We start from the raw sequence: 115,343 nt of genomic DNA on the forward strand, positions 1-115,343 counted from the left end.
GGTATCAATGATGCACTCTCATAGTGTTTATGCTGTTTCCCTTGAAAAAATTCTATAAATTTTCTTCTGATTTCATTACCCGTTAAATTATTCATCCTATCCTCCAAAATTTAAATCTTAAAATTACCCTGAGCCCCTTAATATTTCGACAGATATTTTCATCTCGTCTTTTATCTTAACTCTTTTTTCTATCTTTTCATAAGTTTACAAATCACAGCAAATTCTTGTAGTTAAAAAGAATCTCTCAAATGTAAAACTAGAAAACCTTAACAAAAGGAGTTCATATTTATTTTGCTTAATTTTTATTATATCACATCTGGTTACCGAAAAATCAGATAATCTAATCTAATTTAAATCCCTCTCCTAAATAGATCTTTTTAGCTCTTTCATCGTTGGCTATTTCCTCTGGTGACCCGCTTATTAGAAGCTCTCCCTGAGCCATTACATAAGCTCTGTCGGTGATTCCCAGTGTTTCCCTTACACTATGATCTGTGATCAGGATCCCTAATCCTCTTTTTTTCAAATATCTTATGATCTCCTGAATATCCTCTACTGCTATGGGGTCTACACCTGCAAAAGGTTCATCCAATAGAATAAAATCAGGATTATTAGCTATTGTCCTGGCTATCTCAACCCTTCTTCTTTCTCCTCCTGAGAGGGAATAACCCATAGATTTTTCCACATGGGTCAATTTAAATTCCTCCAAAAGATCATCCTTTATCTTAATTCTTTCCTCTTTTTTTATCTTCCTCATCTCTAAGATCGCCAGGATGTTGTCCTCTACACTGAGATCTCTAAAGATAGATGGTTCCTGAGCCAGATACCCAATTCCCATATTAGCTCTTTTATGCATGGGATAATCAGTTATATCCTGCTCATTAAAAAAAACTTTTCCAGATTCAGGTTTTACAATCCCTGTTATCATATAAAAAGTAGTAGTTTTTCCTGCTCCATTAGGCCCTAAAAGCCCAACTATCTCACCCTTATGCACTTCTAAACTTATTTTATTTACAACTCTTCTTTTTTTATAGCTTTTACACAGATCATGAGCAATTATACTCTTCAAATTTTACCTCCTACTTTTTATAATCTATCCTTACATTTCCTTCGGCATTTAATATCCCTGTTTCCATAAAATATTTTGCATAGTCAGCTTCAATATGATTTTCTGCTGTATCTGCTACTACATTTTCTCGTAAAACAGCAACCTTAGTTTTATTAAAGATCTTCCCTTTATCAGATGAGGCAGTCATGACCTTCCCCTCTTGATCTACATTTTTAAATTCCACATCATTTATAAGAATTGCTATCTCTGTATTCATATCAATATCTGTAATTTCAGATTTAACATCGGTTGTCCCGCCTATATTCAGGTGGTTTCCACGACGTCCCAGAGCTAGCTTTTTTATCAAGTCTACTTCCATATAGTCTGAATAGAGGGTCATATCCTGATATTCATAGATTCCGTTTTTCTTTATCTCAGATCTTGAAATAGATAGTTCTCCATTCACATCTTCATATAAAAATATCTTAGCCGTGTCACCCCGTATTTTAACAGGTTCTTTTTTCTGTGTTTTTTTATCTACATTAAAAGCAAGGGCACGTACATTTCCATCTAGGTCGATCTGTCTGTTCTTTAGATCCCCAAACATAAAGTCACCATAAAGTTTTTCTCCTGTAGACGATGTGAGATTCACTTTAGTTCCATCTAAGATCTCACTTTTCATATTTCCCTTCATAGTTTCTCCATCTATTATATAGTTCTCATAATAGATCTTATATTTTTCCGAAGTATATATATCATCTGTAATAAATGAATATTCTACCTGACTTCCTGTAAATTTCATTCCCGGGTTTTGTACTACTACATTTTTGTTCAATTGAGCGACCTGCCTTGCGATATAGTAGTTAACCTCATCACCAGATGCTTTTTTATCCCCGCTTATTCCATCAAAGTTTTTAGCTTTAACCCTTTCTTCAGCAACAAAATAAACTCCATCGTTCATAGTTGCATTTCCATCTTTAGATATTATCTTGATATTCCCTGGTATATACACTCTCTCCTCAGCAAAGATATATTTTCCACGGTCAGCATAAAGAGTGGCATCCTTTGTTTTTATCTTTAAATTCCCGATAATCTCTGCATAGTTATTGGTATCAAATTCTCCTCGAGCTCCTGTCATCCTAGATCCATCTTCATCTACAATAACTATATTTTTTTCTATCTTCCCTAACCCCGTATTTGAATTATAGGTTAAGTTTTCACCAGTCATAGTTTTTTTATCCTGGATCACTTTTACTCTATTTCTAGAGATCAAATCTCCTGTATCCATATTATATTCTGCATTTTCACCGTAAAAGGTTATCTTATCCTCAGGATTATAAACTGTATATTTACCATAGATATAAGCTTTTTTGTTGAGATCATCTACATCTATCCTTTGACTCTCTAAGATAGAGCCGCTATAGGCAACTTTAGCGTTCCCTGTAAATACATATGATTTTTTTTCTAAATTAAAGTCAACCTTATCAGCTCGGCCATCTATCTGATCCCCTTTAAAACTACCATCTATAACTTTTCCAATTTTCGTTCCATCATTATAATAAAGTTCTTTTCCTACACTCTCATAGGTATTGTCCTTATAATCATAACTATTTAATAGTTTTAATTCCTTGGTTTTACTGTTATAAGTAAGGTCTTTAGTTAATATTTTTCTATCTGAATCCTCGTAGCTCACTAATTTTTTAGAGGTCATATAGAGATCCCCTGTTTTTGTATCATAAGTCCCACTATCAGCTAAAAGTTTACTTGTCTTATTCTCAATTTTAATATTACCATCTATTTTCAACATCCCACTGAGAGTATCGTACACGCCGTTATCAGCAAACAGATTAAAGTCACCGTTTTTACCCCTAAGAGGTCCTGTGAAATACATCTTATTTTCACTGGCTACATAATTTATCTTTTCAACAACCAAGTTTCCACTTTCAAATTCTATCACTATATCTTTAGAGATAGTAAAATCACCTGTAACCTCATCATATTTAAAGTCTTTAGCTCTAAGGTTTGCCCCTTTATAATATACAACAAAATCTCCCTGGGCATGGATAGTTTTCTTTATCCCATCATACCTGGCTTCCTTAAAGTGGCCCGACACTTCATCTGTTTGCAGGTTTCCTAATTTCCTACCTCTTATCCTGATGTTTTCCTTCACATCCAAAATCTTAGTGGTATCATTATAATGTACAAAATTGGCACTGAGCTGCATCTTATCTGTGACCACTCTTATATCATCTTTTAAATTTAAATCCTCTAATTTTGTATCTGTAATCAATGAATCACCGTAAAGGGTGATCCCTTCCTCTTCATTGTATGCTTTTACCTGATTACTAGCATAGACCTTATCTGCTTTCTGGTCATAATTAGCTTTTTCAGCCTCTATCTTCCAACCATTTTTGGATATTCCCTGTATATTATTTTCTAAAAATATATTATTCGTGCTGTCTACCAGGGCATCATCACCAGACAGCTTCATCCCATCAAATATGGCTATAGCTTTTTCAAAGGTTCTTTTATTATTCACAGTATCATCGATCTGTTTCTCTGCTTCTACATGGTAATTTTCCACATCATAAGAAACATTTGAAGTTACCAGGGATTCCTCACCTTTTTTTTCTAGTTGCTCTGGTTCCTTTATATAGTTAAAGTAGACAAATACCACTAAAAGTATTGCACTTATATAATATGATATTTTTTTGAGCATATTTACCCCCTTTTAATCGGTAATTAGTAATTACTAATTGTTCAGCAGTTGTTTAAGTTCGTTTAATTTCATCATGGCATCTAGCGGTGTAAGGTTGTTTACATCTAATTTAGCTACCTCGGATAAAATTTGCTTTTCACCTTTACTTATTTGAGGTTCTATAACTTTTGGTTTCTCAATTTTTATAGGTGCTCCTCCAAATAGTGACAGTTGTTCAGACCCTATTTTTTCCTCAATTATAGCTTTTTTTGTCTCCAAAACCTGTAGGAGCTGTTTAGCTTTAAGAAGTATTTCCCCTGGCAACCCAGCCAGTCTAGCTACCTCTATTCCATAAGATTTGTCGGCTCCACCTTTTACTATTTCACGAAGAAATACCACTTCATCGTTGGCTTCACTGACTTCTATTCTATAGTTAGAAAGATATTTTAATTTATATTCCAACTCTGTAAGTTCATGATAGTGGGTAGCAAATATAGTTTTAGCTCCTAAATTATCATGGATATACTCTGTGATAGCACTGGCTAGAGATAACCCGTCAAATGTAGAAGTTCCACGACCTACTTCATCTAAAATAACAAAAGATTTATCCGTAGCATTGTTTACTATATTAGCTACTTCACTCATCTCTACCATAAATGTAGACTGTCCGCTCACCAGATCATCACTGGCCCCGACTCTTGTAAATATCTTATCTATAATACCTATTGTAGCACTAGAGGCCGGTACATAAGAACCCATTTGGGCCATTAGTATAATAAGAGCAGCCTGCTTCATATAGGTAGATTTACCCGCCATATTTGGTCCTGTCAGGACAATTACCTTGGTCTTCTCATCCAAGATAATATCATTACTTATATAATCCTCTCCCACAACGAGTTTTTCAACAATGGGATGACGACCACTTCTTATCTCAAGGTCGTATCCCTCTACTATTTTTGGACACACATAGTTATTTTTAGTAGCTATATCAGCCAGTGATGCGATTACATCTACATAGGCTAATCCAAAGGCCAGCTTTTGCAGTAATTTTATCTCTCCTACCAGCTTACCTGATATCTCTTTCAGCAGATCATATTCCAGACCTTCTATCTTTCCCTTAGCGTTCAATATAGTCGATTCATATTCCTTTAATTCAGGGGTTATATATCTTTCTGCATTGGTCAAAGTCTGTTTTCTTATATATTCCTCTGGTACCAAATGAGAGTTAGCCCGGCTTACTTCCAAGAAGTAACCGAATACTTTATTATATTTTATCTTCAGAGTTTTTATTCCTGTCTTTTCCTTCTCTGTTTTTTCTATCTCCAATATATAGTTTTTTCCTGATTTAGAGATCGTATGAAGTTCATCCAAAGTTTCATTGTGACCAGTTTTGATCATCCCCCCTTCCCTTACAGAAAACGGCGGCTCCTCCACTATAGATGTCTCTATCAGATTATAGATCTCAACTAATTTTTTTATATCGGTGGTAAACATCTGATTTGTTCCCAATATTTTTATAACTTCCAATGATGATTTTATAGATTTTTTAATAGCTATCAGGTCTCTAGCATTTTCAGTTCCTAATATTATCTTACCTATAAGTCTTTCCAAATCATAGATACTCTTCAACCCTTCCCTTACATCTTCACGGATTAAAACCTCATCTATAAAATAACCTATATCTCCCTGCCTTTTTTCTATCTCATCGATATTTAAAAGGGGATTCTTTATCATCTTTTTCAGCATTCTGGTTCCCATAGAGGTCTTACACCTATCTAAGACCCATAAGAGAGTACCCATATTAGTTTTTTCCCTGGTATTTTCCACCAGCTCTAAATTTTTCTGGGTAGCCAGGTTTAATTCTAAATAATTTTTTCTGTTGTCATAGGAGATAGTCTGAATGGGCAATTCATTGTATTTATGTAGTTCCAATACGTATTCCAAAACAAATCCACCAGCTTCTACAGCCAATTCCTTTCTCTCTATCCCATAACTTTCCAACGAGATCACATTGAAATACTTCTTTAATATCTCCCCTGCATTTTTTATTTTATTTATTGGATTTATAACAATTTCATTTAATTTTTTATAGTCACTGAATTCTTCATTAAACCTTTCCAGTGTTCTGCTCTCTACCAATATCTCTGTAGGAGACAATTTATATATCTCATTTATAGCTGCAGATATTATATCTTTTCCTTCCAATTGGGTTACCTTAAACTCTCCTGTAGTTATATCCAGATAAGATATCCCGGCTTTATTTTCTCTGATTATTATCCCTAAAAGATAGTTGTTACTCTTATCATCTAGATAATCTGTATCTATTACAGTACCAGGAGTTATAACCTTTACAACTTCCCTCTTTACAAGACCCTTAGCTTCGCTGGCAGCTTCTACCTGTTCACATATGGCTACCTTGTATCCCTTAGCCACTAACTTTGATATGTATCCTGCTGCTGAATGATATGGTATTCCAGCCAAAGGCACATTTTGTCCTTTTTCCTTATTTCTGCTGGTTAAGGTTATACCTAATTCTTTTGAGCAAATTACAGCATCCTCAAAAAACATCTCATAGAAATCTCCCAACCTAAAAAATAGGATATTTTCCTGATTTTGTTCCTTTATCTCCTTATATTGTTTCATGAGTGGCGTTTCTTTACTCATTGTCTTAAACCTCACTTTTAATTTTATTTTCTTACTTTTTATTGTGAATTATATTCCTCTAATTTTTCTTTCAACCTTATCAATACTTCACTTATCTCATCATAATTATCTATCTTGTTCAGTAGATTTTTTATCTTACTTCCACCAGTTACCCCTTTTAAATACCAGCACAGGTGTTTTCTTATCTCAAAATTAAACTGTTTTTCAGGATAGTCTTCCTTCATATATTCAATATGCTTTAAAGCCATATCTATCTTGTCTATGTATGTTACTTTTGTCTTAACTTCTCCAGTTTCAAACCTTTCCCTTATCTGCTGGATCAACCATGGATTTCCATATATTCCACGGGCCAGCATTATCCCGTCTACCCCTGATTCGGTAGCTTTTTCATAGGCATCTTCAGCTGAAAATATATCCCCGTTTCCTATAACTGGTATAGAAACAGCTTCTTTTATCTGCTTTATCGTCTCCCAATTAGCCGTCCCACTATACATCTGCTCTCTGGTTCTACCATGGACTGTAATGTGATGAAGACCTAATTCATCTGCTATCTTAGCTATCTCTATTGGATTTTTGTGTTCCTTATAACCGATTCTTATCTTCATAGATAATTTCGTTTCAGGTTTTAACGCCTCTTTTATAGCTGTCATCAATTTTCTTATATGTTCTGGATCCTCTAACAGAGCTGATCCATAGCCGTTCTTTGTGATCTTTGGCATGGGACATCCCATGTTTACATCTATATAGGTTACTCCTAAACTCTCCACATATTTAGCACATTCCACCATAATATCTATATCCCGGCCAAAAATCTGTACCCCGTCATTGGGCAGTAATCTAAGCATTTGTTTTATCGTTTTTTCATTGGCCATCTTTACTGCATTTACACTTACCATCTCGGTAAACATCAAATCCGGATTGAATTTATTCATAATTCTTCTATATGTATAATCTGTTACTCCTGCCATGGGAGCTATATATATTTTTATCATCTATTTCACCTCTTATTGCTATTTTTCATAACTTATCCTAGTTATCACTAAGTGCATAACTATCCATTTAATCATAAAATTATACCATAGATAGAGATGTTTTTCCACTTGACAGATTTGACTAATCCTTGATTTTTAAAGAGTAAAATTCCAAGAATTAAAAATACTTATACAAAAAAAATCCCTGAATAATCAGGGATTAATGTCTTTTTATCTTGGAATTAGTTTTTTCAGGTAATTTACTCAGATGAACATATCTACTATTTGCCGAATGAGCAAATCTGTCTATAATAGCTCCTAAATCTGAACTTTCAAAGGCAGTTTTAAAATTTTCTTTTTTCAACAACTTTTCTGTAAACCTATAATAACACTCTTCTTTAGGATGAAAAAGAATATCCTCTGAATAGATTTTTTCTCCGAGAACCTCACTTAAAAGATCTGCTATCATCATGGTAAATACCCCTTCAACTTCAACGGTATTTCTAGAATGATTTATTTCTTCACGATATTTAGGCCATAATTTTTTTTCAACATCTGAATAAGAATTCATAAGTCCCTCCCTTTATATTTTTTTTACCTTATTTAAATTTACATATTTTTTGAGGTAATTCCTTTAAAAATAAAAAAAAATTGATTTTTTATACCAATTAAAGCAAAAATAAAAAATCTACCCTGTCAAAAGAGTAGATTTTTATTAAAAATTAATCTGATTTTATTTTTTTTTAAATCTGTCAAAAAATGATTTTTTATTTGCTTTTTCAGCTTCCTTCATACGATTTTCTTCTTTTTTTACATTGGACCAATTAGGATCTGACTTCATATTTTTTTTGACCTGTTTCATATATTTAGCAGTATTTTTAGCCATAGTATACTTGGTTTTTACCCCGACAACTATGTCTCTTCCCGTTTGAAATATTCCGGCTATAACTTTCCCAGGATATCCAGCCACTTTTTTTAATGCAGTATACTTATAGACCTCTCCACAACTGGGGCACCTGTATTTAGCAGGTTTATCCATAATTTTCATTTTTTTCTTACACTTTGGACATCTAATAACTATTTTTTTAACCATCTTACAATGTTCCTTCTATTTCAAATGCCAATTCCTTTACGATATTTTTATACCCTAATATTTCTCTTATTCTGATATGGTTTCCGTATAATTTTATTGCTATATCCCCAATATGAGTTTTATAGTTTTCCTTAGTAAAAGTTAATTTTGGATAGAAGGGCTTTCTTTTTTCTACCTTCCCATCTATTTCTACTAAGATATAACCTTTCTTATATCCTACTAACGTTAATTGTTTAGCCGCATCTATCTTAGCCTGCTTTTCTTCCTTTTCTTTTCTCGCTTCTGCATTCAATCTTTTTTTATCAGTTCTTCTAGCAGCTTCCTTTACTTCAGCAAATCTCTTTGATTTTTTTATAGCTTTCATTATACTGTATTCTGTTCCTTTTGGTTTATCTTTATTTACACCTTTTTTCATTTTTTTACCACCTAATTTCTTTATTGTTTTATATTGTATTATATAACATTTAATGAATTTTGGCAATAAAAATAGGTTTCTTCCAACTCCTATTTCAAGGGTTAAAAAGGGCTCCTTATAAAATTCTTTTAACAATTTTAGTTTGATTTTGCCTGTTATATCGGGTAAAATTAAAGAACAATTCAAAAACTAGTTTAATATAGGCATGATTTTTAATTTATTTATACAAAAGGAGAGTTCAAATGAAAAAAATAAACAAACCCCTATTTACAGGGATAATTTTAATTTTAATCTATACAAGGCTTAATAACTCAGGAGCCATCACCCTTACTTTTAACAAATTTTTCTCCTTTTTTTCAGTGTTTATCTATGGGGGAATTATTGCTTTTCTATTGAATCCCATCCTTAAATTCTTAGAAAAAAATAAAAAAATAAAAAGAAAATACAGTATCTCAATATTATATTTTTCCCTTATTCTTCTTTTAGGATTATTCTTTTCATTTATCATTCCTAGATTAACGAGAAATATATCCGATCTGATAGAAAATTATCCAAAATATATCTCAGTCTTTGAAAGTTCTGTAGATAAATACAGGCATCTCCTTCCATTTTTAAAGGATGTCAATATTTTAAATGAACTTTTACTTTTACAGCAAAAAACTCTTATTTTCCTCCAACAGGAATTTTCCTTCTTAGTTGGCCAGTTTTTAGGAGTCACAGCAAAGATCATAAGTTTAATTTTTTCCCTTATTTTCTCTATATTCTTTTTAGGAAACAAGGAATATTTTCATAAGCTGGCCAAGGAGATCTTAGATACCTTTTTATCTAAAAAATTATCCAGAGAAATAAAAGCTTTATCTAAAAAAATAGAAAGGGTATTTTTAGGATACCTTTCTGGAAAAACATTGGATTCTATGATAATTGGAGGAATCGCCATGGTTGGGTTGACCATCCTGCACATCCCCTATGTTATTTTACTGGGAATATTTATCACTATATTCAATTTTGTTCCCTATGTAGGACCTTTTATAGGAATTGTTTTAGGAGCAACTATCGCATTATTTGCCAATCCTAGCAACACCCTTATAGTTATAATTTTCCTGGCATTGCTCCAGCAATTTGACGCATGGGTTTTAGAACCTAAGATCTTAGGAAACAGTCTGAATCTCAGCATGTTTTGGACTATCGCAGCTGTTACCCTTGGCGGAAGTATTTGGGGCGCTCTGGGAATCATCATAGCTATTCCTAGTTTTGCTCTAATAAAAGAACTGTATCTAATAAAGAGTACATCCAAAAAATCTCATGATATAGTCGAATAATTCATTCAATTAAAAAAGGCTTAGATCCCAAAATTACAGGATTTAAGCCTTTCTTTTTTTATCAGCTTATAGTATTATTCATGAATTTTTAAACAATGGTATCTACTTTTAATTCCTCTGAGTTTTCAATAGATTTTTCCATCCAGCCTTTCCCTTCAACTCTTCTTGCCACCATCATAGATGCCACGCAATCTCCAGTTGCATTTATCATTGTAGCCATAGCATCTGTAAGAATCCCTATTGTTACAATAATAGGGATAACTTCTGGGTTAAATCCGTAGAAAGCAACAATGATAAGTGAACCCATCATTCCTCCTCCCGGAATCCCGCTTATTACAACTCCAGACATTACCGATATGGCAATAGCAGTTGCCCATGTTCCTATTCCTGTGAATTCCATATTAAAGATTCCAAATAAGAAAGCTATTTTCATCAACGTAGTCAATGCTGTCCCATCCATATGAATAGTTGCTCCAAGTGGAAGAGTTATACTGCTTATGTCTTCAGGGACACCTATTTTTTTCCCACTTTCAAAGTTAGTAGGCAGGGTAGCCACTGAACTTTGAGTAGCCAGAGATGTTAATACTACAGGAAATATATTTTTATAAAATAATTTCACTCCTTTTTTCCCGCCGGCATAATATGCATACCCTGTAAATGCTGTTAAAAAATAGATGATACAGATAGGATAAAACATCAAGATAGCTCTTGCATAAGCTCCTAATAAGTCAGCACCAAACTGACCTATTAATGCTGCAAAATAAGCTCCTAATCCAATCGGTGCATATAACATGATAATACTTATCATCTTCATAAAAACTTCACTGCACATATCCAACACATCTACCAGGGCACTTGTAGTAACGCCTTTCGCTTTATTTACCGAACTGACACAATAACCAAATGTCATGGCAAATATTATGAGTGGAAGCATGGCATTCTTAGATAGAATTAAATTAAAGTCTCCAACTGTAAGAGCTTTTACCAATTGATCCAATAAATTAGCTTTTTCAGGTTGAACATATTCACCAAAATCCATTACCACACCCTGTGCCGGTGGATAGATTCTAACTATGATGATAATGATAATTGCAGCGAACATTCCTGTTATACAAAAGATCCCTAAAACATTTCTGAGTATCTTTCCTAAACGCTGCATATTTGACATCTTAGCTATTGAACTTGCTAAACTAAAGAATACCAGTGGTACTACTGCTGTAAACATTAAATTAAGAAAAATTTGACCAAAGGGTTTCAAGACTGTTGCTTTTTCCCCATAAATTAAACCAATAATACTTCCGGCTACGATTCCCATTAACAAAAGAATCATAGGTTTATACGATTCCCAAATTCCATTTTTTTTCAGCTGCCCAGACATAAATAACCCCCCCTAAATAATTTTATTTATATTTTTTCCAATCCCTGTTTTAAGTCATCTATAATATCATTTACACCTTCTAAGCCTACAGATATCCTAACTAATCCATCTGTAATCCCTGATGCTAGTCTTTCTTCCCTGGTATATGGAGAATGCGTCATAGATGCCGGATGCTGGATCAATGTTTCTGTATCTCCTAAACTTACTGCCAGAGTACATAATTCTAAGCTATTCAATAATTTCTTTCCTGCTTCTATTCCACCCTTTACCTCAAAGGCCATTATTCCACCAAACCCGTTCATTTGCTCCTTTGCAATTTCATGTCCTTCATGAGATTCAAGTCCTGGATAGTATACCTTCTCTACCATAGGATGAGCATCTAAAAACCTGGCTACCTCATATGCATTACTGCAGTGTCTTTCCATTCTTAGTTCTAAAGTCTTCATTCCTCTTATCATAAGAAAAGCGTCTTGGGGGCTAAGAACCGAACCTGTCATATCCTTTACACCAATTAATCTTATTTGAGTTACTGTTTCTAAATCTCCTGCTACAAATCCTGCTACTACGTCTCCATGACCGTTTAAATATTTAGTTGCTGAATGAACTACTAAATCAGCTCCTAATTTTATAGGATTTTGAAGGTATGGTGTTGCAAATGTGTTGTCTACCACTACCTTAGTTCCTTCATTTTTATGAGCTATCTCACAAACAGCTGTTATATCTACAACTTTTAAGTTAGGATTTGCCGGTGTCTCTAAATAAACTATTCTGGTATTAGGTTTCATAGCTTTTTTCACTGCTTCTAAATCAGAGGTATCAACAAATTCTACATCGATTCCGAATTTAGTTAATCCATGACTTAATAAAGCGTATGTACACCCGTATAAAGTTTTGTCCGCTAATAAATGATCCCCGGCTTTAAGTAATGTCCACATAGTCGATGAGATAGCTCCCATTCCTGAACTAGTTGCTAACGCCGCTTCTGCTCCCTCTAATAATGCTAATTTTCCCTCTACAACACTTGATGTAGGGTTTCCTAATCTCGAATAAATATATCCTGCTTCTTCTAAAGCAAACCTTTTTCCACCTTGTTCTGCAGTGTCAAATACAAATGTAGAACTTTGATATATTGGTGTAGTTAATGTTCCAAATGGATTTTTTTCTGCTCCCCCATGTATCGCCTTTGTTCCAAACCCTTTTTCTTGAATCCCCTTCATTTTTCCTCCTTTAAATCCCTAATAAATGTAACTTTTTATATCTCAACCATTGTTTATAGATGACTCAATGCTTTTTTTATTCTCTTTACTCCCTCTTCTAACATATATCTTGGACACGCTACATTTATCCTTTCATAACCTTCCCCTTCTACTCCAAACCAATAACCATCATCTAGTGCTATCTTTCCTTTTTCCTGCATTAGTCTCGAAAGTTCATCTTTATTTAGACCATAGTCTGAAAAATCAAGCCAAACAAGATAAGTCGCCTCTGGTTTTCTTACCCTTACTCTTGGTATGTTTTTAGAAACATAATCTACCAAATAATCCATATTTCCATCTATATGCTCTACCAGTTGATCTGCCCACGAATGGCACCTTGTAAAAGCTGCTTCAACTGCAACAATTGCAAATGGATTATTTCTTTTTATATCTAATATCCCAAGCTCTGTATCCACTATTTCTCTCTCATCCATTCTTGGAAAGTGTAAAAATGCTGCCTGAAGTCCTGCTAAATTAAAAGTTTTGGCTGCAGAAAAACAAGTAATTGTAATGTCCTCTATCTCCTTTGAGATAGAAGACATTGGAGTATGTACATTCCCAGGCATTACAAGGTCTCTCCATATCTCATCTGAAATTATTCTTACATTATTTTCTAAACAGATCTTTCCTATCTTTTCAAGCTCATCTCTCTTCCAAGATCTTCCCACTGGATTATGCGGGTTACAAAGAATAAAAAACTTTAAATCTGGATCCTTTGCTTTCTCCTCAAAATCTGTATAATTCATAGTATAGTATCCACTCTCATCTTTGATTAATGAGTTTACCACAAGGTTTCTGTTATTCTTCTTTACTACATTTGTAAATGGATAGTATACAGGATTTTGTATCATTATTTTATCCGAGGGGTTCGTTAATAGTCTTATCATAAGAGATATCCCCGGTACTACTCCTGGAGTATGAATGAGGTTTTTTGTCTCTATCTCCCAGGAAAATCTATCTTTACACCATCCCACAGCACTCCTATAGTAGGCATCCGGTCTATAAACATAACCAAAAATACCTTCTGAAGCTTTTTCTGCCATGGCCTTAGTTACCTCTGGAGCTGTTTTCAGGTCCATATCCGCTATCCACATAGGCCAAAGGTCATTTGAAACAAAATTTTTATCCATCTCTGACCATTTAGCAGAATGGTTGTTTTTTCTATCAATTTTTTCATTAAAGTTATACTTCATATTAACTCCTCCACAACAACTGTTATACACCATTTAATACTGTTATTGATTTTTTTGTATTATTGTCGTATATTTATAACAAGTATAGTATTCAAATTACACTTTGTCAATAAGATCTGGACAAAAGTGGTGTATAACACTTTTAAACAAAGGAGAATAAATGAACATAAAAATAATTCTAAATAAAGACACAGATATCTACAAACAAATCTATTTATATTTCAAGGAAGAAATATTGGTTGAAAGATTTAAAGTAAATGAAAAATTACCCTCAATACGACAGATTGCAAACAAACTGAAAATAAATAATATAACTGTTTTAAAAGCATATTCACTGTTAGAAACAGACGGTTATATCTACAAAGTGAAGGGAAGCGGATCTTTTGTTAAAAATATAAATTTAAACAATACCTGTACCCTGCAAAAACCAATCTTGGAAAATTTTAAAGGGGGGCAGATAAAAATAAATTCTAATATTAACTTTGCCAGCGCTACCCCTAATAAAGAGATATTTCCAACTAAGATATTTCAAAATATTATTTCCGATCTTTTTTTAGAAGATGCTCCGGATTTATTTATTTATGAAGATTCACAGGGAAATTTAGCCTTAAGAAAAAACATTGCTAATCTACTAAAAAAAGAGATAAAAAATATATCTCATAGGGAAATTCAGATTATTAACGGAGCACAACAGGGTTTAGATCTATTAAAAAAAGGAATAATAAAAAATAACTCTACCATTGTTTTGGGAAGTCCCACTTATTCTGGTGCAATCACTACTTTTTCCAATTTTTGTAAAATTAAAACTATACCTGTACAAGCAGACGGTTTTGATATGGAAGCATTAGAAGACCTCCTTAGATCAACAAAAATAGATTATATATATGTCATGACCAACTTTCAGAGTCCAACGGGATATAAATGGTCCAATGATAAAAAAACTAAACTATTAAACCTGGCTGAAGAATATAATTTTTATATCCTTGAAGATGATTGCTTATCTGAATTGTATTACCATGACATCTCTACTTCTTCTATAAAATCTATAGATTTTAACGATAAAGTTTTTTATATAAATACTTTTTCTAAAGTTATTATGCCTGGTCTCAGATTAGGATATTTGATCCCGCCTAAAAAATTTATTTCCAGCGTTATTAACTCCAAATTTATATCTGATATATCGTCTTGTAATCTATCTCAAAAATCATTAAATGTCTTTTTAGAAAATCATTATGAGGAACACCTGGCAAAAATAAGAAGTTTTTATAAAAAGAAATATGAGCTGGTAAAATCTCTTATTTTTAAATCAAAATTTTTAAAATTAGATTATCTTCCTGAAGGTGGTTTTTATTTCTGGGTTTCAATTGTAAATAACTTAAATTGTGATTTATTGTATATGAAATTTAAAGAACGAGGGGTCAATGTTCTGCCTGGGAATGTATTTTTTCATAAAAAAACTAGTTCCAATAAAATAAGAATTAGTTTTGCTGCTGTCAGTGAAGATGAGATAATATTGGGATTTAAAATTATAGAAGAAACTATCGACAAAATAATAAATGAAGGGGAGAATATCTATACTCCTTTAATTTAAAATAATATTATACAGATAAAAAATTATGAATTTTCCTTTACCCTGTATTATAATTAAAGTAGTAATAATATAGGAGGTAACCATGAAAATTATATTTTCACCTGCAAAATCTATGGATTTTTCAAATTCCATAAAAGATCCCCTTAAAATAAATTTTACCGATAAAACAAATTTTCTTTTAGAACACTTAAAAACTCTGTCTCTGGATGAAATAACTAAGATAATGAAGGTTAAGGGAAATACCTTAGATCATGTAAAGGAGATCTATGAAAACTTCCAAGATGCCAATACTAAAAAAGCCATAACCGCTTACAATGGAGTCTCATTTAAACAACTGGATTTAGTTGAGTACAGCGAGGAGGAGTTTGCATTTTTAGACACCCACCTCATCATCCTTTCGGCTCTCTATGGGGTAATAGAACCTTCTAACCTTATAAAAGAATATAGACTGGATATGAATATGAAACTCCTAAAGGATCAGAATTTATATAAATTTTGGAAGAAAGAAGTGAATCAATATTTTAAAGAGGATGAATTTATCATAAACTTAGCTTCTAAAGAATTTTCTAAACTCATAGATAAACCCATGCTGACTATAGATTTCAAAGAAAAAAAAGAAGATCTCTATAAATCAGTCAGTGCTTATTCAAAAAAAGGAAGAGGTATGATGCTGAACTATATAATAAAAAATAAGATTACTTCTATCGATGAGATCAAAGATTTTAATTTAGACGGGTATTCTTTAAATGATAAATTGTCCGATAAATTTAATTTGATTTTTACAAGATGATATAAATTTCATGATATAATAGAGTATAAAATTAAAAAATCAGGAGGAATATATGTTTAAAGTAGAAGTTGGAAAGGGACCGCTTATGTTTATGTCCTACTCTAGAATAATGAAAGAGGTTACTAGAGAAGCTCAGGTTGAAGAGGTTAAAGATTCATACTATGCTATCTTATACGATTTTGGAATGCCCATTGGCTGCGGTAGGATGAAGATCGAAGATACTCTTTACATCATAGATAACATTAAAATATTTAAGGAGTTCAGTACTCAGGGACTTATCGAAGATATTTCGACTCAGCTCCTAAAAAAGGCAAAGTCCATTGGTCTTGAGGAGAAAAACTAATGAAAAAAATTATAACACTATTTTTTTTAACAACATGCTTAACCTTTGCCATTCCGAATTTTGAAAGTTTAGGATGGGGATTTACTATAGATGCCATCAAAGGTTTCTATCCTGAGGTGGAAAGTGAGTTTACAACCAGCAATGAAGTCACAAAGTATAACTACTATCCAAAAGATACAAATATGGGTAAGGTAGTTTTTTATCTAGTGGAGAACCAGCTTTATAAGATAGTAACGGTCTTTGATACAACTAAGGTCAGATCAGCTGATGTAGAAGGATTATTCAAAGATTATTCAGAAAAATGGGGTGAACCAAACTCCACTCCCTTTGAAGAAAACTACGATAATTTTTCTATCAGAGGAAATGAACATACCTGGATTGTAGGTTCTACCTACGTTTCATTTATTGGACAGGATTATTTTGACAACAACAACAACTTAACCGATTCGAAGTTAATGGTTGAGTACGGTCTGATCGACCCATCTAAAAGGAAAAAAGAATCATCTTTAAATAATTTGATTTTAGATAAAAAATAAACAGATCATGGGGGGAGAAAATGAAATATCAAGAAGCACTGGATTATGTAATCAATAAGTTAGAGGAACTAAGTAATTATGACTATGCATCATCAATTATTTACTGGGATTTAGAAACTGGAGCACCTAAGGAAGGGATCAGGAAAGCTTCTAAAGTTTTAGGTTTTTACAGTGGTGAATCTCATAAAATTTTAACTGATCACAAATTCAATAAAAATTTAGATCTTTTACTAGAAAATTTAGATCTTTTAGATGCCATCCATATAAAAATTATTATTGAAACTAAAAAAGATATTGAAAATATAAAAAAAATACCTCTAAATGAGTATAAAGAGTATAGTGAACTTCTATCTAAGGCCCAGCCCATATGGGCTGAAGCACGAGAGAAAAATGATTTTTCATTATTTTTACCCTACTTAAAGAAGATCATCCAATATAAACAAAAATATGTAAACTATAAAGGGTATAAAGAGCATCCCTATGATGCTGTTCTAGATGACTATGAGCCTGGAATAACTGTTAAGCAGCTGGATGTGTTTTTTGAAAATTTAAAGGATAAACTTGTTCCCCTCATCTTAAAGATCAACCAAAAGAAAGATTTTATCTCTAATGATCTTTTAAAATTGGATTATTCTATCGAAAAACAAAAAGAATTTTCTATATTTATAGCAAAATATCTTGGATTTGATTTCGAAAGAGGTTTATTGAAAGAAAGTGCACATCCATTTTCTATGGGACTCAACAAATATGACGTGAGAATGACTACCAGATATTTCTTAGATGATTTACAGCCATCTCTTTTTGGAACTATCCACGAATCAGGTCACTCACTCTACGAGCAAAACATAGGGGAGGACATCTGGGAAACCAGATTAGGCGGTGGAAATTCCATGGGTATCCATGAATCACAGTCTAGATTATATGAAAATTTAATTGCCAGAAGTTTGGAATTTTGGATCCCGATCTACCCACAATTACAGGAGGCTTTCCCTGAAAATTTAAAAGGTGTTACTTTAGAAGAATTTTATAAAGCCATCAATAAGAGCCAGTCGGACCTGATTAGAGTTGAAGCCGATGAACTGACTTATTCATTACATATTATCCTCAGATATGAGATTGAAAAGGAACTTATTGAAGGGAAGATTGCCCCTGAGGAGCTGCCTAAAATTTGGAATGAGAGAATGAAAAAATATCTGGGAGTAACCCCTCCTAACGATTCTGATGGTGTTCTGCAGGACGTCCATTGGGCTGCCGGGTTATTTGGATATTTCCCATCTTACGCTCTGGGAAGTGCCAATGCTTCTCAAATAATGAACACAATGAGAGATAAATTAGATGTAGATACACTCTTAAAAGAAGGAAAGTTAGAAAAAATTAAAGAATATTTAGGAGAAAATATCCATAAATACGGAAAATTAAAAGATCCCAATGAAATTATGGAGATTGCCACTGGAGAGACTCCTAATTCAAAATATTATGTAGACTATTTAATCGAAAAATACAGTAACTTATACGAAGTATAGACTAAAAAAAGAGCGATAAAATCGCTCTTTTTTTTTATGCTGTTAAGCAAGGTCTACTCACCCATAAATAATTTGATATCATCCTCGACACTTCCGATTCCTGCTATTCCAAAGTTTTTAACTAATACATCTGCAACTGTTGGAGATAAGAATCCTGGTAATGTTGGTCCTAAGTGGATATTCTTCACACCTAATGATAATAGAGCTAATAATACAATTACTGCTTTTTGCTCATACCATGCAATATTATATGCAATCGGCAATTCATTTACATCTTCTAACTCAAACACTTCCTTTAATTTAAGAGCTATAAGAGCTAAAGAATAAGAGTCATTGCATTGTCCTGCATCTAATACTCTAGGAATCCCACCGATATCCCCTAATGCTAATTTGTTGTATCTATATTTTGCACAACCTGCTGTCAAGATCACTGTATCCTTTGGTAAATTATCTGCAAACTTTGTATAATAATCTCTTGATTTCATCCTTCCGTCACAACCTGCCATTACGAAGAACTTTTTGATTGCGCCACTCTTAACTGCATCTACCACTTTATCAGCTAGTGCAAATACCTGCTCGTGGGCAAATCCACCTACGATAGCTCCCTCTTCAATCTGAGTAGGTGCCTTACAAGTTTTCGCCATCTCTATAACTTTAGAGAAGTTTTTTGTTCCATCTGCATTTACCTGTATTCTGCCCCATCCCGGGTATCCTGCGGCATTTGTAGTAAACACCTTACCATCATAAGATGCTCCTACCTTAGGAGGTACTATACAGTTAGTCGTAAAGATGATAGGTCCGTTGAAAGTTTCAAACTCTTCTTTTTGTTTCCACCATGAATTTCCATAGTTACCCACCAGATGCTTGAATTTTTTTAGTTTTGGATAATAATGAGTCGGCAGCATCTCTGAATGGGTATAGACATCTACACCTGTTCCTTCTGTCTGCTCCAATAATTGAACCATGTCGTTAAGATCATGTCCAGAGACTAATATTCCCGGATTAGTCCCAACTCCTATATTAACATTTGTTATTTCAGGATTTCCAAATGTTTCAGTATTTGCTTTATCCAATAGTGCCATTGCTTCTACACCAAATTTACCTGTTTCTAATACCAATGCCACCAAATCATCTACCGACAGAGTATCATCTAATGTAGATGCCAATGCCTTTTCTATAAACATTACTATCTCTTTATTTTTATACCCTAAATTATTTGCATGTTCATAGTAAGCAGCCATTCCTTTCAGTCCGTATATTGTAAGTTCTCTCAAGGATCTTACATCTTCATTTTCAGTAGATAGTACCCCTATACTCAGAGCTTTTTTCTGCATCTCATCCATGGTATCTACTGTAAATGTAAGTACATCATGATCAGCTAATCTCTTAGGTACACAACCTCCCTCTTTTAAACCCTCTCTGATTTCAAGTCCTTTTTTTATCTCTACTGCAATGGCATCATCATCAAAATTAGAATTCGTAACTGTGATAAATAATGAATTAGTAATAAAATAATCTACTCCCTTGCAGATCTCACAGTCATCTCTATGCTCTAATGGTTGCCCCTCCCTCAAGATTGATATTCCCTTTAAGGTATAGATAAGTAAATCCTGTAAATTAGACGTTTCAGGTTGTTTTCCACAGACACCTGCTACTGTACAGCCTGTGTTCTTTGCAGTTTCCTGACATTGATAACAAAACATCGGTACTTTTTCATCTTTTACAAGGATGTGTTTTACTTCCTCTTCCACTTCCTTGGCCAACTCCTTTTCCTTTGCAAAAAATCTTTTTAATCTATCCCATGCCATCTCATATCCCCTCCATTAAAATTAATATATCGTTACAATATATACGGGATATAATTTATAATTCCTTTTTATTTTTTTAATCTCTCAACTTTTCCTTCATCTCTTCATACTCACTTTCTGTTATCTCACCCATAGCATATCTTTTTTTCAATATCTCCATGGGGGTTTCCTTTGTATCACTTCCTGATTTAGATCCATTTCCTGTGAATCTGCCACTAAACATCGAAATTATAACTACTGCAATCAATATCCAAAATATAAACATAAAAATCCCTCCTCCCATAAACATAGAGCTCCCAAAACTATATCCATGCATCATACTAATCCCCTCCCTTATTTTATATTAATATTCTAACCTGTCTATGTGAAAGTTAAGTGAAATTTAAAAATGAGATCTCTTCCTGCCTTCACACTCTCTTCACAATGATCTCATAAAATATATCTATAAAGAGTTATTAATTTAATTAGGAGGAAAATTATGGAGATCAATATCAGAAGAAATATGATTATAGCAGGGGTTCTTTTTGTAGTCTTAATGTTTGCATATACCCAGCAAAACAAGGACAATTTTACTCCTAAAGTAAATAAAAAAAATAAAGTGTATTATAAATTAAGTAATAACACTTTATTTACAGGAAAAGTTTTAGTAAGATATGAATCAGATCCTGTGAACAGCAAAGGTAATTCCAGGATAGGAAAGGTTCATTTTGAGAATGAATATTCAGATGGAACCTTAGTATCTACCATTCACTACGATAAACTTAATGATTCAAAAATCGATATGTAAACAAAAATAGCAAAAAGACCTAGATTTTATCTAGGTCTTTTTATTATTCTATAACTATAAATTACTCACCCATGAATAATTTGATATCATCTTCTACAGATCCGATTCCTGCTATCCCAAAGTTTTCAACTAATACGTTTACTACTGCCGGAGATAAGAATCCTGGTAATGTTGGTCCTAAGTGAATATTCTTTACACCTAGGTGTAATAGAGCTAATAATACGATTACTGCTTTTTGCTCGTACCATGCAATGTTATATGCAATCGGTAATTCATTTACATCGTTTAATTCAAATACTTCTTTTAATTTAAGAGCTATTAAAGCTAAAGAGTAAGAGTCATTACATTGTCCTGCATCTAATACTCTAGGGATTCCACCGATATCTCCTAAATCTAATTTGTTATATCTATATTTTGCACAACCTGCCGTTAATATTACTGTATCACTCGGTAACTTATCTGCAAATTCTGTATAATAATCTCTTGATTTCATCCTTCCGTCACAACCTGCCATTACGAAGAACTTCTTAATTGCTCCAGTTTTAACTGCATCTACTACTTTATCAGCTAATGCGAATACTTGCTCATGAGCGAATCCACCTACGATAGTTCCCTCTTCAATTTGAGTTGGTGCTTCACAAGTTTTTGCCATTTCAATGATTTCAGAGAAATCTTTATTTCCATTCTCATCTTCTTTGATGCTAACCCATCCTGGGTATCCAGCTGCATTTGTAGTGAATACTTTACCTTCATATGATGCTCCTGCTTTTGGAGGAACTATACAGTTTGTTGTGAATAAGATCGGTCCGTTAAATGATTCGAACTCTTCTTTTTGCTTCCACCATGCGTTTCCGTAGTTTCCTACTAAGTGATCATATTTTTTTAACTCAGGGTAGTAATGAGCCGGTAACATCTCTGAATGAGTATAGATATCTACTCCAGTTCCCTTTGTTTGCTCTAATAATTGAACTATATCGTTAAGATCATGTCCAGAAATTAAGATTCCAGGATTTGATTTTGTCCCGATGTTTACTTCAGTTAATTCAGGATTTCCGAATTTCCCTGTATTTGCACTGTCTAATAATGCCATTACGTCTACACCGTATTTTCCAGTTTCTAATACTAATGCTACTAATTCGTCTAATCCTAAAGTATCATCTAATGTAGATACTAAAGCTTTTTCTATAAACATTACGATCTCTTGCTTCTTATATCCTAAGTTTACTGAATGCTCGTAGTATGCTGCCATTCCTTTTAATCCATATATAGTAAGTTCTCTAAGTGATCTGATATTTTCATCTTCAGTTGCTAATACTCCTACTGATAATGATTTAGCCTGCATCTCTTCCATAGTTTCTACGGAAAACGTTAATGCATCATGATTTTCTAATCTTTTAGGAGTTCTTCCCTTTTTAATGAAGTTAGCTTTTAATTTTTCTCTTAATGCTAAACCTTCTGTAATTTGAGCTGCGATAGCCTCGTCATCAAAGTTAGCATTTGTTATAGTAGTAAATAATGCATTTGTTATATAGTAATCAATTCCTTCACAACAACCACAAGATTTTCTTGTCTCTAAATCAATTCCCTCTCTTAAAATAGCTATTGATTTAGCTGTATATATTAATAAATCCTGCAAATTAGAAGTTTCCGGCTTCTTCCCACAGACACCTGCTATTGTACATCCAGTTCCTTTTGCTGTTTCTTGACATTGGTAACAAAACATTGACATATTATCTCCTCCATTTTTTTTATTAAATAATTTTTTTAATTTATTAAACATTTTTTCTCCCTCTTTCTTATTTTCTATAATTGATTATATCAGTAAGAAAAGAAAAAAATCGGTAACATAAGTTACCGATTTTAAAATTAAATTAAATTTGCATCTAAAGAGATGGATATCTCCATCTTTCTTGGAATTAATTTAGTATATTTTACCCCTGCACTGCCTAAAAGCATCTTAGACGCCTTGTTAGAATCTGTTCCGTCATATTTATCCGAAAGATAAACCACATTAGTTATTCCACTTTGAATTATCGATTTAGCACACTCATGGCACGGGAATAAACCTACATATATAGTACAATTTTTTAAATTTTTTATACTGTTTAATATAGCATTTTGTTCTGCATGCATTACAAATGGGTATTTAGTCTCTAAAAACCCTCCATCTCTTCCCCACGGGAACTCATCATCGGAGCAGCCCTTAGGAAAACCATTATACCCCACTCCAACAATTTTTTTCTCTTCATTTGTTATACAAGCTCCCACCTGAGTACTGGGATCTTTACTTCTCTGGCCGGATAAAACTGCTATCCCCATAAAATATTCATCCCAGCTGAGATAATCCTCTCTTTTTTTCATAATACACCCTCCTGTACCATTATTTTATAGTTTAAATTATACTATATCTTACTCAAACCATAAAGTTATTATCTTGTTCTATAAAGGATTTTTTTAATAATTTCAGTATATAACCTTAGAATAAAAAAATTAGGAGGTGTGTCCATGATCTATTTCATCGCCTTTACTTTAGGGATTTCAGGATTTTTTCACCCATGTTTTATCGGGACTATAACTACATTTTATGCTGCTTTGTTTTTGGTCAGAGATAGGAAAAAATTTATTTTAGGCAGTATCTTAGGAATAATTATTATCAATTTTTCATTCCTTTTTTTTACCGATCTTTTAACTCACATCTTTCATCAAAAGATATTCAATTATATTATTGGAATAATGTTTATTCTCTTTGGACTTATGTTCTTGGGTATTATAAAGCATAAACACTCCCATCTTCTACTCACTGTGGAGAGGATAAAAAATACAAATCCTGTTTTAGTAGGAGTTTTCATTGTTTTTTCATGGATCCAATCCTTTGCTCACATATTTATCCCAATGGTTCCTTTAATCTCAAAAACAAACTCCTATTTAAATTTTTTTATAATCTTACCCTATATAATAGGGTTGATTATACCGGTTACTTTATTTAATTTTCTGCCTTTGCAGTTCAAGGAAAAACATAGGGATAGATATACTAAGGTCATTGGGATAGTTCTGATTATCTTAGGTATATTCATCAGTTTTAACCTGTTCGAAGAGATTGAACACCTAATTTAAATAAATTTTTTTTAAACCGAGGGTTTTACCTGTCAAAGGCAGGTAAAGCCCCTTTTTAATTTATTTTATTATCCAGTTCAAAAAAATACCTTTTAAATTACTATTATTGAAAAATTGTAAGACAACTATTGACATTTTCTACAAATATAGTATAATAAACCATAAAGTGTAAGACAATAAGTGAAAAATTCCTTTTTATGAACATTTTTCACACTAGTAGAATGGGAGGTAAAATGAAAGTTTTAATTGCTATGGATTCCTTTAAAGGAAGTTTGTCATCTAATGAACTGGCTTACAGAATAGAGGATGGTATAAAAAAAGTCTATAAAGATGCAGATATAATAAAAGTTCCTGTAGCCGATGGAGGAGAGGGAACTATCGAAGCTTTAGTTGATGGAACCGGAGGACGTTATGTGGAGATCACAGCTGCAAGTCCTATACTACTTCCTATAAAAGCTAGATATGGAATATTAGGAGATCAAAAAACTGCCGTGATAGAGATGGCTACAGCATCTGGTCTACCCCTGGTTCCTTCTGATCAAAGAAATCCTATGGAAACTACAACTTATGGTACCGGAGAGATGATAAAAGATGCCATAACCAAGGGGTGTCGTGAATTTCTTGTAGGAATAGGCGGAAGTGCTACCAACGATGGCGGAATAGGAATGATGAAAGCTCTTGGAGTAAAATTTTATGATGAAAACAATATGAAATTAGGCCACGGGGGTAAACAGTTATCTAGAGTAAAAAAAATAGATATGTCTGAACTGCTCCCTGAGATTAAAGAGTGTAAATTTTTAATTGCCTGTGATGTAGATAATCCATTTTACGGATTAAATGGAGCTGCCCATGTATACGGAAGGCAAAAAGGTGCCGACGATAAGATGGTTTTAGAACTGGATAGCGGTTTAAAAGACTTTTCTGAAACAATAAAAAAACTCTTAGATAAAGATATTTCTGACGTTCCCGGGGCTGGAGCAGCTGGTGGTCTCGGAGGAGGATTCCTTGCTTTTTTAGATGGTGAATTAAAACCTGGTATCGATATAGTTTTGGAGGAAGTTAAACTAAAGGAAAAATTAGAAGGAGTTGATTTTGTTATAACGGGAGAAGGTCGGATGGATTTTCAATCTGTTATGGGTAAAGCTCCTGTAGGAGTAGCAAAATTAGCTAAAAAATACAATATACCGGTTATAGCAATAGCTGGTGGTGTAGCAGATGACGCTGGAGAAGTACATAATCACGGAATTGATTCTGTTTTTTCTATTATGAACTATCCTATGACACTAGAAGAAGCCATGGATCCAAAAAGAGCAGGCGGTTTAGTAGAAAAAAATATAGAGGAAATTTTTAGACTTATAAAAATAATAAAAAAATAAAAATAGGGAGGAAAAAATATGCAAGTATCAGCATTTGGAGCAGTCTTAGGATTGGTCATCGCAATATTTTTAATTATCAAAAAAAATCAACCGGCATACTCACTTATTATCGGAGCACTGATTGGTGGTCTGGCTGGCGGAGCAAGCTTACCGGAAACAGTGTCACTTATGGTAGATGGAGCCAAGGGAATTACACCAGCAGTATTAAGGATCTTAACAGCCGGAGTTTTAGCCGGTGTATTGATTGAGTCAGGAGCTGCAGGAAAGATTGCAGAAACTATTATCAAAAAATTAGGTGAAAAGAGAGCTCTTTTAGCCCTTGCCTTGGCAACACTTATCCTTACTTCTGTAGGAGTATTTGTAGATGTAGCAGTTATCACCGTTTCCCCTATAGCTCTTGCTATTGCCAAGAGGTTGAATTTATCTAAGATGGCTATCTTGCTGGCTATGATTGGTGGCGGAAAATCAGGAAATATTATATCTCCTAACCCCAATACCATAGCAGCAGCAGAAAATTTCCACGTGGAATTATCATCACTGATGGGAGCTAACATAATTCCAGCTCTCTTTGGACTCGTTGCCACAGTACTAATAGCTAAGACTCTGATCAGCAAGGGTGGAATGGTCTCTGAATCCGATGAACATGAGATTGAAAAAGAGCTCCCTAGATTTTTACCTGCTATCCTGGGGCCAATAATTACAATTGGATTACTGGCTCTCAGACCTATTGCCGGGATCTCTGTAGACCCGCTTATAGCTCTTCCTGCAGGAGGAATTATTGGTTGTGCTGCTATGGGTAAATTACCCCACTTAAAAACTTATATGTCCTATGGATTATCTAAGATGACTGGAGTTGCTATCATATTAATGGGAACAGGTACAATTGCAGGTATTATCTCTAACTCTACTTTAAAAGATGTGGTTTTAAACGCTTTAAATAGTATGGGATTACCCGAATTTTTATTAGCTCCCATAGCAGGAAGTTTAATGTCTGCCGCTACCGCTTCTACTACAGCTGGTACAGCCGTGGCTTCAGCTACATTTGCTACTACTATTATGGCCGCCGGGATCAATGGTCTTTATGGAGCAGCTATGCTTCATGCCGGTGCAACAGTGTTAGATCACCTTCCTCATGGATCTTTCTTCCATGCTACAGCAGGATGTACTTCTACCAGATTCAGCGACAGACTAAAATTAATTCCATATGAATCAGCAGTAGGATTTGTACTAGCTGCAACTTCTACAATTATCTATGGAATTATCTTATAATTTATAGGAATATTTTTTAAAATAAAAAAAGTAGTTTTTCCATTAAAAATGGCTAAACTACTTTTTTCTACTTTTTTTATTTTTTCTAAGAAAATTCTAACCTAAAAATGTTATGATTATAAATAGATATTAAATTTTAAAAATATAACTAGGAGATACTCTATGAACAAAAAAATAATCTTCACTTTCATGCTTTTTACTCTAATTTGTTCTACATCCTATGGATCTTTGGAAAAAATTTCTTTTACTGATGGTTTAAATACTCTAAATTTAGAGTATACTATTAATATAGGTCCGTCTGAAGCTATCATAGAATTTTATATTCCGACTATTTTAGATTACTATCATTGGAATAGATATAATAAATTTAGGTTTGATAAACACGTATTTAATCTTATTCTTAAGTACGCCCTTTATAATACCGATAAAAATATCGATATTATAGTGAGATCTAAATTTTTTCCGTTAAATAATAAGATCTTATATTCAAAAAAATATAATTTTGAACATCAAAAAAACATTCCATAAGGGAGTACTATCCATGAAAAAATTTAATTTTTTTAACAAAATCTCCACCAAGATAGCTATGTCTTTTTCCCTTACATTTGTTTTGACTCTATTGATATTAAACCTTATTATCTACGTCTCTATTTCAACACACATCAATACCTTAGAGCAGTCTCTTGTTATTGCCAGAAAAGAAGTTATCTTAGAAGAAGTCAGTAATATAATCTCTGATTCTACCGTCTTGGGAGAGAAAGAAATTTCAAATATTATAGACAAAGTAAGTTCCCATAGAGACCAGATATATGTTAATATTAAATTTCCTGAAAAAACTTATCAAAGTTTTGAAAAGATTACTCTTCCTTATACCATCGATCTCGATCAGGTAGGAGAGTATCACTTTATTAAATTGAAAAAAAATAGATTTTTCTATTTGAATACCATGATAAAAGCTCCTTCTGGGGAACCGATATACATACAATTAATCAGTGATCTAAAAGCTTCTGATTCACTTATAGATGCTCTAACATCTACAATGCTTCTAATTGATTTGGTTGGTTTTATTTTTTCCATCGTTACTGGAGTTATTTTTGCAAAGAAAACTTTAAAACCAATAAATTCAATATCAGATACTGCTGAATTAATAAATCTCCATAATTTAAATAAAAGAATTGAAGCTTCTAACCATGATGATGAAATCGGAAGGTTGATAAAAGTTATAAATGATATGATGGAAAGATTGGAACGCTCTTTTGAAAATCAAACAAAATTTATTTCTGATGCTTCCCACGAGCTGAGAACTCCCCTTTCCATTATAAATGGATATGTGGACCTGCTCAACCAATGGGGAATCGATAATAAGGAGCTCACCGAGGAAGCTCTTTCCTCTATTAAGGGGGAGGTTTTCAACATGACCGACCTCATGGAAAAACTTTTATTCATTGCAAGGGAAGAAAATACTAGGTATAAATTAAATTTAACAGATGTAGATATTTCTAGCTTACTCAAAAGAGTTTATAAAGAATTTAAAATGATAGATAAAAAACACTCTTATTCAATCCATAACTTCCCTGAATTTCATGGATTTATAGATGAAAAACTAATTTTACAGGCAGTTCGGGCTATCATGGAGAATTCTATAAAATATACACCAAAAAATAAAAAGATAACTATTTCTTGTGAAATAGGGAAAAGTCATTTTAAAATCAAAGTTTCAGATGAAGGGATTGGAATTCCTAAAAAACATATTCCAAAGTTGTTTAACAGATTTTACAGAGTAGATGAAGCAAGGACAAAAAATACCGGTGGAAATGGCTTGGGACTTTCTATCGTAAAAAGTATCGTAGATATGCATAATGGTCATATCTTTATAGAAAGTGAAGTCAATAAGGGGACTACCGTAACTCTTAAACTTCCAATATAATAAGGTTACAAACAATAATAAGGGGGAATTTATGTATAATATTTTAATCGTAGAAGACGAGACTAAGATAGCTCGTTTAATGGAATTACACTTAACATATGAAGGCTATAAGGTAGACGTAGCCTATGATGGATTTGAAGCTTTAAATAAAATCAGAGAAAAAACATATGATGTAGTTATTCTAGACTGGATGCTTCCTAAGGTCGAAGGACCTAAGGTATGCCAAGAGATCAAAAAATTCTACCCTGAGACTATAGTTATCATGGTTACAGCTAAAGATGACATTACTGATAAGATTACCGGTTTTGAGTTCGGTGCTGATGATTACCTGACTAAGCCATTTGAATCTTTGGAATTATCTGCCAGAATCAAAGCACATCTTAGAAAGATTCATCGTCAGGATACTACTAATCAAATGACTGTTAAAGACCTTACTTTAGATCTTTCCAGATTCGTAGCTATCAGAGGTGAAAAGGATATCAAATTGTCTAAAACAGAATTTGAGCTCTTGAAATTCTTAATTGAAAATAAAGGCATAGTTTTAACTAGAAATAAGATCTTAGTAAATGTTTGGGGATATGACGGAAGCGACAGTATCTTAGATGTATACATTAAATATTTAAGAGATAAGATAGATAAGGAGTTCCCTGTAAAGTTGATAAAAACTATCAGAGGAATAGGGTTTACAATAGAAAAATAAAAACTTTAAATTATAAAAAAAAGACCATTCAATCGAATGGTCTTTTACTTTAGTTTATACAGTTGTGATCTCTTTTTCTTTCTTCTTGAATAAATCTTCCACTGTTTTAATGTAATCATCTGTAAGTTTTTGAACATCAGCTTCAAAAGCTTTTAATTCATCTTGAGTGATATCTCCATCTTTTTCAGCGTTTCTTAATTTGTTGTTGATGTCTTTTCTTACACCTCTTATTGCTACTTTTCCAGCTTCTGCTTCAGTTTTTGCCATCTTAGCATATTCTTTTCTTCTTTCAGCTGTTAATTCAGGTATAGCTAATCTAACTACTTTTCCATCATTATTAGGAGTTAGTCCTAAGTTAGCTAAGTTAATAGCCTTTTCAATTGCAGGAATTACAGTCTTATCCCAAGGATCGATAACTAATAATCTTGCTTCTGGAGCAGATACATTTCCTACTTGATTTAAAGGCATTTCACTTCCATATTGAGATACTTTTACATCAGCTAACATAGCTACATTGGCTCTACCTGCTCTTATTGTTGAAAATCTATGCTTTGTTGAGTCGATTGCTTTTTCCATTCTTTCTTTAGTTTCTGTTATTAATAATTTTGACATCTTATTCCCTCCATCAATTAATTTATTCTTTCTCTGTTATTTTACTACTGTTGTTCCTATAACCTCTCCAAATACTGCTTTCTTAATATTACCATCCACCAATGAATCGAATACTAATATCGGAAGATCATTATCCATACATAATGAAATTGCTGCTGTATCCATCACTTTAAGGCCTTGAGCTATAACGTCTGAATATGTAATTGTATCATATTTTTTTGCATCTGCATATTTAGCCGGATCTTTGTCGAATATTCCATCTACTTTAGTTCCCTTCATTACGATATCAGCATTTATTTCCATAGCTCTCAAGGCTGCTGCTGTATCTGTTGTGAAATATGGATTTCCTGTTCCTGCACCAAATATTACTACTCTTCCTTTTTCTAAGTGTCTTTGAGCTTTCCTTTTGATAAATGGTTCTGCCACTTTAGGTATTTCCAATCCTGTTTGAACTCTTGTTTGAACTCCTAATTTTTCAATTGTATTCTGTAATGCAAGTGCATTGATTACTGTAGCTAACATCCCCATATGGTCACCAGTTACTCTGTCGATTCCCTGCTCTTCACCAGACAGGCCTCTAAAGATATTTCCTCCACCAATAACAACTCCTACTTCTATTCCTAAATTAGCTAATTCAACTATTTGCTTAGAAAACATATTTATCATGTGAGATGAAATCCCATATTCCTGCTCTCCCATCAAAGCTTCTCCGCTTAATTTTAAAAGAACTCTTTTATATTTTGGTGTCATATTTCCTCCTGGATTTTTAAAAGTATTTTTTAGTCTCTATGCCGAAAAAAAGGGGCATAACAAAAGTTATACCCCTAAAAGAATTATGCGTTAAGTTGAGCTGCAACTTCTGCTGCGAAATCTTCTTCTTTCTTTTCAATTCCTTCTCCAACTTTAAATCTAGAGAATCCTTTTACTGTTATATCTCCTGCAAATTGCTCTACAGTTTCTTTATTTTCTGCTCTTACGTAAACTTGCTTAACTAAACAAGACTCTTCGTAGAACTTTCTTTCTTTACCTTTTAAGATGTTATCAATGATTTTTTCAGGTTTCCCTTCAGCTAATAATTGAACTCTTGCTATTTCCATCTCTTTCTTTAAGTCTTCAGTAGTTACTTGCTCTGGACATAAGTATCCAGGGTCCATAGCTGCTACGTGCATAGCAATTCCTTTTGCTTTTTCTACGTTTACTTCAGTAGCTTCACCAGTCATTTCGATGATAACTCCTAATTTTCCACCCATATGGTTATAAGTAGTTACGAAACCTTCAGTAGTAACAGTCTCTAATCTTCTTAAGTTCATGTTTTCACCGATCTTAGCGATTAAGTTAGTTAATAAAGTTTCGATTGTTTCTCCATTTATTTCTAATGCTTTTAACTCTTCAACAGTTTTAATACCATTTTCTAAAGCTAATTTTACAGCAGTTTTTCCGAATTGAACAAACTCATCATTTTTAGTTACGAAGTCAGTTTCAGAGTTGAATTCTAAAACTACTGCAGTTTTTGCATCTTCAGATATACCGTCGAAGATCATTCCTTCTGCTGCTACTCTTCCTGCTTTTTTAGCTGCTTTAGCCATTCCTTTTTCTCTTAGGTAATCAATTGCTGCTTCCATATTACCTTCTTTTTCTGTTAATGCTTTCTTACAGTCCATCATTCCGGCTGCTGTAATCTCTCTTAATTCTTTTACCATTTTAGCTGTGATTTTCATTTGAATCCTCCTAAAATTTATAGTTACAGTCTCAAATCGACTTTTTTATTATTGTATATATACATATTAATACAAGAAGAATTGAGTACAAAAGTACTCAATTCTATTTTTGTATTTAATTACTTAGTTTCAGCTGGTGCTGCTTCCATACCTTTTCTACCTTCGATGATTGCGTTAGCCATGATAGTAGACATTAATGTTACTGATCTGATAGCGTCATCATTTGCAGGGATTGGGAATGTGATAGGATCTGGATCAACGTTTGAGTCAACCATTGCGATTACAGGTATTCCTAATTTGTTAGCTTCTTCAACAGCTAAGAATTCTTTCTTAACGTCTACTACGAAGATTGCTTTAGGAGCTGCTTTCATATCTTTGATTCCACCTAAGTTCTTGTCTAATTTTACTAATTCTTTTCTTAACATAGAAGCTTCTTTCTTTGTGTAAGCTGCATCTAAAGTTCCATCTGCATCTAATGCTTCTAATTCTTTTAATCTAGCGATTCTAGTTTTGATTGTTTGGTAGTTAGTCATCATTCCACCTAACCATCTGTTGTTTACATAGTACATTCCTGCTCTTTCAGCTTGTACTTTTACAGCTTCTTGAGCTTGCTTTTTAGTTCCAACGAATAATACGTCTCCACCGTCAGCTGCTACGTCTCTGATTACGTTATATGCAACTTCGATCATCTTTAAAGATTTGTGTAAATCTAATACGTGGATTCCGTTTCTTTCTGTGAAGATATATTTCCCCATCTTTGGATTCCATCTCTTAGCTTGATGCCCGAAATGTGCTCCTGCTTCTAATAATTGTTTCATAGTTACTACTGCCATTTTTGTGTTCCTCCTTGAATATTTGTATTTGGTTTTTAAACTTCCGTTAAGCTCGAAACTAGGAGACCAATATAAACTGGCACCTTCCCTAGAAATACCTAACGTGTTAAATAGCTACTAATGATATCATTTTTGTAAGAAAAAGTCAATCTTTTTCAATCAACTAAAGTGAGTAAATTATTACCGTTTATCCATTTTTAATTTTATGATGCTTATGATATAATTATTAAAGTAAAAAATTAAAGGAGTTCAATTATGACAACCAATATCAACAGTTTAGAACAAAACAAAAATATTTTCAAATCAGGAGTAACCTATCTTACCAAGGTATTAAATGGTATGGCTTTGGGACTTTTTTCATCCCTTATAATTGGTCTTATCTTAAAACAAATCGGGGTTTATACAGGGCTTAATTTCCTGTCTCACTATGGGCAGATAGCCCAATGGATGATGGGTCCCGCTATTGGTGCAGGAGTAGCCTATAGTTTAAAAGTTCACCCTTTGGCCATATTTTCTGCCATTATTTGTGGTGCTTTAGGAGCCGGTACTATCACTGCTGCTGGCGGGATAACTATAGGGGAACCTGTAGGAGCGTTTATAGCTTCCCTTGTAGGAGCCGAAGTTGGTCGATTGATAAGCGGTAAAACCAAATTTGATATCCTCCTAATTCCTTCTTTAACCATTATTTCTGGTGGACTTGCAGCCAGCTTAGTTTCACCTTTTATGGTGGATTTTATGAAAGAAGTCGGGATATTTATAAATACACTTACCACCCTTCACCCTATTCCTATGGGAATTACTCTTTCAGTGGTAATGGGAATCATCCTAACTCTGCCTATCTCTAGTGCTGCTATCTCAATTTCTTTGGGATTATCAGGGATTGCAGCTGGTGCTGCTACAGTCGGATGTGCCACTCATATGGTCGGATTTGCAGTTTCCAGCTATAGGGAAAATAAGGTTGGAGGATTGGTCTCTCAAGGATTAGGAACCTCTATGCTGCAAGTTCCTAATGTTATAAAAAAACCTATTGTTGCTCTACCTGTTGTCCTTACTTCTGCTATTTTAGGACCCCTAGCAACCACTGTATTTCAAATGAGAAATAATTCAATTGGTGCAGGAATGGGAACTTCCGGATTGGTTGGGCAGATAGGTACCTTTAAAACCATGGGTACAGATGGAGTCTTAGGAATTTTACTCCTCCACTTTGTTCTTCCAGGAGTTTTAACTTATTTTATAAGTGAATTTATGAGAAAAAAGAACTGGATTAAATACGGAGATCTGCAGCTTTAAATAAATAAAAAAGACTTATTCATCATAACGAATAAGTCTTTTTTTTATATTACATAGTATCTTCTGGCTATTAATCTATTTTCTTCCTCACTCACGAAAATTAGATTCACTTCATAATCTTTAGATTTCACCTGATTTTTTACTAAATCTATTATCTTTTGGAAATATTCATCAAAAAATCCACCTTCAGATTTTAAAATCAACTTATTTATCTCTGCAATATTTTTACCTATAAGTCTCACTACTCCGCTTTTCTCAAATAAATTCACCTCAACTTCACAATTTATTGGTTCCCCTCCATTAGGTATTTGAGAATGACTAGCAATAAAAACTTTTTCGATTTCTTTCTCCATAATATTCATCTTGATTAGAGTAGAGATGTCCATAGAATAAATCGATATTCCTACCATCATCATTAAAATTACCAAATTTATTTTTTTCATTTCTCCCCCCTATGTCCATTTTTTCTAATTATATATATCCCTTTTATCTTACTCTTGATTATCACATATCTTAAATTAATTCTAATACTTTTCTCGTTTTTTTTCCACTAAAAATAATAACACTTTACTCTTAATTCCCTCTTAAAATATATTCATCTTTTATATGAAAATGTAGTATAATAGATATATATAATACCGTTATTTTTTTTAAATGGATACCCTGAGTTTCTGTTTTTATTAATTTTAAGGGCATTCATAACATTATTTAAATACAAGGAGATGATATACCATGGAAAAAATTCTTATCGTTGAAGATGATAACAGCCTTTCACAACTATTGGAATTCCAACTGAAATATGCTCATTACGATACCGTTATTACCCCTAGGGGAGAAGAAGCAATCAAATTAATAAAAGAATACGATTACAACTTAATTATTTTAGATATTATGCTCTTAGATGGAAGTGGAATTGACGTCTGCAAGGAGATCAGAACTTTTTCTGAAGTTCCTGTGATTATGCTGACAGCTAAAGACAGCATCAATGATAAGATCTCTGCCTTTGATGCTGGAGCCGATGATTACCTGACAAAGCCATTTGAATTCGCCGAACTTTTAGCTAGAATAAAGGCTAATACTAAAAAATCTAAAAATTCTAAACCTAAAATCCTTACTCATAAAGGTATAACTATATTTTTAGATACATATAGAGCTGAAAGAGATGGAGTAGAATTAAATTTAACAAAAAAAGAATTAAAAATATTACAACTTTTATTGGAGAATAAAGGAAAAGTAATCAGTAAGGAAGAGATTATAAACAAATTATGGCAAGGTTTCTATGAAGAAAACAATAATATTGTATCAGTGTATATCAACTACCTTAGAAATAAAGTAGACAAGGATTTTTCTGAAAAACTAATTGAAAATGTTAGAGGTATCGGATATATAATAAGGTAATTTATGGATAAAAACATATCTATTAAACGTACTGTAATTACCTCCTACCTATCATCTATGCTGATTATTTTAATCTCTATCCATGTAGTGATCATTGTAGTATTTTTAAATTGGGAAAATAGGAGAATTAAATCCGAAATAAATAAAACCTCCCTTATCGTTCACAAAGAACTGCAAACGGTTAAACACTTAAATAAAGCTTCAACTATCAAGTTGATCAATAAAAAAATAGCTGAATTTGCTATAACCCAGGGAAGTCAGCCTTCCTTACATATTAATTTAATATATGAAAACATTTTTTTTTCCACCGAATCAAATGAATCTATTCATGATTTTAACAAAGAATTGGGAAAATTTCAGTATGTATTAAATAATAAAAATGCCTTAATTTTAAAGAATTTGTTATTAAAGTTCGGAGATCAGAAGATCTATCTTCAAATATATTCCGATTCAGATGAAGTAAAAAACGATACTATAGCTCTTATGAATTCTCTTTTCTTTTCTAGTATTTTTATTATAATGATCTCCCTTGGGGTAGTGAGAAAGATCGACAAGATCATCCAATCTCCCATACATGAGATCACTAAGACTGTAAAAAAAATTAATAGACATGATCTGAGTGAAAGAATCACCATTATAAATCCAAATAATGAACTGGGAAAACTCTCAATAGTTATAAATGAGATGATCGATCGACTGGACATATCATTTAAATCTCAAAATAAATTTATTTCCAATGCATCCCATGAACTCAGAACACCCTTAGCAGTAATCAAAGGTTATACGGATCTTTTAAATGCCGGGGCGAAATCCGATCCTGTTATGGTTGATCGGGGTATTGCGGAAATTTTAACAGAAGTCAGCAATATGGAAAACCTGTTAAAAAAACTTCTTTTTTTAGCTCGTAAAGAGAATAAAATGTTAAAGAATAACATTGTTCCATTTGAAATTTCTGGTTTAATCAAGGAGCTCGTGGAAAAACAACAACTTATAGATAAAGATCATAATTATAAAATTATACGAAATAAAATATCTATTTTAAATATTGATAAAGATCTGATCCTTCAAGCATTGAGGGAGCTCTTAAAAAATAGTTCTAAATATACACTTGAAAATCGTGAGATTTCCGTCGATTCATTTCATAGGAGGAAATATCACTATATAGTAATCAAAGATCAGGGGAAAGGAATTCCAAAAGAAAACTTAAAACATGTTTTCGAAAGATTCTATATTCAGGATGAAAGTCGAAATAGGCAAAAAAACAGTTTCGGCTTGGGTCTTTCCACTGTAAAGGACATTGTCAAACTACATAACGGAAATATCTATATTGAAAGTGAGTTCAATAAGGGAACCACTGTAACCATAGAACTCCTAAAATCCGTTTAAAAAAAGAGGAGAGATGATAATTCATCTCTCCTCTTTTTTTATATTTTCTAATAATTTAAATTCTATTTCCCTATCTTTTCTCTCAAAAATTCTATTTTTTCTTTAACAGCTTCATCTCTTGGATCAATTTCATAGGCAGCTATATATTCCTTTACCGCTCTTTTTAAACGTCCCATTCTCTCATATTTTATAGCAAATTCTACATGAGCATCATAGATGTCAAAGTCTAAAAATATCGCTAGATCATAGGCTCTTATAGCATCTACTATCCTTCCTATTCTTGAATAAGCATTCCCCAATAAAAAATACACAAACGGAGCTTCCGGGTCTATATCTAAAGCCTTATTAAAAAGCTCTATAGCCTCTAAAAAACCATCCTTTTCATAGTAAAGATACCCCATATATGCCATATACTCTGCATTTTCCGGATCTAATTCCAATACTTTTTTATAAACTTCTATGGCATCATCTGTTTTTTTTTGGAAACAAAGTATTGCTCCTAATTCCTTTAATGCCATACGATCATTTGGATTAAAAATCAGTTCTGATCTAAGATCTACTCTTCTCTCATCCAGGTTTTCCATCTCATTAATTTCCATAAATATTGCTGTTCTTAACATCTCTCTCTCTCCCCCCTGATTCTAAAAAAAAGTATCACAACTCCTTATTCTACTGTTACAGATTTAGCTAAATTTCTAGGTTTATCTACATCTACACCTCTATTTACAGCTGCATAATATGATAATATCTGCAATGGTATAACATTTATTACCGGTGAAAATAATTCGTCTATTTCTGGTATATAGATAACTTCATCTGATATACCTGATATTTCTGTATCTCCTACAGTTGCTACCGTCAATACTTTTCCACCTCTAGCTCTTACTTCCTCAATATTCGATTTAACCTTATCATATGTATCACTTTTTGTGGCTATTGCTATCAATGGACATTCTTCATTTATAAGTGCTATAGGACCATGCTTCAATTCTCCTGATTGGTAACCCTCTGCATGGATATATGAGATTTCCTTCAATTTCAAAGCACCCTCATAAGCTATTGCCGTATTTATATTTCTACCTATGAATATACTAGATGCTACATCATCTAATATTGCTGCTTTTTCCTTGATATCATCTTCTATTTCTAATATTTTTTCTACAATATTTGGTAATTTTCTTAAATTTTCAATTATATATCTTCTTCTCTCTACATCTAATATATTTTTCTTTTCACCTAGATATAAAGTCAGAATATAAAGTGCTACTAATTGTGATACAAATGCTTTAGTAGAAGCCACTCCTATCTCTAAACCTGCATTGGTATATACCGTTCCATCTGCTTCCCTGGATATAGTACTTCCCATTACATTGATTATTCCGATTGCCTTAGCTCCACTTTTTTTAGCTTCTCTCAGCCCTGCCAATGTGTCTGCTGTTTCTCCAGATTGAGATATCAATATCACCAAGTCTGTTTCAGCAATTATTGGGTTTTTATATCTAAATTCAGAAGCTACCTCTACTTCAACCGGTATCCTTAACTCCTGCTCTATCATATATTTTCCTACTAAAGCAGCATGATAAGATGTCCCACAGGCTACCATATGAATCTTAGTTATATTTTCTAACTCCTCTTCTGATAATGTGATCTCATCTATGACAGCGCTATCCCCCTTTATCTTTCCATTTAAGGTCTCTGTAATAACCTTTGGCTGTTCATGGATTTCTTTTAGGGTAAAGTGATCGTACCCGCCTTTTTCAGCAGCTTCTAACGACCATTCTATCTTTGTTTCTTTTGTTGATTTTTCATTTTTATCTAAATCCCATATCTTTATCTCATCTTTTTTTAATGAAGCTACATCTCCATCTTCTAAAAATATTACTTTATCGGTATATTCCAGGATTGCCGGTACATCTGAGGCTATATATTTTTCCTCTGCTCCTAATCCTATAACTAATGGTGACCCCTTTCTAGCTGCTACCAATAGATCAGGCTGGTCCGATGAAATTACTCCTATTGCATAGGCACCATCTAAGATCGGCAATATTTTAAATACAGATTCTAATAGATCTCCAGTATAGTTATCCTCTAATAAGTGAACGATAACTTCTGTATCGGTATCAGATAAAAATTTATAACCTTTATTTTTCAAGTCTTCCCTCAATTCTGCATAGTTCTCTATTATCCCATTATGTACGATAGATAGTTTATTATCCTGTGAATTGTGAGGATGGGAGTTTCTGGTGCTAGGTACCCCATGAGTAGCCCACCTGGTATGTCCTATACCTACATGACCTAAAATCTCTTTATCTTTTATTATTTCACCTAAATTTGCTAATTTTCCTACTGATTTAAATGTTTTCATGAGCCCGTCGTCGCTTAAAATTGAGATACCAGCTGAATCATATCCTCTATATTCCAATTTTGATAACCCGCTATATAAGACTTCCTTTGGTTCTTTATTTCCTATGTACCCTACAATTCCACACATTTTTTACTTCCTCCTAAAATATTTGATTTCAAATGTTCGTTTAGATCTATCGATCTAAAGGGTTATATTTTAAAAGAAAATAGCCACTAGAAGATTTTTGTAATAACCGTCACCGATTATTTTTGTTCCTTCTTTAGGTTGTGACAACCTCTAGGGTACCCGCCGATTTTCGATTTTCCCTAGCCCTCGTCAACTCCTGGTTAAAAACCCTATTAAAGGTTGAGAACTCATTCAGAAGTTCAGGCGCTTTTATATTTTTTTACTTTCTTTTAATTTCCCTATAACCTATTGTATAAAAAAAATAGAAACTATGTCAACTAACAATCCATTGATTTACATTTTAAAAAACACATAAAATCCAAAAAAACTATTTTTTTCACAATTTAATGGCATTATACTACCTTTTTGTACTATTTAAAAGTTAAATATTAATTAATTTTAATCTTTCAATAATTCTCATTCTATTAAAAAAAGCTACTCAATTGAGTAGCTTTTAAACATTTTTTATAATGCTGCTTTTGCAGTTTCTGCTAATTTAGCAAATTCTGCTGCATTGTTTACAGCTAAGTCAGCTAAAACTTTTCTATCTAAAACGATTCCAGCTTTCTTTAATCCGTTCATGAATTTAGAATACGTTACTTCGTTTAATCTCGCAGCAGCGTTTATTCTTATGATCCATAATTGTCTCATTTTTCTCTTTCTAACTTTTCTATCTCTTGTAGAGAAAGCTTCTGCTCTCATTACAGCTTGGTTAGCTTGCTTGAATACGTCACCAGACGCACCTCTAAATCCTTTAGCTCTCTTTAATATTTTCTTATGTCTTTTTCTTCTAATAACACCAGTTTTTACTCTTGACATTGCTTGTTCCTCCTATCTCAAAAATTTGCTTAACATCTATTTAAAGATTATAATTATCTTCCAACTTTACCTGTAGGTAATAATCTTACCATCATTCTAGCAGCACCTTTAGGTAATACCATATCTTTGTTTAAAGATCTCTTTCTCTTAGTCTTTTTCTTAGTTAAGATATGACTCATTCCTGATTTCTTAGTGATATATTTTCCTGTTCCAGTTACTTTTACTCTCTTAGCAGTTCCCTTGTGAGTTTTCATTTTAGGCATAATAAATATCCTCCTTTCAATTTTATGTTTATTTTTTTAATGGTGATAACATGATAAACTTTTGCGGTCCACCATATTTTTTATCAACAATAGCTTCATCTTTAAAAATTTCAGCTACTTCATCAAGTTTTTTTATTCCTAGCGCAGCATGCATTCTCTCTCTACCAAATAACATAAGACTAGCTTTTACTTTGTGTTCCTTTTCAATGAACTTTCTAATCTTTCCTATTTTAGTTTCAAAATCATGTACATCTATTCTAGCTTTAAACTTAATTTCTTTAACTACAACTTGCTTTTGATTTTTCTTAGCTTCCTTAGCTTTCCTAGCCTGCTCATACTTGTACTTTCCGTAGTCCATAATCTTACACACAGGTGGTTTAGCTGTAGGTGAAACTTCTACTAAATCAAGTTTTCTTTCTCCTGCAATACTCAACGCTTCTCTTGAAGTCATTACTCCTAATTGCTCTCCATCATCCGATATTACCCTTACTTCTCTAGCTCTAATTCTTTCATTGATTCTAGTTTTGTTAGAAATAATAGTCACCTCCAAAATTATATAAAAAAAACAGGACATGATAACACGCCCTGTAAAAGTTATTCCTAAAATTAAATTTTCATTTAATTTGTAACTCATTCACATTTTTAATTCGTAACCTGATGCATCTAACTTGATCCTAAGATCTAAACTCTTGTTTAGTGATGATAAGGTGAGAAACGGGCGTCTCTTCTTTTCATATATATTTAATTTTTTATTTTACAAGACATAATATCACAAAAAAGATATAATGTCAACTATTTTTATGGCGTACCTAAGAGGAGTCGAACCCCTAACCTTCTGGTCCGTAGCCAGACGCTCTATCCAATTGAGCTATAGGTACGCATATTGAGTAAAAAAAAAGCGGTTACAACCGACTTTGATTTTATATGGCGGAGAATGAGGGATTTGAACCCTCGGTACCCGGTTAAGGGTACACTCCCTTAGCAGGGGAGCGGATTCGACCACTCTCCCAATTCTCCGTATATGGCGATGAGACTGGGACTCGAACCCAGACCCCTTGCGGGTTCACCGGTTTTCAAGACCGGCTCCTTAGCCAGTTCGGACATCTCACCACTCGACAAGGACTATACTATCATATATATATATGATGGTCAACACTTTTTTCATATTTTTTTATGAATTTTATATTTTTTTCTATTTTTAAAACTAAAACGATATTAAATGTAACGATTGTGTAGAAAATCCACGACTAATCTGATTTTTTTTGAAAAAAATGAATCTAATTATTTTATCTTTAAAAGAGGAATAATTATAATATAATTTTAAAAAATTTGAAAAATTAAAATTATGAAGTTAAGCTGTATATATAACACAACTTTTTATGGATTACTATTTTACATCATGATAGCCTTTAAAAAGTTGTTTTTTTTATATAAGTCAAAGGAGGGAGTCCTATGAAAAAAATCAAGATCTTTGCAGCAATTATAATATCAGTACAACTCTTTATATTCATCGTATTATGGTTTCTATCATATGATCACGTATATAATCTAGCACACACAATAAATTCTATTTTTGTTCTTGTCACCGGACTTTTAATAGTAAAATATATTATTAAAATAAATAAAAAAATAATTTCAGAAGAAAATGTCTCCAACACTTTATTAAACTTATCTCTCGATGGTATATATATAGAAAATGAAAAAGGAGAAATCCTTCAATGTAATAAAAGTGGACATGAAATATTTGGGTATACAAAAAAAGAGATGCTGAGCCTCAGTATAAGAGATCTGGTGCCAGAAGAGTTCGCCAAGGAAATTCCAAAAGTTATACCCGATAATATGGCCACAGGAGATCTCTACCTAGAGAGGATCAATAAGAAAAAAAATGGAGAACTCTTCCCTACAGAAATAAATTCAAAATACATCTATATAAACGGTAAAAAAAGACTTATTGTGTTTGTAAGAGATATAACCGTTAGAAAGCAGATGGAAGATGACCTTAGAGAGATGTCTATAAAAGATGAACTTACAAAAACCTACAACAGGAGATATATCATGAAAAAACTAAAAGATGAATTTTTCTTCTCCAAGATAAATAAATCTACTTTTTCTATTGCCCTGCTGGATATAGATAATTTTAAAAGAGTAAATGATAATTTTGGACATCTTTTCGGTGACGAGGTTCTCATAAAATTTTCAAATACTATCCAAAAAAACCTAAGAAAAAATGATTATCTAGGAAGGATAGGAGGGGAGGAATTTATAATTATTTTCTGCAATACATTACTCATCGAAGGTTATGAAATTCTTTTTAGGATAAAAGAAAAATTAAGTTCAATATCGTGGGGAGAAAATGACTTTTCCGTAACTTTTAGTGCTGGATTATTTGAAGTCCCACACAACAAAATAGATGAACATAATAGTGAAAAAACTATAAAATTAATTGATGATCTCATGTATAAGGCTAAGGAATGTGGCAAAAACTGTATAATTACCCCAACCAAAATTCATAACAAACTCTTGTAGTTAACTACTTCATTCTAACCCTTAAATATACCCACTAATTTTTTCAACTCCTCAAAAATTAAAAATCATAAAATAACCTCTTATTCTTAACTTCAACACCTTTTAGCCTTACCAAAAATAAATATATTTAGTATTTTATGAAATATATGGTATAATAATAGGTAGCATTTGGCAAATATAGTGGCGTATTTTGAATTTAACGAGGAGATAACAATGAGTAAAGTAACAATAAACAATGAAATAATGGAAGAGGTAACACCTAAACAATCAATAATCAAGATGGGAAAAAGACAAAAATTAACTGTTAATAACATCTCAACTATCGGAGCTTACCTTGATGCTGAAACTGGAAACACAGATGACAATGTCTTGTTGCCAAACAATCAGATAGAAGGAAAAAACATCCAAGAGGGAGACGTTGTAGACGTATTCATATATAGAGATTCTGAAGATAGATTAATAGCTACATTTGAAGCTAGTTTCGCTGTAGCTGGAACCATGGCAAAGTTGAAAGTTGTAGACATAGCTCCATTCGGTGCATTTTTAGATTGGGGATTATCTAAAGACCTTCTTTTACCAAAGGGTCAGGAGGAATGCAGAGTAGAGATCGGAAAAACTTATTTAGTAGGATTATTCGAGGATAAAAAAGGCAGAGTTTCTGCTACTATGAACGTATATAAGTTCTTATTACCTAACTTTGACTTAGAAAAAAATGAATTGGTAGTAGGTACAGTATATAGAGTAGTTCCTGAGATCGGTATATTTGTAGCTATAGAAGATAGATATTACGGACTTATTCCTAACAACGAATTCTTTGGTAACTATAAAGTAGGAGATGAAATAGAAGCTCGTGTAATCAGAACTAGAGAAGATGGAAAAGTTGACCTTAGTCCTAGATTACTGGCTCATGTACAGATGGATAAGGACGCTTCTATGATCTTAGAGAGTATTCAGACTAACTACCATAAAAAATTAACTATCAGTGATAAGAGTTCTCCTGAAGATATCAAAAGAGAATTTGGACTCAGTAAAAAAGCTTTTAAAAGAGCTATCGGTGGACTATTAAAAAACAGACTTATTGAAAAAACTGAAGCTGGTTTCAAATTAACTGAAGCTGGAAAAAACCATAAGTAAGGTATAAAAAAGGGAAAACTGTAATTCAGTTTTCCCCTTTTTTATACCTTACTTATTTCTAACCTTTATTCTCCCCTTAACATCCCTTCAATTTCATCTAAAATTTCAAAAGGATGTTTAAGTTTTTCTAGTTTTTCCTCATTGGTGTGTCCAAATAGATCATGATAACCAAGAGAATCACTTAATTTCACTACTCTGGCATCCAGACTGGCTCTTAAATCCGAAAGTTCTATCTTTTCCAAATCTTTTCCCTTGTTAGTAGCGTATAAAAATATCCTGTCATCCTGATCCAAAAACGCTCTTTTTATATACTGTACAGATTCATCCATAAACTTTTTTTCTACTATAAGTTCTTTTTTTATTAGATGCATTTTCTCCCCCTACACTTGTATTCTCTACCTTTATATGTAATAATTTTATTTTTGCTCTTAATATAATTGATTATTAGAATGATATAAATTATACCATCTGAACTACCATAAGACAAATGAAAAAGAGCGTTTTCAAACATTGATGTTATCAGAACAATCTTATTTTTTCCTAACCGGCTCCTGCCTTTCCTCATCTTTTAAAAGTGAAAAATTTATATGACAATATCCACTTGGATTTTTCTCTAAATATTCCTGATGGAACTTCTCAGCATCATGAAACTCATCTAATCTCTCTACCTCTACAACTATAGCCTTTGAATAACTGTTCCTCTGATCTTCTATATATTGTTCTATAGCTTCTCTGTCTTCTAACTCCATATAATATATCCCCGTTCTATACTGGGTACCGATATCTCCCCCTTGTTTATTCAATGAAGTAGGATCTATTATTCTAAACAGATGATTTAATATCATCCTTAATGGTAATATCTTTTCATCATACTCCAAATAACATGCCTCTACATGCCCTGTTTTCCCAGTACAGACCTCCTCATAGGTAACCTCTTTCGTTATTCCATTGGCATAACCTGATTTAGTAGCCAAGATTCCCTTTACTCTTTTAAAGTAAGCTTCTACACCCCAAAAACATCCACCTGCCAACACTATTTTCTTCATCAAAATCACCTCCTAATATAAGATATACCACAAATTTCATATAATAAAAACCTCCCATCTATACAACAGTATAGTTAGGAGGTAATAATTTTTATATATTTGATATTTTTTTACAAGTTCTAACTAATTGGGCAGTGTAAGACATCTCATTGTCGTACCAAGCCAAAACTTTTATTATCTGATGCCCGTCTACTGTCATAACAGTTGTACACTGTGCATCAAACAAAGATCCATAGTGCATCCCTATGCAATCTGAAGAAACGATGGGATCCTCTGTATATCCCAATGTTTCGTTAGCGGCTTCCTTCATCGCTCTATTAATATCCTCTGCTTCAACAGTCTTTTTTAGTCTAACCATCAGGTCTACACAAGAACCTGTTACAGCAGGAACTCTTATGGCTGCCCCTCCTAATTTTCCATCCAGATGTGGAATTACTTTACCTAAAGCTGTTGCTGCTCCTGTTGTTGTAGGAACCATATTTCCTGCTGCTGTTCTACCTCTTCTTGAGTGGATTCCTTTTTTGTGAGATCCATCCAGGGTATTTTGATCGTTTGTAAAGGCATGAACCGTTGTCATATATCCTCTGATTACTCCAAATTCATCATCTAAAACTTTTACAATTGGAGCTAAACAGTTTGTTGTACAAGATGCTCCCGATATTATCGTTTCGCTTCCATCTAAGATATCATCGTTTACATTATATACAACTGTTTTCATATCTCCAGAAGCTGGTGCTGATATAACTACTTTTTTTGCTCCTGCATCTATATGAGCCTGTGATTTTTCCTTTGAAGTATAAAATCCGCTACACTCTAAAACTACATCTACATCTAATTTTCCCCATGGTAAATTTACAGCTTCCCTTTCTGTGAATACAGCTACTTCTCTTCCATCTATCATTATATTGTTCTCAGTATGCTTTATTAAATCCTCTTTGAACCTTCCCTGAGCAGTATCATATTTTAATAGGTATGCCGCTGTCTCCGCCCCACTCATACTATTTATTGCCACTACTTCAAATTCGGGATTATCTTCCATCATTCTTAACGCTAACCTTCCAATTCTTCCAAAACCATTTATTGCTACTTTTACTGACATGCTTCCCCCTTGAGAATATATTAAAATTTTTCACATCTCAATATAACCCGTTTCCACCACAAAAGTCAACAAAAAGATGAAAAAAAGATCATTTTTTCATCTTTTTATGAGCAATTATTGTACACTTATATCGGAAAAATGATTTTTTGTTAAAAAAATTTGAAATTGTAGATTTCAAATAAAGAAAAGCCATCCTAACTGTAATAGTCACACACTTAGGAGGGCTTTTCTTTTATATTTTTTTAGGAAAGAAAAAACGAAAAAAATTTATTATTTTCATTTTATTATATTCATCAGACATAAGTTTCCTTAAAAATTTTTATTTTTTTCTTACATATCTTAATTTTTTGATCGATTTATATACTTAATTCTTCTATAAAATTTCCATATAATAAATATAGTATAAAATATATTTATATGTTATACTTATTAATGTGGATGTTATATTATACAAAAATATGTTTTAGTTCGTAAAAAAGATAGGATTTTTAATAAAAAAAACCTTCCTCAGTTAATAGATTGTACCTCTAATAACTGGGAAGGTTTAATTAAATTGAACTATGTCCAATCAACTTGTAGATTAGATTAAGCTGCTACTGAAACAGGCTTTCTAGAATCTCTTAATAATTTAATAGCTGTATATAATACTACTGCTATAACTACTTTAGTCAAGATTGCTATAGATAATCCTGTTACTAAGTAAGCAGCAACAGTTACTCCTATAACACCAAATATAATATTCATTAAAGTTGCTTTTCTATTGTAAGCTCCAGCTTTAATAAACTTTACACTTCCTGCCGGCATAAGGTATGCACAAGATCCCATCATAATCGGAAATGCTACTAAAGGACTTAAACCTAGAGCATATACTAAAGCCATACAAGGTGCATATAGACCTATTCCTAAAGTCATTAAAACTCCTAGTATAAAGTTTCCTACTACAGCTATAACTAATTTAATTCCAGTTAGTCCTACGGCTGTTCCTCCACCTTGGATTAATCCAAATTGTTGAGCGACCATTATACATACCACAATTATTAATGCTGATCCCATGTATAGCTGCACTTTTTTCTCATCTAATTTAGATACAAAACCTGCTCCAACTATAGCACCTAAAGTTGCTGCTACTAACATCGATATCAATGTTATCGGTTCAACTTCAACTTTTTTTATAAATATAAAAGCTTCTGCTATTACAGGAATAGTCATTGCTGTATTTAAAGTTCCTGGTAAAATTCTATCATGAACCAAGTTAAACTGCTTAAAAAGTGCCGTCATCGGTGCAAATCCACCAATACCTAAAGTATCAAAGAAATTTACCCCAAAACCTATTCCTGCATGTGCTGCTGTACTGCCTTCATCTACCCCAGCGTTATTCATTTTAAACTCTTTGTAATCTTTAGCAAAAACAACTAAATACCAAATAGCCATAATTCCTAAAATCCCCAGTAATATTTGTACCATAATTTTTTCCTCCTCTTTGATTTTATTTTATTTTGTTACTTTTTACTTCAGTGAGAATCCGTATTTCAATGGATCTGTTGGATCTACATATAAATGGTTTACTCCAGTAATGTATGCACTTGCTGTAATTTGTGGAGTTACATATTTTACTCCGTCTTTTTCAGAAGTTTCTAATATTTCACCGATAAATTTAGTTTCAATTATACTTTCATAAACAAATCTTTCCCCTTTTGCTAACTTTCCTTTTGTAAATAAAGTAGCCATCTTAGCACATGTTCCTGTTCCACAAGGTGATCTGTCTACTTGACCTTCTCCAAATACCACTACATTTTGTAATGTCGCATCTTCACTCTTTGCCGGTCCATACATCTCTACTAAATCAATTGTCTTAATATGATCTAATTCAGGATGCTTTACTGTAATTTGCTCATTTGCAGCTTTTAATATTTTAACACCTAATTCGCATAACTTATTTGTATTAGCCGGGCAGATATCTAATCCTAATTGAGACGCTTCTAATATAGCGAAAAAACTTCCTCCAAACGAAACATCTAAAGTAAGCGTTCCTATTCCATCTACATCTATTTTAACGCCCTCTTTATGTAAAAATGCCGGTACATTAGTAAATGATACTTCTAAAGCTTTCCCGTCTTCTACTCTAACTCTACCCTTTATCAATCCTGCAGGAGATTCCATTGTGATATCTGTATATGGTTCTGTAACTTCTACCATTCCCATCTCAACTGCAACTGTCATCGCACCGATAGTTCCATGACCACACATGTTTAAGTAACCTCCTCCGTCCATGAAGATTATTCCTAAATCAGCTTCATCTATTGTAGGAGTTACTATGATTGATCCAAACATATCAGCGTGACCTCTAGGTTCATGCATAGCTAATGTTCTTACATCATCCAAGTTTGATTCTAAATAACTCTTCTTTTCTGCCATTGTTTTTCCAGGGATTTTTGGTACTCCACTGATGATTATTCTAGTCGGTTCTCCCATTGTGTGTGAATCTACAGCTATTATCTGTTTGTTGATTTTCATTCTTTGTTCCCCCTTCTTATTTTAAGCTTTAACATTGCCAAAGCTTTTTTTGCGTCTAAGTAAGTCATGTTGTTTTCTCCAACAACTTCTGTTTCAATACCATTTTCGTTTTTATTTATATCGACTATAGTATCCATATATTTATTTTTAACTACAAATTCTGCCTGTGTTCCCACAAAACTCATTCCAACTACTGGTATTTCTCGTTCACCGATCTCTCTCATGGTATTTTCATAATCAACATGACTATTTCCCCATCCATCCAGTGAAAAAATAACACCATCAGCTCTCATAGCTTCAATTAAATTTGCAGCTCTTTTACCTACAAAATTTTTCTCTTCATTTAATTGTGGAGTGCCCACTAATATTATTCCCAATAGATCTATATCCGAATCTTTAGAAACAATATCTAATAATGGATCTCTAAAATGATGCAGTGTTGTTTCCTTTGTTGAAGGTCCAATTCCCATAATAATTCCTCCTAATGCATAGCCTTAATAGCTCCATCCCTATATTCGTTTGGAGTTAATAGTACAGGCATATTGTATAATTCAATTATAGATTTTCCTCCTGAAAATCCAGACGGTTCTCTAGAAAAAAGTCTTGTATCATACATAGCTCCCTGTCCTGCAACTTGCTTTAGTATAACTACTTTTTTAGCTCCTGGTTTTATCTCGTCAAAAAATTCACATACTTCTGTGCAACTTCTACCATTTAAATTTTTTAATTTTTTTCTTATTCCTTGAATAAGATCATCACATATTTCATGGCACTGGTCTATTCCTTCTCTTGTTTTAGCTCCACCTGATACTAGAGTTAAGTCTAAATGAATAATTATATCTGTATCTCGAGGAGTTCCTGCCCTTCCAAATACTACTTGCTCCGATAATATTCCTTCTGAAGATCCGAATTCTGCAACCTGGACTCCATCTTCATCTACACCTGTTATCATAACGCTTACACCTGTTAATGTATGGGTTATTCCTTCACCTATGTTCCCTAATACCTTTGTTGAGATAGGAATAAAATCCATAATAGAATTAACAAACTTATCTTTTTCATTTGGTTTTATTATTTCGATCTTCAATTCTTTCACATACTCTAATCCACATTTTATCTCCGAAGTTTTGAATTCATCCCCTAGAGATAAAACATGATTAAAGATTGAAGTGGCTTCCGAAAAAACCACTTCTTCTATGTGAAAAGCTTTTATTTGCAATTTACGCCTTTTTAAGCTCTTCATATCTTACTCCTTTAAAAACCCTACTTATACCTTTGCGATATACTCGAATGGTAATGGTACAATTTTACCTGGTGTTTGTATTTCCACTAAGTTTTCTAAAGTTGCCTTTAAAATCTCTAGTTGCATCTTATGATCATTTGGTGCTCCTGCATTGGCTCCCATTGGTACATTTGGTGCTACTGCTCTTGGTGTTCCAGTTTGTCTTACAACTGGTGGTAATGCTGCTACAATTATTGTAGGAATCCCCGATTCCTCAATCGCTCTCTGTACTAATACAGCAGAACGGTGACAAGTCCCTCAGCCAGCAGTTAATACTACAGCGTCTACTCCGTCTTCTTTAAATCTTGCAGCGATGGCAGGACCAGTTTCATTTTTAAATTTCTCTTGGTTTCCACCTCCACCCATGAATCCAGCGTGAACATTAGCCACACCTTTGATGTACCCATCTTTTACTAACTCATTTAATGGATCCACTGGGAACATACAGTTAACGTCTTTGTTTACGTCTCCGTTGTCATACCCACCATGAGATACCATCATATCAGATGTAGGTGCATCTCCTGGAATAAATCTATATGTGAAATCTCCAGCAAAATTAAATCTTTCTTGTGATTTTAAATGTACTCCTGCTGCAGTTGCTAAACCTATTTTCATTTCATTTAAAGGCTTAGTTACTGGCGTCCAAACAGACTTAGGAGTGATCGGTACAAATATTTCAGATTGCATACCTTTTATTGCCATTCTATTTTCCTCCTCTTTTATTTTTCTCTAAGTTACTTACATATTTTTCATTTACTTCTCCAGACATTACTTCTGGAAAACTCATATTAAATTCTACTTCTTGACCTACTTTCAGGTCATAGTCAGTAATTAACATTCTCATAGGAACAGTTAAATGCCCTAATCTACCTTTTAAGTCCATAGATACGCCACCTTCAGATAGCTTTACTATAACTCCTTGCATCTTTATTAATCTATCTCCATATTTCATAATTAAAACCTACTTTGTTTTTAATTTTTCTGTTCTTTTTTCACTCATAGGGATAGAAGTTTCATTTAAAACTCTGTCTATTTTTGTTCCTAAGTGAGCTTCTACAGATTCTAAGTTTAACTCTTTAACGTTTGGATTCCACTTTCTTTCAGGTCCTTTAACTTCTGAACCGTCCATAGCTGACTTTAACATTCCAAGAGCTCTTAAAGCGTCCTCTTTACATAAAGTGTTACAAGCAAGTACTTCGTTTTCAATTCCTTCTTCAGACTTGTTGTTATCTACCATGTATTCCATATATTTATTTCCTACAACTAATGCACCTTGAACTGCAGAGAATGACATTCCTACTACTTTCATTCCTCTCATTCCGATTTGCTCAATGTGACTTGCGAAGTCGATATGGTTATTTCCAAATCCTTCAGTTGTTACGATAGCTCCGTCTACGTCTAAAGCTTCAACAGTCATACCTAATCTCTCAGATACATAGAATTTTTCAGCGTTTACTTGTGGACTTCCAACAAATATAACACCACATAAATCTACTTCAGGGTCGTTCATAGCTTCAATTACTAATGGCTCTCTATAGTAATGTCTAGAACATTCTTTTGATGCAGGTCCGATACAAGTTAATGCATGAACTCCTCCATCTAATACTTCTAATGGAGATAAAACGATTGGTAAGTTTCCTAAGTCAACGTTTGGTCTTCCACCCATGATTCCTGCTGGTTCAGTTGGTAAAATGATGTTGTCATGCATTGCACCTTGTCCCATGATTTCCTTGATTACTACTACTTTTTTCTTTCCAGGTCTTCTGAATTGAACTAACTCTTCAGTTTCTGTTACTAAAGTTTCGTCAGCTTTCTTTAATACATTTCTGATCTCTTGAGTGATGAAATCACTTGCTGAATGTGCAGCTAATGGACCAGGTCTTTCCATGTTTGTTCCAGCTTTGATTGTAACTGTAGTTTTGATGAAGATATCCCCTTTATCAGGTGATCCAGGTCTATTCCACATGATGTTTTCAGACAAGATTCCTTCAGATGATCCGAATTCTCCTATTTGTACTCCATCTTCGTCTACACCTGTTACCATTACGATAACACCGTCGATTACTCTTGTAGTTCCTGTTCCTAAGAAGTTATCTTCTTCTTTTGTAGCTATTGGTTGAACGTCCATGATTGTCTCACTGTAAGTGTCATACTCAGCTGGAGTAATGATCTCTACAGTCATAGCTGTTACTAATTCTTGACTTTCTACAGCTTCAGGAGCTATATCTTTTCTTACAGTAAGAGTCGTTCCCTCTATCTTAGTTTCGTCTCCGAATACTACGTTTTCTATTTTAAAATGCTTTTTAGTTAAAGTTCTTAATTTTTTTTCAGGTAATACAGCTGCATTTTCAGTAGCTGCTGCAGTTTCTTTTACTTCTACAACTTGTGCAGCTGGTGCAGTTGTTGCTGAAGTAGATGCTGCTTGAGTTCCAAACATTGGGATTTCTAAGTTGATGTCTTTCCCTTCACCTATGTGAATTTTTAACATTCCACCATTTAATGATGTTGTCATTGGAGCAGGAGCTGCAGCTTCAGTAGTTGCTGTTGGTGTTCCTACTATTTCTTCCTTAACTTCTTCCTTTACCTCTTCAGTTTGAACGTTTAATCCCTCTAACATATCAGCTGTTAATGGTGTTAACGCTTCTGCGGTTTTAATTAATTTTGCTCCTAAAACCTCACCGATTTTTAATGTATTTTCATCAAATTTTAATAACCCTGACTCTTCTAAGTCGAAGAATATTGCTGGGTCCTCTAAGTTTGAAGGCTCGATTATTGTTCCAGCCTCAAATCTACAACAACTTACAGCGTGATCCATTGCATGTTCTTTTGCAGTTTCTACAGTGATTGACATTTTTCCCTCCTGATTTTCTTTTAAGATTGAATCAACATAAAAGTTAACTCTATATATATATAATTTATTTTTTCTTACTTCTATAAATTTTGTGTCTTGCACCACGAAGTATGTGGTCTGTGCTATGATATACAGGTACTCCCAACCTAGGAGCTACAGTCATTACTGTATTCGTTCAGTCTTCACAAGTTCCTGTTATTATTACTTCTGCACCTTGACTCTTTAAAAACAATACTTTTTCTGCTTGCCCTGGACAAATTCCCGGCTTATCGCATCTGTATCTTCCATTAACTTCTACCATCCTCTTACACTTGGCTTCTGCTACTACTTCTCCACCCATACCGTGAGCTATTTCGGTTAATCTTTCCTCACCAGCTCCACATTCACAAGCAATTATTCCGACTTTTCTCGTATCTTTTGGATACGGCATTGCCACTAATATTCCACCTGTAGTTTTAGTTATTGATGTATCTTCAGTTATAGCGCTTCCAGTAAATGGACCTCCAGCAACTATTTCTCCGTAAGGAAGTATATAGCCACCACTTTTTTCAATATATTCTTTTACAGTTGCTCCAATTGGAACATCTGAGAAAACTTTACCTTTTTCAGCATTTACTACTCTTCCACCTACTGTAATATCTTTGTCGATGACAGGTTTTCTATCTTCTACAGCCAACACTAAGTTCTTTAACGTTTCTACATTAAATACTACAGCATTTGCTTTAGATGGTAGTTCTCCTGGTTGCAATTCAATTCCCAGAACTTCTCTGACAATTACTCTTTCATCTCCAGCAGGATACATATTTGGTAACCATTTTATCTCTATATTTTCATAGTTTTTCAAAACTTTACCAATAGCCATGGCAGCTTTAAGATACTTAGGCTTCATAGCAATATAACCCATCTCAGATCCTGTAGATTCCATGGCATATTTAACACCTTTTACTACAATTTCCGGATTTTTTTCCATTAACTCTACATTATGAGATAATACAGGTTCGCACTCAGCAGCATTGGCTAGTACATAACCTCCATTTAATTTTGTAGATAATTTAACGTGACTTGGGAACCCTGCCCCACCTGATCCTACTATTCCTGCTTCAAATGCATATTCAGAAATACTTTCACATTCTTTTATTTTTAAATGATCATTTGAATTTTCTTCGGTTTGTTGAATCTCTATATAAGAATCGGTTATTTTTTTCACTACACCGTTCACACTTGAGTGTATTTTACATCCTAATGAAATTGGTTCAGCTATACACTGACCTCTTTTCACTTCATCATCTATCTCTACAATTGATTTAGAAGGAGCTCCTACAGCCATTTTCAGAACAAACTTGAAATTTTTCATACTCATTAAATTTTCACCCCCTTAAATTTAAACATCCTATGTTTATACCCCCATTTTTTCATCTAAGTGAATCTTTGCACAGTTATATATTCACATATTTTTTATATTACGTCAAGAATTAATTAGAATATTTCAAAAAAAAAAATACACCTCTCCTAGAGTCCAATAACCACAATAAGTGTTCTGTAACAGATTAAAACATTTTAATTTTTGATGATTTAGATATAGTTTTCACATCAAACCTTTTGTCAAAAAAACAAGGGATCACAGCTTGTGATCCCTTGCACTATTTTCTTCTATTTCCTATATAATCAGCCAATTCCATATGCCATTTTGCCTCGTCTCCAAAAACATCAAACATTATTTGCTTGGCTTTTTCTACTTTTTCAACCAGGATTTCCTTAGTTTTCTCCATCCCAAAAATTGAAGGATAGGTAGATTTCAATAGTTCCCTGTCGCTTCCCACTGGTTTTCCAATCTCCTCAAAAGTTCCCTCGATATCCAAAATATCATCCTTTATCTGGAAGGCTAACCCAATTAATTCTGCATATTTTTTTAAAACTTCCCTTTTCTCAGGTTCTGCCCCTGCAATTATACAAGCGCATTCTATGGGCAGCATCAATAATTTCCCTGTTTTATGGGTATGAATATATTGCAGTGTGGGAAGATCTATCTCTTTCTCCTCAGATTCTATATCCACCATCTGTCCGCCAATCATCCCATTTACCCCTGCATAATCAGAAGTTAGTTTAACCATCTCCACTACTTTAGACGGTTCAAGATCTTCTCTCGTTATCAAATTAAAGGCATGGGTTAGGAGTGCATCTCCTATTAATATAGCTTCTGCCTCTCCAAACTTTTTATGAGTTGAAAATTTTCCCCTTCGATAATCATCGTTGTCTAAAGCCGGCAGATCATCGTGAACCAATGAATAAGAATGGATCATCTCTATAGCTACACTCATAGGCAGCCCATTTTTCTCCTGAACTCCTAATAGATCCAATGTCATCAAAAGTAAGATAGGTCTCAGTCTCTTTCCACCATTCAATACAGAATATTTCATCCCATCAGCTATAACTTTTGGATATTTTATCTCATTTAGGTATTCTTCAATAACCAGATCTACCAGTGTCCTTCTTTCCTTTAAGTATTCCTTCATCATTCCCCTCCTACTCAAAATCTTCTACTATTATTTCACCATTTTTCTCCATTACCTTCTTTACTTTTCCCTCTGCTTTTTCCAGTATAGCACCTGATTTAGTCAACAATTTCATTGCTTTTTCATATTCTTTCATGGATTCATCCAAATCCATCCCGCTTTCTAATTTTGATATTATCTCATCTATCTCACTTATATTTTCTTCAAAAGTATTTGCTTTTGCCATCTTCTATGCCTCCTCTTCTACTATTTTCCTGTATTCCTTAAAATCATATCTTTTCTCTATTTTTTTTAACAGATCCAGCTTTTTTTCTATATCCCGTCTATTTTTTATACGAGTTATATCTTTCTCTATTCTTTCAATATAATTATATCCTAAATTATACATTAAAACCAGTTTTGACAGTTCAATACTACCTTTTAGAGATAAAATCTCAAGATCTTGATCTTTTAATATATAACCTTTTTCTAAAAATAACTTCATCCCTTCCACATAATTATTTTGTATTATATTCATCATAGGAGTAGTTGTCCCTGCTGCATAATCCAGATCTGCACCTTTCTCTATCAACATCTTCATTATCTCATAGTCTTTTGACAGTCCTGCTGATATAAGGGGTGTGGTTCCTTCTACTTCCACATCTAACTTTACATCTTTATCCAGCAATGCTTTAATCATAGGTTTATTTCTATAGACCACCCCATAATAAATAGGGTTATGCAGTTCAATATCTGTCCCTTTATCTATTAAATATTTAAATATATCAAACTCATCTTCTGCTATAGAGTAGATTAACGGAGTAATTTTCAACTTGTTTTTTTCATCTGAGACCTCTCCTAATTCAGCACCACTACCTACCAATAATTTTACCATCTCCAGGTCTTTATTCTTTATGGCTATGATTAGTGGAGTCAGACCATCTTCAGATTTGACCTCTATATCTCCTCCTAACTGAATGATTTTTTTCATATTTTTTACCTTCTTGTGTTCACATGCAAGGAGTAACAAATCATCTAATTTAGGTTTCTTCTTACACTTAGATATATATTTTTCTACAATATCTCCGTCATCTAAAATGGATATAATGGTTTTTATATTCAATTGACTGGAATAATTTTCCATCAAATAGTTGATTCCATTTTTTCCTCCATCTATATGGTAGAGTTTGATCAATAGTTTGGTAGGAGATTTTACACTATGTTTTTTTGAATCTTTACTTTTAGACTTAAATCTATCCTTTAATATTACCAAGATATCCCCTATATTTTTTTGCTGTTTCCTCATTATATATTTTTTATCTAAATTTTCAAACTCAACTAAGGAAAATTTCTTAGAATTTATTTTTTTATCCGATAAAACTCTCACTTCATTAGCTATATCCAAGGCTGCATCATTCTTTTCCAACTCTTGCTTCAGCCTTTTTATTAGTGGGGTTACCTCTGATTTAATTGCGTATTCAAAACTTTTTTCTAATTCCCCCTCCATCTCAAATAATTGTGAGAGTTTTTCATAATTTTCACTTTTTTCATAATATTTTTTTGCTGTTTCATAATATTTTTTTTCAAATGCGTAATCACCAATCTTATCCGTTACTACATATTTTTCCAGACAACGAGATAATGAATCATCGTTATTTACAATATACTCTATAGTTTTCTCATCATTATGCTCATTAAAGAATTCATCGGCTGCCAATTCATCTTCAGCTTTCTTTATATATTTTTTAGCTCCTGCTTTTTTAAATGCAGCAATTGCTTCTGAAAATAATTTTTGACTCAAAAATTCTTTTCCCTCTTTTAAAAAATCTAATTCTCCACTTTTTAAAGTAAAATCTCTCTTTCCTTCAACCGTCATAGGAATCAAATAGCTTTTTAACTCCTTTAACAGGCAGACCTCTTCATTTTCTTCCATAAGGAGAAGTCTTTTTCTAGCACGAGTTAAGCCTACATACAGCAGATTAAAATAATATCTGTAGAGCTGATTTGTTTTAGCCCTCCCAGAAAAAATAATCTCCCAATATTTTTTTAACTCTGTTGCAAAGTTATAGAGCACAACCGAATCAAATTCCAGCCCTTTTATATCCTGGACTGTCAGTATTTTATTTGCTATTTTGGGTAATTCCATCCTCAGAGCTTCTTTAATTTGATTAGTTGGAACTAAGATTATAGCTGTATTTTCCTCCAACTTTTTCAAAAAGTCGTTGTCTTTTTTATAGATATATATGTCTTCTCCTTCTAATATCGAAGCTTCCTTATAATCTTCTCCTAACTTTCCGATATATTCTCCTCTGAGATCACTCAGTTTATTAGCCAGATCCACTATTTTTTTTTGGCTTCTGTAATTTTTCCCCAGCTGTTTCTCTATATATTTTCCCTTGTAAAACAATGACTTCACCCTGGAAAAACTAAAATAAGTTGGGTTTATTATCTGATGAATATCTCCAGACAGCAATAAATTTTCTCCGTTTTTTACCAATTTTTTCAGCATATATATCTCAATCTCAGTTAAGTCCTGTACCTCATCACAGATTATACAATCAAAAATTTCTTTCCCCCTCAACGTCACCCTTCGTGCCAGATCATTTTCATCCATATAGCCTCTTTCAGTGAGCCAGCTCTGGTAAATAAGGGTGATTTTGTATATCTCTTTTCTTATCTCTTCCCTATAGACTGTATATTTCTTATTCAGCACCAAATAATCTTCCCGGGGTATAAGTTCTTGTTTTAAGTCTCTATCCCAATTCCCTGCCCCCTTGGCTCCCATACTTCCCTTTATTGTTCCCCTGATTTCCTGGTATAACTCCAAATGTTCAATACCTTTAGGAATACTTGGATTATATTCATAGATAAATTTTTCAAAGATTTTCAATCCCACGGGTTTTTCCTTCAGTTGTTTTTCATACAACTCCTCCAAAGAGTAAAATTCAACCATCTTTTCACAACTAGGATCTCTAAACTTTTCATACATTTCATGGGCTTTTTCCTTTAAAGGCTGGGTAAATGTTATATATCCCACCTTTAAATCCTGCCGTTCCTCCAATTCCAGAGTTTTCCTGATGGCCACTGTAGTTTTACCACTTCCAGCACTTCCCTTTAAAAACAGTGGAAATTCACTGTTTAAAATTTCATACTGCTCATCATTTAGATAATAATATGTGTATTCATCCTCATTTTTAATAAATTCCAAAAGATTTTCATCAGAAGTGATCTCATATACTATCTTTGAATTTATTTTATTGTATATAATATCTAAATCTTCCTCTAACCTTTCACTTGAGCTTTCATAATTCTTTTCGATCTCTAATTTTTCGACCTTTAAACTTTCAATTTTATTTTGACGCATTCCGCTTTTTACTGCCAGATCATGAGTTGAAAACAACAGCAGTACCAATACTTTTTCTCCATATCCTGCCCGTTTAATATCTTTAAATTCAAATAATACCCTGTCGCCGCTATTTACCCTGAACTCATATAAATTTTCCCTGAGTTTCTTAACCCAAAATCCTTTGGGTATCTCAAATATCTTTTTTTTGTTTTTCGATATTTCCCTATAAAAATACTGTATCCTCTCTTTAACCTGCTTTATCTTTTCCTTAGGTACATTCTTAAAAAAATCCCCAGTTATTAAAAATCTCATATGTAAATACTCCTAATTTTATGTCCTTATCTCTATTATACAATACTAAACTATAATATATATTTTAATTTTTAAATTTTATGATAAACTATATTACAATAAAATTTAACCTCATCTATTATTAGATCTTTAACTTTCTTACACAATAAATTCAATAATAGATTTAATAATTTTTAAACCGATCCTAACATTATTAGGCTCACTATAAATATATAATGGGAGTTGTAAGTATGAAAAAATTTAATTTTATCACTTTGATATTTTTTATCTCTATAAAAAGTTTCTCTATATCCTTTTTAGATCCTGCAGTTAATCGACTCATGATCTATATAGACAAGGATGGAGCCAATAACTATGCATTTATCCGGGGAATGACAGAAGAGCATGAAAAAAAAAGGGAAAAGTTTATTTCCCTTGGATTTGCCGCATCAGCCATTGAGCCGCGATTAAATGATAAATCTTCCTATTCCACTGTAGTCCCCTTAATAAATGCTAAATACAATAATTTTTATACATTTGGAGGTATCTATAACGGATATACCTTCTACGAAGGCAATAAATTAAATTTAAATTTTACTGCTGAATATAGATTTGCCGGTCATACAGATGAAGATTTTAATTCTTATCTGAAGGACATTTCCGATGAGGATAATCCTGTCATGATAGGGGTTGGAGGCAGTTACCAAGTTGGTTATGTTCTTTTAACTGGTGGAATCGATCATAACATTCGCGGAAATAGTGATGAAAATACTGCATCTATAGGAATTTTAGGAGGTATCCCCTTTAAAAAATTTATTGTCCTTGGTTTTTTAAGCTATGAGATGATGAGTAACTCCTATACCAACCGATATTTCGGTACCTCTATATCTGCTGATTTTGACATTCCATCTCATAATATAGATGGATTTGGCAGTGCTATAAGATTCACCACTGTAATAGCCTATAGTCTGAGTAGAAATGTTGATTTATTTTCATATTATTATATCGAAGCCTTTTCAGACAACATAAAAAAAAGCCCCCTTATAAAAGGGAGCAATTCCAGTATGATAGGTTTAGGAGCTACCTATACTTTCTGATTTTCTAGTTCTTTTTACCTGAGTTCCATGCAGGTATTAAAAGTAGCATAGCTATTATCGCTGAAGCTATTAACATCATAAAATATACGTTCCATGAATAGTTGTCCAAAACATATCCTACACCTAATTCAGAACCTGTGGCTCCTATAAAGTAACCAAATAACCCTGTCCACCCTGCCGACATTCCAGCACTGTCATCTTTGGCAATATCCACCGCTGCTATACCTATAGCTGCTACCGGGAAATAGATTAAAGCCCCTATTAATGAGATTGCGATATTTATTATTATCATATTGTCGGTCATCCAATAAGTTGTTACTAATACTGCTGACAATAATAAACATAACATAATTAGAGGTGTTCTTCTACCTTTGAAAACTTTATCAGATATCCATCCCAATAAGATAGTCCCTGGTATTGCTGCAAATTCAAACATGAAAAATGAGAATCCTGCATCCTTCATATTAATCCCCTTGTATTGAACTAAGTACACAGAGATCCAGTCCAACGTTCCATATCTAAGAAAATAGATAAAAGCATTTGATAGTGCTAAAGACCAAAGAACCTTATTTTTTAAGATGTCTTCTATAAATATTTGTTTAGAACTTCTCTTACTTTTAATCTTTATTTCTTCCTTTACAACTTCACCATGATACTCCCTTACAGATGGTAACCCCAATGATTCAGGTTTATCTCTCAAGAATACCATCGTCAAAATACCTGCTATTATAGATATGATTCCTGGTAGGAAAAATAGTCCTCTCCAGCTTCCTGAAAACATACTTACTCCTATTATTACTACGAATGGAATCAGCATAGCCCCTACATTATGAGCAGTATTCCAAACAGACATCCATGTTCCTCTCTCCTCATCAGAAAACCACACTTTCATTGTTTTTCCACATGGAGGCCATCCCATAGATTGAACCCATCCATTTATAGTCCAAAGAACAGTAAAAGCCACAATACTATGAACACTTCCAAACATAATATTCACTATCCCTGCTAAAATAAGTCCGAATCCCATAAAATATCTGGGGTTCATTTTATCTGATACTCCCCCCATAATAAATTTTCCGAATCCGTAGGCTAAAGGCATCCCAGCTGCTATAGCTCCAACTTGCAGTTTAGTATATCCCAGTTGTTCAATCAAGTATGGTTTTGCAAATGAAAGGTTTTTTCTTGTTATATAAAAAATTGCATAACCTACAAATATTGTAATAAATACCTGCCACTTATATCTGGTGTATTCCTTATCTACATTTTTAGTGTCAACACCAATGACTCCTCCTACCGATTTAAAAAAATTACTCATCTTTCTTTCCCCCTATATTTTTTCCCTTCTTACTTTGTCAAGTTATTCTCAAAGCAATATTTCAAAAAAAAATAAAAGAGAGGACTAGCTAATCAGCTAGTCATCTCCTCCTCTCTTTTTCTCTTCAGGATATTTAATTTACATATATTTATACCGCATACAGAACATTTTGTCAACAAATAATATTGTGATTTAATTATTTTAATACTAAAAATAACAAATAAATAACACTTTTGACTAAACAATTCTTAAATAAAATAAAAAGTACAGTTGTTTTCTTATAAAATATGTTTTTCTATGAATAAGAAACATTCTACCAAAAAATCAAAAAGAGGAAAGCCTTTACAAAACTTTCTCTCTCTTTTTTCAGATATCTATAGATCTTTATCTAGTATAAAAACTCAATTCTTTTTTACCGTATCTTCTCTCATCAGCCTTTTTAAATTCAGCTACAGTTTCTTCCATATCTTCTAATATATGGTGTTCTGCAATTATTAATCCATTTTCAGCTAATATCCCAGTTTCAGATATCTTTTCAATTACCTTGGTACATACGTTATCTTTGTATGGAGGGTCTAAAAATATAATATCAAATTTTTCTCTTTTTTTCCCTAAAATTGTAATAGCTCTTAAAGTTTCGTTCTTATATGCTCTGCACTGATCTTCAAATCCTAAATTGTTTACATTTTCTATGATCACTCTAAGTGCATCTTTTTCCTTCTCTATCATTACAGCTCTTGAAGCTCCACGACTTATTGCCTCCAAAGCTATATTCCCGGTTCCACTGAATAGATCCAATACTTTCGCACCATCTATATATGGAGCAATCATTGAAAACAATGATTCCTTTACTCTATCTGTAGTTGGTCTGGTATCAAATCCATCTCTACATTTTATTCTTTTTCCCTTAGCACTTCCTGCTATTATTCTCATATTTTCATTACCTCTTTCTATATTTTTATTTCTATAATCTTTATCCTAATCATACACCAGTTATCCGTATAATTAGTATATAAACATGGCATCTCCAAAACTAAAGAATTCATATTTTTCTTTTACAGCTTCCTCATAGACACTAAACATAAAGTCTTTTTCAGACAGTGCCGAAACCAGCATAAGCAGTGTCGACTTAGGCAGATGGAAGTTTGTAATCAATGCATCTACTATTTTAAACTCATACCCCGGATATATAAATATCTCTGTATCCCCAGAAGTTGCTGTTAATTGACCGCAACTGTCGGTAGCTGATTCCAATGTTCTTACAGAGGTTGTCCCTACTGCAACTACCCTTCTCCCTTCTGCCTTTGCCCTATTTACAACTTCTGCTGTTTTTTCCGGTACTTCAAAAGTTTCAGAATGCATCTTATGTTCTAATACATTTTCAGTTTGAACAGGCCTGAATGTTCCCAGTCCGACTTCTAAATATACATCTACTATCTCTACACCTTTTTCGGCTATTTTTTCAAATAATTCCTCGGTAAAATGAAGTCCAGCAGTAGGAGCAGCTACCGATTCACCTTTTTCGGCATAAACAGTCTGATATCTATCCCCGTCTTCTAATTTTTCTGTAATATATGGCGGTAATGGCATCTGTCCTAATTCATGGATGATCTCCTCGAAAACTCCATCAAAAGTAAATTCCAAGATTCTATTTCCATCATCCTTTACCTCTTTTAGAGTAGCCTTTAATTGGCCATCACCAAATATTATTGTCTGATCTAACTTTAACTTTTTAGCACGTCTTACCAAACATTCCCATCTGTTTAATTCCAATCTTTTCAGTAAAAATACTTCCATTACTGCTCCACTTTCTTTTTTTCCTATAAGTCTTGCAGGAATTACCTTGGTGGAATTTCGAACCAGTACATCTCCCTCATTTAGATAGTCTAAAACATTATAGAATTTTTTGTGCTCTATCTCTTTTTTAGTTTTATCTACAACTAATAATCTAGAATGATCCCTGGGCATTGTAGGAGTCTGTCCTATCAACTCCTCCGGCAAATGATAGTCGTAATCTGACAGTAATATTTCCTCTTTAATCTCTTTTTTTTTCTTCTCCAATTTCTATACCTCTTTCTTATTTTGTTTGTAACATCTTCCATAATTCTGAATCTGTAGATAATATCACCTTAGTTTTATTATCCATAATCTTCTCATAGGATTCCAATGTTTTCATAAATTTATAAAATTCAGGATCTCTGTTATATGCATCTGCATATATCTCCAATGCTTTTGCATCTCCTTCACCCTTTAATTCCTCGGATTTCCTATAAGCTTCTGCCAATATTATAGTCTTTTCCTGGTCAGCTTGAGAAGTGATTTCCAGTGATTTTTCCCTTCCTTCAGCTCTATATTTTTTAGCCTGCTGATTTCTTTCCGCTTCCATCCTTTTATAGATATTCTGTTCATTTTCTTTAGGAAGCTCTACTCTTTTTATCCTTACATCTATTATTTTAATCCCTGAAGATTTGGCTTTTTCCCTGCTTTCCTCAGTTACATTTTCCATAATGATATCTCTTTTGGAAGATATTATTTCAGACAGAGTATATTTTCCCATCTCTCTTCGAAGTTCAGAATATACAATGTCATCTAATCTGGCCTGGGCTCCGGCTGTATTTTGTACACTCTGTAAAAACAATAGGGGGTCTGCAATCTTCCATCTGGCATAGTTATCTATTACTATACTTTTCTTTCCTTTAATTATAATTCCCTTAGGTGCTGCATCATAGTTTAACAACCTTTTATCAAAATATCTAACATTATCAATAAATGGAACTTTTCCATATAATCCCGGTTCCGTTACTACTCTTTTTGGTTTTCCCAATCTAATCACAACGGCATTTTCAACTTCTGAAACTTGAAATAAAGATGTAGATGATACTATTACAACTATTGCTAGAATACTAATTATTAGTTTTTTCATTAGCTTCCACACCTCCTCCAATTAAGTTTATTATACTTCCTTTTAATTCAGGATCCACTATTATTTTTTCAATACCCGGCATTGTTTTTTCCATAGTTTCCAGATACATCCTTGTTTTTGTAACCTCTTTACCCAATGAATATTTTTCACTTAATTTTATAAATTTAGCTACATCTCCCTGGGATTCTTTGATTCTTTTTTCCTTATAAGCTTCTGCTCTATTTATCATTTGAGATGCCTGTCCACGAGCATTTGGAATAATATCGTTCCTATACCCATTAGCTTCGTTTATAAACCTGGCTCTATCCTCTCGAGCATTGGCTACCTCTTTAAAAGCTTGCATAACTTCTTCTGGTGGTCCTACATCCTGCAGCTGCAACCCGATTATAAGTATTCCGGTTCCATAACTCTCTAATATTTCCTTTAATTTTTCACGGGTTTCCTCTTGAATTCTCTCTTTTCCAACTGTCAGAGTTTCCTCTATCCCCTTACTTCCAACAACCTGCCTAAGGGCAGATTCAGATGCACTCTTTATCGTTTCATACTGGTCTCTTACATTGAATATATAATCTTTTAAATTACTGATCTTGTATTGAACACTAAAATCTACATCGATCATATTTTCATCACCTGTAAACATCAATGATTCCTCTGGAATATTTTGATATCTTGCAGGCGGCCCAGCCTCAATAGTTTCAAATCCTATCTCTACTCTATAGACTTTAGTTGTCTTTACAACATATCTTTTCCCAATTGGGCTGGGGAAATACCAGTGCATTCCAGGTCCTACAGTTTTAGAGTACTTTCCAAATCTAAGAAGTACTGCCTCCTCATCTGGTCCTACTTGATAGATACCAGTTCCTAAAAAAACAAGAAATAATATTACTATTATTCCACCTAATCCACCCTTTATATGGTTTTTCGATGATTTTCTTCCTCCCCTGGGATCTTCATCCCTTGGCGGTTCATTCTGATCATTTCTTTTTTCATCCTTACCATAAAATATTTCCCTTATAAACCGTTTAACATCTTCTAAATCGTCAAACCTTATTTCTCCCATAGTATTCCCCCTTGACAGCTTTAAACTGTCTAATAATGGATAATTAAATTACAAAACCTTTTGAAAATACAAATAACAATTAGAATAAATCAAATTTATTTTATCTGTTAAGTTTTCCAATTACCATTCTTTCATGTTCTGCATAATCATAATATACTTCTACATTTAAAAAATCATTTTTTTCCATTATTTTTTTTACTGCTTCCCCTTGATTATATCCAATTTCAAAAGCCAGATACCCGCCTTTAACTAAATGATCAGGAGCATTTTTAGAGATCTCCTCATAAAAATATAGGCCATTATTAGGAGCAGTCAGAGCTAATTTAGGCTCATATTTCAAAACTTTTTCCTCTAAGACTTCATATTCATAGTCAGGTATATATGGTGGGTTAGAAACTATCAAATTGAATTTCTTATATTCTACAGCCCTTAATATATCAGACTTAATAAATTTTACATTGGCAGCATTATTTTCTGCCTTATTTTTCTTGGCTACATTTAGAGCTCTCTCACTGATGTCCACACCTAAAACCATGGATTTAGGGAGTTCCTTTCCTAAAGTTATCGATATAGCCCCACTTCCACTGCCTATATCCAATATCTTAGGTTCTTCTATCTCATCCATTAATTTTATACATCTTTCTACCAATAATTCAGTTTCAGATCGTGGAATGAGTACCGATTCATCTACATAAAATTTATACCCATAAAACTCCTCAAATCCTAAAACATATTGGAGAGGTCTCTTATTTTTTCCTATCTCTACCAGCATCTTTCTAATTTCTTTTTTTTCTGCTTCTGTTATTTCTCTCTCAAAATTCAGGGTCATCTCCATCCTGGAAACTTTTAAAATATAACTAAATACATGTTCTGCATCTAATTTTGCTTCTTTAGACCCATGTTTTTTTAGATATACTATACTCTTAGTTAAAAGCTCTAAAAATTCTTTCCTGTAATTTTTTTCAATCTTATCCCTATCTAAATCTGTAACTATTTTATCACTTTCACTTTTTTCATACTCTATCTTCTCTTCCTTCAGGAGTTCATCAAATCCAATTTTTTTCTTTATCATCTGTAATATATATCTTTTAATCTTAACCCTCTCATCATCTACGAGGGGTCTGTCATATTCTGCATAGAGCAGTATCCTGTCGATGGATAAAACGTGAGATATTACCTTTTCTGCCTCTAATCGAGGTTTAGAAAAGGAGTATTTTTTAAAATACTCCTCACTCCATCTCAATATATCGAGTAGATTTTTCATTAATCTACCATACTTTGTAGTTGATCTGCTTGGTCAAATGTGATTAATCCATCGATTATCTCATCTATGTCTCCATCTAAGATATAGTCTAACCTATGAAGAGTAAGTTTGATTCTATGATCTGTTACTCTTCCTTGTGGGAAGTTATATGTTCTAATTTTTTCAGATCTGGCACCAGTTCCTACTTGTAACTTTCTATTTCCTTCAACTTCTGATCTTTGTTTTTCAACTTCAGATTCAAACAATTTAGCTGCTAATAATTTCATAGCCTGCTCTCTATTCTTTAATTGTGATCTACCATCTTGACATTGAACAACCGTTCCAGTAGGCATATGAGTGATTCTTACTGCCGAGTCTGTAGTGTTAACGTGCTGTCCTCCTGATCCTCCTGATCTATATGTATCTATCTTAAGGTCAGATGTTTTGATGTCAACTTGTGTAACGTCATCTATTTCAGGTAAGATAGCTACTGTAATTGTAGAAGTATGGATTCTTCCTGACCCTTCTGTAGCAGGTACTCTTTGTACTCTATGTACTCCTGATTCGAATTTTAGTCTAGAGTAAGCTCCCTGCCCTTTGATTAAGAAGATTACCTCTTTTAATCCACCTACACCAATTTCATTCTTTTCCATTATTTCTATCTTCCATTTTCTTCTTTCTGCATATCTACTATACATTCTGAAAATGTCCCCGGCGAATAAAGCAGCCTCGTCTCCACCTGCTCCACCTCTTATCTCTACGATTACGTTTTTATCGTCGTTAGGGTCCTTTGGAAGTAATAATATTTTCATATCCTCTTCCATCTCAGGTAATTTTTCTTCAATCTCTGATTTTTCCTCTAACATCATCTCTTTCATCTCGTCATCTTTTTCATCTTTTAAGTTTTCTTTGATGAATTCTAACTCTTCTAAGTACCCTCTGTATTCCTTGTATTTCAATACAATCTCTTCCATATCATTTATAGCTTTATTGTACTCAATCATCCTCTTGTGATCTGTCGCTACTTCTGGAGTTGCTAATAATGCATTTAATTCATCATATTTTTTTGCCACTTCATCTAATTTTTTAAACATCTATTCATCCCTTCCTACAACTTTATTTTTTTACAATATCTATTGTTCATTTTTTTATTTTTTCTTGATTTTTACAGTGGTATATACCTTTAAAATTCAAGACTTTAACTTATAAAGTATACCATAATATGTTATTAAAAACAATTATCCCTTATATTAGAGGTAGTTTGAGAGACTCAATTTTAACTAAGTACCATTTTTTAAGCACTACAATATTTATTATTGACATAACAAAGAAAATAGTTTATACTTCTTACAAATAGATTATAAGGAGCAGAACTATGTTTAAATTAATTATAACTTCTAACAATAATAATAATAATAATAATATGAGGGGATTTGTATATAGATAGCATTTAGTTATCTTTAGGCAGATCCATTTTGTGATAAAACAAGATGCTAATGCCTAGAACCCCTCAATGAAACTATAAGGGAAACCATCAAGGCAATTATGCTTTGATGGTTTTTTTAATTTATTTCACCTTTTTACCCTAATAATCTTAAACAAATAAACTCAGGAGGACAACCATGAAAAAAACAACAGACAAGTATGAAAGTAAATTATCACTATTAGAAACAGAGATCGCAATCAAAAAACTTAAAGATTTTTTTGAAAGCTCGTTAGCTTACGAACTTAACCTAACTAGGGTTTCAGCTCCCCTATTTGTTAAAAGTACATCTGGATTAAACGATGATCTGAACGGAATTGAAAAGGCAGTTTCTTTTTCAACTGAACACGAAGAAAGATTAGAGATCGTTCATTCATTGGCAAAATGGAAGAGAATGGCACTATATAGATATGGGTTTGAAACTCACACAGGTTTATATGCCGATATGAATGCCATAAGAAAACATGAAGATCTTTCTGAGATCCACTCATTATATGTAGATCAATGGGATTGGGAAAAAATAATTTCAGAAGAGGAAAGAAACATAACAAAACTTAAAAATATAGTTGATCGAATCTACAAGGCATTTAAAAAAACAGAAAGCTATATTAAGAGAGAATATCCTGTTCTTACTCTTGGCTTACCTGAAGAAATACACTATATCACAGCTGTTGAATTAGAAGAAAGATACCCTGAACTTACTCCTAAAGAGAGGGAGCATGCTGTAACTAAGGAGTATGGTGCTGTATTTATTATTGGGATTGGGGATAAACTTCCTTCTGGAGATCGTCACGACGGCCGTGCCCCGGACTACGATGATTGGTCATTAAACGGAGATATATTGTTCTGGAACTCTGTATTGGATAGATCTTTAGAGCTATCTTCTATGGGTATAAGAGTCGATAAAAAAGCTCTCCTAGAGCAACTTGAAAAAACAGATACTATGTGGAAAAAAGAGATGGATTTCCATAGATCACTTCTTGAAGGAAAACTACCTTTTACAGTCGGTGGGGGAATTGGGCAATCTAGAATATGTATGTATTTCTTGGAAAAAGCTCATATTGGAGAAGTTCAGTCATCTTCATGGCCTGCTCATATAATTGAGGAGTGCAGGGAAAAAGGAATAGAATTACTATAAAAGATCATCAAAAAAACCACTCCTAATTTTAGGAGTGGTTTTTTTGACTTTATATTCTTCTTTGAAAAAATTTGATCTCAATTTAAAGATCTATCCCCTCTTCCTCTGAATTTTTAAATTCAGGATAGATTCTTTTCAATTCCCCTGTTGTTGCCGAATTTTCCTTAAACTTAGTTATATCAATCTCTGTATTTTTATTTTCATCTGTTACTATCTCAGCAGTTATCTGAATATATACCTGTGTGACTTTATTTTCAGTTGAAGTACTCCTGAATAAAGTCCCCAACACAGGAATATCCCCTAAGATAGGCACCTTGTTTATAGTTTCTGATATATCTGTGTTTTTTAATCCTCCTATAAATATTACATCTCCATCCTGTACTTGAACCTTGGTATTAATATTATTCTGCCTTTTAGCTCCACCATCTTTATTATATGTCCCCACCTCATTCACATTAGGATTAAGAGTCGTACTCACTTTAACCAAATCAAAACGACTGACCTCAGAGCTGATTTCAAGAATTATTGTATCTGGTTCATCCAACCCTTCCCTTATAATTGGAGTAACGCTAAATATTGCTCCTGCTTCCTCAAATATAGGTTCCTTTGTCCTGTTGTTATCGTCATCAGATTCTTCTATTTCCCCTACAATTACCTCTTTAGTCACCTTAAATTCAGCCAATTCACCATTTACTACAACTACAGATGGCACTGAAGAGATCGAGAGATCTTCAGTCTGCTGCATAAGATTTATAGTAAGATCCAGTAAGTTCTTACCATCATTAAATATATCTATAAACTTTATTGCTCCTCCTAGTTCGCCAAACCCTATGCTTCCACCTTCCGTACCTGTTTTAATACCACTTATATCACTGTCTTTATTGGAGAATAACCAGTCAAATCCAAGATCTTCCATTAAATTATCAGTTGTTTCCAATATCTGAGCAGTTATCCTTACTTGTTTTACAGGACGATCCATATCATCTATTAATTTTTTAGCTGTATCTATATTATCTTTATCACCTTTTAATACCAGCATATGAAGCTTAGGAAATGCAGTCACTCCCAGAGTTTCTCCCAAGATAGAATCTACTACACCCTTTATATCCTCAGCAAAGGCATGCTTTAACTGAATCCTCTCTGTAATAACATCTATACCATCCAGAGATTTACTACTTCCCAACTCCTTTTCTCTCAGCCCCTCTTCTCTTTTAGCTACAACTAATCCCTCTTTATTTTTCTTATCTAAAATTATATCTATGTTGGTTATTCTATTTTGCTTAATATCAACTACTTCACTAGATGTAGCATACCCATTTTTTTCCAATTTTAATATATATACACCAGATCTTATATTATCATAGATAAATACTCCTCCGGCTTCTGTCCTTATAGGTTTATACCCACTATCTACCAAGGTTACTCTTACTCCTTCTAAACCTTGATTAGTGCCACTCTCTATCTTCCCCATTAGTGTAGTAGCGCCTTTGCCTGTCTTAGTCAGCATAATTATTTTTCCTATATACACCTCTTCTAATCCATTGGTTACCTTTATAATGTCCAATACTTCCCTTAGAGGCTGTCCCTTATTTATATAGAGATCTATCACCACATCTTTAACCTCTGAATCTGCTACCATGGTTACCTTGGTTACTTTAGACATCAATGCTAAAGCATCGGATAATTTAGTCCCGTTAAAGTCCATGTCCTCCTCAAATTTTGATTGTGGCAATTTTTTTATAGTAGCTCCAAAAGTTGTGGCTCCTACGGTAAAAATTACAAGCAGCATAAAAATATATTTTTTCATATCATCACCTTTCCCTTAAGTATAGGGGAACGGCTCTTCCATTCTTCCCCTGTTTTATTTCTATCCTATCCTTAAATACTCTTATGTAGTATGCTATATCTTCTATTTCGATTATTTTAAATCCGCTTACCATAGCTCTATTTTTAGCACCATTTTCTAAATAATAGACCACTGCTGAATTCACTCCATTTTGTGTTATCAACATGGTTGGTTTAAATCTCGCTTCGACATATGCCTTGAATTCCTCATAACTTCCATAAAATTCATCTGAATTTTCTATAAACATGCTCTCATCATCACCGTAAAAAATTTTAACCCCTTCATTATAAACTTCATCGGAAACATATTTAGATAATGGATTTACTTCCTCAGGCACTTCTATTACAGGAGGCGTAGTAACTTTAACTACTTCTACCACTTCTTTTTTTATTGGTACCTCAACGTCATTTTTTTCTTCACTCTTCCCACAGGAGATAAGAATGAATCCTACAAATGTTATAAATAATATCTTAGTATTCATCATTACCTCCTTTCTCTCCGCTATTAATATCATAATATCCCAGCTTAAATTTAACTTCTATCAGGCCAGTGTTGTCATCACCCTTATTAAATGGCTTACTTATGACCTCTAATCTGCTTTTTTTCAAAGTGAGAAGAGTTTTAGAGTTCTCTAGATAATAAAAAAATAACGCTATATCTCTACCTTTTCCTGTTATCTTATATGGTATTACATTCCTTTTGTATTCTTTATTTCCTTCAACTTCAATAGTTTCTGTTTTTCCAATTTCTAATAATTCTATGCTTAGGTGGTCCAATATTTCCTGTATCATCTGCTTTAACCTAGCCTCATCTTTAAAACTATACTGTCTAAATTCTTCTAACAATTCTCTTAACCTATATTCTTGATTAGCTCTTTCTACCTTTATTCTTTCATATTTCTTTTCAAATAACTTTAAATTTTGTTCAGTTGATATTTTTTCCTGCTTAACTCTCAATAACTCCCCTTTTTTATCCAAGACTCTCCCTATAGGTGATATTACCAAGAAAAAAATAAGAAAAATTATGCCTATGATCGTTCCTGTAATCAAGAGCAATTTAGTTTGTTTTTTATCAACATTAATATTAATCTCTTTCCCAAATAGATTCATACCACTCAACCCCTAATTATATACCAGTATCTATTCCAATACCAATACATATTCAAATTCATTTATTTTTTCCCCATATTTACTTGATTTTTTTAAATAATTCAAAGTTACGCTTCTATACACCTTACTATCCAGCATCCTTTCTTCAAAAAAGTAGGCATTGTCCTCTGAACTCTTAGATCTATTATCTTTAAAAGAAAAACCTTTTATCCTTACCTCTTTCCCTTCATAAACTAAACTCTGAATCCATACATTTTTAGGAACATTCCCTTCCAGCGACCGAAAGATCTCTGATACCCTTAAGTTCTTTTGGGAAAAAATATCCTCTATAATCTCTATTTTTGCTCCTACATTAGTTTCTTTTTTAAAATCTAGGGTCAATTGCTTTATCCTTTTATTCTTTTCTGCTATCTCTGCATTCTCGATATTAATTTTTTTTTGGACAGAATTTTCTATCTTCCCGATACCAAAAGAGGCTATATAAAGAAGTAAAAATACCCCTATAAAAACACCTAAACATTTCCTAAAATGTTCCTCTATCTCCAATCTATTTTTATATTCTTTGGTTAAAAAATTCATTTGATTCATTTATCCCACCTCTTTTATTAAGGCTCCCATAAGGGTAGTTATTTTAAAAGTCGATAATAGTTCTCTGTCCTCTAGATTTTTATAATCTAAATTCAATAAATTTAAGTCAATCTCCTCACAAGGTATCTCAAAGGCGTCATCAAAATAAGTTTTAAATCCTTTTATAAGAGCTCCTCCTCCAGTTAAGAAAATTTTACTTATCCTTCCTTCACTCAAATTAGCATTAAAATATTGTAGAGAATTTTCTATCTGAGTAGTCAATTCATTCACTATTGATGTCAAATCTTTAAACATCGACATCTCTCCCTGGGTCTTATACTTCCTATTTTCATCATCACCTAATTCTAGCTGCTGTTTTTCTAATTCTGCCCCTTCATAATCTAACATCTCATGATCTTTTATTATTTCAGTAAAATCATTTCCACCTATCCCTACTATTCTAAGCATATTTAATGTTCCCAAAGTACTCATAAATATTTTACTGGTTTCTCCTCCTATATCAACAATCATTATATTTTCATTTGTTTCCTCTTCTGATTTCTGATCTAATAGGTCTACTAGGTTATTGAGAGCAATAAAATCTGGAATTATCTTTAATACTCTTATTTTAAAATGACTTAAAATTCCTAGAATTTTTTCAACTTCCTCTATGGGAATTGTAATTACCAATAATTTTTTATAGACATCAGTTTCATAGACAGTTTCTATCTGAGTAATAAACTCGTCTTTTGTATAACCTGAAATTATATCTTCAAGATCCTCCTCTATTTTAGCCTCTAGATCTGTCTCTTCCTCTTTATTGTTATTATATTCCAAAGTCTTTACATAAAATTTAGAAGCAGGAATAGTTACTATTAAATTTTTTCCCTTTAGATTTATTTTTTTTCCCAATGTTTCTAAAGATTCTTGAAAAGCCACTATTTTTTCTTCAGCCATATCTAAGTAATCAACATAACTAATCTTATCTATCTTTTTATTTTTATAGAGCGCTACCTTTATTCCACTGTTTCCTATATCTAAAGCGCCATCAACCTTAAACTCAAACATAGATTACCCCCCCTTTTTTTTTATTTTAACTTCTCTACCGTCATACTTTTCAATTCATCCTTATCTATTATTATACTACTTCCACTAGGAGTTACTTCTACCCCTTCTATATAGGTTATTCTATAGTTTTCTAATCCTATCCCAGATGCAGATACAGATACTATTTTCTCATAGGTCAGATCTATAGAGGTTGATGTAGTAGAATCCAATGTACTTGTCTCTAACGGTGCCACCACTGAGTTTCCATCTTTATCCATCCCACTTATCCCTATCAGTCTATATCCTCCTATACTTATTGCATCTCCTATACTTTCTGTCCACAATCTCACTATTTTTTCCCCAGTATTATTTAACCAAGCACGACTTAAGAGTATTCCTGCTGGTGAAGTACTTATTTTTTCCTCTGCTATCCATGGCTGAATTGCTTGATCTGGTGTTATAGAGCTCCCTAAAACCACTTGCATAGCTGATCCTGTTGTTACATCCCAAAATGCTCCAAAATATTCATTATAATTATTTAATACAATACCTGTATAATGTTCACCTACTGTAGGAACTATTATTATTTCACTTCCAGAAGCAATTTCTTGGGTATATTGTTTTGTATTAGAAGGTGATCCAGCATAATCATCTACTTTATATGCCCCATAGGAAGTTGTCGTTGGGTCATATGGATGTCCCTTACTCACATATTCATCCGCTAAATATAATTCATAGTGAGCTATAGCTGATCCACTATCTAAACCACTGCTTATCCTCATTCCTTTTATCTTATATATTGACCGCTTATTTCTATTTCTTGCTACATAATACATGGTCAGGGTAATTGTCATAAAAAATGACAGCATCAATATAGATAAAATTAAAGCTGAACCTTTCTTTTTCATAACCCCGCTCCTTTTTTATTTTTTATACTTCATATTTTTTTAAATCTTATTGTAAATTTATCCTGGTAATGCCCACATCTCTAACCTCATTTCTTATTTTTCCACCTAATCTATCAGGTAAATCTATCTTAAAATAAAAAAGCAAGATCTTATCTTGATACTTAAACTCTCCCATTTCTATATTACTTAGCACAACAGTACTTCCTGCTGCTGTTGTAAAAGTATCTGTTGAATTTAATTTCAAAGTAGTTCCATCTACAGCATATTGAATGAATTTAGGATTTCCATTTAGATCTATAGTTTTTATAATTACTTTCTTCCCTATAGAACCATCAGTTATCAAAGTATCATCGCTATCAAAAATTCCCACCGGTTCCCCGCCTAAATCACTATCACTTTTTGCATTCCTTACATCTCTTTTTATAAACTCCACTACTTCATTCAACCGGCTATCCACCTTGGATTGATTATAAAGTCTGTCTTGAGCCCCTGTAAAGGCACTTATCATAGGAGAAAAGATGAGCATAACTAATCCTATTACAGCTGTTACCAGTATTATTTCTACTAAACTAAATCCACTTTTTTTCATATTATCACTTCCAGTTTTCGATAGGAGTCATTATAAATGTTGTTTCCATCTCTTTTTCCCTGCCAGTATCCGTTGATTGACCACCTTTTCCAAATCCAAATATAAATTTTCCATAGATAAGATCATCTTTATACATGTCCTTTGGGCCAGCTGGTGTCTCACCTGTAACAGGATCTGTATAAGTATCATTACTGCCATCACTCTTTTTTAATTTTGCTATCCCCTTATCTTTGTCTATAATTACATAAAAATTAACCTGATTGAGATTTATTCCTTTGGAATTTAGTAAAACCAGATCTTGAGAGATAGAAAAATCTCCACTTACTCCTCCTTTATCTCCAAAGCCATCTACAGTAAAAGATCCTCCCGTTACAGAACTCAATGAATATTTTGTTCCTGGCAATATATCCAAATTATCATATCCTCTTGATTTTATATAATCTATCATAGTCTGGCTGATTCTGGCTGCCTCCTCAGTTTCAGAGGCTCTATGATGAAATAATATTGCCTGTGTTGCTACAGTTACTACGGGTACTATCCCTAAAAGCAATACTCCCAAAGCTACTAAAGCTTCTATTAAACTATATCCTATTTTTTTTTTATTCCTTTTTTTTTCTATTTTTTCTTGTATCATCATTTCACCTCCTATGAGCTAACTCAAATACCCTACCACTAAACCTGCTATTGCTATATAAGGTCCGAAAGGCATTATGTCCTTTCTTGTTTTTTTCTTCAAAAGAATCAATCCTACACCAATTACTGCTCCTGAGACAAATGCAATATTTAAAAATATAAAAACTTGATACAGACTGAAATATCCTATCATCGCTCCTATACCCATGGCTAACTTTACATCTCCAAATCCCATTATTTCATAGCCAAAACTCTCTCCAAACCCATATAAAACTATGTAAAACAATGCAAAACTTCCTGCCCCTAAAACACTTCTTTCAAATCCAATGGTAAAGAAAGAAAAAATAATCCCTATTATAAAAATAGATAAACTAATCCTGTCCGGGATATAATAGTAGGTAAAATCCACCCAGATACCTATAACTAGGAGACAGATAAATATCAAATATTTTATTCCCAGCATCCCTAATCCAAACCTTAAGAAAAACATGTAAAATAAAATTCCTGTTATAAATTCTACAATAGGGTACTGAATAGATATACGTCCCTTGCATCCACTGCATTTTCCTCTCAAAATAAAAATATAGGAAAATATCGGTATATTTTCATACCACCTAATTTTATGACCGCACACCGGACAATGCGAAGGGGGAAATGCTATGCTTTCCCCCTTCGGTATCCTGTAAATGCAAACATTTAAAAAGCTTCCTATAATTAATCCCACTAACAAAACTAACCACTGCATCTTTTACCTCACTTTTAGTCTTAATTCATATTTAACTTATTAACCGCTTCCACATTATCTTAATATATACATAATACGTATATATTTTATTTTTTCCTATGACTAAACTAGATTAAAAAAAATTAATTTAAATTTGTAATCATAATAATACTCATATTATACGATTAATTCCTATCTTCTGCAAATTCCCCAAGAAAAAAAGGTGCCCTAAGGCACCTTAAAAAAATTATTTATTTAAGTTGTAGAATACTCCCATACCTTGGTATACAGCAGATTCTCCTAATTGCTCTTCAATTCTTAATAATTGATTGTATTTAGCCATTCTATCTGATCTTGATGCAGAACCAGTTTTGATTTGACCTGCGTTAGTTGCTACTGCAACGTCAGCGATTGTATCATCAGCAGTTTCTCCAGATCTATGAGATACTACAGCAGTCCATCCTGCTTTCTTAGCCATCTCGATAGCTTCTAAAGTTTCAGTTAAAGTACCAATTTGGTTTAATTTGATTAAGATAGAGTTTGCAGATTTTAACTCTATTCCTTTCTCTAAGTATTCAGTGTTAGTTACTAATAGGTCGTCTCCAACTATTTGAACTTTATCTCCCATCTTTTCTCTCATAGATGCGAAACCTTTCCAGTCATTTTCGTCTAATCCATCTTCGATAGATGTAATAGGATACTTTTCTACTAACTCTGCATACCATGCTACCATTTCAGTAGTTGTTCTCTTAACTCCACCTTCTCTTTTGAAGTTGTATAACTTTTCTCCATCTTCTCCACCTTCACAGAATTCAGATGCAGCAGCGTCTAATGCTAAAGTGATATCTTTCCCTGGCTCATATCCAGCAGCTTTTATAGCTTCAATGATAATATCTAAAGCTCCTTCAGTTCCTTCTATTTTAGATGGTGCATATCCACCTTCGTTTCCTACGTTTGTAGAATCTCCGTTAGCTTTTAAGATTTTTCCTAAGTGATGGAATACTTCAGTTCCCATTCTTAATCCTTCTCTAAATGATGTAGCTCCTACTGGTTGTACCATAAATTCTTGTACATCTACAGCTGAGTCAGCATGTGATCCACCATTTAAGATGTTCATCATTGGTAATGGTAAATCTTTTGCATTTGCTCCACCTAAGTATTTATATAAAGGTTGTCCTAAAGCGTTTGCTGCAGCCTTTGCAGTTGCTAAAGATACACCTAATATTGCGTTTGCTCCTAATCTTGCTTTTGTTTTAGTTCCGTCTAAAGCAATCATCTTTTTATCTATAGCTACTTGATCAGTTGCGTCCATTCCTAAAACAGCTTCTCTGATTTCAGTATTTACGTTTTCAACAGCTTTTAAACATCCTTTACCTAGGTATCTAGCTTTATCTCCATCTCTTAATTCAACCGCTTCTCTTTCTCCTGTTGATGCTCCTGAAGGCACTGCTGCTCTTCCCATTGATCCACATTCTAAGATTACGTCAACCTCTACTGTTGGGTTTCCTCTTGAGTCTAATATTTCTCTTCCTAAAATTTCTACTATTCTAGTCATGTTCTCCTCCTGAATTTTTTATTATTTAATATGTATTAATAATAGTACATTTTTTTAGCTATGTAAAGATTAATTTTGTATCATTTTCAAACAAAATTAGAGCAAAAAATGCCTGGATGTTATTTTACTAACTTTTATAGTTTACACTTAAAATTTTGTTTTTTCAAATAAAAAAAGATATAGAAAATATCTATATCTTTTTTCCTAACTATAATTTTTTCATCTCTTCCATTAACTTCTGATTTTTGTAATCATAGACTACTCTGTCTTTTACTTTATCAAAGTTAGCTTCTTCAAATTTAATTTCCTTTGTCTTTTGGAATACATAGATTCCTTTTTCAGTTTTTATTACATTGATTTCATCTAAGTTAGATTCAAAGATTTTTTTAGCCAACAGATCATCATATCCTAAAAGTTTGATATATCCATCTTTCTTTATATCTAAATATTCTGAAACTTTATGCTTTGAATATGTTTTTTGAGTGGCATCTTCAAAATTTAATTTATTGATCTTTAACTCTTCAGCTACTGCTTTAGCAGTTCCCATGACCTTTTTTAAAGTTTCTTCCCCTGAACTTACCTTTATTAGGATATGAGACGCTTTAACCTGAGATTTTTCCTCATCTTTATTTTCTACAAAGATAATGTGATATCCAAATTTAGATTTAACAACCTCTGGATATACTTTTCCCACTTCACATTTAAAAGCTGCTGTTTCAAATTCAGGAATCATCTGACCTTTCCCAAACCATCCTAAATCTCCGCCATTTGGTGCACTTGGTCCCTCTGAGTATTTTTTAGCCATCTCAGAAAAATTAGCTGCATCTACTTCTTTTAAAATTTTATTGGCTTTTTCTTTAGCTTCTTCCATGTCTAAATCTGTTGGATTTACAACAAAATTAATTATATTTGCATCGGCACTAGCCTCTACATTATAGACTTCTTTATTTTTATTAAAAAACTTTTTGATCTCTGCATCATCAGCCACAATATTTCCTTTGATATTATCTACAAGCTGTAATTTAAGATCCATTATCTGGTTCATAGTCGGTAGAGTTTCATCTTTTTTAGCACCTCTATCCATCGCTATTTTTGCTAACTTAATCTCATTTTTTATATTGGCCATAGATTTAATTTTTGCTTCATTAAAGTCTTTAACCCCATAAAAAGATTGGTACAGTGCACCTTTTATGATATCTATATTAGTTATCTTAAACCCATTTTCTTCAAACTCTACAGTAGGTGTTATATTACCATAATTTTCCCTGATATCATCTATTTCAACTGTTTTTTTAGCTGCCTCTATAAGCCTAATTAACTCTTTATTTCCATTTGTTTCCTTTAATTTTTTCTCGATGAGAGGTTTTGCTTCCTCGTAAGTTCTACCTAAATACTCACTGTATCTGTCTTTTTCATATTGAGCTACTTTCTCATCTTCTGAAATTTGTGTCTTTTCAACTATTTTATCTCTAGTTTTTTCCACTAAGATAGAATCTTCAATAGATCGTTCAAAACTCTTCTTCGTATATCCTTGTGCACTTAACATCCTTTTAAATTGTTCCTTATCTGGAATTTGTGTTTCTATAGCACCAATCTTTACCTTAACTTCTGAACTACTCACCTTAACTTTAAGATCATCCCCAATTTCTTTTAGAATTTCATTGGTTAAGATGTTATCTACTGCTAATATCTTAGCTTCTTCCCTGTCCATAGGAGTTGTAAAGTACTGACTATATTGATTACTGATATTATTGATCCCTCTTTCTAATTCAGTAATTGCTACCTTATTTCCATTTACTTTAAAAGCGTATCGTTTATTCTTTAACCCCATGCTGATATTACTAACTATTACAGTTAACATTGAGATGAAAAACCCTATTGTAATCATCCAGATTACAGGTCTCATCTTTTTTCTCAAACTTCTAATCGCCATTATATTCCCCCATTTCTATTTTAGTACTACCCTTTTTGATCTAACTTATATCTTCTTATCTTTTCATATAATGTAGTTCTACCTATTCCTAACAATTTAGCTGTTTCCTGCTTATTCCATCTAGTTTTTTGTAAGGCTGTAGCTATTACTACTTTCTCCACATCTGCTAAATTATAAAGCTCCTTCTCTAATATCTCTTTTAATGGTCCCAATCCGATTATTGTTTTATTTTCAAGGGTATCTGATTTCATCTTGATCTCTAATGGAAGATCTTCTACTCCGATTACTCTATCAGTAGATAAGATAATCATTCTTTCAATTATATTTTTTAACTCTCTGATATTTCCAGGATATGAGTACTCCATAAGATATTTCATTGTATCGCTTGAGATGATAGGCATCTCTCTATGGATATCTACAACTATTTTATTTAGGAAATAGTTAGCTAATAGAGGGATATCATCTTTTCTCTCTCTTAATGGTGCCATCTCGATAGGGAAAGCTGTCAACCTATGGTATAGATCACTTCTAAACTTCCCGCTTTCAACTTCTGCTTTAAGGTTTTTATTCGTAGAAACAATAAATCTAATATCTACCTTCTTAGTTTTATTTCCACCTACTCTTCTGAATTCACCATATTCTATTACTCTAAGTAATTTTGCCTGAGCCTTGATATCTAAACCTGTAATTTCATCTAAAAATACAGTTCCTCCGTCAGCTTCCTCTAAGATTCCTACCTTACCTGAACCAGATCCTGGGAAAACATCTCTTTCATACCCAAATAACTCTGATTCTATTATATCAGAAGACATCGATGCACAACTGATTACCATAAAGTTTTTCTTTCTTCTGTCAGATTTTTTATAGATTTCTGCTGCTATCAGTTCTTTTCCTACACCATTTTCACCGCTGACAAGAACAGTAAGATCACTTTCTGCTATCTTATCTATTAAATTTTTAATCTCTTTTATCTTAGTACTTTGTCCTACAATCTCTTGTATTTCCTCTGTATCAGATAATTTTTTTTCCAGCTTTCTCTTTTCCTTTAATATAGATAAGCTTTGTAAAGCCGGGAAAATTAATTTATTAAATTCCTTTATACATAGAGGTTTTAATAGGTAGTTATATATATCAGCACCTCTTAAGTCTTTTAATACTTCCTCAGTTTCTTCCTCTATCAGTCCTACTACTACAAAATCTTTTCCTATACCATTCAATTTTCTTCTTACCTCTGTAAAGGTAAACCACGTCATATTTTGATCCAATAAAATTATGTCAAAATCACTTTCCCTCAACATATCTAATCCATCTAAAAAATTATTAAAAGTAATTACTTCATATTCACCTAACAACTCTTTTCTTACCTGTTTTAAAATTTCCTTTCTTTCAGAAATTGCTAAAATCGATTTTTTCACAACATCCCTCCTACATATTCTTGATTTTTTTCATCACTGTATTATAATCAATCAAGTGTCAAATTTCAAGATTTTTTTGTTTTATTTTGTTTTTTTTGAAACATATTTCCAATTTCATTACACAAAGGTAAAAATAATCAATATTTTCAATTCAAATATTGTTGATTTCATTCCCATATCTGTATAATCATTAAATTTTAAAGTTCTAAAAATTTAAAGTGAGGGCGATAAACACCCTCACTTTATCTAAATATTAATATATTCCAGTGCCCTTACTGAGATGTCAAAAGTTATATTATAATCTAAACGCTCTTTTAAAATTGCAAATTTTTCTACTAATTCATAGCATCTTTCCCTTTCTGCTATAACCAGTAAAACTTCATCCTCTCCAGGCCAGACATGGGTATTAAGGTGTTTTATCCCTTTCTGCCACGATACCTTCAGCTTTGGAATAATAGCATATTTTATAACATCACTATTTTTTAATTCCTCCAATATTACCTCTTCCAAAGATCCGTCAAACAATACTCTGAGTTCTTTATATTCTCCCTTTAATTCCATAGAATCCTCCCCCTTGTCATTTACGACAAATCTTTGTGGGTAATCCATGAATTACCCACCTACAAATTCAATTTTTTCGGAACACAAATTATACCGAGTAAATAGTTAGATCCACAGAGGTTTTATCTCTATATATCTTCTATTTTTTTTAGTAACAGCTACTATAATCTAATTTTTCTTTTTGAATTTATTTTTTACTCTCTCTACTCCGTTTTCTACCAATTCATAGAGTACCGGTATTATTATCAAGGTTAACAATGTCGAAACCATCAATCCAAAAATTACAGCTATAGCCATACTCTGATACATCTCAGATCCCTGACCTATCCCTAAAGCTAACGGCAGCATACCTAACATAGTTGTTAAAGTTGTCATAAGGATTGGTCTCAATCTTGTTCTACCAGCTTCTAAGACCGCTGTTCTTCTTTCACTTCCCCTTGCAATCAATAATTTTATGTAGTCAATTAATACTAAGGCATTATTAACTACTATACCAGCTAACATGATAATTCCTACCATTACCATTACATTAAATTCTTTTCCTGTAACTATCAGCCCTGCATATACTCCCATTATAGACAGCGGTACAGATCCCATAATTATAAACGGCAACACCAATGATTCAAATTGAGAAGCCAATATTACAAAGATTAAGAATATTGCAATAAGCATTGAATTTTTCAACTGTACCATCATCTCTGCAGTTCTTTGGTTATCTCCACCAAACCTATAACTTACACTATTAGGTACTCCTAATTCCTCTATCTTCTCTGTAATTAATTTTTCCACTGTTTTACTGTTATTTCCGCCTCTTAAGTTTGCACTCAAGGTTACCTTTCTGATTCTGTTTAATTTTTCTTTTTCCGCTGGTCCTTCTACCACTTTTATATAAGCCACATCGGAAACTTGGATGATATCTCCTGAATCTAATTTTAATTTACTCGTCATCAACTTCGACAGTGATTTCCTGTATTCATCAGGCATCATTACATTTACCTCGATCTCCTCTAAATCTGTTTTAAGATCTATAGGGTTCGATCCTAATACCTGATAGAAGATTACCTTATTAATATCTGCCGGCCTTATACCATAATATCTTGCCTTTTCCCTGTCTATTACTATCCTGGCCTCTGGACTTCCTCCAGTCAAACTACTTTTAAAGTCCCCTATTTCCGGCATGTTTTTCATCTCTGCAAAGACTAATTCAGCAAAACTGTCCAATTGTCCTGCATTATCCGATGTAAGATCTAACTCTATATCCCTTCCACCACTGCTAGGTCCCTTGGCATATCCGTCAGCTACATTTAAATCTACATCGGGAATATCTTTTAATTTTTCCCTTATGACATCTGTTATCTCAAATACCGATTTATCTCTGTCTTTTCTCAGATCTAACTTTACATTGATAGAAAATCCATCTGTCTCTACCGAAGTTTCTATATTTTTTGTATATTTATCAGCTTCTAATATTTTTTCTACCCTTCTGGTGATAGAATCAACTTTATCCAGTGTTACTCCCGGTGGTGTTTCTCCTGTCACTACATATACATTATCATCTGTTGCAGGGATAAATCCTCCTCCAACTATCTTTATTCCCGGTATAACTATGGCAAAGAACATTACTATTACTAACAATAAAGTCTTTAACTTATGTTTTAATGTCAATGACAATAATTTTACATATCTCTTCTTTACAAAGGTAAGTAATTTTCCATCCTGAACTTCCACTACCTTTTCCTTCAATATCTTATTAGATATCATCGGTACAAAGGTCATGGCAACTAATAATGAAGCCAGTAATGAGAAGGTTACTGCCCATGACATTCCAAAGAATACTTCCTTAGCCAGACCTTCAGTCATTACTATAGGTAAAAATACCGCAACTGTGGTAGCTGTAGACGCTATGATCGGCACCAGCATCTCCGAAGCTCCATCTCTGGAAGATTCAAATTTAGGTTTTTTCAACTCTGTCATATGTCGATAGATATTATCTAGAACTACTACCCCGTTATCTACCAGCATTCCAACCCCTAAGGACAGCCCCATAAGAGATATTATATTCAGTCCTACCCCTATACTATTTAACAGGAAAAATGCTCCTACAATAGATAGTGGTATTGCCATGGCTATGATAATTGTCGCTCTGATATCTTTTAAAAATATAAACAATACTATTGAAGCAAGGAACAATCCTGCTATGGCACTGTTTTTTACATTGTTTATAGAGTTTGATATGTCTATAGATGTATCATAGGATACACTTAATTTAACATCTGCTGGCAATGTCTGCGATAAAGATTCCATCGCTTCTTTTACTCCATCTGAGATCGATACAGAGTTTCCATCTGTAGATTTTTCTACCGATATGGAGATTGAAGGTGTACCATTCATCCTATTATAACTTTCTACATCTTTATTCCCAAGCTTTACATCAGCTACATCCTTCAGGTATAAAACCTTACCATTTTCATTACTGATTACTATATTTTGTACCTCTTCTACGGTTTTTAATTCAGTCATTACCTTAATAAGGTATCTTTTCCCGCCTTCCTCTACAGTTCCAGCTGGAATATTCGTACTGGACTGCCCTATTATATTATAAAGGTCATCAATGTTCATTCCATAAGATTCTATCTTAGTCGGGTCTACTTCTACCTTTACTTCCTTTTCATATCCACCGTAAACCTCTACATTTCCAACTCCTAAGATCTGCTGAAACCTGGGCTTAATTCTATTTTCAGCCAAACTTTTAGCTGAGATCAAATCTTCAGCTGAGACAGTAACAGCTATTACCGTTTCTCCCCCTGGCTGGATTTTTTTTACTATGGGAGTATCTATATCCGATGGCAGATCATTTCTGATATTATTTAATTCTGTCTGTACATCGGTTACTTTTTTATCTGTATCTGTTCCATAATCAAATTCTAATACAACGAAGGATATATTTTCTGATGATGTTGAGTTCATCTCCTTTATTCCCTCTATATTAGGCATAACTTCCTCTATTTTTCTGGTAACCAAACTATCCATATCCTCTGGAGTAGCTCCTATCCAAGTAGTCTGAATCATAACTACAGGAACGTTCATATTTGGCATCAGGTCTACTGGCATATTTTTTAATCCTAATAAACCCATTCCTACCATGGTTATCATAAGCATGATAACTGAAACAGGTCTTTTTATTGCAATTGATGATATAGCCATCTTCGTCCTCCTAGTTCTCTTCCTTTATAAAATCTCCATCATTCAGAGAGTATTGTCCTACTACTACTACCTTATTTGACTCCTTTAAATCTGAGCTTATTACCTCTTGGTTCTCCCCATCGGAGATACCTAAGTTTACCCTTATCTTTCTGGCTACCAGCCTTTCGTTTGTCTCTTTTACTATATAATTTTCTGATTCAACATCTTCCTTGTTTACTACAAATATATATGAATATAATTCCTCAATAATTACAGATTTTTTAGGCACCAATATTCCTTCTTTTTCTCCTGTATATAACTCTACTCTTGCGAACATCCCCTGCTTATATTTAGAATCTTTATTTTCCATCTTGATCTTTACTTCAAATTTTCTGGTAGACGGGTTAGCTATTGGGTTGATCTCATACAGTGATCCCTGTACAGGTTCCAAAGAATTTTCCACATAGATATTAGCTCTTGCTCCTGTCTTTAATCCAACTACATCCTGGGAGGATACTCCGCTCAAGATTCTTAAGTTGTCATTGTCCACGATCTTAAATAGTGGTTGCTCCTTCTCTACTTTTTGATATAATTTAAGGTCTAAATTTGCTATTGTCCCATTTATTTTAGCTTTTACAGTAAGATCATTGTAATCTTTTTCATTTGTTAAAAGTGATGCCTTAGCAGATCTGTATGCCCCTTCACTAGAAGCCAATTTATTTTTGACATCTAAAAATTCCTCCTCTGAAATTAATTTTTCATCGTAAAGAACTTCATATTTATTATAGGTAGTTTTCTGCGTCTCATAATCTGCCTTTGTTGAGATTACTCTTGCTTTAGAATCTAAATATGCAGATTTTACATCTTGATTTTCTAAGACTAACACTACATCTCCGACCTTTACTTTATCTCCGTTTTTATAGTTTATCTTTATAACATCTACTCTGCTTTTAGTAATTTCTTCCATCTCATTTATAGAATCTAAAGACCCAGATGATACTGCTACTTTATTTATTTCGCTTAAATCAGCATCGACTACCTTTACATTTTTATAATTAATCTCTTCCTTTTCTTTAACATTCTCCTCTTTTTTTCCGCAAGCTACTACACTCAATGCTATGAGTAATACAGCCATCTGCTTCATTAGTTTATTCATTCTATCCTCCCGTTCGCCTATAGACGAAACAATAATTAATAATTTAATTTTTACTTTAAATCTTCTAAATATTTTTCATATGCATAATAATAATCCAGCTTTGTTTTAATCAGAGATAATTTAGTATCACTTAACTGCGTTTCATAGATCAAATAGTCTGTTATAGATATAATCCCTTCATTATATTTTCTTTTTTGCAGATCGTAGTTCTCCTGTGAAGCTTCTAATTCAGCTTCCTTAGTTTCTGTACTTCCATTTAACTTAACCACATCAATATAGTTGGTTCTGATATTCACTTCTAAATCATCCAAAGTTTTTCTCTCTGTATTTTCAGCTTTTCTAGTCTCATTCTTACTTCTTGTATAGGCATCCCAGGATTTTCCAAAATCAAATAATCTCCAATTTACTTCTACACCGGCAGTCCAATACCAGTCATCCATAGAATCACTCAAATGTCTATCTTCAGCACTATAAGCCAGTCTTGCATTTATTTGCGGCAATAGATCTGATCTGGATATTTTTTCCTGTTCCTCGACTATATTAGTATTCAACTGAGATATTCGACTATCTTTATTATTTAAAAGAGCATAATTTATATCTTCATTTACATCTATCAGATCTAAATCATATTTTTGAAACTCCAATTCCTCTAATTTTATATCTCTATCTATGGGCATCCCAATAATATTTTTAAACTCAATCATATATACTGCACCCTGATTTTGTGCTTCTACCAAGTCGGTTCCTGTAGATATAACTTGTGTTTTAAGGGGCAGATAATCAGATTTAGATATTAGATCCAATTGATATTTTCTCTCTGCCTGATCAAAAGCAACTTTAACTTCCTCTAAGGACGTTTCGTATACCTTGATAACTTCTGCCTGAGCCAACACCTTTAGATATGCATCTATAACTTCTAACTTTAACTGACTCTTACTTTTAGCCAATTTATATTTCATCAGCTCCTGGGATATCTTGGCAATTTCAATCCCTGCAATTACTGTTCCACCATTATAGATCGGCTGAGTAATCCCCAGTTCATGATTAAGTCTTTGATCACTCTTGCTTCCGTCCATCATTCCAACTTTATTTTCATCTCCTGTAGCAGTATATCCCCCTCTATAATCCAATCTGGGAGCAGCTGATTTGTACCCTTCCCTTACCTGTAGATCAGTATTATCTCTGTCAATCTTTACATTTTGATACTCATAGTTATTTTCATAGGCCATATCCAGGGACTCATTTAAAGTCATCTTTTCTGAACCCCATAGGGAAGATGCCATTAATATTAACATCAAACTCATTATCTTCTTCATTTTTTCCTCTCCTCTTCATTAAAATAATTAATCTTCATCACCTAGTTCAATACTCTTACAAAATCTTTCAAAGGGTTCATCGGATATTTTTTTATCGTAAGCCTCCTTCGTTATATGAAAATATTTCCCTGTAAATGTACAGCTCCCAATAAAATTAAGGATCAGCATCAATTCATCTATATTTCTCATATCTTTTTTCTCTATAATCTCTCTGAAAATATCCAATAAAAATTTATAATTTTTATGAAGTTCTGTTTTAGTATTGTCACTTATAAAATTAGAATTACTAAAATAATTTATAAATTTTCTCTCCTCTGAATTTTCTATCCCCCATAGAATTAAATTATCCCAAATTTTTTTTAATTTCATTTTACAGGTTTTTGCTCCATCCAGATCCTTTAAAATACTCTCTTTCTGTTCTAATTTTATCTCTATAAAAATTTCATTTATTAAAATATCCTTGGTTTTAAAATAATTAAATAAGGTTCCTGTACCTATCCCAGCTTCCTTAGCTATCAAACTAGTAGGCGTCCCGTGAAATCCTCTTTCTACAAAAAGCTTCACAGCTACTTCTATTATTTTTTTTCTTTTTTTTGTTTTATTGTCCATTTTTTCCTCCTCCCTAAAAAATGACTGACTAGTCACTTTCTAGAAAAGTATATACTTTTTTAGTTATAAAGTCAACTTTTATTTCTAAATTAACACAATAAAAAAACTATCAAAATAAAGTTTACTTTTTTTAAAACCATACATTAGGTTTCACCTAAATTCTCTCCAATATAATCTATTAATTTTTATATAAAAGCTATATAACCCATAATTTCTCATTCATTTTTCTTACTTAACGCAAGTATATCATGAGTAATTTTATTTTTTTTGATACCGATTGCTATAAAAAAGACTTCACCATTTTTCTTAAAATAAAAAAAGATTTAAATCAAATTTTATTCTGATTTAAACCTTTTTTTATTTTATTCAATAATTACTGGTATAACAGCCTCAATATTTCAATTAATCTATCAAATTTTTATTACATATTCAATGTTTTAATGAATATAAATTTTTCAATTACTGTTTTTAGAGCATGATTGTTGTGAGATGTTGAGATAAACTTCGCCATATTCTTCACTTCTGCTTTTGCATTTTCTACAGCCACCGGCATCCCTGCCACCTCTAACATGGTCATATCATTATAAGAGTCTCCTACACTTATAATCTCTTCTGCTTTTATACCCAACTTATGAGCTAATTTCAATAGACTGGCTCCCTTATCGATCCCTTTTTTCATTACCTCCAAGAAAAATGGTTTGGATATAGCCAGACTATACTCTCCCTTTAGGAGTTCATTTAATTTTTTCTCTACCTCTTTTAAATACTCTGGCTTTTCCAGCATAATACACTTTACTACTGGCTCAGTTACAGTTGATTTAAAGCAATCTACCTTTCTATATGGCATCCCTGTAAGATCTACTTCTACGTCTATATATTCACTTGTAGTTTCAGCAGTAATCTCCTCATCTACATAGGTAAGAAGGTGAACATCATGTTCCCTGGAAAGATCATATATCTTATGGGCATCCTCTACAGTTAATTTTTCTTCTAACCATATTTTATCTGTAGCGCACTCAGTTATTATGGCTCCATTATAACTCAGCATATAGCTTCCATATCTATCCAGCTCCAATTCTTTGGCAAACTCCTTCATAGCAAAGGTTGGTCTTCCTGAAGCTAAAACAAATTTAACCCCCATCTCCTGAGCTTTCATTATGGCTTTTTTATTTTCTCTGGATATCTTGCCCTCACTATTTAATAGTGTATCATCCATATCAGTTACTATCATCTTATATTTCATCTTATGTCCTCCTAAGTTTTCTTTTATTATATCATAAAAATATTTTTGCCGAATAAATGGGCAGATGTCATGCTTAAATTTAATATATGTAAAAACCCCTCCTAAATCAGCTGAGCTGATTTAGGAGGGGTTAATTTTATGATAAATAGGTGTTAGGATACGCCGGGTTTTGTCGTTGGTCAATCATTTATCTAGACCTATAATTGCTTATAGGTTCAAGCGACACACCTAAAGATCGAGACGGGCAGTCTCATAATGACCTTTCTTCGGTCTTGCTCCAGAAGGGGTTTACCAAGCTACAAACGTTTCCGAATGCACTGGTGGGCTCTTACCCCACCTTTTCACCCTTACCTACAAAACAAGTTCATAGGCGGTCTATTTTCTGTGGCACTTTCCTTAAGGTTTCCCTCAGCAGCCGTTAGCTACCTTCATTGCCCTGTGGAGCCCGGACGTTCCTCCCCTGGATTTCTCCAGCAGCGACTGACTCTAACACCTAGTTATTAACTAAAAGTTAATAATTATTTTTTTCTAATTCCACCCATCTTTATAAATCTTAAAGTTACAAAAATAGCTATAGCCATAAATATTAAGATCAGTAACCCTGCAAATTTATTTTCAATGAATGTTTTTTTTACTTCTTGTTTTTGGATCTCCTGTTTATCTACTTCTATATCATCTACAATTTTTTCCGATACATCCAAAACACTCAGTATAAATTTTTCATACTCTTTTTTTACTATTGCTTCTTCCCCTTCAATCAATAAGTTATCGATCTCTTCCTCGTAAGCACTGGTATCTATGTCCTGGGTAAATTTTAACTTTACATTAATATCATTTTTCCCGTCTGGAATTATGTCCAAAATTATCGCCTTTTCAACGATATCTTTTTCATCCATTTTTCTGCCAAGATTTATATGATACACTATATCTCCATTTTTTTCAATCTCTGATAATTTTTTTTCAATCTCCTGCTTCTCTTCTGTAGTCAAGTAGTTACCGCTGTCATTTACTTGTCCAAAAGAAAATGTAAATACTACAAGGACTAGAAATACTATTCTTTTTACCATAGGATCCTCCTAATTTTATAAACTCTTAAATACAGGCTGATCATTGTAGATCTCTACCTCTAAATCATCACAATATCTTTCTATTATGTCTGTAAAAAAATACTCACTTTCATAATGTCCAATATCAAAAATAGATATCCCCATCTCCCTAGCATCCAAGGCTTCATGATATTTTATATCACCTGTTATAAAAAGGTCAACACCTATTTTTTCTAATTTACCTAAAAAACTAGCTCCTCCACCATTTACTACAGCTATTTTTTTGATTTTTTTATCTAATTCTCCTACTACCCTTACATTATTTAGAGATAACTTACCTTTAACTTCCTCCAAATAGCTGCCTAACTGAACCTTTTCAGGAAGATTATATATTCTTCCCAATCCGCCTAAAGAGATCTTATTTTCTGTTTTTATCATCTCGTAAGGGACCTCATCATAGGGATGAATTTTTTTGATTTCATTCAACAGATTAGACAGTTTCCCTTTTTCACCTAAGATACTTATTTTTTTATTTTTATTTCTAAACTTTTCTTTTTCCTCGATCTTTTCAAAACTTTCCATAGAATCAGAGGTATAGTATACATTTTTGTACCCATTATACTCCAGTCCAAATTCCTCTATCTTAGATTTCATTCTCTCTTGGAACTCTTCCTTTATATAAATTGATAACAGGTACATCTCAATATTTTTTTCATCTAAAATTTTAGATGTTTTTACCCCTAATTTTTCACATATATATTGATTTAGACCGCTTTCTGCAGAATCCAGGTTGGTATGCATAGAATATACAGCAATCTTATTCTCAATTAATTTTAAAAGTTTTCTACCCATCAAATTTTTAGAAGTAACATTTTTTATCCCGCTGAATATAATTGGATGATGGGTTATAATTAAATTTGCTCCCACCTCTATGGCATGATCTATAACCTCTTCTGTGGCATCCAGTGAGATCTGTACCTTTGTTATTTCTCTAGCTTCATCTCCAACTAAAAGACCAATATTATCCCAGGATTCAGCTATGTTTTTAGGAAATTTTTTCTCTAATTTTTTTATCAAGCTCTTAATTTTCATCGATCCATTCCTTCTTTCCGTTATACTTTAATTTTATCATAAGTTTCTCTACCTCTGTCTTTACCTTTGATGGTTCCATATCTAAGATCTTACCAATCTCCTCAAAGTATTTTCTCTTCCCGCTGAGTCCATAGTATAGATCCAGGATCTTTATCTCCTTCACCTTAAATTTATTGGCTAAATTAGATACTGACATCAACTTTTCCACCTTTGCCAACTCCATATCTACTTCGGCAATACTCTTATACACTTCCGCTTCTTCTCTATCTTCCTCTTTTATCAAAAAACCATAATCACTGATCTTCTGTAAATTTTCAAATTCTTCCATATCCATATTTAAGATCTTCTTTATCTCTTCTGCATTTACTTCTTTCATCTCTGAATCAACAGCTTTATTCTCTGACTTATACACCTCTACCTTCATATTTTTAAAATAAGCTATTACCGGTGATTTCAGTTCTTCTACAACCAATTTGTTACTTTGAATCATCTCATATTTTATCCAAAACTCCATATATTCTGAAAAATCCATAGGACAACTTAGATCATAGTTATCTATTGCCTTCACTATTCCCATAAGTCCATCTTGAACTAACTCTATATAACTTGTTCCTGCCTTGGAATAATAAAGAGCTGTCTTAGCTACTAATTTTAATGATCCTTCCATAAGGACTTCTCTAGAAGAGATATCTCCATCCTTAATTTTTTTTATCAATTCTGATATTTTTTCTTTTTTTATAGATTTTACAGACGACAGTTCTCTCAAATAATTTTCCACAGTATTCTCATAAAAACTTCCTATATTTTTAAAATCGAATTTTTCAATTCTCCCATCTATCTCATCTATTTTTTTCCCCTCTAAATTTAAGATTAAACTCTTAAATTCTTCGGTAGTAGAAGTTTCAGCCATCAATTCAAAACTTCTCATATTTATTGTGTTACCTGCATTTTTAAAATCTATTTTCATTTTCTCAACCCCAAATATATTTTTTTAGTATTATATATAATACCAAAGATTTTAAACTCTTTCAATGAATTTAATATTAAAATAAGAGGCAGTCCCATAGGATCTACCTCTTAGTTAATTAAGTATACAAGATATCCTCTTAATATCCTTAATTTTTATTTTTTAATTAGCAGTTTGCATTAAAATCAAATTTAGCTAATCCACCTAATGATGTTTCTTTATATTCACTCTTCATGTCCAGACCAGTTTGCTTCATTGTAAGTACTACTTTGTCGAAACTAACTGTATGCTGACCATCTGTGAATAATGCATAGTTAGCTGCATCTAATGCTCTAACTGAAGCTGCTGCATTTCTTTCGATACAAGGAATTTGCACATATCCTCCAACTGGGTCACATGTAAGACCTAAGTGATGCTCTAATGCCATCTCTGCTGCATATTCTATTTGATCTAAAGATCCACCTAAGATAAATGCTGCCATTCCTGCTGCCATTGCACATCCAGCTCCAACTTCAGCCTGACATCCACCTTCTGCTCCAGATATAGTTGCATTTTCTTTGATTAAGTTTCCAATTAATCCTGCAATCGCAAGACCTCTTAAAGTTTCTTCCTTAGATAAGTTATGCTCTTCTTTTAAAGCATATAATAATCCCGGGATGATACCAGCGGCACCACATGTAGGAGCAGTAACTACTCTTCCTCCTCCACCGTTTTCCTCTGATACTGCCAATGTATAAGCAAATATTTTTCCTAAGTAACTAGTTCTTGAGTCGTCTCTTCTAGCTTTTCTATAAAACATTTGAGCTTTTCTCGGGTATTTAATAGTTCCTGGTAATACTCCAGTCTTTGAAAGACCTGCCTTTACAGAGTCCTCCATAGCTTCCCAAGTTCTCTCTAAGAATGCCCAGATAGAAGAATCTTCCATCTCTGCTACATATTCCCATAATTCTTTTTGATTTTCTTTACACCACTTTATTACTTCATCCATAGTTGTTAATGGATAAATTCTATTTGACCCGCCTCTAGATTCTCCATCTTCTACGATAGTTCCTCCTCCAACAGAGAACACTAACCATTCTTTAGTATCGTTTCCATCTTTATCTACAGCTATAAATTTCATTCCATTTGTATGAAACTCATGAACAAAATCCGCCATCCAAACTATCTCTGTAGCCTTAGGCTTTAAAGTTTCTTCGATAACCCAGTCAGTTAAATGTCCCTTACCGGTAGCTGCCAATGATCCATATAATTCTACCTTAAAACTAGCTGCATCGGGGTTCTCCATCTTAAATCTCTTTGCTGCTCTTTCTGGTCCCATAGTATGCGAACTAGATGGTCCATTTCCTATCTTAAATAATTCTTTTAACGAATCCATAACTGCTTCCTCCTAAGTTTTTTCTGAATTTCAAATAATTCAATAAAATAATATTTTTTATACTATATTATAACATAATTTTTATATTTTACAAACTTTCTTCCATATAAAGTTCGTATAATTGTGCATTTATAGTCTTTTAAGGACTAAAATAGTTCAAATTGTACTTTAGAAATTATAAATAGGTTTAGGAAGACCCCCTAAACCTATCATTATTCTATACTTTTTTTTATTTTATTTTGTTCCTCTAACAACTTCAGCTGGTATTATTTTGTAATTTTTAAAGATAACTGATCCTAAAAATCCACTGAATGCTCCTGCTGCTGCACATAATACTGCTGCTTTGATTACTGTTATTGCCGGATTAAATCCAAACATTACTGCTAATCCTGCTATTGGTGTTGCTGTTCCTACTGCATTGTTGATTAAACCAAAGTGAACTACTACTAATCCTGCTAAAGCTCCTCCAATAAAGTTCGTAACAAATACTGGAATTGGATTTACAGAGATAACGTCAGCCTGCGTTAACGGCTCAATAGCTACTGCTATTACAGTCTCTTTTTTTCCTAATTTTAATCTGTGGAATAAAACAGGGTTTAAGAAAGATGATCCCATTACTGCTAAAGCTCCTATCGCCATTGGTACTCCTGTTAATCCTAACATTGCTGTAAGTGCCATTGAACTAAGTGGTGCTGTTGCTACTACAGTAATTACTCCACCTAAAACAATTGCCATTACCATTGGACTCTTAGTAGTCGCTGCTGTGATTACAGAACCAATGTTTAATAATGTTTGGTTAACTACTGGATCAGCTAATAATGCTATCCCTCTTGCTGCTGGTGCTACAAATAGTAAACAGACGATTAAATCTAATCCTGCTGGTATTTTTTTCTCGATTTTAGGTACTACGAAGGCCAATACATAACCTGCTACAAATCCAGGTATTATTCCGTAACCTAATACCGCTGCACCTATTAACATTGCATAAACCGGTGATACACCTAAAGCTAATGCAACTAATGTAGCTGCTGCTACTCCACCCATCGATCCAGATGAATCTCCGACTTTACCTAAAAATTCTATTCCTATTAAATCTCCACCAACATATCTTTGAAAAGCTTCGACTAAAAAAGTTGCTACTGCTGCATTTGCTAATGCACCCATCGCTTTCATCCCTTTTGGCATCTTTAAACTGAATAAAGAGAATATTGAAAGCACTAATAATAATAATGCAATACCTTTTAACATTTCCATAATTTTTTTCCTCCTAAATATTTTAATTGTTTCAACGAACAATTTTCCCTAACGTGCTTATTTAGTATAACATAAAATTCACTATATTCAAATAAAAATTTCACTTTTCTGAATAAAAGTGTGCTTTTTCCAAAAAAAAAACAATTTAATCAAACATAGTTGACAAAATTTAATTATAACTTAACACATTCTATTAAATGTCGTTTAAAAAATTCATTTTTTTGAACCTATTGTACGAAAGTTCAGTTTTTAATATATTAGTTTTTATGATATAATGAAGTGTTAAATAAAATACAATGTTTCAAAATATTACGTTTTGCCTTAAAATATGAACTTTCCTGAATAAACAAAGATCATTTTTAAAATTAAAAATATTGAAATAAACGTAAAATATACATTAACATTTAGATTTAGGAGGAATATACCTTGAATTTAGGAGAAAAAATTAAGTTTTTTAGAAAAGAACAAAAAATGACTATAAAGGATCTTTCAGGTAAAACCAGCCTGTCAGTTGGATTTATCAGTAATATAGAAAGAGGACAAAATAGTCCGTCTATAAGTAATCTTCAACAAATTTGTGAAGCTTTAGAAGTTAACCTTATGGAAGTTTTACAGGATGTCAATGAACAGTCTCCAATCACTAGAAGAGATGAAAGAAAATCAATCTTTGAATCAGAAAAAGGAGATATCACTATAGAAACCTTAACTAATGCTAATCATGCATTAAACGGTATATCTATCACTATTTCAGATGATAATCAACACAGTGACTTTTCTTGGGGACACAACTATGATGAAGTAGGAGTTGTTATCGAAGGTAGCTTAGAGATCGAATTAAATAATAAACTTTATACTTTAACTGAAGGAGATTCTATCTATATTGAGAAATTCCAAGCTCATAAATACAGAAATCCTGCTAAAAAGAAAAACATCACTCACTGGTTTTCTTTAAGAAACTAAAAAAAAGTTTATCTGCTATGCAGATAAACTTTTTTTATTAAAATTAATTCTTATACTGTTTTAAAGTCTTCTAATTTCTTTCTTCTGCTAGGATGTCTTAACTTTCTCAAAGCTTTCACTTCGATCTGTCTAATTCTTTCCCTGGTTACTTTGAAGATCTTTCCAACTTCTTCCAAGGTTCTTGGACATCCATCATCTAAACCATATCTAAATCTTAGAACTTTTTCCTCTCTATCACTCAGGCTGCATAAAACTTCATTTAATTGTTCCTTTAATAAAGTTTTATGAGTTTCTTCATATGGACTAAGCATATTGTTATCCTCAACGAAATCTCCTAATTCACTATCTTCTTCACTTCCTACTGGAGTTTCTAATGAAATTGGATCCTGGTTCATTTCCAAAATAGTTTTTACTTTTTCAGTTTCCATCCCTAATCTATTACCTAAGATTTCAGGTGTAGCTTCCTTACCTGTTTCTTGCAGATAGATTCTGGCTTCCTTTTTTATCTTATTTATCGTTTCAATCATATGTACCGGTATCCTTATAGTTCTACCTTGGTCAGCTATAGCTCTTGTTATAGCTTGACGAATCCACCATGTAGCATATGTAGAAAACTTATATCCTTTGGCATGTTCAAATTTCCCAACAGCCTTCATCAGACCAATATTTCCCTCTTGGATCAGGTCCAATAATTTAAGACCTCTATTAGTATGTTTCTTTGCTATACTTACTACCAGTCTTAAGTTTGCTTCTACAAGTTGGTTTTTAGCCCATTCATCCCCTTCATCAGATAATTTAGCTAATTCTATCTCTTGAGCATGTTTTAATAACGGAACCTGACCGATCTCACGAAGATACATTTTTATAGGCTCATCAACAGATACTCCCCCTACAAGTAAGTTCTTAGTATCTAATTCCTCTTTAGTTACTTCCTTCACTTTTTTAGGATCAAATTCAGAATCATCTTCCGGCAGACTAGATTTTACTATCATTGATTTGGTTTTAGTTGTTTTAGCAATTTTTTCCTTAGCTTCAGTCTTTTTCTTTAACTCTTTTTCACTTACTACTTTTATCCCCTGGTTGATCATCCCATTGATCAGGGTTTCTATTTTTTCTGGAGCAAAATCATCTTGAAGTTTGTTGTTTATCTCTTCAAAAGACATAATCTTGTCTTCTAAAGCCTTCTTTATAATTTCACGGACTTTCTCATTTTTAATAAAATTTTTCATCTTGCCTCCTCAACACTTACAAATCAAATTTTCATAGAAATAAATTCTTTATAATTTTCCTCTAAATCATCTATCTTTATATCACCAATTATTTTTTCCTTTATTTTTTTACAACTTAAAAATGATTTTATATCATTTGTTTTAAAAAATCCCATCTTTTCATCGATCTCTTTTACAAACCACCTCTTATAAACCTCAATATAAGTATTCATAATGTCATCTTCAGTTTTAGCAGAAAGTTCTGTAGATATATTTAGTATTATCTCCTCCTCTTCCTCCTCTAACTTAAAAAAATTCCCACGCAGTAGTTCTTGTATATAGTTCTGATCTCCATTTTGCTCAATTGTATCAAATATATTTTGAACAAAGGGAGAAGTTATAGTCTTATTTTTAAATTTTTCAAAATATTTTTTATCCTTTAAACAAAGTTTTAATGTTTCTAATTCCAGTTCATCTATTTTTAATGATCTTGTTTTTGAAAGCGGTCTCTCTATTCTTTTAGGTACCACAATATCTCCATTATTTTGGATTAAGATTTTTTTTAATATTTCAACCTCTTTTTCCATCCCTAACGATACTGATAATTTATTCAAATACAAGCTTTTTTCCAAATCAGTTTCTACAGATAGAAAAAATTCCTTAAATCTACCTATAAAATTTTGCTTTGCCATAAAATTACTTAAATCATATTCCTTAACATAATAATCATATAAAAAATCAAAGATCTCCTTTGAGTTTTTTACTGATTTCAAAAATTCAGTCTTACCATATTTTTTTAAAAATTCATCGGGATCTTTAGCATTTTTCAGTTCTAAAACCCTTATATTAAATCCATATTTTTTTAAGACTAGACTGGCTTTTTCACTGGCAACCCTTCCGGCATTATCCATATCAAAAGCGATAATTACATTAGATGTATATCTTTTTAGAAGTTCAGCCTGTTCATTAGAAAAAGCTGTTCCCAAAGGAGCCAATGCCACATCAAATCCATAGGCATGGGCCGCCAATACATCCATATAGCCTTCCATCAGGAGGGCATAATTTTTTCTTCTAATACTATTTCCCTTATTTTTTATCCCATAAAGGTTTCGTCCCTTATGAAATACCGGGGTTTCTGGTGAATTCAGATATTTTGCAATATCCTTTCTATCACTCATTGTTCTACCACCGAAAGCGATTACATTTCCACCTGGTGAATAAATTGGATAGATTATCCTGTCACGAAAGGTATCGTAATACCCCTTGTCACCGCTCTTTATTAAACCTAATTTAGATAGGATCGGAGGATCGTATCCCTTCTTTATCAAATGATCATACAGTGAATCCCAGCCATTCAGTGCATAACCTAAATTATTTTCCCTTATAAAATCAGGCTGCATTCCCCTATTATTTAGATAGGAAAGTGCTTCCCTTCCAGAGTTAGAAAAAATATTTTCCTTAAAAAATGAAAGTGCCTCATCCAATATCTTATAATATTTCTTATTTCTATCCTCTGAACTATTACCACTTATAGGAGCTATGTCTAATTTATATTTTTTACCTAACTCATAAACTGCTTCCCCATAGGTCAATTTATTATATTCCATATAGAATTTAATAACATTTCCACCTGCACCACAAACAAAACACTTATATATGTTCTTTGAGGTACTTACCATAAAGGAAGGATTAGTATCTTTATGAAATGGGCAAAGACCTTTATAATTAGAACCTGTCTTCTTTAAATCGACATATTCGCCTATAACTTCTACAATATTCAATTGTGTTATAACCTTATCTAAATCTTCATTTCTAAATCTCATAAAAACACCATCTTAATTTATTTTGATACTACATTTCAGTATATCCCATAATATTCATTATTTCAAGTATTTTTAATACTATTTTGAATATTTTTGTTTTTATTTTAAAATTACTTATTAGAAGTCAATATGAGCCAGAGAAAATTCTCTGGCTCTAAATTTATAATTTTATTGTCACATTATATAAATAATGGAACTAATACCAATGAAACTATAGACATAAGTTTAACCAAGATATTTAATGATGGCCCAGAAGTATCTTTAAATGGGTCCCCTACTGTATCTCCTACTACTGCTGCTTTATGTCTGTCAGATCCTTTTCCATCTCCACCATAACCTGCTTCTATCTGCTTTTTAGCATTATCCCAAGCTCCACCGGCATTTGCCATCATGATAGCCATTAATATTCCTGTAACAAGTGCTCCTGCCAATAATCCTCCCAAAGCTTCTGGAGACCATAACCCAACAATTACCGGAGCTAATACTGCCAATAATCCTGGTATTACCATTTCCTTCAACGATGATTTTGTAGATATATCTATACACTTTTTATGGTCAGGTTTAGCGGTATAATCCATAATCCCTGGATTCTCTCTAAATTGCCTTCTAACCTCTTCTACCATCTCCATGGCTGCTTTCCCTACTGCCGTCATCGTTAGTGCTGAGAATAAGAATGTAAGCATCCCACCAATGAATAATCCTGCTATTACTTTAGGATTAGTTATATCAATTACCAATGACCTTCCTGATAGAGCCTCTATCGACTGCTTATAGGCTGCAAATAGTGATAATGCCGTAAGTGCTGCTGATCCAATGGCAAAACCCTTTCCTACTGCTGCTGTAGAGTTTCCTACTGCATCTAATCTATCTGTACAAGCTCTTACCTCTTCCGGTAAGTTACACATCTCTGCGATTCCACCTGCATTGTCTGCTACTGGTCCATACGCATCTACTGCTACTACCATACCTGTAGTCGACAACATTCCTACTGCTGCAATGGCTATTCCATAAAGCCCTGCAAAATTAAAGGCTGCTAAAATAGCTATTACTATTACTATTATAGGTGCTACAGTAGATTCCATTCCCACTGCTAACCCCTCGATTATTGCAGTTGCTGGTCCAGTTTTGGCTGCATCTGAAATTCTATTTACTGATTTTTTACCTGTATCAGTATATAAACCTGTGAAATAAGCTATAATTAATCCTGCTACTAATCCAGAAACAATTGCATAAAATACACCCATTGAAATCCCTAGATATTTAACAACACCAAAAGCTCCTATAAGTGCTAACACACCTGAAATCCTAGTTGCATTTTCTAATTTATGATAAACCTCATCCGGGTTATCTGTCTTTACCGTAAATGTTCCGATTATAGATGCTATAATCCCTACAAAAGCTATTAAGATAGGCGCCATTATAAGTGCCAATTTAGGGTCTAACATATAATTTGCTTTTACTAAAAGATTTTCTAAACCAATTCCTGAAATAGTAGCTCCCAGTGCCATAGTGGCTATCATTGAACCTACATATGATTCAAATAAATCGGCTCCCATTCCTGCTACATCTCCTACATTATCTCCCACATTATCTGCGATAGTTGCCGGATTTCTCGGATCATCTTCAGGTATCCCTGCTTCGACCTTTCCTACTAAGTCTGCACCTACATCGGCTGCTTTAGTATAGATTCCTCCACCTACCCTTGCAAATAAGGCAATAGATGATGCTCCCATACCAAACCCTGTTATAATTTCCATGTTTCCATCAAACATTATAGTCAATGCTGAAACACCGATAAGTCCTAAACCTACTACTGCTAACCCCATAACGGCTCCGCCTGCAAAGGCTACATCCAATGCTTTTGACAGACCTCCGTCTCTCGCGGCTATAGCGGTTCTTCCATTAGCTTTCGTAGCTATCCTCATCCCTAAATTTCCGGCAACTGCTGATGTAATTGCTCCCAATATAAAGGTAAGTGCCACATACGGACTTAAAAATACTCCTAATAAAACTGAAACACCTAAAACAAACCATACCAATACCTTGTATTCGGCACATAAAAATGCCATGGCACCCTCTCTGATCGCTTCAGTTATCTCTTCGACCTTAACATCATTAATCTTATATTTATTCACTTTTGTAGCGTAAAAATATGAAGCTATCAATGCTAACAGTCCACCAACTATTCCCAATAACAATAAATTAACCATAATCATTTTCCCCCTATAAATTTTTGTTTCACCTAAGGTGTCTAACGTAATTTAAGTAAGTGATATATAAGTATAATTTCGTTCAGTTTAAGTATAGTTTATATTTTACCTTTTTCAAAATTAATTTTTTTATATTTTAAGGTTATTTTTATTATTGCTTACGTTGTCAAATTAAATGCAACACTTTTCAATTTCACCCCAAAATACTTCTTTTGGGGTTTTCCAATTTAAACACTTCCTTGGTCTATTATTAATTTTGTTTACCGCTTTATAAAATTCACATCTCTTTATCTTACTAAAAATAGTCCCTTTAGGGAAAGTTCTCCTTAATAAACCGTTTGTATTCTCATTTGTTCCTCTCTCCCATGAGTGATAAGGGTTAGCAAAATAAGCTTTAATACCTAATGCTTCCTCTAATTCTTTAAATTTAGAGAATTCTTTCCCGTTATCCGATGTAAATGTTTTTATGTATTCTTTAGGTATATATTTAAAATTCTCTATTGTTGCCTCATTAAAAGTATCTGATTTTCTATTAATCATTAGCTCCGCTACAAGATATCTTGATTTCCTATCAACATAAGTCATCATAGCACCTTTTTTTCCTGCGCCAACGATAGTATCGCTTTCAAAATGACCAATCTCACTTCTATCATTCGCTTCTTCAGACCTTTCTTCTATCATCTTTTTATTAGGGATTTTACCCCTTGTTTCTTTCAATCCTCTAGGCTTTTGTTTGCCTTTTCTAGTTAAAAGGTATTTAGTACTCTCCGTAAGAAAATCAAGATATATTGCTCTATAAATTGTTTTAAATGAAATAGAATATTGGTTGTCTAATTTAGCTCTTCCTGATATTTGTTCTGGACTCCAACCTGATTCTAACTTTTCTTGAATATCTACCAAAAGGATCGAATCTCTTAATTTGTGCTTTCTTCCACAAAGTTGTTTTCTTTTTTTGTATAAAAACTGGGCTTTATTAGGAGTGTACTCACCATCAACTGAATTTCTATTAATTTCTCTATAAATACTAACTCTATTTTTCTTTAATTTAGCTGCAATAAAACTAATTGATTTTTTTTGCGCTAAAAATTTAAATATACTTTCTCTTTCTTCAATGGTAAAATGTTTATGATTCATAAATACTCCTTTAATGTTTGGTCGCACTTACATTATACCAAGGAAATATTTATGAATTTTTTTTGTTGCATTTAATTATACAATTCAAGTTGAAAAATAAAAAAGCCAACCAATTGATCGACTCCTAAATTAATATTTTTAATATTCAGTCCATTTTTTACCTTCCATACTGTAGTCTTTAACTGGAACACCTCCAGAAATATATGGAGCTAGTCCAAAATCTAAAGAATCATTACTAACTGTAATCTCTGTATTTGTTCCTGCAAAATTAGTGTAATATACAGAACCACCATATGATCTTTCTCCATCATCCTCAGTTTTGCTTCCACCTATTCTTAAATAATGCGTACCTGGGTTTGTATATACAGATTGAGCCTTAGAATCTAGTCTATCATATATTTCCTGAGCTGATATTACTATTGCCCCATCACTGGTTGAATCCAACACTATTTTTTCCAATAAAATAACATTTGCCACTGTTCTAGCTGATCCCAACACCGCTATGGCTTTAGAATCCTTTGCCTTAGCTAACTGCTCCCTTAACTTAGGAGCCAGGGTTGTGGCTAATATACCTATTATTGCTATGACTACCAGCAGTTCTATCAGTGTAAACCCTTTTTTTCTCTCTTTCATCTCTCTCCCCCTTACTAGTTTTAATTATAAAACAATTATACTATATTTATTCATCAATTGTTATATTTTTGATATAAAAATAGGTGTAATTATAAATTACACCTACTCAATATATTATTTAACCATATATTTTTTAAATCCATCACTATATACTTCAGACATATCAGCTTTTACTATCATTACCTCTAAATCATCTTTATTATTGACATAATCCATCACATCTTCCATTGGCATAGAGAAGAAAGCTGTCGAATACATATCAGCAAAGAAACCATCTTCTCCGATAACTACTACCATCTTTCTGTCCCTCACAGGATATCCAGTTTTTCTATCTAGCAGATGATGATATTTTTTACCATCTATCTCTACATAGATCTGATAATCCCCGGATACTCCCATGGATTTGTCATCTACTCCTATTATATGGTATACCTTAGAGGGATCTTCCGGGTTTTGTAGCCCAACCTTCCATGATTCCCCTTCTGGCTTTTTATTCAAAGTTTCAATACTGGATATAGCACTTATAAAGGCGTGTTCCACTCCATTTTCAGCCAATATAATCTTAGCTCTATGGATGGCATATCCCTTCAAAAATGATCCTGTATCTATTTCATTTTTAGAAGTTTTCAGTCTTATTTTATTCCCTGTAACTTCTAAATTTTTATAATCTACCATCCTGATAGCTTTTTCCAATTGATCTTTTTTAGGGATCTTTACCCTATCAGATTCGTCGAAAAAACCCCAGACTTTCATCAGTGGAGTTATAGTAATATCATACTTAGTTTTGCTCAAATCATAAGTCTGTTTTACGCCTGAAAACAGATATAAACCTTCACTATCCAATTCAAAAAATTTCCCCGGGTTGTGATTCATCTTATAAATCACACTATCCTCTTTATGAGTATTAAACTTATCATCTATTCTTTCTATCTCCTCAAAAGCCAGCTCTATGGCTTTTTTAGCTTGTGCAGAGTTTTCAGAATAAACTACCATATCTATCATGGTCCCAAAGGCGAATTTTCTTTCTACTATTTTTTTCTTTTCTTTTTTTCCACACCCAATTAGGAGTAACAAGATAAAAATCAATAGAATTTTTTTCATACTATCCCTCTAGATTTCCTCTCACTAACTCTACTTTACCTTCTATAACTTCCTTGCTTGCTATCTCTGCTACAGTATCTTTTTTTCTTACTTTTACTAAAGGAGCTTCTCCAGCTACTATTTGACCATATCTTTTACCTAAAGTCATTGCTAATTTATATTTGTTAGGTACTTTTTCTAATAATTCATCATAAGTTACTTTCTTTTTCATTTTTATTCCTCCAGTATTAGTTAGTTACTTTCTTTTTTTATTATTTCTATCAATTCCAACACAGATTTATCTACAGTTTCATTGATTATCACATGATCATACTCATCTTCAAAAGCCATCTCTTTCAGTGAATTTTTTAGTCTTAACTGGACAGTTTCTTCAGGTTCAGTCCCTCTTCCACGAAGTCTTTCCTCCAATATTTTTTCTGTCGGAGCTTTAAAGAAAACTAAACATGCATCATCAAATCTTTTCTTTATTTGAATTCCACCCTGTACATCTATCTCTAAGACTACATTTTCTCCACGTCCTAACCTAAATTCTGCTTCAGATTTTAATGTCCCGTAATAATTCCCGTGTACATTAGCATACTCTAAAAATTCATCATTTTCTATTCTTTTTTTAAATTCTTCCAAAGTTAAAAAATAATATTCCCTACCATTCTCTTCCCCTTCTCTAGGAGATCTGGTAGTTGCTGATGTAGCTAAATTAATATTTAGGTCTCTGCGAACTTGTTTGCATACTGTTGATTTTCCTGCCCCACTTGGACCGGATACAACAAATAATCTTCCTCTTCCCATATTTATTCTCCTTTAATAGCCCTCATCCCTTTCTCTACAAATAAAAAAACACCAATTATTTAGAGTTCATTTTTCCCTATAAAAATTTATAAGTTAAAATGAATTTTATAATCGTAAAATTTCATGAAAATGTTGAGGGGGTCTAGTATATTTATAGTAAAATAGGCGACTACGTCGCCTATCTTTTAATTTTCTTCTACAGTCTTTATATGTAAATCTTCGTATTCATGGAATCCTGTACCTGCTGGTATTCTCTTACCTATGATTACATTTTCCTTTAATCCTTCTAAGTAATCCTCTTTTCCTGCAATTGCTGCGTTTGAAAGAACCTTAGTAGTTTCTTGGAATGATGCTGCTGAGATGAAACTATCAGTATTTACTGCGGCCTTGGTGATACCTTGGATTACAGATCTATACTCTATCTCTTTCTTACCAGCTTTTCTAAGGATATTATTCTCAAGATCTGCAGTTCTCTTTTCGATAACCTCTTCCTCTAAGAATAATGATCCTCCTGCGTTTAAGATTATTACTTTCTTAAACATCTGCTTAACAATAATCTCGATATGCTTATCGTTTACCGAAACTCCCTGGTCTCTATATACTTGTTGTACAGATTCTAGGATAAATTGCTCAGCTTCTACTAAACCTTTGATCTCAAGTACGTCATGTGGTGAAATAACACCTTCAATCAGCTTGTCTCCGGCTTTTACTATCATTCCATCAGTAACAATTAAATGTTCTCCCATTGGAACTAAGTATTCTTTAACTATGTCAGTATCTTCCATAGATCTTACTAAGATTATTCTCTGACCTTTCTTCTTCTTTCCAGTAATTTCTACCTTACCATCAATTTGAGTTAAGATTGCTTTACCTTTAGGATTTCTAGCCTCGAATAATTCTTGTACTCTTGGAAGACCACCAGTGATGTCTTTTGTTCCTGATGTTTCCGGGATGATCTTAGCTATGATGTCTCCTTCATATACTTTATCTCCCTCTTTCATCAATAAATATGCTCCATATGGAATTACATATTCTGCAACTTTTTCATCCTTAGAGTTAAATATAATAACTCTTGGGTTGACGTCCCCAGTTTCTACTGGTTTGATTGCAAGATATTCTGTAACATCATATTTTTCATCATATATTTCTTTAATGAATAGTTCTCTATATTCAATTCTACCATCTTTTTCAGCGATAATAGGTATATTGTATGGGTCAAATTCTGTTAATGTATCTCCAGTTTTAACTGTTTGTCCTTCCTCTACTCTTAGGATTGAACCAGTTGTTACTGTATATTCATATGTTCCAACGATTATTTTTGAACCTTGAGAAACCACTTGTAATTCATTAGTTTCTTTATTTAATAAAGTTCTAATCTCTTGGAATTCTACAACACCATCATTTTCTGTTTTAATAGTATTTTGAGCGATCGATGTCGATGCAACTCCTCCTGTATGGAAAGTTCTCATTGTAAGCTGTGTACCAGGTTCTCCGATAGATTGGGCTGCGATTACTCCTACAGCTTCTCCTAATAGGATATCTCTATGGTTAGATAAATCTCTACCATAACACTTTCTACAAACTCCCTTTTCAAGAGCACATGTCAACGGAGATCTTATCTTAACTGATCTAACACCTTTATCTACGATAATTTGTGCTATTTCCTCATTCATCATTGTATCTCTAGGGTACAATAATTCATCATTATGATAAAGATCTTCTGCTATTACTCTACCTAAAATTCTTTCATGTAAGAATTCAATGATGTTACCTTCTGAAATCAGGTTGGCAACTTCGATGTTTTCATGAGTTCCACAATCTTCTTCATTTACGATAACTTCATGTGATATATCTACTAATCTTCTTGTTAAGTAACCTGAGTCAGCTGTTCTTAGGGCCGTATCTGCTAGTCCTTTTCTTGCTCCATGTGATGACATGAAGAATTCCATTACTGTCAGTCCTTCTCTAAAGTTGGCTTTGATAGGTACTTCGATGATCTTACCAGTTGTATCAGCCATTAGTCCTCTCATGGCAGCTAGTTGTCTCATCTGTGCGATGGAACCTCTGGCACCTGAGTTGGCCATCATGTTTACTGGGTTAAAGTCGTCTAGACCTTTCATCATGTCTGTAGTTACATCTTCGGTAGCTTGTGACCAGATTGCAACTGTTCTTCTATATCTTTCCTCGTTAATGATTTCTCCATTTTTATAAGCATTGTTAATATCAGCTACGTCTTGGTCAGCTTTTGCTAAGATATCTTTTTTAGTTGCAGGAATTGTCATGTCTTCTATTCCTACAGTTATTCCTGCGAAACATGCATAGTGGAAACCAAAGTCTTTAATATCATTGATTAACTTAGCTGTAAGAGTAAATCCATGAGTTTTAAATAGACCTGTGATCAAGTTTTTCAACTGTTTCTTACCAAATGTTACATCGTATCTCTTTGCATCATGCGGTAATAACGCGTTAAATAAAAGTCTTCCTACAGTTGTAGTTACCATATATCTATCTTCGTCTTCACCCATTCTTACGTTAATAATCGCGTGTGTTTCGATGATATCATTTTGGTAAGCTGTGATTGCCTGGTTCTTATTTGAGAAGTTCATTCCTTCTCCTTTAGCTCCCGGCTTTTCCTTTGTCATATAGAAACAACCCATTACCATATCTTGAGATGGTACAATTATAGGTTCACCATTTGATAGTGCTATGATATTATTTGAAGCCATCATAAGAGTTTTTGCTTCCATGATAGATTCAGGTGATAATACTAAATGTACTGCCATTTGGTCTCCATCGAAGTCGGCATTGAATGCTGAACATGCTAATGGATGTAATCTGATTGCTTTACCTTCAATTAATACTGGTTGGAAAGCCTGGATAGATAATCTATGCAGTGTTGGGGCTCTGTTCAATAATACTGGATGATCAGCGATTACGTCTTCAATTACTTCCCATACACAGTCATCTGCATCTTCTACTAATTTCTTAGCAGTCTTAATAGTTCCGGCGATCTCTCTCTTTACTAATTCTCTCATGATAAATGGCTTATATAATTCCAATGCCATCTTCTTAGGAATTCCACATTCGTGTAATTTTAACGTCGGTCCTACTACGATTACCGATCTTGCTGAGTAGTCCACACGTTTTCCTAGTAAGTTTTGTCTAAATCTTCCTTGCTTACCTTTAAGCATATCTGATAATGACTTTAATTCTCTATTATTTTGAGCTACTACTGGTTTACCTCTTCTACCGTTATCGATAAGGGCATCTACAGCTTCTTGCAGCATTCTTTTTTCATTTTTAACTACGATCTCAGGTGCACCAATATCTAATAACTTCTTTAATCTGTTATTTCTGTTGATTACCCTTCTATATAGATCATTTAAGTCTGAAGTAGCAAATCTTCCACCATCTAATTGTACCATTGGTCTAAGATCAGCAGGAATGATAGGAACACTCTTAAGTATCATCCAAGCAGGACTGTTTTCAGAAGATAATAAGTCTCTTACAACTTTTAATCTCTTAACTAATTTCTTTCTTTTTTGAGCAGAAGTAACCTCTTCAAAATCTTTCTCTAATTCTTGAGATAATTTTTTAAGATCTATTCTTTCCAATAATTTTAAGATACCTTCAGCACCCATCTTAGCTTCAAAAGCTTTTCCATGCTGCTGTCTGTATAACTTATACTCTCTCTCAGTTAATATTTTTCCAACTTCTAAACCAGTATCAGCAGGACTTAATACTAAGTATCTAGCAAAGTAAAGTACCGATTCTAATTCCTTTGGAGATATACCTATTAAAAGAGCCATCTTGTTAGGAGTTCCTTTAGAGTACCAGATATGTGCTACCGGTGCTGCTAATTGAATATGTCCCATTCTTTCTCTTCTTACCTTTGATTTAGTTACTTCAACCCCACACTTTTCACATACAAGGCCTTTGTATCTCATTCTCTTATATTTTCCACAAGCACATTCCCAGTCCTTTGTTGGTCCGAATATTCTTTCACAGAATAAACCATCAAATTCTGGATTTAATGTTCTATAGTTTATTGTTTCTGGTTTTGTTACCTCTCCAAATGACCACTCCTGGATCTTATCTGGAGATGCAAGTTTAATTCTAATTTTTTCGAAGTTTTTTATTCCCATACTATTAAATAGCCTCCTTAATTAAATCTTTTCAAAAATAAGCTTTTTAAGGGCAGGTTTTAGCAGGGAAAGTACACCTTTCCCTGCTATATTCTGTCTTTATATAACCCTATCTATAATTTCAAACTGCTCGTTTGATTAATCTTCTTCTTTTAAGTCTGCCAATGAGAATTCAGTGATGATTTCCTCTTTTGCTAAGTCACTTGAAACGTCTATTACGTCACCTTCAGTATCAAATAATTCAATATCCAATGCTAATGCTTGGAATTCCTTTAATAATACTTTAAATGATTCTGGTAAACTTGCTTCTGGCATCTCTTCACCTTTAACGATGGCTTCATAGGTCTTAGTTCTACCCATAACGTCATCTGATTTCACTGTTAACATCTCTTGTAAGATGCTAGAAGCTCCATATGCTTCAAGTGCCCAAACTTCCATCTCTCCTAATCTTTGTCCACCAAATTGTGCTTTTCCACCTAGTGGCTGCTGAGTTACTAATGAGTATGGTCCGATTGCTCTAGCATGCATCTTATCTTCAACTAAATGATGAAGTTTAAGGATATACATACGTCCTACAGTTACAGGATTATCAAATGGTTGTCCTGTTCTACCGTCTATTAAGTTTACCTTACCAGATCTATCGAATCCAGCTTCTTCCAGGTAGTTCTTTATAGTTGCCTCATGGCCACCAGACTCTTTATCTCCACTATCAAATACTGGAGTTTCGATGTATACACCGTCGTCTCCGTCTTCATCTTTCATAAATCCAAGAGCTAGTCCTAAATGTACCTCTAGTACTTGCCCGATATTCATCCGTGATGGTACCCCTAGTGGGTTAAGTACGATATCAACATGTGTCCCATCCTCTAAAAATGGCATATCTTCTGCAGGTAATACTCTTGAGATTACCCCTTTATTTCCATGACGTCCAGAGATCTTATCTCCTACGTTTATCTTTCTCTTTTCAGCGATAAATATTCTGATAGATCTATTGATACCAGCTTTTAATTCATCTCCATTTTCTCTAGCTAATTCTAAGATTTCTACTACTGTACCTTTAGAACCGTGAGGCATCTTAAGTGATGTGTCTCTTACGTCTCTGGCTTTTTCACCAAAGATAGCTCTCAATAATTTTTCCTCTGCAGGTGGTTCAGTCTCTCCCTTTGGAGTAGTCTTCCCTACCAGGATATCTCCTGGTCCCACTTTTGCTCCGACTCTTATGATTCCTCTTTCATCTAAGTTTCTAAGAGCTTCTTCTCCTACATTAGGGATCTCTCTAGTTATCTCTTCATCTCCTAACTTAGTAGATCTAGAATCTACTTCATACTCTTCTATATGAAGTGAAGTAAATACATCTTCCTTTCTAAGTCTGTCAGATATCAAGATTCCATCCTCGAAGTTATATCCTTCCCAAGGCATGAATGCCATTAAGATATTTCTTCCAAGTGCTAAATCTCCACCTTTTGTAGATGGTCCATCTGCTAAGATAGTTCCTACTTCTACTTTTTGACCCATGTTTACTAATGGTGTTTGGTGTAAACACATAGCTTGGTTAGATCTTTCAAAGTTTAACATCTTATATACATGATCTTTAGTTCCATTTTTAGTTTTTTCAGTTATGATTATCTTGCTGGCATCTAAAGTAGTTACCTCTCCTGTAGTTTTAGAAACAACAACGGCTCCTGAATCTACTGCTACCTTTCTCTCAAGACCAGTTCCAACGAATGGAGCTTCTCCTCTAAGTAAAGGTACTGCTTGTCTTTGCATGTTTGATCCCATTAATGCTCTATTGGCGTCATCATGCTCTAAGAATGGAATTAATCCAGCTGATACAGATACTACTTGTTTAGGTGATACATCTAAGTAATCTATCTTCTTACCGTCTACCCATACAACTTCATGTCCAAATCTACATAATCCATCACCAGTGATTTCATGTGTTTCTTCATCCATTACAGTGTCGGCTTGGGCAATAAATAATCCCTCTTCCTCATCTGCTGCTAAATATCTGATATCTTCAAAATCAGCTACTCCATCAGTTACTTTTACATATGGAGTTTCCATAAATCCATACTTATTTACTCTGGCATAAGTTGCTAAAGATCCTATAAGTCCGATGTTTGGTCCCTCTGGAGTTTCTATTGGACAAACTCTTCCATAATGTGAGTCATGTACGTCTCTAACCTCGAATCCTGCTCTTTCTCTAGAAAGTCCTCCAGGTCCTAATGCAGATATTCTTCTCTTATGAGTTAATTCTGCTAGTGGATTAGATTGGTCCATGAATTGTGATAATTGACCTGATCCGAAGAAATCTAAGATAAGTGCATTAAGTGGTCTAGTATTCAATAATGATTGCGGTGTAAGTGCAGATGCATCTTGTACAGTCATTTTTTCCTTTACCATCTTGTTCATCTTAGCTAATCCTGATCTGATTTGCATATGAAGTAGTTCTCCTACCCCTCTTACCCTTCTGTTAGAAAGGTTGTCTATATCATCTGTATGTCCATCTCCACCATATAACCCTATTGCATATTTGATAGTAGCCATTACATCTTCCTTAGTTAATACAACTATGTCCTCTGCAACATCTAATTTTAATCTTTTATTCATCTTGTATCTACCAACTGAAGCAAAGTCATATCTTTGCGGGTTGAAGAACATTTGTCTGATAAGAGATCTAGCTGAATCTACAGTTACCATATCTCCCGGTCTTAGTTTCTTAAATACTTCCATTACAGCGTCATCTGAATTTTCAGTTGTATCATCTAATAATGAATTAGCTAATACCTTATCTTCAGGTTTAACTTCCCAGTAAGTAAGAGTTTCTAATTTTTCATCTATGATCTTTTCTACTGACATTTCATCTATAACACTCTCTGCTTCTAAGATGATCTCTCCAGTTTCTTCATCATAAACGTCTTCCTTTATGAAACTTCCCTCTATTCTAGTTCTAAGAACAGATAATAATTCGTCTCTGTTAGAGTACTTTTCATAGTATTCTGTAAGATCTTTTACTCTAGTTTCTAATAGATCTTCCATTATCTCTGTATTAGTCTCGTAGAAGTCTACTGCCTTTAAAAATACAGGTGCTAATACTTTTTTCTTTCTGTCTATTTTTACATTTAAGTAATCATTTTTATCAGTTTCAAATTCTAACCAAGTTCCCTTGTATGGAATGATCTTACCAGTGAACATATCTTTAGCTGTCTGGATATTTACTTCCTTAGTAAAAGATACACCTGGTGATCTGTGTAGTTGTGAAACTACTACTCTTTCTGCACCATTTATTATGAATGTAGCATGTTCAGTCATTCTAGGGATTTCTCCAAAGTAAACTAAGCTCTCTTGTATTTCGTTCCCTGCTTTTTTATTTTCTAATCTAAGTCTAACTTTTAAAGAAGATGAAAAAGTCTTTCCTCTTTTTTTACATTCTAATTCGTCATTTAATGGAGGTTCATTTTCATGTAACTCATACCCTACATAATCTAATTTAATGTCACCATTAGAAGATTCTATTGGAAATATCTCCTTAAAGGCCGACTCTAATCCCTTGTTCTCTCTTGAAGTAGGATCTTTTTTAGCCTGTAAAAAGTCCTCATACGAGTTTAATTGGAATTCTAAGAAATGAGGCATTGTACCTCTCTCTTTTATCCTTCCAAAACTAGTTCTTTTAATAAGCTTTGTCATCAATTCACGCTCCTTATCTTTATATCATTGAAAATTAATAGTTAATATCTTAGGCCGATTCCCATCATTACCCAATATATGAACTATTAATCTTTGATAAATTTATTTTATATTTTGCTTACTTTTTCAATGATTAAATAGGGCACTCTAAGCTAAAAGAGTGCCCTATTTTATTCAATTAGTCAATTTTGAACTTAGAGAGCTAATTACTTAACTTCTACTTCTGCTCCAGCTGCTTCTAATTTAGCTGCAACTTCAGTTGCTTCGTCTTTAGAAACTCCTTCTTTAACTTTTGCTCCAGCTTCTTCAGCCATTGCTTTTGCTTCTTTAAGACCTAATCCAGTGATAGCTCTTAATTCTTTGATTACAGCTATTTTCTTAGCTCCTGCTGATTTGATGATTACATCAAATTCAGTTTTTTCTTCTGCTGCTTCTCCTGCTGCTCCTGCTACTGCAACTGGTGCTGCTGCTGTTACTCCAAAGTGATTTTCTAATGCTTCAACTACTTCTTTTAATTCTAATACAGTCATTGCTTCTAAATCAGCGATGAAAGTTTCTTGGTTAAATGCCATTTTTATGTTCCTCCTAATTTTTATTTGGTAAGCTCGTGGCTATACCTTAATATTCTTAATTTATTTTGATCTAATGATCATATTTTAAAGCAGAGAATTACGCCTCTTCTTTTTGATCAGCGATAGCTACGATACCGTATGCTAACTTTCTGATTGGTCCTAACATTCCATTTAATACCATAGATAGTAATGCTTCTCTTGATGGTAAAGTTGCTAATGCTTCTATTTCAGAAATCTCAACTCTTTTCCCTTCAGAGTAACCACCTTTGATGTTAAATAAATCTTTTTTCCCTTTACCAAATTCGTAAACCACTTTAGCTGGTGCTACTGCATCTTCATATCCAAATGCAAATGCTGTAGTTCCTTCTAAAAGATCGTCAAATGAGTCAGCTACACCTGCTTCAGTTAAAGCTATTTTGAATAATCTATTCTTAGCTACTAAGTATTCAGATCCAGTTTCTCTTAATTGTTTCTTGATCTCAGTATCATCTTTTGCGTTGATACCTTGATAATCCACAAGTACGATTGTTTTAGCGTCTTTGATTTTTTGAGCTAATTCTGCTACTACTAATTTTTTCGCTTCAGTTGCCATTCTTCTAGTCACCTCCTCTTTAAATTAAAATGATCTCTGACTAAAGGTTTAGTTAAAGACAGAGATCATTTCTGATAGGTGAGGTTATAAGCTTTGTATTCAAAACTGTATAAACCTCGGTAGGATTTACGGTTTACACCACCTACTGTCTTTAGTTCAATTTATAGTTTAAAAAAAGTTAAACTTTAATTAATTAAGCTTCTAAATATTTAGAAACTAGGATAGGATCAATTTTGATTCCAGGTCCCATAGTTAATGATAAAGCTACAGTTCTAAGGTATTGACCTTTAGCTGCTGATGGCTTTAATCTGTTGATTTCTGCCATGAATGCCTTGAAGTTATCTTCAATTTGCTCATCTGTGAAATCTACTTTTCCAATTCCTACATGAATAGATCCTAATTTATCTACTCTGAATGCAAGTTTTCCTCTTTTGAATTCAGATACTGCTTGCTCTACGTTAGTAGTTACAGTTCCTGATTTAGGATTAGGCATTAAACCTTTAGTTCCTAAAGTTCTACCTAATTTTCCTAACTTAGGCATCATGTCTGGTGTAGCGATTACTACATCAAAATCAAACCAACCTTTTTGGATTTGCTCGATATATTCTTCTGCTCCTGCATAGTCTGCTCCTGCATCTAATGCTTTTTGCATGTTTTCACCTTGAGTGATTACTAATACTTTAGTTGTTTTACCAGAACCATGAGGTAATACTACAGTTCCTCTTACTTGTTGGTCAGCATGTCTAGGATCTACTCCTAATCTTAATGCAACTTCAACAGTTTCTACGAAGTTTGCAGTTTTAGTTTTTGCAACTAATTCTAATGCTTCTTTAACTTCATATAATTTACCAGTCTCTACTAATTTAGCAGCTTCTA

At 33.1% G+C, this 115,343-nt stretch carries 103 protein-coding genes, 3 tRNA genes, 1 other RNA gene and 1 other annotated feature (2 of these 108 running past the window's edge); of the genes, 21 read left to right on the plus strand and 86 right to left on the minus strand.

Annotated elements, in window-relative coordinates:
- The 8 genes from alaS to NRK67_06120 form a co-directional block, all read right to left on the minus strand.
- Positions 1 to 95 carry the start of an alanine--tRNA ligase gene (gene alaS / locus NRK67_06085; protein ID UUV19076.1) on the minus strand. It extends 2,530 nt beyond the left edge of the window, so only the first 95 of its 2,625 coding nucleotides appear in the window; it begins with the start codon at positions 93 to 95; its stop codon lies beyond the left edge, outside the window.
- A 245-nt stretch (positions 96 to 340) separates the two neighbouring features.
- Positions 341 to 1,066, minus strand: coding sequence for an LPS export ABC transporter ATP-binding protein (gene lptB / locus NRK67_06090; GenBank protein ID UUV19077.1), 726 nt, complete (start codon positions 1,064 to 1,066; stop codon positions 341 to 343).
- Between the two features lie 10 nt (positions 1,067 to 1,076).
- Positions 1,077 to 3,764, minus strand: a complete 2,688-nt coding sequence (lptC, locus tag NRK67_06095) for an LPS export ABC transporter periplasmic protein LptC (protein UUV19078.1) — start codon at positions 3,762 to 3,764, stop codon at positions 1,077 to 1,079.
- Positions 3,765 to 3,797: 33 nt separating this feature from the next.
- Positions 3,798 to 6,407, minus strand: coding sequence for a DNA mismatch repair protein MutS (gene mutS / locus NRK67_06100; protein UUV19079.1), 2,610 nt, complete (start codon positions 6,405 to 6,407; stop codon positions 3,798 to 3,800).
- A gap of 38 nt (positions 6,408 to 6,445) precedes the next feature.
- Complete coding sequence (gene dusB / locus NRK67_06105) at positions 6,446 to 7,399, minus strand: tRNA dihydrouridine synthase DusB (GenBank protein UUV19080.1); 954 nt, start codon at positions 7,397 to 7,399, stop codon at positions 6,446 to 6,448.
- A 199-nt stretch (positions 7,400 to 7,598) separates the two neighbouring features.
- The gene (locus NRK67_06110) at positions 7,599 to 7,949 is read right to left on the minus strand and encodes a hypothetical protein (protein UUV19081.1); all 351 of its coding nucleotides are present in this window, start codon (positions 7,947 to 7,949) and stop codon (positions 7,599 to 7,601) included.
- Between the two features lie 162 nt (positions 7,950 to 8,111).
- Positions 8,112 to 8,471 carry a hypothetical protein gene (locus NRK67_06115; GenBank protein ID UUV19082.1) on the minus strand — a complete coding sequence of 120 codons (360 nt, stop codon included), beginning with the start codon at positions 8,469 to 8,471 and terminating at the stop codon, positions 8,112 to 8,114.
- 1 nt (position 8,472) lies between these two features.
- Positions 8,473 to 8,886 carry a hypothetical protein gene (locus tag NRK67_06120; protein ID UUV19083.1) on the minus strand — a complete coding sequence of 138 codons (414 nt, stop codon included), beginning with the start codon at positions 8,884 to 8,886 and terminating at the stop codon, positions 8,473 to 8,475.
- Between the two features lie 242 nt (positions 8,887 to 9,128).
- Between NRK67_06120 and NRK67_06125 the strand changes: the two genes are divergently transcribed.
- Positions 9,129 to 10,205, plus strand: coding sequence for an AI-2E family transporter (locus tag NRK67_06125; protein ID UUV19084.1), 1,077 nt, complete (start codon positions 9,129 to 9,131; stop codon positions 10,203 to 10,205).
- An 88-nt stretch (positions 10,206 to 10,293) separates the two neighbouring features.
- Here the strand turns inward: NRK67_06125 and NRK67_06130 are convergent, their stop codons facing one another.
- From NRK67_06130 to NRK67_06140, 3 genes are read right to left on the minus strand one after another with little or no spacing between them, the layout of a single operon-like run.
- On the minus strand, positions 10,294 to 11,583 hold the full coding sequence (locus NRK67_06130; protein UUV19085.1) for a dicarboxylate/amino acid:cation symporter: 1,290 nt from the start codon (positions 11,581 to 11,583) through the stop codon (positions 10,294 to 10,296).
- A 26-nt stretch (positions 11,584 to 11,609) separates the two neighbouring features.
- Positions 11,610 to 12,800: a methionine gamma-lyase gene (gene megL / locus NRK67_06135; protein ID UUV19086.1), complete on the minus strand. Its 1,191-nt coding sequence runs from the start codon at positions 12,798 to 12,800 to the stop codon at positions 11,610 to 11,612.
- A 53-nt stretch (positions 12,801 to 12,853) separates the two neighbouring features.
- Positions 12,854 to 14,032, minus strand: coding sequence for a pyridoxal phosphate-dependent aminotransferase (locus NRK67_06140; GenBank protein ID UUV19087.1), 1,179 nt, complete (start codon positions 14,030 to 14,032; stop codon positions 12,854 to 12,856).
- A gap of 160 nt (positions 14,033 to 14,192) precedes the next feature.
- Here NRK67_06140 and NRK67_06145 point away from each other — a divergent pair, with 160 nt between their 5' ends.
- From NRK67_06145 to NRK67_06165, 5 genes are all read left to right on the plus strand, one after another.
- Positions 14,193 to 15,623 carry a PLP-dependent aminotransferase family protein gene (locus NRK67_06145; protein UUV19088.1) on the plus strand — a complete coding sequence of 477 codons (1,431 nt, stop codon included), beginning with the start codon at positions 14,193 to 14,195 and terminating at the stop codon, positions 15,621 to 15,623.
- A gap of 82 nt (positions 15,624 to 15,705) precedes the next feature.
- On the plus strand, positions 15,706 to 16,413 hold the full coding sequence (locus NRK67_06150; protein ID UUV19089.1) for a YaaA family protein: 708 nt from the start codon (positions 15,706 to 15,708) through the stop codon (positions 16,411 to 16,413).
- Between the two features lie 52 nt (positions 16,414 to 16,465).
- Positions 16,466 to 16,756 (plus strand): hypothetical protein, encoded by a 291-nt coding sequence (locus NRK67_06155; protein ID UUV19090.1) that lies wholly within the window; start codon positions 16,466 to 16,468, stop codon positions 16,754 to 16,756.
- Positions 16,756 to 17,292, plus strand: a complete 537-nt coding sequence (locus tag NRK67_06160) for a hypothetical protein (GenBank protein ID UUV19091.1) — start codon at positions 16,756 to 16,758, stop codon at positions 17,290 to 17,292. The genes NRK67_06155 and NRK67_06160 overlap by 1 nt, the downstream gene beginning before the upstream one ends.
- Positions 17,293 to 17,312: 20 nt before the next feature.
- On the plus strand, positions 17,313 to 18,815 hold the full coding sequence (locus tag NRK67_06165; protein UUV19092.1) for a carboxypeptidase M32: 1,503 nt from the start codon (positions 17,313 to 17,315) through the stop codon (positions 18,813 to 18,815).
- A gap of 53 nt (positions 18,816 to 18,868) precedes the next feature.
- Here the strand turns inward: NRK67_06165 and hcp (NRK67_06170) are convergent, their stop codons facing one another.
- Together hcp (NRK67_06170) and NRK67_06175 are read right to left on the minus strand one after the other, a co-directional pair.
- Complete coding sequence (gene hcp, locus NRK67_06170; protein UUV19888.1) at positions 18,869 to 20,518, minus strand: hydroxylamine reductase; 1,650 nt, start codon at positions 20,516 to 20,518, stop codon at positions 18,869 to 18,871.
- Between the two features lie 181 nt (positions 20,519 to 20,699).
- Complete coding sequence (locus NRK67_06175) at positions 20,700 to 20,942, minus strand: SHOCT domain-containing protein (protein UUV19093.1); 243 nt, start codon at positions 20,940 to 20,942, stop codon at positions 20,700 to 20,702.
- Positions 20,943 to 21,101: 159 nt separating this feature from the next.
- Here NRK67_06175 and NRK67_06180 point away from each other — a divergent pair, with 159 nt between their 5' ends.
- Entirely contained in the window at positions 21,102 to 21,410 is a 309-nt protein-coding gene (locus NRK67_06180; GenBank protein ID UUV19094.1) for a hypothetical protein, read from the plus strand.
- A 61-nt stretch (positions 21,411 to 21,471) separates the two neighbouring features.
- Here the strand turns inward: NRK67_06180 and hcp (NRK67_06185) are convergent, their stop codons facing one another.
- Both hcp (NRK67_06185) and NRK67_06190 read right to left on the minus strand, forming a co-directional pair.
- Positions 21,472 to 23,139 (minus strand): hydroxylamine reductase, encoded by a 1,668-nt coding sequence (gene hcp / locus NRK67_06185; GenBank protein UUV19889.1) that lies wholly within the window; start codon positions 23,137 to 23,139, stop codon positions 21,472 to 21,474.
- 137 nt (positions 23,140 to 23,276) lie between these two features.
- On the minus strand, positions 23,277 to 23,771 hold the full coding sequence (locus NRK67_06190; protein ID UUV19095.1) for a dCMP deaminase family protein: 495 nt from the start codon (positions 23,769 to 23,771) through the stop codon (positions 23,277 to 23,279).
- Positions 23,772 to 23,915: 144 nt separating this feature from the next.
- On the opposite strand from NRK67_06190, the gene NRK67_06195 reads away from it, so the two are divergent.
- The 6 genes from NRK67_06195 to NRK67_06220 all read left to right on the plus strand — a co-directional run bounded on the left by NRK67_06195 (position 23,916) and on the right by NRK67_06220 (position 29,796).
- Positions 23,916 to 24,524, plus strand: a complete 609-nt coding sequence (locus NRK67_06195; GenBank protein UUV19096.1) for a hypothetical protein — start codon at positions 23,916 to 23,918, stop codon at positions 24,522 to 24,524.
- Positions 24,525 to 24,757: 233 nt separating this feature from the next.
- Positions 24,758 to 25,900 carry a glycerate kinase gene (locus NRK67_06200; GenBank protein ID UUV19097.1) on the plus strand — a complete coding sequence of 381 codons (1,143 nt, stop codon included), beginning with the start codon at positions 24,758 to 24,760 and terminating at the stop codon, positions 25,898 to 25,900.
- An 18-nt stretch (positions 25,901 to 25,918) separates the two neighbouring features.
- Positions 25,919 to 27,169: an SLC13 family permease gene (locus tag NRK67_06205; protein UUV19098.1), complete on the plus strand. Its 1,251-nt coding sequence runs from the start codon at positions 25,919 to 25,921 to the stop codon at positions 27,167 to 27,169.
- A 162-nt stretch (positions 27,170 to 27,331) separates the two neighbouring features.
- Positions 27,332 to 27,697 (plus strand): hypothetical protein, encoded by a 366-nt coding sequence (locus tag NRK67_06210; protein ID UUV19099.1) that lies wholly within the window; start codon positions 27,332 to 27,334, stop codon positions 27,695 to 27,697.
- A 13-nt stretch (positions 27,698 to 27,710) separates the two neighbouring features.
- Positions 27,711 to 29,096, plus strand: a complete 1,386-nt coding sequence (locus NRK67_06215; protein UUV19100.1) for a HAMP domain-containing histidine kinase — start codon at positions 27,711 to 27,713, stop codon at positions 29,094 to 29,096.
- Between the two features lie 31 nt (positions 29,097 to 29,127).
- On the plus strand, positions 29,128 to 29,796 hold the full coding sequence (locus tag NRK67_06220; protein UUV19101.1) for a response regulator transcription factor: 669 nt from the start codon (positions 29,128 to 29,130) through the stop codon (positions 29,794 to 29,796).
- Positions 29,797 to 29,850: 54 nt separating this feature from the next.
- Here the strand turns inward: NRK67_06220 and frr are convergent, their stop codons facing one another.
- The 4 genes from frr to rpsB all read right to left on the minus strand — a co-directional run bounded on the left by frr (position 29,851) and on the right by rpsB (position 32,959).
- A complete protein-coding gene (gene frr / locus NRK67_06225) occupies positions 29,851 to 30,408 on the minus strand; it encodes a ribosome recycling factor (GenBank protein ID UUV19102.1) in 558 nt (185 codons plus the stop codon).
- A gap of 36 nt (positions 30,409 to 30,444) precedes the next feature.
- Entirely contained in the window at positions 30,445 to 31,158 is a 714-nt protein-coding gene (gene pyrH / locus NRK67_06230; GenBank protein UUV19103.1) for a UMP kinase, read from the minus strand.
- An 83-nt stretch (positions 31,159 to 31,241) separates the two neighbouring features.
- A complete protein-coding gene (gene tsf / locus NRK67_06235) occupies positions 31,242 to 32,126 on the minus strand; it encodes a translation elongation factor Ts (GenBank protein ID UUV19104.1) in 885 nt (294 codons plus the stop codon).
- A gap of 119 nt (positions 32,127 to 32,245) precedes the next feature.
- Complete coding sequence (rpsB, locus tag NRK67_06240) at positions 32,246 to 32,959, minus strand: 30S ribosomal protein S2 (protein ID UUV19105.1); 714 nt, start codon at positions 32,957 to 32,959, stop codon at positions 32,246 to 32,248.
- 255 nt (positions 32,960 to 33,214) lie between these two features.
- On the opposite strand from rpsB, the gene NRK67_06245 reads away from it, so the two are divergent.
- Positions 33,215 to 34,249 carry a PTS sugar transporter subunit IIC gene (locus tag NRK67_06245; protein ID UUV19106.1) on the plus strand — a complete coding sequence of 345 codons (1,035 nt, stop codon included), beginning with the start codon at positions 33,215 to 33,217 and terminating at the stop codon, positions 34,247 to 34,249.
- A 44-nt stretch (positions 34,250 to 34,293) separates the two neighbouring features.
- Here the strand turns inward: NRK67_06245 and NRK67_06250 are convergent, their stop codons facing one another.
- Positions 34,294 to 34,692 carry a hypothetical protein gene (locus NRK67_06250; GenBank protein UUV19107.1) on the minus strand — a complete coding sequence of 133 codons (399 nt, stop codon included), beginning with the start codon at positions 34,690 to 34,692 and terminating at the stop codon, positions 34,294 to 34,296.
- A 289-nt stretch (positions 34,693 to 34,981) separates the two neighbouring features.
- Here NRK67_06250 and NRK67_06255 point away from each other — a divergent pair, with 289 nt between their 5' ends.
- Positions 34,982 to 35,647 (plus strand): response regulator transcription factor, encoded by a 666-nt coding sequence (locus NRK67_06255; protein ID UUV19108.1) that lies wholly within the window; start codon positions 34,982 to 34,984, stop codon positions 35,645 to 35,647.
- A 3-nt stretch (positions 35,648 to 35,650) separates the two neighbouring features.
- Positions 35,651 to 37,033 (plus strand): HAMP domain-containing histidine kinase, encoded by a 1,383-nt coding sequence (locus NRK67_06260; protein ID UUV19109.1) that lies wholly within the window; start codon positions 35,651 to 35,653, stop codon positions 37,031 to 37,033.
- A 62-nt stretch (positions 37,034 to 37,095) separates the two neighbouring features.
- Here NRK67_06260 and NRK67_06265 read toward each other — a convergent pair whose 3' ends face one another.
- The 8 genes from NRK67_06265 to NRK67_06300 form a co-directional block, all read right to left on the minus strand.
- Positions 37,096 to 37,653, minus strand: coding sequence for a tetratricopeptide repeat protein (locus NRK67_06265; protein ID UUV19110.1), 558 nt, complete (start codon positions 37,651 to 37,653; stop codon positions 37,096 to 37,098).
- Between the two features lie 44 nt (positions 37,654 to 37,697).
- Entirely contained in the window at positions 37,698 to 39,524 is a 1,827-nt protein-coding gene (glmS, locus tag NRK67_06270; GenBank protein UUV19111.1) for a glutamine--fructose-6-phosphate transaminase (isomerizing), read from the minus strand.
- Positions 39,525 to 40,028: 504 nt separating this feature from the next.
- Positions 40,029 to 40,382: a 50S ribosomal protein L20 gene (gene rplT, locus NRK67_06275; protein UUV19112.1), complete on the minus strand. Its 354-nt coding sequence runs from the start codon at positions 40,380 to 40,382 to the stop codon at positions 40,029 to 40,031.
- 53 nt (positions 40,383 to 40,435) lie between these two features.
- The gene (gene rpmI, locus NRK67_06280; GenBank protein ID UUV19113.1) at positions 40,436 to 40,645 is read right to left on the minus strand and encodes a 50S ribosomal protein L35; all 210 of its coding nucleotides are present in this window, start codon (positions 40,643 to 40,645) and stop codon (positions 40,436 to 40,438) included.
- Positions 40,646 to 40,673: 28 nt separating this feature from the next.
- A complete protein-coding gene (infC, locus tag NRK67_06285) occupies positions 40,674 to 41,219 on the minus strand; it encodes a translation initiation factor IF-3 (protein ID UUV19114.1) in 546 nt (181 codons plus the stop codon).
- A gap of 227 nt (positions 41,220 to 41,446) precedes the next feature.
- Positions 41,447 to 41,523: transfer RNA gene (locus NRK67_06290), tRNA-Arg, on the minus strand.
- Between the two features lie 47 nt (positions 41,524 to 41,570).
- A tRNA-Ser gene (locus NRK67_06295) sits at positions 41,571 to 41,662 on the minus strand.
- Positions 41,663 to 41,667: 5 nt separating this feature from the next.
- Positions 41,668 to 41,755 (minus strand) — tRNA-Ser (locus tag NRK67_06300).
- A gap of 342 nt (positions 41,756 to 42,097) precedes the next feature.
- On the opposite strand from NRK67_06300, the gene NRK67_06305 reads away from it, so the two are divergent.
- Together NRK67_06305 and NRK67_06310 are read left to right on the plus strand one after the other, a co-directional pair.
- Positions 42,098 to 43,171, plus strand: coding sequence for a sensor domain-containing diguanylate cyclase (locus tag NRK67_06305; protein UUV19115.1), 1,074 nt, complete (start codon positions 42,098 to 42,100; stop codon positions 43,169 to 43,171).
- A gap of 270 nt (positions 43,172 to 43,441) precedes the next feature.
- Positions 43,442 to 44,305, plus strand: coding sequence for a S1-like domain-containing RNA-binding protein (locus NRK67_06310; GenBank protein ID UUV19890.1), 864 nt, complete (start codon positions 43,442 to 43,444; stop codon positions 44,303 to 44,305).
- Positions 44,306 to 44,370: 65 nt separating this feature from the next.
- Here NRK67_06310 and NRK67_06315 read toward each other — a convergent pair whose 3' ends face one another.
- The 14 genes from NRK67_06315 to NRK67_06380 all read right to left on the minus strand — a co-directional run bounded on the left by NRK67_06315 (position 44,371) and on the right by NRK67_06380 (position 59,247).
- Entirely contained in the window at positions 44,371 to 44,676 is a 306-nt protein-coding gene (locus NRK67_06315) for a hypothetical protein (protein UUV19116.1), read from the minus strand.
- Between the two features lie 159 nt (positions 44,677 to 44,835).
- Complete coding sequence (gene msrA / locus NRK67_06320) at positions 44,836 to 45,351, minus strand: peptide-methionine (S)-S-oxide reductase MsrA (protein ID UUV19117.1); 516 nt, start codon at positions 45,349 to 45,351, stop codon at positions 44,836 to 44,838.
- 91 nt (positions 45,352 to 45,442) lie between these two features.
- Positions 45,443 to 46,450 carry a type I glyceraldehyde-3-phosphate dehydrogenase gene (gap, locus tag NRK67_06325; GenBank protein ID UUV19118.1) on the minus strand — a complete coding sequence of 336 codons (1,008 nt, stop codon included), beginning with the start codon at positions 46,448 to 46,450 and terminating at the stop codon, positions 45,443 to 45,445.
- 585 nt (positions 46,451 to 47,035) lie between these two features.
- Entirely contained in the window at positions 47,036 to 47,914 is an 879-nt protein-coding gene (locus NRK67_06330) for a sulfite exporter TauE/SafE family protein (GenBank protein ID UUV19119.1), read from the minus strand.
- Positions 47,915 to 47,956: 42 nt separating this feature from the next.
- Entirely contained in the window at positions 47,957 to 48,964 is a 1,008-nt protein-coding gene (locus NRK67_06335) for a proline racemase family protein (protein ID UUV19120.1), read from the minus strand.
- Positions 48,961 to 49,434, minus strand: coding sequence for a glycine/sarcosine/betaine reductase component B subunit (locus NRK67_06340; protein ID UUV19121.1), 474 nt, complete (start codon positions 49,432 to 49,434; stop codon positions 48,961 to 48,963). Before NRK67_06340 ends, NRK67_06335 begins: the two co-directional genes overlap by 4 nt.
- A gap of 11 nt (positions 49,435 to 49,445) precedes the next feature.
- Positions 49,446 to 50,207, minus strand: a complete 762-nt coding sequence (prdD, locus tag NRK67_06345; protein UUV19122.1) for a proline reductase cluster protein PrdD — start codon at positions 50,205 to 50,207, stop codon at positions 49,446 to 49,448.
- Positions 50,208 to 50,231: 24 nt separating this feature from the next.
- Entirely contained in the window at positions 50,232 to 50,948 is a 717-nt protein-coding gene (gene prdB / locus NRK67_06350; GenBank protein UUV19123.1) for a D-proline reductase (dithiol) protein PrdB, read from the minus strand.
- A gap of 1 nt (position 50,949) precedes the next feature.
- The gene (locus NRK67_06355; protein UUV19124.1) at positions 50,950 to 51,198 is read right to left on the minus strand and encodes a hypothetical protein; all 249 of its coding nucleotides are present in this window, start codon (positions 51,196 to 51,198) and stop codon (positions 50,950 to 50,952) included.
- A gap of 9 nt (positions 51,199 to 51,207) precedes the next feature.
- A complete protein-coding gene (prdA, locus tag NRK67_06360; GenBank protein UUV19125.1) occupies positions 51,208 to 53,097 on the minus strand; it encodes a D-proline reductase (dithiol) proprotein PrdA in 1,890 nt (629 codons plus the stop codon).
- Between the two features lie 64 nt (positions 53,098 to 53,161).
- Positions 53,162 to 54,451, minus strand: coding sequence for a proline reductase-associated electron transfer protein PrdC (prdC, locus tag NRK67_06365; GenBank protein ID UUV19891.1), 1,290 nt, complete (start codon positions 54,449 to 54,451; stop codon positions 53,162 to 53,164).
- Between the two features lie 286 nt (positions 54,452 to 54,737).
- The gene (locus NRK67_06370; protein ID UUV19126.1) at positions 54,738 to 55,610 is read right to left on the minus strand and encodes a polyprenyl synthetase family protein; all 873 of its coding nucleotides are present in this window, start codon (positions 55,608 to 55,610) and stop codon (positions 54,738 to 54,740) included.
- Between the two features lie 10 nt (positions 55,611 to 55,620).
- Positions 55,621 to 55,836 carry an exodeoxyribonuclease VII small subunit gene (xseB, locus tag NRK67_06375; protein UUV19127.1) on the minus strand — a complete coding sequence of 72 codons (216 nt, stop codon included), beginning with the start codon at positions 55,834 to 55,836 and terminating at the stop codon, positions 55,621 to 55,623.
- A gap of 3 nt (positions 55,837 to 55,839) precedes the next feature.
- On the minus strand, positions 55,840 to 59,247 hold the full coding sequence (locus NRK67_06380; GenBank protein UUV19128.1) for an ankyrin repeat domain-containing protein: 3,408 nt from the start codon (positions 59,245 to 59,247) through the stop codon (positions 55,840 to 55,842).
- Between the two features lie 230 nt (positions 59,248 to 59,477).
- Here NRK67_06380 and NRK67_06385 point away from each other — a divergent pair, with 230 nt between their 5' ends.
- A complete protein-coding gene (locus NRK67_06385) occupies positions 59,478 to 60,323 on the plus strand; it encodes a MipA/OmpV family protein (GenBank protein UUV19129.1) in 846 nt (281 codons plus the stop codon).
- Positions 60,324 to 60,327: 4 nt separating this feature from the next.
- Here NRK67_06385 and NRK67_06390 read toward each other — a convergent pair whose 3' ends face one another.
- From NRK67_06390 to prfA, 7 genes are all read right to left on the minus strand, one after another.
- Positions 60,328 to 61,638, minus strand: coding sequence for an MFS transporter (locus NRK67_06390; GenBank protein UUV19130.1), 1,311 nt, complete (start codon positions 61,636 to 61,638; stop codon positions 60,328 to 60,330).
- 384 nt (positions 61,639 to 62,022) lie between these two features.
- Complete coding sequence (gene rsmD / locus NRK67_06395; protein UUV19892.1) at positions 62,023 to 62,592, minus strand: 16S rRNA (guanine(966)-N(2))-methyltransferase RsmD; 570 nt, start codon at positions 62,590 to 62,592, stop codon at positions 62,023 to 62,025.
- A gap of 51 nt (positions 62,593 to 62,643) precedes the next feature.
- Positions 62,644 to 63,666, minus strand: coding sequence for a tRNA preQ1(34) S-adenosylmethionine ribosyltransferase-isomerase QueA (queA, locus tag NRK67_06400; protein ID UUV19893.1), 1,023 nt, complete (start codon positions 63,664 to 63,666; stop codon positions 62,644 to 62,646).
- A 49-nt stretch (positions 63,667 to 63,715) separates the two neighbouring features.
- Complete coding sequence (gene hflC / locus NRK67_06405) at positions 63,716 to 64,561, minus strand: protease modulator HflC (GenBank protein UUV19131.1); 846 nt, start codon at positions 64,559 to 64,561, stop codon at positions 63,716 to 63,718.
- Entirely contained in the window at positions 64,542 to 65,621 is a 1,080-nt protein-coding gene (gene hflK / locus NRK67_06410; protein UUV19132.1) for an FtsH protease activity modulator HflK, read from the minus strand. The genes hflC and hflK overlap by 20 nt, the downstream gene beginning before the upstream one ends.
- A 100-nt stretch (positions 65,622 to 65,721) precedes the next feature.
- Entirely contained in the window at positions 65,722 to 66,885 is a 1,164-nt protein-coding gene (prmC, locus tag NRK67_06415) for a peptide chain release factor N(5)-glutamine methyltransferase (GenBank protein ID UUV19133.1), read from the minus strand.
- On the minus strand, positions 66,885 to 67,958 hold the full coding sequence (gene prfA, locus NRK67_06420; GenBank protein UUV19134.1) for a peptide chain release factor 1: 1,074 nt from the start codon (positions 67,956 to 67,958) through the stop codon (positions 66,885 to 66,887). The genes prmC and prfA overlap by 1 nt, the downstream gene beginning before the upstream one ends.
- Positions 67,959 to 68,486: 528 nt before the next feature.
- Between prfA and asnA the strand changes: the two genes are divergently transcribed.
- Entirely contained in the window at positions 68,487 to 69,485 is a 999-nt protein-coding gene (asnA, locus tag NRK67_06425) for an aspartate--ammonia ligase (GenBank protein UUV19135.1), read from the plus strand.
- Positions 69,486 to 69,567: 82 nt separating this feature from the next.
- On the opposite strand, the gene NRK67_06430 is transcribed toward asnA, so the two are convergent.
- The 24 genes from NRK67_06430 to NRK67_06545 all read right to left on the minus strand — a co-directional run bounded on the left by NRK67_06430 (position 69,568) and on the right by NRK67_06545 (position 95,613).
- Positions 69,568 to 71,292, minus strand: coding sequence for a hypothetical protein (locus NRK67_06430; GenBank protein UUV19136.1), 1,725 nt, complete (start codon positions 71,290 to 71,292; stop codon positions 69,568 to 69,570).
- 4 nt (positions 71,293 to 71,296) lie between these two features.
- Positions 71,297 to 71,812 carry a hypothetical protein gene (locus tag NRK67_06435; GenBank protein UUV19137.1) on the minus strand — a complete coding sequence of 172 codons (516 nt, stop codon included), beginning with the start codon at positions 71,810 to 71,812 and terminating at the stop codon, positions 71,297 to 71,299.
- Positions 71,802 to 72,440, minus strand: a complete 639-nt coding sequence (locus NRK67_06440) for a hypothetical protein (protein UUV19138.1) — start codon at positions 72,438 to 72,440, stop codon at positions 71,802 to 71,804. The genes NRK67_06435 and NRK67_06440 overlap by 11 nt, the downstream gene beginning before the upstream one ends.
- 30 nt (positions 72,441 to 72,470) lie before the next feature.
- Positions 72,471 to 73,028, minus strand: coding sequence for a PilN domain-containing protein (locus NRK67_06445; GenBank protein ID UUV19139.1), 558 nt, complete (start codon positions 73,026 to 73,028; stop codon positions 72,471 to 72,473).
- Positions 73,029 to 74,075, minus strand: coding sequence for a pilus assembly protein PilM (gene pilM, locus NRK67_06450; protein ID UUV19140.1), 1,047 nt, complete (start codon positions 74,073 to 74,075; stop codon positions 73,029 to 73,031).
- 20 nt (positions 74,076 to 74,095) lie between these two features.
- Positions 74,096 to 74,962 carry a hypothetical protein gene (locus NRK67_06455; GenBank protein ID UUV19141.1) on the minus strand — a complete coding sequence of 289 codons (867 nt, stop codon included), beginning with the start codon at positions 74,960 to 74,962 and terminating at the stop codon, positions 74,096 to 74,098.
- Positions 74,963 to 75,008: 46 nt separating this feature from the next.
- Positions 75,009 to 75,551 (minus strand): type II secretion system GspH family protein, encoded by a 543-nt coding sequence (locus tag NRK67_06460; protein ID UUV19142.1) that lies wholly within the window; start codon positions 75,549 to 75,551, stop codon positions 75,009 to 75,011.
- Between the two features lie 4 nt (positions 75,552 to 75,555).
- A complete protein-coding gene (locus NRK67_06465; GenBank protein UUV19143.1) occupies positions 75,556 to 76,188 on the minus strand; it encodes a hypothetical protein in 633 nt (210 codons plus the stop codon).
- A gap of 15 nt (positions 76,189 to 76,203) precedes the next feature.
- Entirely contained in the window at positions 76,204 to 76,929 is a 726-nt protein-coding gene (locus NRK67_06470; protein UUV19144.1) for a prepilin peptidase, read from the minus strand.
- Positions 76,930 to 77,155: 226 nt separating this feature from the next.
- Positions 77,156 to 78,463: a phosphopyruvate hydratase gene (gene eno, locus NRK67_06475; protein UUV19145.1), complete on the minus strand. Its 1,308-nt coding sequence runs from the start codon at positions 78,461 to 78,463 to the stop codon at positions 77,156 to 77,158.
- 208 nt (positions 78,464 to 78,671) lie between these two features.
- Entirely contained in the window at positions 78,672 to 80,396 is a 1,725-nt protein-coding gene (locus NRK67_06480) for a peptidylprolyl isomerase (GenBank protein ID UUV19146.1), read from the minus strand.
- Positions 80,397 to 80,422: 26 nt separating this feature from the next.
- Entirely contained in the window at positions 80,423 to 81,811 is a 1,389-nt protein-coding gene (locus NRK67_06485) for a sigma-54 dependent transcriptional regulator (GenBank protein UUV19147.1), read from the minus strand.
- A gap of 246 nt (positions 81,812 to 82,057) precedes the next feature.
- On the minus strand, positions 82,058 to 82,420 hold the full coding sequence (locus tag NRK67_06490) for a hypothetical protein (GenBank protein UUV19148.1): 363 nt from the start codon (positions 82,418 to 82,420) through the stop codon (positions 82,058 to 82,060).
- A 120-nt stretch (positions 82,421 to 82,540) separates the two neighbouring features.
- A complete protein-coding gene (locus NRK67_06495; protein UUV19149.1) occupies positions 82,541 to 85,576 on the minus strand; it encodes an efflux RND transporter permease subunit in 3,036 nt (1,011 codons plus the stop codon).
- A 10-nt stretch (positions 85,577 to 85,586) separates the two neighbouring features.
- Entirely contained in the window at positions 85,587 to 86,711 is a 1,125-nt protein-coding gene (locus tag NRK67_06500; GenBank protein UUV19150.1) for an efflux RND transporter periplasmic adaptor subunit, read from the minus strand.
- Between the two features lie 50 nt (positions 86,712 to 86,761).
- On the minus strand, positions 86,762 to 88,027 hold the full coding sequence (locus tag NRK67_06505; protein UUV19151.1) for a TolC family protein: 1,266 nt from the start codon (positions 88,025 to 88,027) through the stop codon (positions 86,762 to 86,764).
- Between the two features lie 27 nt (positions 88,028 to 88,054).
- Positions 88,055 to 88,636, minus strand: a complete 582-nt coding sequence (locus NRK67_06510) for a TetR/AcrR family transcriptional regulator (protein UUV19152.1) — start codon at positions 88,634 to 88,636, stop codon at positions 88,055 to 88,057.
- A 421-nt stretch (positions 88,637 to 89,057) separates the two neighbouring features.
- Positions 89,058 to 89,879 carry a Cof-type HAD-IIB family hydrolase gene (locus NRK67_06515; GenBank protein ID UUV19153.1) on the minus strand — a complete coding sequence of 274 codons (822 nt, stop codon included), beginning with the start codon at positions 89,877 to 89,879 and terminating at the stop codon, positions 89,058 to 89,060.
- Positions 89,880 to 90,021: 142 nt separating this feature from the next.
- Positions 90,022 to 90,375: RNase P RNA component class A (gene rnpB, locus NRK67_06520), an RNA gene on the minus strand.
- Positions 90,376 to 90,397: 22 nt separating this feature from the next.
- A complete protein-coding gene (locus NRK67_06525; GenBank protein ID UUV19154.1) occupies positions 90,398 to 90,946 on the minus strand; it encodes a hypothetical protein in 549 nt (182 codons plus the stop codon).
- A 15-nt stretch (positions 90,947 to 90,961) separates the two neighbouring features.
- Complete coding sequence (locus NRK67_06530) at positions 90,962 to 92,017, minus strand: Nif3-like dinuclear metal center hexameric protein (protein ID UUV19155.1); 1,056 nt, start codon at positions 92,015 to 92,017, stop codon at positions 90,962 to 90,964.
- The gene (locus NRK67_06535; protein UUV19156.1) at positions 92,007 to 92,984 is read right to left on the minus strand and encodes a sigma-70 family RNA polymerase sigma factor; all 978 of its coding nucleotides are present in this window, start codon (positions 92,982 to 92,984) and stop codon (positions 92,007 to 92,009) included. The genes NRK67_06530 and NRK67_06535 overlap by 11 nt, the downstream gene beginning before the upstream one ends.
- 166 nt (positions 92,985 to 93,150) lie before the next feature.
- Entirely contained in the window at positions 93,151 to 94,359 is a 1,209-nt protein-coding gene (locus NRK67_06540) for an L-serine ammonia-lyase, iron-sulfur-dependent, subunit alpha (protein ID UUV19157.1), read from the minus strand.
- Between the two features lie 234 nt (positions 94,360 to 94,593).
- Positions 94,594 to 95,613 carry a PTS sugar transporter subunit IIC gene (locus NRK67_06545; GenBank protein ID UUV19158.1) on the minus strand — a complete coding sequence of 340 codons (1,020 nt, stop codon included), beginning with the start codon at positions 95,611 to 95,613 and terminating at the stop codon, positions 94,594 to 94,596.
- Positions 95,614 to 96,039: 426 nt separating this feature from the next.
- Here NRK67_06545 and NRK67_06550 point away from each other — a divergent pair, with 426 nt between their 5' ends.
- The gene (locus NRK67_06550) at positions 96,040 to 96,573 is read left to right on the plus strand and encodes an XRE family transcriptional regulator (GenBank protein ID UUV19159.1); all 534 of its coding nucleotides are present in this window, start codon (positions 96,040 to 96,042) and stop codon (positions 96,571 to 96,573) included.
- A gap of 50 nt (positions 96,574 to 96,623) precedes the next feature.
- On the opposite strand, the gene rpoD is transcribed toward NRK67_06550, so the two are convergent.
- The 13 genes from rpoD to rplA all read right to left on the minus strand — a co-directional run.
- Entirely contained in the window at positions 96,624 to 97,802 is a 1,179-nt protein-coding gene (rpoD, locus tag NRK67_06555) for an RNA polymerase sigma factor RpoD (GenBank protein UUV19160.1), read from the minus strand.
- Positions 97,803 to 97,825: 23 nt separating this feature from the next.
- Positions 97,826 to 99,604 (minus strand): DNA primase, encoded by a 1,779-nt coding sequence (gene dnaG / locus NRK67_06560; protein ID UUV19161.1) that lies wholly within the window; start codon positions 99,602 to 99,604, stop codon positions 97,826 to 97,828.
- Between the two features lie 179 nt (positions 99,605 to 99,783).
- Positions 99,784 to 101,820: a sodium-translocating pyrophosphatase gene (locus NRK67_06565; protein ID UUV19162.1), complete on the minus strand. Its 2,037-nt coding sequence runs from the start codon at positions 101,818 to 101,820 to the stop codon at positions 99,784 to 99,786.
- A 165-nt stretch (positions 101,821 to 101,985) separates the two neighbouring features.
- Complete coding sequence (locus NRK67_06570) at positions 101,986 to 102,948, minus strand: IS30 family transposase (GenBank protein UUV19163.1); 963 nt, start codon at positions 102,946 to 102,948, stop codon at positions 101,986 to 101,988.
- A gap of 138 nt (positions 102,949 to 103,086) precedes the next feature.
- Positions 103,087 to 103,581, minus strand: coding sequence for a type II secretion system GspH family protein (locus NRK67_06575; GenBank protein UUV19164.1), 495 nt, complete (start codon positions 103,579 to 103,581; stop codon positions 103,087 to 103,089).
- A 114-nt stretch (positions 103,582 to 103,695) separates the two neighbouring features.
- On the minus strand, positions 103,696 to 104,682 hold the full coding sequence (locus tag NRK67_06580; GenBank protein UUV19165.1) for an FAD:protein FMN transferase: 987 nt from the start codon (positions 104,680 to 104,682) through the stop codon (positions 103,696 to 103,698).
- A 1-nt stretch (position 104,683) separates the two neighbouring features.
- The gene (rpoZ, locus tag NRK67_06585; protein ID UUV19166.1) at positions 104,684 to 104,893 is read right to left on the minus strand and encodes a DNA-directed RNA polymerase subunit omega; all 210 of its coding nucleotides are present in this window, start codon (positions 104,891 to 104,893) and stop codon (positions 104,684 to 104,686) included.
- Positions 104,894 to 104,913: 20 nt separating this feature from the next.
- The gene (gene gmk / locus NRK67_06590) at positions 104,914 to 105,471 is read right to left on the minus strand and encodes a guanylate kinase (GenBank protein ID UUV19167.1); all 558 of its coding nucleotides are present in this window, start codon (positions 105,469 to 105,471) and stop codon (positions 104,914 to 104,916) included.
- A 185-nt stretch (positions 105,472 to 105,656) separates the two neighbouring features.
- Entirely contained in the window at positions 105,657 to 109,616 is a 3,960-nt protein-coding gene (gene rpoC / locus NRK67_06595; GenBank protein ID UUV19168.1) for a DNA-directed RNA polymerase subunit beta', read from the minus strand.
- A gap of 138 nt (positions 109,617 to 109,754) precedes the next feature.
- Complete coding sequence (gene rpoB / locus NRK67_06600; protein UUV19169.1) at positions 109,755 to 113,303, minus strand: DNA-directed RNA polymerase subunit beta; 3,549 nt, start codon at positions 113,301 to 113,303, stop codon at positions 109,755 to 109,757.
- A 206-nt stretch (positions 113,304 to 113,509) separates the two neighbouring features.
- Entirely contained in the window at positions 113,510 to 113,875 is a 366-nt protein-coding gene (gene rplL / locus NRK67_06605) for a 50S ribosomal protein L7/L12 (GenBank protein ID UUV19170.1), read from the minus strand.
- A gap of 97 nt (positions 113,876 to 113,972) precedes the next feature.
- The gene (gene rplJ, locus NRK67_06610; GenBank protein UUV19171.1) at positions 113,973 to 114,467 is read right to left on the minus strand and encodes a 50S ribosomal protein L10; all 495 of its coding nucleotides are present in this window, start codon (positions 114,465 to 114,467) and stop codon (positions 113,973 to 113,975) included.
- Positions 114,468 to 114,483: 16 nt separating this feature from the next.
- Positions 114,484 to 114,640: a sequence feature (ribosomal protein L10 leader region), on the minus strand.
- Between the two features lie 20 nt (positions 114,641 to 114,660).
- On the minus strand, positions 114,661 to 115,343 hold the 3' portion of the coding sequence (gene rplA, locus NRK67_06615) for a 50S ribosomal protein L1 (protein ID UUV19172.1). Its footprint extends 28 nt past the window's final position; the window shows 683 of its 711 coding nt (coding positions 29–711); the start codon falls outside the window, past its right edge; its stop codon occupies positions 114,661 to 114,663.

The sequence above is a fragment of the Fusobacteria bacterium ZRK30 genome (assembly GCA_024628785.1).
Taxonomy (GTDB): Bacteria; Fusobacteriota; Fusobacteriia; order Fusobacteriales; family Fusobacteriaceae; genus Psychrilyobacter.

Excerpts from the sequence above, each read along its gene's own strand:
- hflC (UUV19131.1), bottom strand. The coding sequence starts at position 64,561 with ATGAAAAAACTAATAATTAGTATTCTAGCAATAGTTGTAATAGTATCA.
- rplT (UUV19112.1), bottom strand. The coding sequence starts at position 40,382 with ATGTCAAGAGTAAAAACTGGTGTTATTAGAAGAAAAAGACATAAGAAA.
- NRK67_06430 (UUV19136.1), bottom strand. The coding sequence starts at position 71,292 with ATGAAAAAATATATTTTTATGCTGCTTGTAATTTTTACCGTAGGAGCC.
- NRK67_06180 (UUV19094.1), top strand. The coding sequence starts at position 21,102 with ATGGAGATCAATATCAGAAGAAATATGATTATAGCAGGGGTTCTTTTT.
- hflK (UUV19132.1), bottom strand. The coding sequence starts at position 65,621 with ATGGGAGAAATAAGGTTTGACGATTTAGAAGATGTTAAACGGTTTATA.
- NRK67_06205 (UUV19098.1), top strand. The coding sequence starts at position 25,919 with ATGCAAGTATCAGCATTTGGAGCAGTCTTAGGATTGGTCATCGCAATA.
- NRK67_06335 (UUV19120.1), bottom strand. The coding sequence starts at position 48,964 with ATGAAAATCAACAAACAGATAATAGCTGTAGATTCACACACAATGGGA.
- NRK67_06570 (UUV19163.1), bottom strand. The coding sequence starts at position 102,948 with ATGAATCATAAACATTTTACCATTGAAGAAAGAGAAAGTATATTTAAA.
- NRK67_06340 (UUV19121.1), bottom strand. The coding sequence starts at position 49,434 with ATGGGAATTGGACCTTCAACAAAGGAAACAACACTGCATCATTTTAGA.
- gap (UUV19118.1), bottom strand. The coding sequence starts at position 46,450 with ATGTCAGTAAAAGTAGCAATAAATGGTTTTGGAAGAATTGGAAGGTTA.
- NRK67_06505 (UUV19151.1), bottom strand. The coding sequence starts at position 88,027 with ATGAAGAAGATAATGAGTTTGATGTTAATATTAATGGCATCTTCCCTA.
- prfA (UUV19134.1), bottom strand. The coding sequence starts at position 67,958 with ATGTTTAAAAAATTAGATGAAGTGGCAAAAAAATATGATGAATTAAAT.
- NRK67_06260 (UUV19109.1), top strand. The coding sequence starts at position 35,651 with ATGGATAAAAACATATCTATTAAACGTACTGTAATTACCTCCTACCTA.
- NRK67_06190 (UUV19095.1), bottom strand. The coding sequence starts at position 23,771 with ATGAAAAAAAGAGAGGATTATCTCAGCTGGGATGAATATTTTATGGGG.
- dusB (UUV19080.1), bottom strand. The coding sequence starts at position 7,399 with ATGATAAAAATATATATAGCTCCCATGGCAGGAGTAACAGATTATACA.
- rplL (UUV19170.1), bottom strand. The coding sequence starts at position 113,875 with ATGGCATTTAACCAAGAAACTTTCATCGCTGATTTAGAAGCAATGACT.
- NRK67_06390 (UUV19130.1), bottom strand. The coding sequence starts at position 61,638 with ATGAGTAATTTTTTTAAATCGGTAGGAGGAGTCATTGGTGTTGACACT.
- gmk (UUV19167.1), bottom strand. The coding sequence starts at position 105,471 with ATGGGAAGAGGAAGATTATTTGTTGTATCCGGTCCAAGTGGGGCAGGA.
- asnA (UUV19135.1), top strand. The coding sequence starts at position 68,487 with ATGAAAAAAACAACAGACAAGTATGAAAGTAAATTATCACTATTAGAA.
- NRK67_06200 (UUV19097.1), top strand. The coding sequence starts at position 24,758 with ATGAAAGTTTTAATTGCTATGGATTCCTTTAAAGGAAGTTTGTCATCT.
- NRK67_06370 (UUV19126.1), bottom strand. The coding sequence starts at position 55,610 with ATGAAGGAATACTTAAAGGAAAGAAGGACACTGGTAGATCTGGTTATT.
- NRK67_06165 (UUV19092.1), top strand. The coding sequence starts at position 17,313 with ATGAAATATCAAGAAGCACTGGATTATGTAATCAATAAGTTAGAGGAA.
- NRK67_06315 (UUV19116.1), bottom strand. The coding sequence starts at position 44,676 with ATGCATCTAATAAAAAAAGAACTTATAGTAGAAAAAAAGTTTATGGAT.
- rpsB (UUV19105.1), bottom strand. The coding sequence starts at position 32,959 with ATGGCAGTAGTAACTATGAAACAATTATTAGAAGCAGGAGCACATTTC.
- NRK67_06305 (UUV19115.1), top strand. The coding sequence starts at position 42,098 with ATGAAAAAAATCAAGATCTTTGCAGCAATTATAATATCAGTACAACTC.
- NRK67_06495 (UUV19149.1), bottom strand. The coding sequence starts at position 85,576 with ATGGCTATATCATCAATTGCAATAAAAAGACCTGTTTCAGTTATCATG.
- NRK67_06480 (UUV19146.1), bottom strand. The coding sequence starts at position 80,396 with ATGGCGATTAGAAGTTTGAGAAAAAAGATGAGACCTGTAATCTGGATG.
- NRK67_06265 (UUV19110.1), bottom strand. The coding sequence starts at position 37,653 with ATGTTAAGAACAGCAATATTTATGGAAATTAATGAGATGGAAAACCTG.
- hcp (UUV19888.1), bottom strand. The coding sequence starts at position 20,518 with ATGTTTTGTTATCAATGTCAGGAAACTGCAAAGAACACAGGCTGTACA.
- NRK67_06490 (UUV19148.1), bottom strand. The coding sequence starts at position 82,420 with ATGGATTACCCACAAAGATTTGTCGTAAATGACAAGGGGGAGGATTCT.
- NRK67_06245 (UUV19106.1), top strand. The coding sequence starts at position 33,215 with ATGACAACCAATATCAACAGTTTAGAACAAAACAAAAATATTTTCAAA.
- NRK67_06445 (UUV19139.1), bottom strand. The coding sequence starts at position 73,028 with ATGAATCAAATGAATTTTTTAACCAAAGAATATAAAAATAGATTGGAG.
- NRK67_06575 (UUV19164.1), bottom strand. The coding sequence starts at position 103,581 with ATGAAAGAGAGAAAAAAAGGGTTTACACTGATAGAACTGCTGGTAGTC.
- NRK67_06455 (UUV19141.1), bottom strand. The coding sequence starts at position 74,962 with ATGAAAAAGAAAGGTTCAGCTTTAATTTTATCTATATTGATGCTGTCA.
- NRK67_06150 (UUV19089.1), top strand. The coding sequence starts at position 15,706 with ATGAAAATTATATTTTCACCTGCAAAATCTATGGATTTTTCAAATTCC.
- megL (UUV19086.1), bottom strand. The coding sequence starts at position 12,800 with ATGAAGGGGATTCAAGAAAAAGGGTTTGGAACAAAGGCGATACATGGG.
- NRK67_06210 (UUV19099.1), top strand. The coding sequence starts at position 27,332 with ATGAACAAAAAAATAATCTTCACTTTCATGCTTTTTACTCTAATTTGT.
- NRK67_06330 (UUV19119.1), bottom strand. The coding sequence starts at position 47,914 with ATGGTACAAATATTACTGGGGATTTTAGGAATTATGGCTATTTGGTAT.
- frr (UUV19102.1), bottom strand. The coding sequence starts at position 30,408 with ATGTCAAAATTATTAATAACAGAAACTAAAGAAAGAATGGAAAAAGCA.
- NRK67_06385 (UUV19129.1), top strand. The coding sequence starts at position 59,478 with ATGAAAAAATTTAATTTTATCACTTTGATATTTTTTATCTCTATAAAA.
- NRK67_06195 (UUV19096.1), top strand. The coding sequence starts at position 23,916 with ATGATCTATTTCATCGCCTTTACTTTAGGGATTTCAGGATTTTTTCAC.
- eno (UUV19145.1), bottom strand. The coding sequence starts at position 78,463 with ATGACTAGAATAGTAGAAATTTTAGGAAGAGAAATATTAGACTCAAGA.
- pilM (UUV19140.1), bottom strand. The coding sequence starts at position 74,075 with ATGTTTGAGTTTAAGGTTGATGGCGCTTTAGATATAGGAAACAGTGGA.
- NRK67_06355 (UUV19124.1), bottom strand. The coding sequence starts at position 51,198 with ATGAAATATGGAGATAGATTAATAAAGATGCAAGGAGTTATAGTAAAG.
- NRK67_06465 (UUV19143.1), bottom strand. The coding sequence starts at position 76,188 with ATGATGATACAAGAAAAAATAGAAAAAAAAAGGAATAAAAAAAAAATA.
- tsf (UUV19104.1), bottom strand. The coding sequence starts at position 32,126 with ATGAAAATCACAGCTAAAATGGTAAAAGAATTAAGAGAGATTACAGCA.
- NRK67_06535 (UUV19156.1), bottom strand. The coding sequence starts at position 92,984 with ATGAAAATAGATTTTAAAAATGCAGGTAACACAATAAATATGAGAAGT.
- lptC (UUV19078.1), bottom strand. The coding sequence starts at position 3,764 with ATGCTCAAAAAAATATCATATTATATAAGTGCAATACTTTTAGTGGTA.
- rpoD (UUV19160.1), bottom strand. The coding sequence starts at position 97,802 with ATGAAAAATTTTATTAAAAATGAGAAAGTCCGTGAAATTATAAAGAAG.
- glmS (UUV19111.1), bottom strand. The coding sequence starts at position 39,524 with ATGTGTGGAATTGTAGGGTACATAGGAAATAAAGAACCAAAGGAAGTC.
- NRK67_06120 (UUV19083.1), bottom strand. The coding sequence starts at position 8,886 with ATGAAAAAAGGTGTAAATAAAGATAAACCAAAAGGAACAGAATACAGT.
- rpoZ (UUV19166.1), bottom strand. The coding sequence starts at position 104,893 with ATGAAAAAGAAAGTAACTTATGATGAATTATTAGAAAAAGTACCTAAC.
- msrA (UUV19117.1), bottom strand. The coding sequence starts at position 45,351 with ATGAAGAAAATAGTGTTGGCAGGTGGATGTTTTTGGGGTGTAGAAGCT.
- NRK67_06220 (UUV19101.1), top strand. The coding sequence starts at position 29,128 with ATGTATAATATTTTAATCGTAGAAGACGAGACTAAGATAGCTCGTTTA.
- NRK67_06115 (UUV19082.1), bottom strand. The coding sequence starts at position 8,471 with ATGGTTAAAAAAATAGTTATTAGATGTCCAAAGTGTAAGAAAAAAATG.
- rpoB (UUV19169.1), bottom strand. The coding sequence starts at position 113,303 with ATGACAAAGCTTATTAAAAGAACTAGTTTTGGAAGGATAAAAGAGAGA.
- NRK67_06140 (UUV19087.1), bottom strand. The coding sequence starts at position 14,032 with ATGAAGTATAACTTTAATGAAAAAATTGATAGAAAAAACAACCATTCT.
- prmC (UUV19133.1), bottom strand. The coding sequence starts at position 66,885 with ATGAAAAATCTACTCGATATATTGAGATGGAGTGAGGAGTATTTTAAA.
- NRK67_06125 (UUV19084.1), top strand. The coding sequence starts at position 9,129 with ATGAAAAAAATAAACAAACCCCTATTTACAGGGATAATTTTAATTTTA.
- NRK67_06130 (UUV19085.1), bottom strand. The coding sequence starts at position 11,583 with ATGTCTGGGCAGCTGAAAAAAAATGGAATTTGGGAATCGTATAAACCT.
- NRK67_06250 (UUV19107.1), bottom strand. The coding sequence starts at position 34,692 with ATGAAAAAAATAAATTTGGTAATTTTAATGATGATGGTAGGAATATCG.
- NRK67_06500 (UUV19150.1), bottom strand. The coding sequence starts at position 86,711 with ATGAATAAACTAATGAAGCAGATGGCTGTATTACTCATAGCATTGAGT.
- NRK67_06380 (UUV19128.1), bottom strand. The coding sequence starts at position 59,247 with ATGAGATTTTTAATAACTGGGGATTTTTTTAAGAATGTACCTAAGGAA.
- NRK67_06510 (UUV19152.1), bottom strand. The coding sequence starts at position 88,636 with ATGGACAATAAAACAAAAAAAAGAAAAAAAATAATAGAAGTAGCTGTG.
- NRK67_06160 (UUV19091.1), top strand. The coding sequence starts at position 16,756 with ATGAAAAAAATTATAACACTATTTTTTTTAACAACATGCTTAACCTTT.
- NRK67_06580 (UUV19165.1), bottom strand. The coding sequence starts at position 104,682 with ATGAAAAAAATTCTATTGATTTTTATCTTGTTACTCCTAATTGGGTGT.
- rpoC (UUV19168.1), bottom strand. The coding sequence starts at position 109,616 with ATGGGAATAAAAAACTTCGAAAAAATTAGAATTAAACTTGCATCTCCA.
- pyrH (UUV19103.1), bottom strand. The coding sequence starts at position 31,158 with ATGACACCAAAATATAAAAGAGTTCTTTTAAAATTAAGCGGAGAAGCT.
- NRK67_06530 (UUV19155.1), bottom strand. The coding sequence starts at position 92,017 with ATGAAAATTAAGAGCTTGATAAAAAAATTAGAGAAAAAATTTCCTAAA.
- NRK67_06515 (UUV19153.1), bottom strand. The coding sequence starts at position 89,879 with ATGAAATATAAGATGATAGTAACTGATATGGATGATACACTATTAAAT.
- NRK67_06525 (UUV19154.1), bottom strand. The coding sequence starts at position 90,946 with ATGGTAAAAAGAATAGTATTTCTAGTCCTTGTAGTATTTACATTTTCT.
- mutS (UUV19079.1), bottom strand. The coding sequence starts at position 6,407 with ATGAGTAAAGAAACGCCACTCATGAAACAATATAAGGAGATAAAGGAA.
- rpmI (UUV19113.1), bottom strand. The coding sequence starts at position 40,645 with ATGCCTAAAATGAAAACTCACAAGGGAACTGCTAAGAGAGTAAAAGTA.
- NRK67_06255 (UUV19108.1), top strand. The coding sequence starts at position 34,982 with ATGGAAAAAATTCTTATCGTTGAAGATGATAACAGCCTTTCACAACTA.
- dnaG (UUV19161.1), bottom strand. The coding sequence starts at position 99,604 with ATGAGATTTAGAAATGAAGATTTAGATAAGGTTATAACACAATTGAAT.
- NRK67_06540 (UUV19157.1), bottom strand. The coding sequence starts at position 94,359 with ATGGATTCGTTAAAAGAATTATTTAAGATAGGAAATGGACCATCTAGT.
- prdA (UUV19125.1), bottom strand. The coding sequence starts at position 53,097 with ATGTCAATCACTGTAGAAACTGCAAAAGAACATGCAATGGATCACGCT.
- NRK67_06435 (UUV19137.1), bottom strand. The coding sequence starts at position 71,812 with ATGAATACTAAGATATTATTTATAACATTTGTAGGATTCATTCTTATC.
- NRK67_06155 (UUV19090.1), top strand. The coding sequence starts at position 16,466 with ATGTTTAAAGTAGAAGTTGGAAAGGGACCGCTTATGTTTATGTCCTAC.
- infC (UUV19114.1), bottom strand. The coding sequence starts at position 41,219 with ATGTCCTGTTTTTTTTATATAATTTTGGAGGTGACTATTATTTCTAAC.
- NRK67_06110 (UUV19081.1), bottom strand. The coding sequence starts at position 7,949 with ATGAATTCTTATTCAGATGTTGAAAAAAAATTATGGCCTAAATATCGT.
- NRK67_06470 (UUV19144.1), bottom strand. The coding sequence starts at position 76,929 with ATGCAGTGGTTAGTTTTGTTAGTGGGATTAATTATAGGAAGCTTTTTA.
- NRK67_06545 (UUV19158.1), bottom strand. The coding sequence starts at position 95,613 with ATGGAAATGTTAAAAGGTATTGCATTATTATTATTAGTGCTTTCAATA.
- rplJ (UUV19171.1), bottom strand. The coding sequence starts at position 114,467 with ATGGCAACTGAAGCGAAAAAATTAGTAGTAGCAGAATTAGCTCAAAAA.
- NRK67_06175 (UUV19093.1), bottom strand. The coding sequence starts at position 20,942 with ATGATGCATGGATATAGTTTTGGGAGCTCTATGTTTATGGGAGGAGGG.
- hcp (UUV19889.1), bottom strand. The coding sequence starts at position 23,139 with ATGTCAATGTTTTGTTACCAATGTCAAGAAACAGCAAAAGGAACTGGA.
- NRK67_06215 (UUV19100.1), top strand. The coding sequence starts at position 27,711 with ATGAAAAAATTTAATTTTTTTAACAAAATCTCCACCAAGATAGCTATG.
- NRK67_06145 (UUV19088.1), top strand. The coding sequence starts at position 14,193 with ATGAACATAAAAATAATTCTAAATAAAGACACAGATATCTACAAACAA.
- xseB (UUV19127.1), bottom strand. The coding sequence starts at position 55,836 with ATGGCAAAAGCAAATACTTTTGAAGAAAATATAAGTGAGATAGATGAG.
- NRK67_06440 (UUV19138.1), bottom strand. The coding sequence starts at position 72,440 with ATGAATCTATTTGGGAAAGAGATTAATATTAATGTTGATAAAAAACAA.
- prdD (UUV19122.1), bottom strand. The coding sequence starts at position 50,207 with ATGAAGAGCTTAAAAAGGCGTAAATTGCAAATAAAAGCTTTTCACATA.
- NRK67_06460 (UUV19142.1), bottom strand. The coding sequence starts at position 75,551 with ATGAAAAAAAGTGGATTTAGTTTAGTAGAAATAATACTGGTAACAGCT.
- NRK67_06565 (UUV19162.1), bottom strand. The coding sequence starts at position 101,820 with ATGATTATGGTTAATTTATTGTTATTGGGAATAGTTGGTGGACTGTTA.